The following is a 115,343-nucleotide window of genomic DNA, read 5'->3' as shown; positions in this document are numbered from 1 at the left end:
TAGACGCGCAGCCGTTCGCCATTTTCGCTCAGCGTGACGCGCGCCGCGTCGGTCACATCCGGCCGGACTTCGACCGACTGAAACTGCGCGTTGGGAAAGGCCGCCAGTGCGCCTTCGGCCTGCACAGACAGGGGCTGAACCCGCCCCGCCCGACCTACCTGATCATAGGGGCGGTCGATCGCCGCCTCGATCTGGGGCTTGAACAGATAGATCGGCCCCGTCAGGGACAGGATCACGAGGAAGGGGATGCACACCAGCCCCGCATAGAAGTGCCACCGCCAGATCATCCGGTAGTCGATAATCTGGCGGCGAACCGTGTCGTTCGCCGCCTTGGTCATGCTACTGCCCCGTCAGCTTGAAGCCGATGAACACGGCACGCCCTTCGCCGGGCCAGAAGGCCGAGCGCGAACTGGCCGCGACCTTGGTGAAGTCGGTCACCGCCGTGACGCTCGACACATAGCGCGTGTCGTTCAGATTGCGCCCTTCGACGAAGACTTCCAGCCCGTCATTGACCTTTTTGGAGGCCGACAGGTTCCAGACGGTGAAGCCCGGTGATTTTTGCGTATTGGCGTAATCGACCCACACATCCGACGGCGTCCATTCCACCGACGGCGCGATGCGCCAGCCGTTCTTTGAGCTGAAGGCCAGTTCGCCGCGGTAGTAGTGTTCGGGGATGATGGGCAGGTGGGCATTGCCATAGGTCTTGTCATTATCGAACTTGAAATCCGACCAGGTATAGGTTTGACGCGCCATGACGGCCCAGTTGCTGATGCTGCCGATGCGCCAGTCGAGCGCGGCTTCAAGCCCCTGATGGATCGTGTTCTGGGCGTTGAAGGTGGCGGCGGGAATGTCGGGCGACACGATGAAGTTGAGCATCTCACCGTCGATTTCGGCCCGATACAGCGCCACATCCCAGGTCAGGTGTTGCGAGCGGCCGCGCGTGCCGATTTCCGCCGTCACGGCCTCCTGCGGTCGCACGCTGGTGAACTGCGGCAGGGGCGTCTGCACCAGAGCGCCATAGGTTGGGGCTTCGACCGATTTGGTGATATTGGCAAACACCTGCTGACCGCTGGCGTTTTGCCACAGAAGCCCGATGCGCGGCGCAAACCAGTCAAAATCCTTGTCGGCATTGTTGGCCGTATTGAGATAGTTGGTGTAGTCGCGCCGGGTCCAGCCATAGGAACCGCCGGCGATCAGGGCCAGTTGCTCCGTGACGAACAGGCGGCCTTCGGCAAACACATCCCAGCTCTGGGCATTCTGCACCGCGTTACCAGACAGTGTGCCGGGCAGGCCATTGCTGTTGGCAAAGGTATGGGCGTCGATATTGCCGCTTCGGTAATTGACCCCGGCAAAGACGTCGTAGCGCTTGCCGCCCACTGTGCCTTGACCGTCGAGGCGGGCAAAGGCGCCATAGTTCTGATATTGCTGGTCAATATAGATGGAGATGGGGTGGATGAGGTGCTTCCACGCGGCATAGACGCCGCCTTCGACGCGCCAGTTGTCGTTGATCTGCCAGTCGCCCTGCACCGTGCTGCGCGCGGATTTGACGTTGCGGCCGTAACGCAGCAGCGGATAGTTGGCGGCGGTCGTCACCTTGGGCGTCGTCAGAGCCTGTTGGAGAGTCAGAGCCCCGGCGATGCGCTGATCCAGGTCATTGCCCTGAAAAATAAAGCGCAGCGAGCGGCCTTCGCCGAAGCGGCGACCAATATTCAGCGTCACGCGCTTACCGTTCTGTTCGGAATTGTCGCGCCAGCCTTCGGCATGGACGGTGCTGGCCGACAGATAGAGGTCGTAATCGCCGATGACATCGGCATAGGCGACCTGTCCACGGGTGGTACCAAAACTGCCGCCTTCCAGCCGCACCAGCGTGCGGTAACCGGCATTGCGGCCGCTGGTCGTGACGTAGTTGACCGCCCCGCCCAGTTGCGCCCCGCCGAAGCGCAGGGCATTGCCGCCCTTATAGACTTCGATATAGCGCGCCGACAGCGGGTCGATCTCCTGATAATCACCGGAGCCGTCGGCCTGATTGACCGGCACGCCGTCAATGGACAGCCACGAGCCGCGATTGTGCGCGGAGTTACCGATACCGGAGCCGCGAATAGAGAAGCGGCTGTCTTCGCCGAATTTCTTTTGGGCGAACACGCCGGAGACGTTTTTCAGCGTGTCGTACATTCCGACCGCATAGCTGTTGCCATAGGTTTCGGAGGCGACGACCGATACGGCACCCGGTGTCCGCGACAATTTGGCGCGGGTGTCGCGCACGGCGGACGGGTCTTCAGGATTGAGGCGGCCGGTGACGATGACGGTGGGGATGTCATCCGCGTCGGAGGCGATGGGGGCGGCAAAAGCGGGCAGGGCGGCGCACAGGGCGAGGCCGGAAGCGCTGAGGCACAGCGCGAATATACGGGTTTTCATGAAATAACCTGTCTGAAAGCACAAGGTATCAGCGCGCGTGACGCACGCTGAGCGGAAAAGCGATCAGACGAGGTGTGGGGGGCCGCAGGAATGCGGACGCGGCGGGGCGCGGGCCTTGGGTTGCTCAACATCCGAGGCGGGCGTCAGCGCGGCAAGGCTTTGCGTATAGACGACGGGTACGACGGTGAGGTCGGGTTGCGGCAGTCCGGTCAGGCCTGCCAGCACGCAATCGGCGCATTTGAGGCCCTGAGTGGCCTTTTCGGCCTTGTCCTTGGCGACGGCTTGACTGAGGGTCGTATCGACCACCGGCACCGGGCTGTTACACAGGACAAAGCCAGACCCGTCGCGCGATGCCGCCAGAAGGTGCGGCGGAAACAGCACCTGAACCAGCAGGCCCATGACCACAGCGATCAGCGTCCAGAAGCGGGTTTCGCTTCCGGCCTTTGTGCCGTGAGAAAGGGTGCGGGCTATGGCCATGTTTTCGCCTTAACCCTGGCGTGTCGCGGCTGTCAAGCGGCGTTGGCCACGACCTCTGCCAGCTTTTGCAGGGTGACATAGTCCGTCTTGCCCGAACCGAGGACGGGAATCGACTCGACCTTGACCAGCTTTTTGGGGATGGCCAGCGCCGGGACACCCTTCTCCTTTGCCTGATCAGACAGGGTGGACAGGTCCGCCGCCGCATGATCGGTCAGCAGCACCAGGCGCTCACCCTTCTTGTCGTCAGCCAGCGACACGACGGCGTGACGATGGTCCGGCCACACCTCTTCGGCCAACCGCTCAACGGCGGTCAGCGAGACCATCTCCCCGGCGATTTTGGCGAAGCGCTTGGCGCGGCCAAGGATGCGGATGCAGCCGTGGCGGTCGATGGACACAATATCCCCGGTGTCGTGCCAGCCGTCCTTTGGCGCTTCGATGACGTCGGGCGTTTCGAGATTGATATAACCGGCCATGACGTTCGGGCCCTTGACGTGCAGGCGTCCGCCTTCGGGGATGCCTTCGACCACTTCAAGGCGCAGTTGCATACCGGGCAGGGCGCGGCCCACCGTGCCGTAATGATTGTCGGTCGGCAGATTGACCGCCAGAACCGGCGAGGTTTCGGTGACGCCATAGCCTTCGATAACGGTCAGGCCGTACTGTTCGCTGAACAGCTTGTGCGTTTCGTCGCGTACCTTTTCTGCCCCGCAGACCACGAAGGCGAGGGTCGAGAAATCGTCCGGCTGCGCCTGACGGGCGTACTGGTTGAGGAAGGTGTCGGTCGAAAACAGCAGCGACGCTTTCGTTTCCTTGAGCAGGCCGGGGATCTGCTTGACGTGCAGCGGCGACGGGTACTGAAAGCTGCGCATCCCCTGCAACAGCGGCAGGATCAGGCCGCCGGTCAGGCCCAGCGAATGGAAGATCGGCATGGGGTTAAAGCACACCCATTCCGGCTTCAACTCGATATGGGCGGCGATCTGGGCGCAGTTGAGCACCAGATTGGCCTGGGTGAGCACCACGCCGCGCGGCGTGCCGAAGCTGCCCGACGTAAACAGGATGACGCCGATGTCAGAGGGCTTGGCCTTGTGGGCGAAACGGCGCGGCAGTTTGGAGGCCGCCAGTCCGTACAGCTTGTCCGGCAGGGACAGGGATTTACGCAGGTCTTCGAGATAGAGGATGCGGACGAAATGCCCCATGGCCTCAACCAGATCTTCCAGCTTGGCCTGCTGCACGAAGCGCTTCGAGGTAATCACCGTCTTGACCTTGGCGGTCAGGCAGCCCGTCTTGATATTGGCTGGCCCGGCGGTGAAATTGATCATTACCGGCGTGCGCCCGTGGGCGTGCAGGGCAAAGAAGCTGAGAGCCCCGCCCAATGAAGTCGGCAGCATCAGGCCGATGCGCGTTTCCTTCTTCAGCGCCTTGTCAAACAGGCGTGCCAGCACGAAGGTGCGCAGGATAAATTCATTATAGTCCGAAGGCTGGCGGTCCTGATCCTCTATAATGAGCTTGGACTTGCCATGTTTCTCTGCGGCGTCGAGAAGCGCGTCGAACAGGGATTTCGTTTCGGCTTCGACATCAAAAGGGCGCACCATGCGCGATCACTCCCTTTGACCGGCTTGAAGGGCCGTCATTACGCTGCGGCTGCCGATCAATTCTGGTTACACCCTATGAGCCTACGCGCCACAAGTCAATTGAACATTGTTCAAATAATTGAGAGGGGGTCGTTATGTCAGGCGCCAAAGCTCAAAAAGGTCTCAAAAACGGGCCCTAATTCCTCTTCGCGGGCAACGGGTTTCGCCTCGCAGGGGGTGCGCCCGCCACACAGCGCCTTGAGATCGCCTGTCCCGGCCACAATCACAGGAGCGGAGGCACGGCCCAACTCCAGCCGGAAGCCGCTGAGCGCCCGGCGCGCCTCTTCCACCTGTTTGAGCCAACCCTCACTCAGGTGGACGCGACGCAGATCGGGATTGGCCATGCGCCAGCGATGCGCCACCTTGCCCCAGGCATCGGCGGGTTCGTCTTCGCGGTGCCATTCGGCGGGTGAGGCCGATTGCGAGGCGTCCCACGGTGCATAGGCCAGCACCCCGCGCAGCGGCCAGTTGCGGGCATCCATGGCCAGCGCCGTCAGGGCCCCCGACCCGTGCCCGAACAGATAGAGAGGCTTGGCGGGCAAAGGGCGAATGACCTCGGTCACGAAAGCCTCAGCGGCCTTAATGGGGTGTCTGAAGTCGGGCAGGACAATATCCTGATTTTGCAACAGATACTTGCCTGATCCGCCCTGACCCGGCGCTTCGAAAAGCCATACGCTCAGCTTATCCAACACCGCCTGTTGCGCCAGTCCGAAATAGACTTCGGCGGGATAGCGAGCATCGGCCAGGATCAGCAGGTGCCCGCGCGGATTGAGCGGGGGGGCGGCGACACCGTAACGCGCTTCGGGCAGGGTGGCGAATTTAAAACCGCTCCACACGAACCCGGCGGGCGGATAGGCGTCGGGCGACAGGCCGGGAGGGATCTGCGAGTCGGTAAAGGCCACACCCGTCTGGTCCGGGCCTTCGGTGCGCGTGCAGCCCGCCAGCGTAGCGCCTATGCCGGCCGCCGCACCGGCCAGTAACCAGCGGCGGGACAGGGAAGGCGACAGCGGACGGACGGTGAACATGGGGCCAGCTTAGGCCAGATTCCGCTGTTCGGCCATCCCCTGTTACCCTATGTTATAAGGGACAAGGCCTTTTGGCTTGATAATGGCGGGCAAAAAGCCCAATTAGGGACGGACTGTTTCCTTATTAAAGTGTCCCCATGGTTACCCTGATCAACCGGCTCGACGCCTCGGTTTCCAAGCCTGACCTGCGCCATCCTGAAAAGCAGAATCGTCCGGACACCCCGATTCTGAAAAAGCCGGACTGGTTGCGCGTCAAGGCGCCGGGCTCCGAAGGCTATAATGCGACGCGCCAGACCGTGCGCGACGCCAAGCTGGTGACGGTGTGCGAAGAAGCCGCCTGCCCCAATATCGGTGAGTGCTGGACCAAGAACCACGCCACCCTGATGATCATGGGCGACACCTGCACGCGGGCCTGCGCCTTCTGTAACGTCAAGACCGGCCTGCCGCAGCCGCTCGATGCCGATGAGCCGAACCGCGTTGGCATGACCGTGGCCAAGATGGGCCTGGCGCACGTCGTCATCACCTCGGTGGACCGCGACGATCTGGCCGATGGCGGTGCGGCACACTTCGCCGAGGTCATCCGTCAGATTCGCCTGCAATCGCCGAAAACCACCGTCGAAATCCTGACGCCGGACTTTCTGCGTAAGGACGGGGCGGCGGAAATCGTCATCGACGCCAAGCCGGACGTCTTCAATCACAATCTCGAAACGGTGCCGCGCAACTATCTGAAGATCCGTCCCGGCGCGCGCTATTACCACTCGCTTCGCCTGCTGGAGCGCGTCAAGGAACGCGACCCTTCGCAGTTTACCAAGTCCGGCATCATGGTCGGCCTTGGGGAAACCAAGGAAGAGGTGATGCAGGTGATGGACGATATGCGCTCCGCCGGCGTCGATTTCATCACCATCGGTCAGTATCTTCAGCCGACGCGCAAACACGCCGCCATTGACCGCTTCGTCACGCCCGATGAATTCAAGGCCTATGAGTCGATCGCGCGTGCCAAGGGCTTCCTGATGGTGTCGTCGTCGCCGCTCACCCGCTCATCGCACCATGCGGGTGAAGATTTCGAACGTCTGCGCGCGGCGCGTGACGCGCAACTGGCGGGTAAGCGGGCCTGAGACGTGGCGCAGTTTCACCTTGAGCGCGTCCTGCCCTATGCGGCGTCGGACCTGTGGGACATGGTCAGCGATGTGAAGCGGTATCCGGAGTTTATTCCATGGATTACGGCCTTACGCGCCTACAATGCCTCTTCCCCCTCGGATGGGGTACACATGTTCGATGCCGACGTGTCGGTGGGGTATAAGATGCTGTCTGAGCGCTTTTCGACGCGCGTTACCCGTCGCGCCGATGACCTCAGCCTGCATATGGGCCTGCTGCGCGGACCGCTGCGCAAGCTGAACGGCCACTGGCATTTTACCGAAATTGACGGCGGCACGCGCGTCGATTTCGACATGGATATGGATTTCAAAAATCCCATCCTCAACGCCATGCTGAAGGCCAATCTCAATCTCGCTGTCAGCCGACTGATGAGCGTGTTCGAGGCCCGTGCGAAGCAGCTTTATGGCCACAAGGCTTAAGCCTCGGCCTTCAGATGCTCCAGCGCCCAGTGCAGGGCGTACATGACCGACTGTTCGCGGATATAGTCGCGACCCAGATTCTCAAACACATGCACATTGGCCTGAGACCGGACCTCGCCATCGGGCAGGCGGAAGGCCAGCCCGAAACAGACCATCCCGACGGGCTTTTCAACGGAACCGCCGCTCGGCCCGGCGATCCCTGTTACGCTTAAGGCCAGATCGGCCCCGGCCGAGGTCAGCGCCCCTTCGGCCATGGCATGGGCGACGGGCAGGCTTACCGCGCCGTGTTCGGCCAGAACCGCCTCCGGTACGCCCAGAAGCCGCGTCTTGGCAGCGTTGGAATAGGTAACATAGCCTTCGTGGAACGCCTCGGACGCGCCCGAAATGCGCGTCAGGGCCGCGGCGATCAGCCCGCCCGTGCAGCTTTCAGCCGTTGTCAGTGTGCGCCCCTGCGCGCGCGCCAGGGCAAGAATGTCCGTCGCCAGATCAGAGGCGTCCATGGAGAAGCTCCCAAAAGAAAAGGCGTGGGGTCACAGACCCCACGCCCCGTAATCTAGCCAATAGGGCTGAAATTACACGCCCGGATGCAGCGGAGCGTCCAGATTGCTGTTGGCGAAGTCCCAGTTCACCAGCGAGGTGAGGTAGGTTTCGATGAACTTCGGACGCAGGTTCTGATAGTCGAGATAGTAGGCGTGTTCCCACACGTCGATGGTCAGGATCGGCTTGTCGCCCTTGGTGAACGGGGTTTCGGCATTGCCGGTCTTCACGACCTTCAGCTTGCCGTCCTGCCCCAGAACCAGCCACGCCCAGCCCGAACCGAACTGCGTCGCACCGGCGGTCTTGAAGGCTTCAACAAAGGCGTCGAACGAGCCGAAATCGGCATTGATCTTTTCGGCGATGGCGCCCGTCGGCTGACCGCCGCCATTCGGCTTCATCGAGTGCCAGAAGAAGGTGTGGTTCCACACCTGAGCGGCATTGTTGAACACGCCGGGATTGGTGCCTTCCGAGGCCTTGACGATCTCGACCAGCGACTTGTCCGCGAACTCGGTGCCGTCGATCAGCTTGTTCAGATTGTCCACATAGGCCTTGTGGTGCTTGGCGTGGTGGAAGCTGAAAGTATTGGCCGACATGTGCGGCTCAAGCGCGTCGGTCGGATAGGGCAGAGCGGGAAGTTCGAAGGCCATGACATCCTCGGCAGGTTTGAAATGAATAGAATAGAACCAGAGTCGATATATGGGGGCGGGAATCGCTTTTCAAGGCAAATTTCGGTGAGAATAATTCTCAAAATTAGCCTTATAATTTCAGGGGTTAAGCCGGACGCAGGCTGGCATACAGCGTGTGTTCGAACGCCGCTATGTCCTTGCGTCCTTCGCTCAGGTCATCGCTTGAAAAGCCTCGCTTTATTTCGCCATCGGCCAGCAACACACCGGCATCGCAGCGCGTCATGAAGCTGCTGACATCGTGCAGGGCCGTCAGGATCAGGGCCCCTTCACGGGCGCGCTGGGTCAGGCAATTTTTGAGGGCATAGATGGCCAGCGGGTCGAGCCAGTTGAAGGGCTCGTCCAGAATGATCCGCGCGGGTTCGCCCACAAAGGCACACATCAGGGCGATTTTCTGCTTCTGACCCGCCGACAGGGTGCCGATCATTTTATGGCGGAGGGCGTGGTAATCGAGCGCTTCGAGCAGGGCCGGGTCGTTAGGCACTTGAGCTTGACGGCTTTCGGCCACCAGCGCCAGCAGCACCTGCGGCGTCAGTTCGGGCGGCAGGCTGTCGGGCGGCGGCGCATAGCCCCACAGGGCCGCGCGACGTTGCGGCACGGCGGTGACCTCCTCATCCGCAAGCCAGAGACGGCCCTGCGCCACCGGCAACCGCCCGCACAGACTGTTGAGCAGGGTGGTCTTACCGGAGCCGTTCACGCCCAGAATGCCGTACCATTGTCCGGGCGCGAGGCTGAGCGACACCGATGTCACGATGCGCTTTCCGGCAATATCGACGCACAGGTCTTCGCATCTCAGGGCAGGCTGGGTCGCCATCTCTCTCTCCTTACACGCCGCATCAAGAGGATCAGACGCACAGCCAGCCACAACAGGGCCGCCGGCAGGGCCAGCAAGGCCAGCAGGGCCGCAACCGCCAGATCAATCCCCAATACCCAGTCCGCCGTCGCGGGTGTATGGCTGAATCGGGTCAGAAACGTCCACAGAATAAGCACCCCGACCGCGGCCGCCAGCGCCAGAAGGATCATCAGCCCCTCTTTCAGCGGCGCGCCACTGATCAGCAGGCTCAGCAGGCTGAGGCCCAGCCACAGGACGAAGGGGTTAAGGGCGGTTTGCCTGAGGGAGCGGGCCATTGCCCCCGGTTGCCAGCGCAGGAACTGCGTCAGCTCCCCGGAGACCGGACAGAGCAGAACGGCCAAAAGCGCAGAGCCAATGCCAAACAGGCCGAGGCCGGTCTGGGGTTCCGGGTTGTTGGACAGGGCCAGATGCGTCGCCAGCGGTATCCCGATGATCAGAAGGCCGCAGGGCAGCCACAACCGTTTGTGGCGCAGACGGCACCATAGAGGGGCCAGAGCTGCGAAGGGCAAGGGGGCCGTGCGCGTCGAGGCTTCCGCGGCAAATAGCGGCGGCATCAGGGCCGATACCATCCCGGCCCCCAGCCCCAACACCGCCCCCAGGCTCCACAGGCCCAGATCGCGCGGGGCCAGCACGGCCTGAAACCCCAAAAGCGTAAGCCCAACGGGCAGGCAGAGGACGGCGGTGCGAAGGGCAAACCACACGCGCCGCACCTGCGGATCACTGATCAGGGGGAAGAAGGGGCCACGGAGCAGGCCTTGCGCATAGACGGACCGCGCCGAGGGGTAAACCTGCCACGCGGCAACAAACAGCAGGGCGGCGCTATAGGCCCAGATGGGATGATTGTCGTGGGCCTGCGCGCTGAGGGCCTGAAACAGTCCGAACAGCAATCCGCTCAGCAAGGCGAGCGCCACAACTATATCCGAGGGACGCCGCCGCCAGACACGCCAGCGGCTGAGCAGGCGTTCCTGATCCAGTCTGAGCAGTATCTGAAAGGCCGGTTGCACTCAGAAGCCGTCGAACAGGTTGAGGGTTTCCTCTTTCGGTTCGACCTTGGGCACCGGCGTAGCGGGCTTCGCCGGCGAAGCGGTCGCCACGTCACGCACAATGCGTGTGGTGAAGGCGGACTTGTTCTTTTGCAGGCTGGCCAGAAAATCCTTCGGTGTGTCGGTGATGTGGTACTTGTTCGACCACAGCATCATCTCGACCAGAACGGGGGCGAGGTCGGCACCTTTTTCGGTCAGGCGATAGATGTATTTGCGCGCATCATCCGGGTCGGTCGCCTTGGAGATCAGCCCGGCGCTTTCCAGTTTCGACAAACGATCGGCCAGAATATTGGTGGCGATCTTTTCCTCGGCATTGAGGAAGGCCTTATAGGTCGAACGCCCCTTGAACATCAGGTCGCGGATGATCAACAGCGACCACGAGTCCCCCACCGCCTCCAGCAGCAGGTTGATCGGGCATTTGGACCGCGGGCCGCGCGCGGCGTCCTTCGCTGTTTCCTTGGCCGCCTTCGGCGCGGGCTTGGGGGCCTGACGACGGCCAAAGGTCGTGGTGGATTTGACGGGAGCTTGAGCCGTTTTGACCATGGCAGCGGGCTTTCGATGGTGTTCTGAAATCGGATGCCAAAATGAATAGCAGATAACAAGTGAATTATTTATTGAATTGCGTTTTGAAATTTATGTCTGTGAATTGCAATGTGCAATTTTTTGATAAAGCCCTTGTAAATAAAAGGTTTCCACAGAGGTCTATAGATGATTTGAGGTGGAGGCGAGGGAATAAGAGAAACCACAGATTACACAGATGGCACAGATTATTAGCGTCCTAAAGGAAACGCAGAGCGTGTCTCCAACACCAAGCGCGCGAAGCGCCAATCTGTGCAATCTGTGTAATCTGTGGTTTACAAAACGGCGAAACACTTGCCGGAGTCCATGACGGATGCGACGGGCTGCATCTATGGTCATCTAAAAATACCGCACAAACGCGAAGCTGTATCCGTCCGGAGCCCAGTTGGGGACATTCATTGTCCCTTGACCACCGAACAGCTCAAACAGCGTCTCGGCTTCGCCCCCCTCGGCAGGCATCAGCCGCAATCGCACCGTCTGATCGCGCGGATGGTCGCGGCCTACCGACGGATCGTAGGACAGCCACAGGACATGCCGGCCATCGGGCGACGGGTGCGGGAACCAGTCGGCATAGGGGCTGTCGCTCATGCGTTGAAGGTCGCAGCCGTCACGGCGAATACGCCATAACTGCATCTGACCGGAGCGATTGGAATTGAACCATACCCACTTACCATCAGTGGAAAAGTCCGGACCATCGTGAAGGGCGTCGCCGACGATCAGGGCGCGTTCGTCAGACCCGTCGATGCGGCTGATATAGATGCCAAACACGTCCTTCTGATGGATGCCGGTATAGGTGATCCACGCCCCGTCGGCAGAAATACCGTGATAATAGGAGGACATGTGCGCCGACACGCGCCGTGGCGTGCCACCGGACAGAGGCACAGCATAGATGCACGCGCGGTCGAATTCGGTCTTATCGGTGATCAGCACGGTCTGACCGTCCGGCGTCAGGCCGTGATCATTATTGCAACGGACGGCAAAGTCCGTGTCTATCACTTGCGGTTTGCCACCAAACGGCAGGCGGTAGATTCGCCCTTCGCAATTAAGGATCAGGGCCGTACCGTCCGGCGTGAAATGCGGCGATTCCCACAGCTCTGGTCCCTGAAAGACGACGCGGCTCTGACGGCTTTGCAGATCGTAGATTTCGATGGAACTGCGCAGGCTCATGTGCGCTCGTCCTGCTTGGCCTTGTCCCAGAGGGCGTCCATTTCGGCGAGGTCCGACTGTTCCGGTGTCTTGCCCAGCTTGGCCAGTTCGGCCTCGATACTCTCAAAGCGGCGTACAAACTTGGCATTGGTACCGCGCAGGGCGTCTTCGGGCTCAGCGTCCATTTTGCGCGCCAGATTGGCGATGACGAACAGGATGTCGCCCAGCTCAGCCTTAGCCTTTTCGTGATCACCGGCCGCCAGCTCGACCTTCAACTCGGCGACCTCTTCCTCCAGCTTGTCCAGCACTTCATCGAGCGACGGCCAGTCGAAGCCGACGCGAGCCGCGCGTTTGGTCAGCTTGGCGGCCCGGGTGAGGGCGGGCAGACCCACGGGCACGTCGTCGAGAATGCCGTGCTTGGCCTTGGCCTTGCGCTCGGCGGCCTTCTGCACCTCCCAGGCGGCGTTCTGTTCGTCGGCGGTGCGGTCCCCGGCCTCTCCGAAGACGTGCGGGTGGCGGCGGATCAGCTTGTCCGTCATGGCCTGAGCCACGTCGTTGAAATCGAACAGGCCTTGTTCCTTGGCCAGATGGCTGTGGAAGACCACCTGAAACAGCAGGTCACCCAGTTCCTCCTTGAGGTCGCGCATGTCCTTGCGCGCGATGGCGTCGGCCACCTCATAGGACTCCTCAATCGTATAGGGGGCGATGGTGTCAAAGGTCTGGGCCAGATCCCACGGACAGCCGCCGTCTTTGGCCCGCAGGCGGTTCATCACCTCGATCAGCGCATCAATGGGCGTTTCCGGGGGGGCGGGGGGAGCCTGAGTCACGGGATAAACCTTTTGCTTTCAGTGCGGACTGAATGGACGCATAGCGTTCCGGCGTCAGGTCATAGGATGTCATTGCCCACGCGCCAAGCAAAAGAAAAACGACCGGCAGGCCGATAAAAAAGGCTTCGACCCAGAACAGGGCTTCGGGCGTATTGTGCGCTGCCTTATTATCGAAGCCCAGCAGGGCCAGAGCCGACAGGGTGAGCACCGAAAACGCATAGCCCAGCTTGGTCGTGGCCGACAGAATCGACATCAGCGTGCCCTTCTGATCGTGGCCGGTTTCCAGCAAGACCTCGTCGCCAATATCGGCCATCAGCGAGCGCGTCAGCAGCAGATAGGCGGCATAGGGGATGCCGGCCAGAAACACCGCCACGGCCATGATGGGGAAGTTGTTCGCCGGCACGAAGGCCAGCCCGCTGTACACGACGGCGAAGATAATGGCCGAGGCAATCAGGGTGCGGTGCTTGGAAAAGCGCTTCGAAGCCCCGTTCCACAAGGGCGCCCCGACAAGCCCCGCCACGAAATAGAGCAGCATGGCGATGGTGCATTCAAAGCGCGTCAGGCCCTTGGTCTGCATAAAGTAGAAGAAGAACAACGCCCCCATGATCCCCGGTGCCAGCCCCATCAGCAGGTCGGCCAGTAGCACCCGGATGACGTTCGGGCGGCGGATCATGTCGAAATAGGCCCCCAGCCGCACCTCATGCGTGGCCGCATCGGACATCTTTTCCGGTACGATCCACAGGGCGATACCGATGGTCAGCGGCAGGGTGATCATGATGAAAATCCCCATCCACTGCACGCCGGTCTGGTAGGTCTGGCCGATGGCCTGAGCGACGACCGGAATGCACGCTACGCACAGGAGGCCGACAATATTGCCAATCTGCCACAAGGCGAAGACCTTGGTGCGTTCGTCATAGTCGTCGGTCAGGACGCTGCCCCAGCTCGACTGGCTAAGCGCCGCCATCGAGAAGCCGATATAGATGACCAGCAGCCAGATCCCCAGATACAGAGCCGACGCGCCTGCCGGGGCCAGAAACATAAAGCCGGTGGAGACGAACAACACCGGCAGGCACAGGGCCATCCACAGCTTGAAGCGCCCGAAGCGGGTGCGGGTGCGGTCCATGGCCCAGCCGATGACGGGATCGACGGCAATGTCGATCAGTTTGACGGCCATAAACACCACGCCCACCATGCCCAGGCTGAGGCCGATATAGGTGACGTAGTATTCGGACAAGGTCACCGACAGAGGCAGGCCGAGCGCCGCAAAGGGAATGCACGGCCCGCAAAAGGCGAGCAATCGCGGCCAGCTAACGTGTTTGGATGACATGAAAACCCCTGTGAGCGCGTCTTTTGTGAGTCCGGCCAGATTGCCGTTTGCGGCAACATACCACGCTCTTTCATTTTGAACAATGTTCATTTTAAATTCGCAAACGCATAACCGCGCTATAGTTAAACGTTTGCATGTGGCGTGTTCTCACACAATAGTGCCTGTATTTACCTCAGTATAGATTTTCTCTATATGAAGGCTTGACATTATTCGCTTAAACCCTGACGTTTAACCCAATCCGTAATTCAGCATGTCTCCTCGGCGACGGCGCATTTGTGCCGCCGGATTGCGGGCCTTTTCTGTTCTCAAACTCTAAAGGCGACCGATGGATCACCATAATATTTCCCTGATTACCACCCTTGCGTCCGGCTTTGGTCTGGCGTTGTTGTTCGGCTTTCTGGCGGAGAAAATCAAACTGCCGGCGCTGGTCGGCTATCTGCTGGCCGGAATCCTAATCGGGCCGTCCACGCCGGGCTTCGTGGCGGATACGCACATTGCGGCGCAGTTGTCTGAAATCGGCGTCATGTTGCTGATGTTCGGGGTGGGGCTGCATTTCTCGCTGGGCGACCTGATGTCGGTGCGCAAAATCGCCCTGCCGGGGGCGGTTGTGCAGATGTCGCTGGCCACCTGTCTGGGGTTTGCGCTGGCGCACTGGGGCTGGGATTGGGGCATGGGGGCGGCGCTCGTCTTCGGCTTGTCGCTATCGTGTGCCTCGACGGTCGTGCTGCTGAAGGCGCTGGAGGCGCGCAACGCCATCGACAGCATGAACGGTCGCATCGCCGTTGGCTGGCTGGTTGTCGAGGATCTGGTGACGGTGCTGGTGCTGGTCCTGCTGCCGCCGCTGGCGCATCTTTTGGAGAGCGATGGCTCGGCAGGGAGCGCCCCGACCGGCACTCTTTGGGTCACCATCGGTCAGACCCTGCTCAGCGTCGGGGCCTTTATCGCCCTGATGATGCTGGCCGGGCGCAAGGTGTTTCCGTGGATACTGTGGCAGGTGTCCAAGACCGGTTCGCGCGAACTGTTCACCCTGTCGGTTATCGCGGCGGCCATCACCATCGCCTGGGGGGCGTCGGAACTGTTCAGCGTCTCCTTTGCGTTGGGGGCTTTCTTCGCCGGTATGGTGATGCGCGAGTCGAAGTTCAGCCACCGCGCCGCCGAAGAATCCCTGCCGTTGCGTGACGCCTTTTCGGTGCTGTTCTTTGTGTCGGTCGGCATGTTGTTCGACCCCAAGGTGCTGATCGAACACCCGATGGAGGTTCTGGCCGTCGTTAGTATTATTATTGTGGGTAAGGGGCTTGCGGCGGCGGCTCTGGTGTTGGTCTTCCGCTATCCGCTCAACACCGCCTTTACCGTGGCGGCCAGTCTGGCTCAGATCGGCGAATTTTCGTTTATTCTCGGTGGGTTGGGCGTGTCTCTTGGCATCTTGCCGCAAGCGGGGATGAACCTGCTTCTGGCCGGGGCGCTGGTCTCCATTGCGGTCAATCCCTTCCTGTTTGCGGCGATTGCCCCCCTGACGCGCTGGGTGCTGGCCCACTCGGAACTGGCGCGGCGGCATGAACGGCGCGAGGACGTGCTGTCCGAACTGCCGCAGACGACGGAGGCGCGCTATCTGAAAGGTCAGGTGGTGCTGGTCGGCTATGGCCGCGTGGGCAAGCGTATTGCTGCCACTCTGGACGCCCAGGGCATCGCCTATGTGGTGGTCGAACAGAACCGCGAGCGCGTGGAAGCGTTGCGCCAGACCGGCAAGGCCGCCGTCTATGGCGATGCCGTCGAACCGGAGGTGCTGGTGCAGGCCCATATCCAGCACGCGGCCATGCTGCTGGTGGCGACGCCCGATCTGGTTGATATCCACCTGATGGTCGAAGCGGCGCGTCGCCTCAATCCGGGCATCGAGGTCGTGCTGCGCACCCATAGCGAGGAGGAGATGCACTTCCTGCAACAGGAAAAAATGGGCACCGTCTTCTTTGGGGAGGAGGAACTGGCGCGCAATATCACGCGGCACGTGCTCGACCGGTTTAGCCCTAAGGCGGCTTGATTACACCTCATTAACCATAGCGGGCGCACAGTTCAAACCTGACCAGAATCAGCTCAGAAGGCTCTGATCATGCCTCATACGCCCGCCATCAATGACAACCTGACGCCGCTGGAACAGGCGCGTCTGCTGCTGGAGACGCGCGTAGAGCGCACGCCATCCATCCTCAAGGCGCTAATGGCTTCGGCGGCGTTTGCGGTGTCGGGCTTGTGGCTGGCGGCGTCGATGCTGGTCGGGCCGGTCATGTCGCAGGACAAGCCGCGTCCAACGCCCGTTGTCAGCAAAGCGGTCAGTTCGGGTACTGAGGGCGGCTTCCAGTTGTCGGCCAGCCCCTCAGACCTCAAGTGACTCAGTTCCCCTGCTTATAACGCCAGGCTTCCGAAGCGGCCTTGATCAGGGCCGAGGCCTTATGCACGGTTTCCTGATATTCGGTGAGCGGCACGCTGTCGGCGACCACGCCGGCCCCGGCCTGCACATAGATTTTTTCGTCCTTGAACAAGGCTGTGCGCAGCACGATACAGACGTCCAGTGACCCGGAGCCGGAGATATAGCCGACGCCCCCGGCATAGCCGACGCCGCGTTTGACCGATTCCAGTTCGTCGATAATCTCCATGGCCCGCACCTTGGGCGCGCCCGACAGCGTCCCGGCGGGCAGGGCGGCCAGCAGGGCATCGACCGGATCGAGATTGGCCGGGGCATCGCCTTCGACGTTCGAGACGATGTGCATGACGTGGCTGTAGCGTTCGATATAGAATTTCTGCGTCACGCGCACGCTGGCCGGTTTGGCGACGCGGCCGACATCGTTGCGGCCCAGATCGAGCAGCATCAGGTGCTCGGACAATTCCTTCGGATCGGCCAGCAGTTCGGCCTCCAGCGCCTTGTCCTCTTCAGGTGTTTTGCCGCGCGGGCGGGTGCCGGCGATCGGGCGGATCGTCAGCTTGCCGTCGCGCACGCGCACCAAAATCTCCGGTGACGAACCTGCCAACTGGAAATTACCGAAATCCAGATAGAAGAGGTAGGGCGAGGGGTTCTGACGGCGCAGCGACCGGTAGAAGGCGAACGGATCGAGGTCGAACGGTGCTTCGAAGCGGTGCGACGGCACCACCTGAAAAATATCGCCCGCCGCTATGTAGTCCTTGGCCTTTTCGACCATGGCGCTGTAGTCCGCCGCCGAGGTGGGTGAGGTGAGGGCAGGCTGTTCACGCTCCAGCGCCACGGGTTTGGGCGGCAGGGGCAGGCGCAGGTCTTCTTCGACCTGATCGAGGCGCGACAGGGCGGCGCTATAGGCCGTCTGGGCGTTAACCCCCGCGCCCGGCCATACGGTCGTGGCCAGCAGGATTTCGTGCTTTACATTGTCGAAGACGCAGATGACCGACGGGCGGCACACCACGGCGTCCGGCAGGGACAGCGGATCGGGATTGGCAGGCCCCAGCGGCTCATAAAGCCGGATAAGGTCGTAGCCGAACACGCCGAACAGGCCGGAAATCATTGGCGGCAGGTCAGCCGGGATGTCCAAACGGTGCGCGGTGACGAGCGCCCGCAAGGACTCAAGCGTCGGTGCGCTTTCGGCCTCATAAAGCCCTTTGGCAATCGCCGCTTCGCCGCGCGCGATCTCCGCCCGCTCACCAAAACAGCGCCAGACGAGGTCAGGACGTAATGTCAGGATCGAATAGCGCCCGGCCAGAGCCCCGCCCTCGACCGATTCGAACAGAAACGAGAAGGCGCGGCTCCTGGCCAGTTTGAGGTAGGCCGAGACGGGTGTTTCCAGATCGTCGGTCAGACGGCGGGTGACGATAACCGGTTGTCCGGCGTCATATTGGGCCGCGAAGCCGCTGACGCCGGTAGCATCGGAAGCGAAGGCCGCGCTGATCATTTGGCGGCCTTGCCGGCTTCTGCCGTCTTGTCGTCCGCCTTGATGCTGGCCGGGTTGAGGCCCAGAGCCGCGATTGCGGCATCGGGGTTGGTCTTCGTCTTGACCGCGGCGCGCGCGCCCTTGCGCATAGTGAAGCTGAGGTCCTGGAACAGGCCATAGGCGACGGCCTGACCGGTCATGGCCGAGGCCTGATTGACGGCGGTGGCTTCGCCCTTGTTGATGGCGGTGACCTTACCCACGACGCTGACCATTTCGTTCAGACGCGCGGTGAAGACTTCATTATTTTTGGCCGAGAAGATGCGGCCGGTCAGTTCCGGGCCGACCTGTTGCGGGGCCGTCTGACGCGCCAGACCGGCGCGCGTTTCGACCTTAAGGCCCATCGCAGAGGCAACGGCCTGAAGCGACTCGCCCTTGCGCAGGCGTGCAGCGGCCTCTTCGCCCTTGGCGGCGACGCGATCGCCGGCGGTCTTTTGCTGCCAGGCCTGAATCATCTGCGGTTTGATCTTGTCGAGCGCCGGGACTTCCGACGGCAGCACTTCGTTGACGCGCAGGGCGAAATACTCACCATTGCCCAGTTCGGTGACGTCGGTTTCGCCGCCCTTGGGCTGATCGAAGGCGGCTTTCAGGATTGGGGCGTACTGGAACGGCTGGCCGTTGCCCATCTGACCCTCGGCGGTCATCGGCGGCAGGTTGATCACACGCACACCGGCCTTTTGCGCGGCGGTCATGAAGTCAGCACCGGCCGAACGTTCCTTTTCAAAGACTTCGGACGCCTTGTAGGCCAGATCCTTGGCCTTGTCGGCCTTGTATTCCGCTTCAAGCTGGTTGCGCACCGTATCGAAGCCGGTCACCGAGGCGGCGGTGATGCCCGACACCTTGACGACGGCCAGACCGAGGCTGCCCTGAACCGGACCCGACACCTCACCCTGCTTCAGGGCAAAGGCCGCGTCGGCCACCTTGGCGTCGGCCACAGCGGTTTTCGGCTTGGCGTCATAGGTGATCACCGTGCCTTTGTTGGCCTTGGCGGCGGTCTGGGCGTCGGTGCCCGAACGCAGGGCCTGAGCCACGGCTTCGGCGGCCTTCTGATCCGGCACGGTCACCTGCACGAAGGTGCGGGTTTCCGGGTTGGACAGGGTGTCACGGCGGAATTCATAGAGTTTTTTCAGTTCGGCCTCGTCGACCGTCACCTTTGAGGCAAAGTCGCCGGGGGCGAAGGAGACAACGGTAAACTGACGCAGTTCCGGACGGCGCAGGCGTTCCTTGTTGTCATCATAGAATTTCAGCAGTTCGGCATCGGTCGGCATACCCGGCTTTTCGATATTGTCCGGGGTGACAACCAGAAGCGTGGTGTCGCGCGTCTCGCTGGCGAAGGCGCTTTGCAGGGCCGCATAGATGCGCGGTGGCTTAAGCCCGGCCACCGAGGCTTCGATAAACTGGCGGTTGGCGATGTCGTCGCTGATGATCTGCTCGAACTTGGTCTCGCTCATCTTCATCTGCGTGGCCAGTTCCTGCTGGTACTTGGCCTTGTCAAACTTGCCCGTGATCGAATCGAAGAAGATCGGGTATTTGGCGATCTGATCGGTGACCACCTTGGCCGACGGGCGCAGACCGACCTTGACCAGCCATGCCGACACCGAATCCATATCAGCCAGCTCTTCCATGATGCGCACATGCAGGCCCTGCTTCACAGCGTCTTCATAGGTCAGGGTCTGGCCGCTCTGCTGCTCAGCTCCGGTTTTCCACTGATCGAACTGACGACGATAATCATCCGTCGTCGTCTGGCGATCACCGGCATCAACCACATTGCGCGAAGACGGCTGCGAGAACAGGTCGGACATACCGAAGACGGCGAAACTCAGGATCAACGCCGCCATCAAAATCTTGAAAGTGAGCGACTTGGTAAACTGACGGAAGCTGGAGATCATGAAAGGGGCGACCTTGAAAAGATGAAGTGCCACCGCTCCGGGGCGGACGGCGCGCAGACATATAATTGACCAACCGTGACGGGATCAAGGCTGTTACAAACGGAATCCAATTGTTTGCCGGTTTTTTCTTGGCGTAACGGGTCGGCTTCGTTACAGATAACATTATCAACAAAATATAACATGCCACTGATTTTATAATGCCAAAACATCCGCTTATTGCGGGCAACTGGAAGATGCATGGCCTCAGGGACGGCCTTCCGGAAGCCCTGGCCATGGATACCGCCGCGCGCAACAGCCGGGCTTCGGTCGCCATCTTCCCGCCCTCAACCCTTCTTTTTGCCCTGAGTGAGGCTTTGAACGCCCGCCCTGAACCCAGCCCCGTGCGTCTGGGCGGTCAGGATTGCCATAAGGACACGCAAGGCGCCTTTACCGGTGACCTGTCGGCCGAAATGCTGAAAGACGCGGGTGCCGATATGGTCATATTGGGCCATTCCGAACGCCGTCATGGTCACAAGGAGGCCTGCGAAAGCGTCGCCGCCAAGACTCTGGCAGCGCTGCGGGCCGGGCTGGAGCCGATCATCTGCATCGGTGAAACGCTTGACCAGCGTCAGGAAGGCCTCACCCACGCCGTCCTCAGCAAGCAGTTGCGCGATAGCCTGCCTCTGGCGCTCGAAGGGCAAACCTTCCATGTGGCCTATGAGCCCGTCTGGGCCATCGGCACCGGCCACGTGCCCACCGATGATCAGGTCATCGACGCCATGCTGCTGATCCAGAAGCATCTGGCGCAGCGTTTCCACAATCAGGTCGTGCCGCACACGCTTTATGGCGGCTCGGTCAAGCCGGACAATGCCCGCCACCTGTTGTCGTTGGACGGCGTGGATGGTCTGCTGGTCGGCGGCGCGTCGCTCAAGGCTGAGGATTTCAACCGCATCATCGCCGCCGCGGACTGAAATTCCACCGCAAATCCTTGAAACAGCTATGGCCAATGCCCAGTCTTAGTGCTAAGGGCGTGCGCTTACGCTTTGGACAAGGCGCGCGACCCAAAGGGGCGCAGCCCCGCCCTTAGCCCAGACATTCGCCCAAAAGACCCCGGAACTTCATGCTGTTCGTTATCCTGCTCTCGATCCAAATCCTCATCGGCATCGCTCTGGTGGGACTGATTCTCGTTCAGCGGTCCGAAGGCGGGGCGCTCGGCATGGGCGGCGGTCCGTCGGGCTTCATGTCGGCGCGCGGTGCTGGCAACTTCCTGACCAAGGCCACTTCGATTCTGGCGATTCTGTTCTTCGCCAACTGTATCGCCCTGACCGTGGTGTCGAACCTCGACCGTCGCGGCACTTCCGTGGTCGATCAGGTCGGCGCCGATAACGTCAAGCTGAACGAAGCTCAGGCTTCGGCGGCGGCCGCTGCGGCCGCACAAAACGCTCAACAATCGGCAGGCGCCACGTCGTCTTCGGCCGCACCCTCCCTGACCGACCTGCCGTCGCCGACCAGCGCCGCGCCGTCGCTCAGCACGCTGGGCGCGCCGGCCTCTTCGGCGTCGTCGTCAAGCGCGGCCCGCCCGGCGGCGAAACCGGCGGCTCAGCCCGCCAAGTCGGCCGCAACCTCTTCGTCATCGGCGGCTTCGTCTTCGGCCTCGAACTGAAGACCGCTCTAAAATCTGAACTCAGGACCGGCTCACAGATCGCTTTGTGAGCCGATCTTTTTGACTATATATGAAGGTAAGTGGAATCGCCCGCAGCGGTTCCCGGATAAAGGTTTTCCGACATGCCCACGGTGAACACGGATATGGCGCGCTTTGTATTTATTACGGGGGGCGTGGTGTCCTCGCTCGGCAAGGGGCTGGCTTCGGCGGCGCTGGGGGCCCTGCTTCAGGCGCGCGGCTATAAGGTTCGCCTGCGCAAGCTCGACCCCTATCTGAACGTCGATCCTGGCACGATGAGCCCCTATCAGCACGGGGAGGTCTTCGTCACCGATGACGGCGCGGAAACCGATCTCGACCTTGGCCACTATGAGCGCTTCACGGCGGTCAATGCGCGCAAAACCGACAATATCACCACCGGGCGCATCTATTCCAACATCATCGAAAAAGAGCGGCGCGGCGACTATCTGGGCGCCACCGTGCAGGTCATTCCGCACGTCACCGACCAGATCAAGAGCTTTGTCCTGTCGGATCAGGGCGATGCCGACTTCATTCTGGTCGAAATCGGTGGCACGGTCGGCGATATCGAAGGCCTGCCTTTCTTTGAAGCCATTCGCCAGCTTGGGCAGGAGCTGCCGCGCCGTCAGTGCTGCTTTATCCATCTGACCCTGCTGCCCTTCGTCAAGACGGCGGGCGAGATGAAGACCAAGCCGACCCAGCATTCGGTCAAGGAACTGCGCTCGATCGGTATTCAGCCGGACATTCTTCTGTGCCGCAGCGAGTATGAAATCCCGCGCGAGGAACGCCGCAAGATCGGTCTGTTCTGTAATGTGCGCGAAACAGCGGTCATTCAGGCGCTCGATTCGGCCAATATCTACGCCGTGCCGATCGACTATCACCGCGAAGGCTTCGACAACGAGGTGCTGAGCGTCTTCGGCATCGAAGACGCGCCGCAGCCCGATCTGTCGATGTGGGAAGACATCACCCACCGCTACGCCAAGCCGGACGGCGAGGTGTCGATTGCCATTGTTGGCAAATATACGGTGTTAAAAGACGCCTATAAGTCGTTGATCGAAGCCGTTTATCACGGCGGTATGGCCAACCGCGTCAAGGTCAATATCGAGTGGGTCGAGTCCGAAACCTTCGAGGACGATCCCGAAACCGTGCGTCAGAAGCTGGAAAACGTGCACGCTATTCTGGTGCCCGGCGGCTTCGGTGAGCGCGGGGCCGAAGGCAAGATCATGGCCGCCAAGTTCGCGCGCGAAAACCAGATCCCCTATCTCGGCATCTGCTTCGGGATGCAGATGGCCGTTGTCGAGGCCGCGCGCCATCAGGCCGGCATCGCCAAGGCCACCTCATCGGAGTTTGGCGACAGCGGCGAACACGTTGTGGGCCTGATGACCGAATGGCTCAATGGTAATGAGCTGAATCAGCGCGCGGCGGGCGGCAATCTGGGCGGGACCATGCGTCTGGGGGCCTTTGCGGCGAGCTTGCGCGAAGGCTCAAAAGTCGCCGATATCTACGGCACGACGCAGATTTCCGAACGCCACCGCCACCGTTACGAAGTCAATCGCGACTATATCCCGCAGCTTGAGGCCTGTGGCCTGAAGTTCAGCGGCATGTCGCCGGACGGCCTGCTGCCGGAAATCGTCGAACGCGACGACCATCCGTGGTTTATCGGCGTGCAGTACCACCCGGAATACAAGTCCCGCCCCATGCAGCCGCACCCGCTGTTCAAAAGCTTCATCACCGCGGCGCTCGACCGCAGCCGTCTGGTTTAATTTTCAGGATACCTTCATGCGTCAGCTTATTTCTTCCGGTTCGCCGTTTGAACCGACCATCGGGTTTTCGCGCGCCGTGCGTATCGGCAACCGTATCGAAGTCGCGGGCACCACGGCCATGCGCGATGGCAAGTTGGTCGGGGCAGGGGATTGCTACCTGCAAACCAAAACCATCCTCGAAACCATCGTCAAGGCGGTGGAAGAGGCGGGCGGTTCGGTGACTGACATCATCCGCACGCGCATCTTCCTGACCGATATGTCGCTGTGGCAGGAAGCCGCCCGCGCCCACGGTGAAGTGTTTGGTGAGATTCGTCCGGCGTCGAGCTTTCTCGGCACCTCGGCCCTGATCAACCCCGAATGGCTGGTTGAGATCGAAGCCTCGGCTCAGATAGAAGCGTAATCGGGCAAAAGCCCTTTGCCAAAAAGCGGGTTTGTAGTAACAGACCTTGACCATCCGGATATCGAATCCGGACAGATTTCGCGTCCGCAGGAGATTGTCATGTTCGCGCGCATCTTCAAGCCGTCCAAGACCGCCATGCAGTCGGGCAAGGCCAAGACTCAGGATTGGGTGCTGGAGTTCGAACCGGCCTCGGCGCGCACGCCCGACCCGCTGATGGGCTGGATTTCGGCGGCGGACACTCATACCCAGGTGCGCCTCTCCTTCGATACCAAGGAACAGGCCATGGCCTATGCCGAAACCCACGGCATCCCGTTTCGCCTGATCGAGCCGGAAACCCCGCCGAAGATCATCAAGGCCTATGCCGACAATTTCGCGTCCAACCGCCGTCAGAGCTGGACGCACTAAAAGCGCTTTCTGACTCCGTAGCTCAGCTGGATAGAGCATCCGCCTTCTAAGCGGACGGTCGCAGGTTCGAATCCTGCCGGGGTCGCCATTTCTCCAATTTGTGAGCACTGATCGTCCCTTTCGCTTTGACCGGGGCGGCGGGCTGGTGTTGAATAGGGTGCGCCGCCACCGTAAAGGCCCTGCTGCCCATGTCCGTGTTCCGCCCCCTGTCCCGCCTTGCCGCGCCGCTCGCTCTGGCCGGTCTTGTGTGCGGTCTGACGGCGTGTAATCAGGGACAAAAGGCCACAGACGACAAACCCGCTCAGGCCCCCGAGGCCACGCTCACCCCCACCCAAAGCGACAGTGCCACGCTAAAAGCCGTCTTGACGCGCGGACGGGTCAATTGCGGCGTGCATCCCGGTCTGATCGGTTTTTCGTATAAGGACAATTCCGGACGCTGGCGTGGGTTCGACGTCGATTTTTGCCGCGCTCTGGCCGCCGCCATCTTTTCCGACGCCGATAAGGTGACCTATGTGCCGCTCACCACGACCGAACGGTTCGAGGCGCTGAAAACCGGAAAGGTCGATGTGCTGTGGCGTTCGACCTCCTGGACCCTGTCGCGCGACGCTGCGGATCAGGTCGATTACGCCGGCATCAACTATTATGACGGTCAGGGTTTTCTGGTGCGCAAATCCCTGCGGCTGAACAGCGCCACCGAATTGAACGGTGCGCGCATCTGCGTGCAGACGGGTTCGACCAGCGAGCTTAATCTGGCCGACTTTTTCCGCGCGCGCGGGCTGAAATACAACCCCGTCGTGGTCAAGAACGAGGACGAGGGGCGCGACGCCTATGCCGCCAGTCAGTGCGATGCCCTGAGCAGCGACGTGTCGGCTCTGGCGGCAGCGCGCACGACGCTGAGCGACCCGACGGCTCACACCATTTTGCCGGAAATCATCTCGAAGGAGCCTTTGGGGCCGGTCGTGCGGCAAGGCGATGACCAGTGGACGGGCATTGTGCGCTGGACGCTCTACGCGACCATTGCCGGTGAGGAACTGGGCGTCACGAGCCAGTCAGTAAAAGCGGATCAACTGGAGTCCCCAAATCCAGAGGTCCGTCGACTTCTGGGCTCAGAGGGCAATCTGGGTGGCACTCTGGGGCTGGGGCCGGAATGGGCCTATAATATCGTATCGCAGGTCGGCAATTACGGTGAAATCTTCGACCGCAATATCGGCGCAGACTCGCCGCTTAAGCTGTCGCGCGGGCTGAATGCGCAATGGAACGCGTCCGAACGCGGCCTGCTCTATTCGCCACCCGTGCGCTGAGCGGAGGTGACGACCGGCGTGTCGAGCGTCGCCTGACCCCATTCGGCCCACGACCCGTCATAGAGCCGCACCTTGTCATGGCCGACCTCATGCAGCGCCAGGGCGATAATGGCCGCCGTCACCCCTGATCCACACGAGGTGATGACCTGCGTTTTGGGCGTGATGTGCAGGGCGGAGAAGATGTTTTTCAGGTCTGCGACCGGTTTTAGCGCCCCATCGCGGATCAGTTCGCTGGCGGGCAGGCTACGGCTGCCCGGCATGTGTCCGGAGCGCAGACCGGCGCGCGGTTCCGGGGCTGTGCCATCAAAACGCGCGGCCGGGCGGGCGTCCAGCACCATCTCATCCGATGCGCCAAGATGTGACCGCAACAGATTGAGAGATATAACAAGATCGGGGTTTGGGTTCGGGGTGTAGGTGACGCCATTGGCCCACTCTGCGCCGCTACCTGTCGGATAGCCAGCCGCTAGCCACGCCGGTAGGCCGCCCGTCAGCACCTGCACCTTTTTATGGCCCATCAGGCGGAAGGTCCACCAGACACGCGCCGCGGAAAACAGGCCCTGCCGGTCATAGATCACCACGTGGTCGGTTTCACTGATGCCCATGTCGCCAACCGCCTGCGCAAACACATCGGGGGTCGGGGCCATGTGCGGCAGGCCGCTGCTGCGGTCGCTGATGGCGTCGATATCGAAGAATTGCGCCGTCGGGATATGACTTTCAGCATAGAGGGCGCGCATGTCTGTACCATCCAGCGCCCAACTGCCGTCGATGATCTTGACTGACCCGGCATCGAGCAGGGATTTCAGGGTATCGGCCTCTATCTGGGCAGGCATGGCTCAGTCCTCTTTCATCTGCGCATAGGCGTCGAGCGCCCGCTGACGCGCCATAGCGTGATCGACGATCATGTACGGGGCACCCTTTGAGTTAGAAGCTGAAACGCCTGCGAAATCAAACAGGTCGCGTTCAAATTTTTGGTGATGCGTGGATGCAGCGCCTGCTATCTTTTCCGTAAAACCGGAAACAAAGCGCCGACGATAGGCCCCCTTCGGGTCGAATTTGTCGGCCTGAGTCAAGGGGTTGAAGATGCGGAAATAGGGGGCCGCATCGGCCCCGGACCCGGCTACCCATTGCCAACTGGCCGTATTGCTGGCCGGATCGGCATCGACCAGCGTGTCCCAGAACCACTGTTCCCCCAGCCGCCAGTCGATCAACAGGTGCTTGGACAGGAACGAGGCGCAGACCATACGCACGCGGTTGTGCATGAACCCCGTGCGCCAGAGTTGACGCATACCGGCATCGACCAGACTGTAGCCGGTTTCGCCGCGCTGCCACGCGCGCAAGCCCGCTGTATCGTCGCGCCACGGCATGGCGTCGAAGGCGCTTTTGAAATTGACACGATCAAGGTTCGGCTGGAGTTGCAGGATATTGTAGCTGAAATCGCGCCAGGCCAGTTCGGCGCGGAATTTTTCCAGATCTTCGCGCAGGGCCGAATGAGAGGCGGCGTGCGCTTCGGCTTCATGCAGAACCCGGTGCGGGCTGATCTCCCCAAAACGCAGATGCGGCGACAGGCGCGAGGTGATGTCGAGATCGGGCCGGTCGCGATCCGGCGCGTAGCCTTTCAGCCCGGAGCGCAGAAAGGCCGACAGGCGCTGATGCGCGCCGTCTTCGCCCGGCGTCCACAGATCGAAACCTTCAGACCAGTCGCGCCCCGACGGTGTCAGGGCGGGTTTGAGCCCCAGCGCATCAATCTCCATGCCCTCCGGCCATTCGGCAGGGGCCGGCCAATGGGTCGCCACGGGTTTTCGCGCATGGCCCTTTGCCGCTCCATGGGCCAGCAGGGCGCGGTAGAAGGGGGTAAAGACCTTGTACGGATTGCCATCGCCCGTGCGAATCTGCGTCGGATCGGACAGAAGGTGCGTGTTGAAACTCTCGACAGGGATGCCCAGCCCCTTGCCCAGACCGGCATCGAAGGCGTCGATCTTCGGCTCAAAGGTACGTGAGAGGATCAGTCGTGTCGCCGAAACCTGCCCGATCAGGCGCTTCAACTGCGCCAAAGACGGCCCTTTGAGGACGATCAGACGTGATCCGCGCGCCCGCAAACCCTGATCCAGCGACCGCAAGGAGCGATCCAGCCACCATTTCGAAGCTGCCCCTAAAGGCCGCTGTGCCAGTTGTTCGTCGTAAATATAGACCGGCACCACCGGGCTGCCGCTGTTGAGCGCGGCTTCCACGCCTTCATGATCTTGCAGTCGCAGATCGGAACGAAACCACAGGATCGTCGTTTGGGTCATCAATAGGGCCTGTTCAAATTCCGGTTTACGTGCGGCTGGGCGGGTTCGATCAATCCGATCACTATTGACCGGACCGGGGGAGGCGACTAAGCCAGAACAATCTAGTGTCCTGAATCTGAAATTCGCATGCGCTCGATATCGCCCTCTGGCGAATTTCAGATTCAACAGGACACTAGCAACTTATTGTATCTAGTATCGTTTTGAATTTGAAGTTCGCACGGTTCTCGATATGAAAAAGGAAGCGAACTTCAAATTCACGATACGAGCACCCAGAGTTCCTTTATGTCCTCACCGCCGAAACTGAGCGCGTGTATTATCACCAAGAATGAAGCCGATCGTCTCGCCAATTGCCTGCGGGCGATTGAGGGGCTGGTCGATGAGGTGGTGGTGGTCGATTCCGGCTCCACGGACGGAACGCCGGATATGGCGCGTCAGATGGGGGCGAAGGTCTTTCACAATGATTGGGTGGGGTACGGGCCGCAAAAGCGCTTTTCTGAAGACTGCGCCAGCCACGACTGGATACTCAATCTCGACGCCGATGAGGTGGTGACGCCGCAGTTGTATCAGGAAATCAAGGCCCTGATCGCGCGCGGCCCTGACCTGCCGGCCTATCGGTTCAAGCTGCGCAATGTCTATCCGGGTAAGGACAAGCCGCGCCTGTGGGCCGACTATCACAACTATGTGCGCCTCTATGACCGGCGTAAGGTACGGTTCCGCGACTCGCTGGTGCACGACACGGTAGACACCAGAGACGAGCCGGTAGGGCAGCTACACGGATCGGCGACGCACTTTTCGGCGCGGTCCTATGACCATATCCGTCAGAAGCTCGACTCCTACACCAACCTTCAGGCCAAGGCGCTGAAAAAGCCCGCCTGGGCGATATGGCTGCGCCTGCCGTTCGAATATCCGTTCGTTTTCACGCGCTATTTCCTGTTCCGTTGCCACTTCACCGGTGGCTGGGACGGGGTATTGTCCAGCCATCTGGCAGCCGAAGCCCGTGTGAAGCGCTTGTTGAAAATTCTCAAGGCTCAAAAAGAGCTTAAAGAAAAATCTTAAGGCATCAGATTACATGTCTTCTGCAAAACCTTCCTTCTGGCAAGATATGGCCTGGCGCTTCGAGGCGCTGATGTACGACCTGTTCGTCGGCGTCGTGCGCGCCTTGCCGGTCGATACGGCGTCGGATATGGGGGCGTGGCTGCTGAAGGCCATAGGGCCCATCACCCCGACCCAGAAGCTGGTGCGTCAGAACCTCGACCTCGCCTTTCCGGACAAGGACGAGGCGTGGAAGGCGAACGTCGCCCGCGCGCAGTGGGACAATCTGGGGCGCACCTTTGCCGAATTCGCCATTATGGACCGCATCCGCATCGCCAACGGGCGCGTTGAGGTGGTCAATATGGAGCGGCTGAAGGCCATAGCCGAGAGTCAGACCCCTGTGGTCTTCATCTCCGGGCATTTTGCCAACTGGGAGATTATGCCCTCGACCATCGTCGATGCGGGGGTTGACTGTCAGATGACCTATCGCGCCGCCAATAACCCGTATGTCGATGAGCGTATCAAGGCCGGACGGATGCGTTACGGGGTGCGTCTGTTTGCGCCGAAGGGTGGCGACGGGGCGAAGGAATTGCTGATCGCCATGGCCAAGGGCGAATCGGTCGCGCTGATGAACGATCAGAAGTTCAATCGCGGCGTCGCCACCCCCTTTTTCGGGCGCAGCGCCGATACGGCGCCCGGCCCGACGCGGCTGGCTATGCGCTTTGGCACGGTCTTGCAGCCGATGACGGTCGAGCGTCTGCACAAGGCGCGCTTCCGTGTGATCGTTCATGAGCCGATTGAGGTGGATGATACCGGCCATAAGGCCGCTGATATCGACAGCACCGTGGCCAAGGTTTCGGCCTTTATCGAAGAGGTGGTGCGTGCGCGGCCGGAAGAATGGTTCTGGGTGCATAAACGCTGGCCCAATGACGCCTATAAGCCCGGTACGCCCAAAGCCCCTTAACGTCGGCACATAATATGTGAAGCGCTGAGCGCTTGCCTGATGCCACGCCCGGCCTCATGATAGAGGCCTGAAGGAAACCGTCGCCTGCTGCATGTCCGATAAGCCCCAGCTTCCCCTTGCCCATAGACGCCTGCTGATCGCCGGCTTCTCCCTGCTGGGAGGGCTGTTTGTGGTCATGGTCGGGACGCTGTGGGGTGACGACATTATGCGTCACAATCTCGACCCCAAGGTGCCGTTTCAAACCTATGTGCCGCCGGCTGCCCCTGATTATCGCAAGGTGAGCGGCTGGTATCTTAATCCGGCGCTCAACGGGTTGGAGGTACGTCGCAACCGCAATCCTCAAAAAGTCGATATCTTCTTCATCCACGGCACGACCTTCAATGGCGGTAAGGACTGGGTGGGACCGATTGATGATCCCACGGCCAGCGCCGAGGTGATACGCAATCAACTCCCTAACTATGCCGGACCGTTCAATGCGGTCGGCTATGTCTATGCGCCGCGCTATCGTCAGGCCAGCCTCTACAGCCAACTGACGCAACGCGAAGATGCGCGTGAGGCCCGGCAATTTGCCTATGGGGATGTTGAGGCCGCCTTTGACGCCTTTCTGGCCCAGCGCCGTAACGGCAGCGGCTTTATCATTGTGGGGCTGGAGCAGGGGGCGTTCCTGGGGCAGCGGCTGCTGAAAGAGCGCATCTTGACCGATGAGGCGCTAAAGTCGGCGCTGGTCGCTGTCTATTTTCTCGAAGCCCTGACTCCTGCCGATGATTTTCAAGCGGGGCAAGCGGTCCCGGCCTGTCAGCAGCGTACCCAATATGGCTGCGTCGTTGCTTATCTGAGCGTCGATAATGGCCGTCCTGACCGCGCCTTGCAGGCGCAGCGCCGGGCCATGGACTGGAGCCCGACCAGTATTATGGAGCCGCTGGACGGTAAGGCCCTGTGCGTCAATCCGCTGACAGGAGCCGTGACGGACAAGGAGGTCGAGGCGCGTCACAGTCTGGGTGCCGCCAATGCGACGGGGCTGGAATGGGGGACGACACCGGCCCTAATGCCGCGCAAGGTCAGTGCGCGCTGCCGCGGCGATATCCTCTATGTGTCGCGGCCGTCGGGTCCGTCTTTCGATATTGACGGGTCATGGGCGGATAGTAAAAAAGTACGTCCCTACAATCTGTTTTATGCCGATCTTCAAGCGGATTCTCAGGCGCGGTGGCTCGCCTGGCGCGGGTCCCGCCGGGATTAATCCACCTTGTCCGCTGCATTAGGTCGCCAGTCGAACAGGTGGCGCAGGACTTCCAGAGCCTGCCGGCGCTGGGGCGGGAATTGCGCTTCGTGCTGAAGAATATACTGCGCGTCCCGCGACGCCGTAGCGATCAGGTCGGCGTGCGCCACCGGATCAACAAAGCGATAGGCGGGGAAACCTGACTGCCGCGCCCCCAGCAAATCGCCTTCACCACGCAGTTTCCAGTCCATTTCGGCGATCTCAAATCCGTCTTCCGTCGTGCGCAGCAGTTCCAGTCGCGCCTTGGCCGCCTGTCCCAGTGGCATGTCATAGAGCAGGATGCAGGCACTTTTCGCCGAACCCCGCCCGACCCGACCCCGCAACTGATGCAGTTGCGCCAGACCGAAGCGTTCGGCCTGTTCGATAATGATGATCGAGGCATTGGGCACGTCGATGCCGACTTCGACCACGGTTGTCGCGCACAACAGCGGCAGCTCGCCGGAGGCAAAGCGCGCCACGACGTCTTCCTTTTCGGCCGACGGCATTCGCCCATGCACCAGCCCGACCTCACGCCCCAGAGCTTCCTGGAGCGACTCGTGACGGGCTTCGACTGCGATAAGGTCGGACTCGGCGCTTTCTTCGACCAGCGGGCAGATCCAGTAGGCTTGCGAGCCGGCGGCTATGGCCGATTTCAGCCGATCGAACACCTCGGACAGACGGGCTCGCGGGATGACCGCTGTGTGGATGGGTTGCCGGCCGGCTGGCTTTTCATCGAGCACACTGAGGTCAGACTCGCCATATTGGGTGAGCGCCAGCGTGCGCGGAATGGGCGTTGCTGACATGGACAGGTAGTGGACGCTTTCGCCCTTCAGGAACAGACGTTGCCGCTGTCCCACGCCGAAGCGATGTTGTTCGTCGATAACGCAGAATTGCAGACCTTTGAACGCCACGCCTTCCTGAAACACCGCATGGGTGCCGAAGATCATTGTCGTTTCACCTGACGCTACGCCGGCGCGTTTGGCTTCGCGCTCCTTACCCTTGTCGCGCCCCGTCATCAGCACGGCAGAAATACCCATGTCGCTCAGGATGGACAGCGATTTCTCGTAATGTTGACGCGCCAGAATTTCGGTCGGGGCCATCATGACGCTCTGATGCCCGGCTTCGGCGACGTCGATCATGGCCATCAGGGCCACCAGAGTCTTGCCCGACCCGACATCGCCCTGAATGAGGCGGTTCATGCGTTCGCCGGAGCGCAGGTCACCGCGAATATCGTTCAGGGCACGTGTCTGCGCCCGCGTGAGGGCGAAGGGCAGGGTCGACAAAGCCTTATCGGCCCATAGGTGACGGTCGATGATCAGCGCCGGGGTCGCCTGACGGTGCTGTTTGCGCGCCTTCATGGCCAGTTGATGGGCCAGCGCCTCATCATAGGCCAGCCGCTTGCGCGCCGGAGCTTCAGGCAGAAGGTCGGCTTCGCTCACGGGTGCGTGGGCCGCGCGCAACGCATCCGAAAAACCGGAAATTTTCAGTCGCCCCAGCGTCTCAGTATCCAGCCACTCCGGCAGGTCGGGCACCCTGTGCAGGGCCGCTTCGATAAAACGCCGCATCAGCCGAGGCGAAACCGCCGCTGTCGCCGGATAGACGGTTTCAAACAAAGGGATGGTGTCCTGTTTGTCCATGGGCACCACATAGTCCGGATGGTTCATTTGAAGCGACGAACCGAAACTTTCGACCTTGCCGCTGATCCAGCGGGCTTCGCCGACCGGATGTTGCTGTTCGAAGCCCCGGATTGGATGAAAATAGGTCAGTTGCATCTGCCCGCTGTCATCGAAGACGGTGATGCGCTGTGGTCCTTTACCGGCGCTTTTCTGATAACTGCCGATGGTCACGCACAGGGTCTGAACCTGCCCCACGCGGGCCTCGGCGATGCGACTGACGGGCCGAAAAATCAACTGGCTGGGCAGGGTAAACAGCAGGTCGCGCACATAGGACCCGACATGGCGGATCAGGTGCGGCGCAATTTTCGGCCCGACCCCTTTCAGGCCGGTCAAAGACGTGTAATAGGGGAACAAAATTTCCGGACGCATAGGCTCTTTCAAGCACCAAACCGTATGAAAGAGAAGGGCGATTGCGCTCCATAGACGGGAAAACCATGACCGACACCGCTGACGATCTCCATCAGGCCCGCCTGCGCAAGCTGTGGTTCCGCGCTTCACGCCGCGGTTTCAAGGAGGCGGACATCATTCTGGGGCATTTCGCCGAAGAATATCTGCCGACCATGACCGCCGAACAGCTCGATGTTTTCGAAGCCCTGCTTGAAGCGCCGGATCAGGATCTCTATGGCTGGATCATCGAGCGCGACCCCGTGCCCCCGGAGCATGATTCCGAAATCATGAACCAGCTCAATCAGTATTATAAGACAGCTTACACAAAGCTTCAGCAATAGATGTCCGATATTTCCCGCATTACTGCCGCCGCCACCCGCCTGTCCCTGACCGGGTGTCCGCCGGGTTACGACAGTCTGGTGGCGTCGGACCTGACGCGCGCCGAAGGATTAGCGTTGTTCGTGGCGCGTGATCATGGTCGCATGAACGCCATCGCCGAAGAACTGGCCTTCTATGCGCCGGAACTGGATGTGATTCGCTTTCCAGCCTGGGACTGCCTGCCCTATGACCGGGTGAGCCCGACGACCGCCCTGATTGCCCAGCGCATGAGCGGCCTGACGCGGCTTCAGGCGCTGAATGGGAAACCGGCTAAGCCTGTGCTGATCCTCACCACCTCGGCCGCCTTGTCGCAGAAGGTGCCGCCGCGCGATGCCATGGGCGGCAGCCTGTTGTCGCTCAAACCCGGTCAGAGCATCGAAACGCGCGAGCTTGAGGCCTATTTTTCGCGCAACGGCTATAACCGCGTCTCGACCGTTTCCGAACGCGGCGAATTCGCCGTGCGCGGCGGCATTATCGACGTCTTTTCGCCCAGTCAGGACGAGCCGGTGCGGCTCGACTTCTTCGGCGATCAGCTCGAATCCATCCGTACCTTCGATCCGGAAACCCAACGCTCGCTGAAACAGATTGCGGCGATTGACTTCATGGCGGTGAGCGAAATCCTGCTGGACGAACAAAGCATCAGCCGTTTCCGTCAGGGCTATCTGGAAAACTTCGGCGCGCCCGGCGATGACCCGATCTATGCGGCCGTGTCTTCCGGTATCCGCCGGCAAGGCGTCGAAACCCTGCTGCCTCTGTTTTATGAGCGCCTCGACAGCGTGTTCGATTACCTGCCGCCGCAGACCCTGATCCTGCTGGACGGTCTGGCCGAGCAGGCCTTCGGCGAATGGCGCGACTCCGTGCTCGATGCCTATGAGTCGCGCAAAGGGTCGGGCGATGCCCGCGTCATGGCCAAGGGCGCTGTCAAACTGGACAGCGGCTATCGCGCCCTGCCACCCGGTCGCCTCTATCTCGACGACAGCGAATGGCAGAGCGGTCTGCAAAAGGGCCGCGTGCGTCAGTTCGAGACCTTTCAGCGCGATGAGGCTTCGGCCATTGATCTGGGGGCGCGGCCAGGCCGCAGTTTTGCACCGGAACGCCATCAGGATAGCGTCAACCTGTTTACAGCCGTGGCCGACCACGCCAAGACCCTGTCGAAGGCCGGGAAGCGGGTGCTGTTTGCCTCTTGGACCGAAGGCTCGTCCGATCGACTGGGGGCCATGCTCTCCGACCACGGCCTCGACAAGACGCGGCTGGCCAAGGACTATGCTGATGCGCTGAGCTTCGGGGTCGCCGGCACCAAGGCCAAGCCGATCCAGCGCGCCGTTCTGCCGCTTGATCAGGGGTTCGAGACCGAGACTCTGGCGGTTATTTCGGAAACCGATATCTTAGGTGATAGATTAGCCCGCCCGCGTAAGCGTCGGCGTGCCAACAATTTTCTGGCCGAAGCCTCCTCCCTGTCCCAGGGCGATCTGGTCGTGCATATCGAACACGGCATCGGGCGCTATGAGGGCTTGAAAACGCTGAGCGTCAACGACGCGCCGCACGCCTGCCTCGAACTGCAATACGCCGCCGAAGCCAAGCTGTACCTGCCGGTCGAAAATATCGACCTGCTGACGCGCTATGGGGCGGATTCCGACACGGCGCAACTGGATCGTCTGGGCTCGGCAAGCTGGCAGGCGCGCAAAGCGAAGGCCAAAGAAAAGCTGCGTGAGATGGCCGACGGCCTGATCCAGCTCGCGGCGGCGCGTGCCCTTAAGGTGGGTCAGCAGATCGATCCGCCGTCCGGGCTTTATGACGAATTCTGCGCGCAATTCCCCTACGAAGAAACCGAAGACCAGCTCAACGCCATCCACGACGTGCTCGACGACCTGTCGAAGGGGCATCCGATGGATCGTCTCATCTGCGGCGATGTCGGCTTTGGCAAGACCGAGGTGGCCTTGCGCGCGGCTTTTGTGGTGGCCATGTCGGGTCAGCAGGTGGCCATTATCTGCCCGACGACGCTTCTGGCACGCCAGCATTTCAAGACCTTCAGTCAACGCTTTCAGGGCTGGCCGATCCGCGTGCGCCATCTGTCACGCATGGTGACGCGCAAGGAGGCGGACGAGACCCGCGACGGCCTGAAAAACGGCGAAGTCGAGGTGGTGATCGGCACGCACGCCCTGCTGTCCGAGCAGGTGGGGTTCAAAGATCTGGGCCTTGTTATCGTCGATGAGGAGCAGCATTTCGGCGTCAAGCATAAGGAAAAGCTCAAGGCCTTCCGTGCCGACGTGCATATGCTGACCCTGTCGGCGACGCCGATCCCGCGTACCTTGCAGATGGCGCTTTCCGGAATTCGGGAAATGTCCATCATCGCCACGCCCCCGGTGGATCGCCTGGCGGTACGCACCTATGTCCTGCCGTTCGATGCCGTCAGCATACGCGAGGCCCTGCTGCGCGAAAAATATCGCGGCGGACAGGCCTATTATGTGGTGCCGCGCCTGAAAGACCTGCCAGACCTCGAACGCTTCCTGCGTGAGCAGGTGCCGGAGGTGAAGTTCATCGTCGGCCACGGTCAGATGACCCCGACCCAGCTCGAAGAAGTCATGACCGCCTTCTATGATGGTCAGTACGACGTGCTGCTGGCGACCACTATCGTCGAGTCCGGACTGGACGTGCCGACGGCCAATACGCTGATCGTCCACCGCGCCGACATGTTTGGTCTGGCGCAGCTTTATCAGATCCGCGGGCGCGTCGGGCGCTCCAAGACGCGCGCCTTCGCCTATCTGACGACTCAGCCGCACCAGATTTTAAGTGAAGCCTCAGAAAAGCGTCTGAAGGTCTTGCAATCTCTGGATAATCTGGGGGCTGGGTTCCAACTCGCCAGCCATGATCTGGATATCCGCGGCGGCGGCAATTTGCTGGGCAATGAGCAGTCTGGCCATATCCGTGAAATCGGCGTCGAGCTGTATCAGCAGATGCTGGAAGACGCCGTGAATGAGTTGCGCAGCCGTGCCGATGAACCGGCCACGGATCACCGGGGCTGGTCACCCCAGATCAATGCCGGCGCCGCCGTCATGATCCCGGAAGACTATATTCCCGACCTCAATATCCGCCTGTCCCTGTACCGCCGCGTGTCGGAGGCCGAAAAGCGCGAAGATCGCGAAGCGCTGGCTGCCGAACTGATCGACCGCTTCGGACCGATTCCGGAAGAAGCAGAGCAACTGCTGAAGGTGGTCGGCATCAAGGGCCTGTGCCGCGAAGCCAATGTCGCCAAGATTGATGTCGGCCCGAAGGGCGCAGTCATCAGCTTTCGCAATGATCAGTTCAGCAATCCGGTGGGGCTGATTGGCCTCATTCAGGCGCATCCGCAGGATTGCAAGCTGCGTCCGGATCAGAAGCTGCTGGTGCGGGGTGAATGGCCGGAAGCGGCCGGGCGTCTGGCCGCGGCGGAAAAGATCATGACGCGGCTGGCGGCCATAGCCGCAAGCTAAATCGCCTGATCCATATCCCCGGAAGACGGGCGAATCTGTTGGGCGGCGCGCGTCAGGGCTTCGGCCACGGGTTCGCCGTCGATCAGTTCCGCCACGCCGACATCAAATTCGACCACAAAGGGCGAGCGGCCGTTACCTGATTCAAACGCCGTGCAGCTTATGACGGCTCCGATCCGCTCCCCGACGAGGCGAGCGGCGGCTTCGGGCGTGGCGGGCAGGGCGAGGGCAAACACCTCTTCCGACAAACGGCCCGCCGTGTCTTCGGCGCGCACCAGCCGCGAGATCATCGACCCGATCTGAGGCATGGCACGCTCAAGCGATTTGCGCATCCGGGCCTGTGCAATTTCTGGATTTTCGGAAATTTTAAGCACGCAGACGCTCAAAGGGCGGTTGCGTTGGCTGGACGCCTTGGCCAGACGCGCCAGATGGGCGGCAAACAGGTCGCGGGTAAACAGCCCCGTACCCTTGTCCATATACGGGCTGTGGTTGACGGCCTCCAGCGCCTGCCGCGTATTACTCTGGCGCCGATAGGCGCGGGCCAGACGCAGCACCCGGTCGGCGATTTCGGCCTCGGTGGCCCCCGGCCCGGAGACATCGTTGACGCCACGCAGGAAGGCATCACCCAGATCGAGCTCGACGGATTTCTGCAAACGCAGGAAGACCGGCGTGTGGTAGAGCCGGGTATTACGCCGCATACCCGATGCAATCGACAGGGCCTCCGCGACGGACTCACGTCCCCACAGGACGACGGCGTCGAACGTCTTATCATGAAGATAATCAAAGGCTGAGTAGCTGGTGAAGGCGGCATAGAGGTCCACACCCCGCGCGCGCAGGGTATGGCTAAGGGCCAGAAAATCCGGGTCGGCCGGCCCTACCGAAAGTATGGCCAGCGGCTTGTCATCGTCGCGCGACGGTATGTCCAGCCCCAGCGCGTTCAGGGTGTCGCGCCGCAGTTCGTATTCTTCTTCTGCGACATTGGCGCGCACCATGTGCTCAAGGCCAAGGAGGATTTGCTGCGGGTGGGCGTCGCGGTCATAGACCATGTCCCAGCCTTCGGGGATGTCGTACTGGCCATTACTCGTAACCTGCACAATGGGCAGGCGGCGCGGCGCGCACGCCTCGCGCAACTGGGTCACCAGCTTTGCCGAACACTCCGGATGGGCCGCATCGACCAGAACCGCCTCGATCTGAAGATCCCCGATACAGGCCAGTGCCGCGTCGGGGCGATAGGCCGTAATGGTGCGCCAGCCCAGCCGGTCAAGCTCAGCCCCCAGCCGCTCAGGCCATTGCTGATCCTTCGCCAGCAGCAAGACGCGCGCCTGAATATTCAACTCAAACTCCCTGAGATACAGGCCCTGACACGCAGGATATCCGGCCGCCAGACAAGCGGTAGAAAAGGCCTAAACGATTCGTCTCGCCAAAAGGTAAACGCGCCGGAAAGGTTTAGCCGCTGACGACAAAGCGCCTGTGGGCGTCTTCGGCGACGGAGGCGATCAGGCGAAATCCGTTCTGCTGGCAGAAGTGCGGCACGTCGATCTGGGCCATCGGATCATCGGCCAGGAGCGTGATGACGGCGTCAGGATGCTCGGACAGGGCCTTGCGGAGACGCAGGGTCGGTACCGGGCAGCGATGGCCACGGGCGTCGATCAGCAGGGCAGGCGGCTCGGTCGGGGTCACAGAGGTCTCAAAAATGCCTTTCCCATGCAGAAGGCTTGGTCAATGCCGCCGAATCCGCGCAAATGCAAGCGGGATAGAGGAGTCGCCCCATGCGCTGGCTGATCGTTCTGTTGTCACTGATGGCCCTGACGCCGGTCGCCAACGCGCAGGTGTCCTCCGAGCCGGATTTCTTCGCCCGTGTCCGCATGGCCGGGTTTGAGACGCCGGTGGAGGTGCGCCGCACAGGCGCAAAAATGCGGCTGGATATGCTGAGCGGCGGGGTATCTCAGACCTATATTGCCGACCGCGACAAGGGGGTTTTGATCCATCTGACGTCGGCGGGCGGCAAACGCATCGCGCTGCTGTTCCCCTTGAACCGTGAAGCGGCCCTGCTGCCTCTGCCGCTTGATCTGGCGACGCTGGAAGCGCGGGCGACGGTGCGTCCGGTGGGCTCAAGCCTGATGGCCGGACAGCCGTGCCGCACGCTGGAATTCAGCGGCTATCTTAATCAGTCGGGGATGGCCTGTGCCAATAGCGACGGCATCCTGATGCAGATGACACAGAAGGGGCGCAATGCCCCGCTGTTTCAGGTCGTGGCCTATGCCAGGGGGGCTCAGGATGCCAAATGGTTCGTCATTCCGCCGGATTACCAGACGGCGGTTTTGCCGGGTTTGGGCGGTGCGACGGCACCGGCGGGCCCTTCGGTTAATCCCGTAAAACCATAAAAAAGGCCGGGGGTTAACCCGGCCTTTTCATAAAACACATTAGGAGACTTTGAGCTTTTTGATCCGCTCGGCGTGCTGACGGATCAGGCCTTGCGTCGAAGTGTCGGTATTGAAGACGCTGTACCAGCCCTGCGGCTCGTGCGGCGGATCGCCGACATAGGCGGTTTCACCCCGCAGCATCCAGTAATCCTTATGCAGGGCACGGCCCGCACCGCCCCAGGCCCAGAAGTTCGACCCCGACACCGGACCGCCGGTTTTCACCGCGTCTTCGACCGCCTTATAGATCATGCCATAAAACTTGTCTTTCCAGACGGTTGGCGTGCCCGGCTCATACTTCACTTCATCTCTGGGGAAACCGAATTCTTCGAAGACCAGCGGCTTGTTCATCGCCGTTGCGATGCGGATATGGTCGTCGATATATTTTTGTACCTTGGCCGCGCCGGCATCGAAGGTGCCGGGCAGGTCCTTGCCATCGACCCAGCTCCAGTTCTGCGGCCAGATGTGCGCCGTCAGGTAGTCGATCTCCTTATGCGCATCGATCAGGAATGTTTCATTGCCGACGACGCCCATCAGACCTTCATGACCCAGCGACACCAGATGATGCGGCGCCAGCGAACGGATCAGTTTGGCCGTCGATGAAATCCACGCCAGATAGGCCGGCATGTGTTGCGCGGCGATCTCAGGCCCGCCACCGGGGCGCGGCTCGTTGCTGAGCTGCCAGGCCATAATGGTGGCGTCGTCGCGATACGGCTTTTTCGTCAGCGAATTGGTGCGCTTGAGCAGGAACTGCACATAGTCGTGGTACATGGCCACGGCCTTTTCATTGGCATAGAAGCGCGAGCCGACATCGGCAAATTCCGGCCACGGGTGGGCGGGATCGCCATTATTGATATAGTGGCCCGTCGTGTAGTCGAGATAGGCCATCATGCCGCCCGACCATTCCCAGAAGTTGGTCAGGTACAGTACGGCCTTCATGCCGCGCTTGTGCATTTCGACCAGCAGGTAATCCAGACCAACCAGCAGGTCTTCGTTGTATTTGCCGTTTTCGCGCGTGCGGAAGGCCGGATCGAGCGAGTTTTTCAGCGGCGACAGCTCAGACGAGGCCAGAACGCGCAGATTGGTGACCCCCAGCGCCTTGAGATCGTCCAGTTCCTTCTGAAGACGCTTGCGATCACCAAAGGCGGCATCAGCCCCCAGATAGGCACCGTACCAGATATTGGCCCCGACGAAGCGATAGGTTTCGCCTTTGAGTTTGAAATGCGGGCCCTGAACGGTGACGAAATCACCGGTCGGGGTGGCGGCCGAGGCATGGCTGACCATGGTCAGGGCACCGAGACTGAGCGAAGCCAGCAGGGCGCTGCGGCGGGAAAGGGACGCGGGCATGGGAATCCTTCCTGTTTGTTTTTGGTGGACGCAACTTAACCTGTAATAATTATTTTTGAAATATTTAATCGATGAACGAACGTTTTTAGCTGACGGCTGAGGATTTATCCCCACAGGCTCTTGGCAATCGCCAAGTGTCACGATAGAAGCGCATTCCGCTCAAAGGCAAGGACAGGTGGCCGAGTGGTTTAAGGCAGCGGTCTTGAAAACCGCCGTAGGTGGAAGCCTACCGTGGGTTCGAATCCCACCCTGTCCGCCATCATACACAAAGACCGGCCCCAAAAGGGCCGGTCTTTGTGTATGATCGTCGGGGGTGGGGACTTGAACCCACGGGGAGATGGGGTTCGTAACCGAAGCGAAGCGAAGGTTCGGCGGAGCGCAGCGGAGCCAATCCCACCCTGTCCGCCAATTTTCTCATCAAATACAGTATAATAGAGATACCACCGAGCTTTGCGGGCCGAGGCATAAATTACCGTGTAATTTTGCCGTTTCTAGCAAATAGCTAGCTACGCGTTGGGAGCTTCCACAGACCTTCCTTGCCATTTGGTTGTGATTACGTAACTCTCGCAATTATGGATATAATGCTTCACGAACTGGGAAAGCCATGGATACCAGAACGCTTTTTCAAAAGATAAGTCAGAAGATGCGTACTGATTTTGAAATATCCGCGCAGATAAATCATGCGGTTTCAAAAGGTACGGTTAGGGAAAATCAACTCAGAAAATTTCTCTCTGAAAACAGATTGCCAGACAAGTATGGACTTGGAGCGGGAGAAATAGTCGGTCGCGTAAGAGATACTTCTAGGCAATGCGATGTTATTGTTTATGACCGAATTGATGGGATTTCACTCTTGTCGGACGATAGTATTCAAGTATTCCCTGTTGACTGCGTGTACGTTATCATTGAAGTTAAGTCGTCTCTATCAAAGGTTGAGTTTATAGATTCATTGGATAAAATCAAAGCCTTTAAAAGGATGTCTCCAGCCGGAAAAGTGTCAACTTCTTTGGGTGGCGGTTATACGTCATTGGCTCCGAGGTCTCGTCCCTTTGGAATGGTGTTCGCGTACGGACTAGCTGGTAACTCGCTCGACTCGTTGGTTGAGAATCTCAAGGAATGGGAAAGCAGTACGCCGCCCGAGTTTTGGCCGAATTATGTGTGCGTGTTGGAAGTTGGAACAATTTACCATAATGGTAAAGTGTTCGAGTAATGCTTAGATAGCGAAAATATAACAAAAGCGTCTTGGCCTATTGGCATACAATTCAAAGAGGATAGTCTTTTCAAATTTTACTGTGCACTTCATGACATATGCTCTCGGATGAAGCTCGGCCCTGCAGAACTAACACACTATTACGATCCGCCGCTTCAAATTGGAAAATATGTTGTCCATGGCAGGGGAATGGAGAACCAACTGGCAAACGATGGTGGAACAGGAAAGTTGGCTCACCTTAAGGAATCGAGCATCGATAGGATTGTTGATTGGTCTAAGGCGGCTGGGCCACTGAAATACCGCGAAACACTCCTAAAACGTTTAGGGACTTTGCCTATGGGGATGGACGATTATCCATATCTCGATAGAGACGTCTATTTGTATAATCCGGAAAATCTACCTGGGCTCCATGAAATCAAACCAACCATTGTTCCATTGGAGGGCGGCGGTGTTTCGTTGAGTGTCCGAAGCCTCGTCCATTGTGCTGAACTAAACATAAATGGCGAACTCTATGTAATCGCAATGGAGAGCCTTACGGGTGATGATTACGAATATTGAGTGTGGGTAAGCATAGGCACCGACTTCGCGACTGTAGCCGCCCCATCGGGGCCTACAGCGTAGGTCAAAAGCAAAGCACCCCTGCCGAGGCAGGGTTTCCCGTCAGGGGATTCGCGCTAAGGCTCGGTTGCGGGCGGAGAAAGGAGCCCCCCCGAACTGAGTCGGTTTGATTTACGAGCAACTCACCGGCTATAGCTCGGCAGGGCGTCATCGGAAACACTGCACTCGTCACGTCTTAAGCCTTCATGTTGTCACCTGTCGTGACCTCGCATAGCTTAAACGCGTAAACACAGGGAAACACCCCCATGATCGCTACCGTTCTGACCGCGCTGGTTGCGCTGATCCATATCTATATCCTGATCCTTGAGATGTTTCTGTGGCAGAAACCGGCGGGGTTGAAGGCCTTTGGGCTTAGCCGCGAATTTGCAGCGCAGACCAAGACTCTGGCGGCCAATCAGGGGCTTTATAACGGGTTTCTGGCCGCCGGTCTGATCTATGGGCTGATGCCGGGACCGCACGCTGAGGCCTTCAAGGTCTTTTTTCTGATCTGCGTCGTGGTGGCCGGGGTCTATGGCGCGGCGACGGCCAGCCGCAAGATTCTGTTTATTCAAGCCCTTCCTGCGGCACTGGCCCTGATCGCGCTGGGGCTTAATCTTTAGGCAGGTTAACCAAGCCTTTTCCATTTCTTTTTACCCTGTTTGGGCACAGAATGTGTTGAGCGGGGCGTCCCATGTCCACCCAATTGAACCTGATTGCGAAGAGATCAGTACAAATGCTTGTTCTGGCAAGCATCTGGCTTCTGGCCGCCTGTGCGGGCGGGCCGAAGCTGAGCACGCGCGATGGGCCGGAAGTGGTGAAGAACGGGCAGTATCGCGCCGCCAACCTGCGGCCTTATAAGGTGCGCGGCGACACCTATCGCCCCTATGTGCCCGATATTGGCGACACGCTCACAGGGACAGCGAGTTGGTACGGCCACGAGTCGGGCAGCCTGACGGCGACGGGCGAGCGTTTTGACCCCAATGCCTTGTCGGCGGCGCATAAGACCTGGCCGCTGCCCTCGGTGATCGAGGTGACCAATCTCGACAATGGCCGCACCCTGCGGCTGAGGCTCAATGATCGTGGGCCGTTCGTCGATGGGCGCTTGCTCGATCTGTCGAAAGGAGCCGCCAAGGCCTTGGGCGTGCATCAGACCGGCACGGCACGGGTGCGCATCAAGTTTCTGGGTCCGGCGGAACTGGGGGCGCGGCCAACCTATGCCGCGGCATCGCCTGATCCCTCGGACGGGGATCGCCAAAGGTATCGCGTGCAGGTCGGGGCCTTTTCCGAGCGCGCCAATGCTGAGCGGGTCAGCGACCAGTTGCGCGCACGGGTCGATGAGCGGCGCGGGCTCTATGTCGTGACGCTGGGGCCGTTCGAGGGGGCGCAAAAGGCCGAGCTTTATCGGCAAAAGGTGCTGGCGGCGGGCTATTTTGACGCCATTCTGACGCGCGACGAGTAATTTGGGCGGGTTTTGATTTTAGCCTTGTCTTAGACCGGCGCTTGGCCGATGTATCGGCAGACATGACCGGTAGATTCATTACATTCGAAGGCGGCGAGGGGGCCGGAAAATCCACCCAGGTGAAGGCGCTGGTGGCGCATCTGCGTGAACTGGGGCTTGAGGTGGTGCAGACGCGCGAACCGGGTGGTTCCAGCGGCGCGGAGGCGCTGCGCGACCTGCTGGTGACCGGTGAGGCCGGGCGCTGGTCGCCGATGTCCGAAACCCTGATGATGTATGCGGCGCGCGCCAACCATCTGGAGCAGGTGATCCGGCCGGCGCTGGAACGCGGGGCGTGGATCGTCTGCGACCGCTTTTCCGATTCCACCCGCGCCTATCAGGGGGCGGGCGGTGGCGTGACGCCGGAGTTGATCGAAAGCATCGACGCCGCCGTGGTGGGGGACACCCAGCCCGATCTGGTCATCGTGATGGATATGCCGCCGGAAACGGGCTTGAAGCGGGCGCTGGCGCGCGGCGATGCCGAAAACCGTTTTGAGTCCAAAGGGCTGGCCTTTCATGAGCGCCTGCGTGAGGGCTTCCGCAGGCGCGCAGGCGCGCATCCTGAGCGTTATCGCCTGATCGACGCTGACCGCGCGATTGAAGACATCAGGGCCGATATCTGGCGCGTGGTGTCGGATCGCTTTGCCGAACTGAAGGGAAGCTGAGATGGCGGTGACCGAAGACGATAGCGCCGTCGCCCATCCGCGTCAGGTCTTTGATTTCATTCAGGGTGAGGCGCAGGAGACGGCTTTTCTTGACGCCCTTTCGCGCGGGCGGCTGCATCACGCTTGGCTGCTGTGCGGGCCCGAAGGCGTGGGCAAGGCGACCTTTGCCTACCGCGCGGCGCGCTATCTGATAGGGCATCAGCGCGACCGGGGCTTCGGTATTCTGGGTATGTCCGAAGAGGACCCGGATGCGCGCCTGATCGTGGCGCAGTCGCATCCGGACCTGCTGGTGCTGGAACGCGAGCAGAAGGACGGCAAGACGCGCAAGAACATCACCGTCGATGCGGTGCGCGAAGTGGGAGAGTTCTTTTCCAAGGCGCCGTCGCGTTCGGCCTATCGCGTCTGTATCGTTGATGCCGTCGATGACCTGAATATCAATTCAGCCAATGCCTTGCTGAAGATTCTTGAGGAACCACCTGAACGAGGTTTGCTGTTCCTCATCTCGCATTCGCCGGGCAAGCTGCTGGCCACCATCCGATCTCGCTGCCGACGTCTGGGCTTTTCGCCGTGGGACGATGAGGCGGTTCAGCGCTTTATCGCGGCGCGCGCCGACCTTGGCCCCGAACAGCTTGAACGGCTGGTGGTGATGGCCAAGGGCTCACCCGGCAAGGGGTTACGGCTGTGGGAAGAAGGGGCGCTGGAGATGGACGAACTGGCGGCACGGCTGTTGTCGGATACGCCACCCGCGCGTTTTGATCTGCTGCCGCTGATGACGATGTTCAAGACGAACTCCTCGAAGATCGACGGCCCCAAAAAATTCGCGCAGTTTATCGCCGCGCTCAGTGACCGCGTGCAGGAGCGGGCGCTCAGCGCCGATGCGCCGGCGCGCGGACGGCAATGGTCAGAGCTGTGGGTCAGGCTCAGCACGGTCGTCGCCGAAACCGAAGGCGTTAACCTGGATCGCGGCGAATACTTCTGGTCCATCATGAATGATATCAAGGCTTTAAGGTAATATGCTTATCGACAGTCACGTCAATCTGCACGCCCCGCAATATGACGAAGACCGTGACGCGGTGATCGACCGGGCGCGTGAGGCCGGGGTGGGGCTGATGCTTAATATCTGCGACCGGGTGTCGAATTTCGAAGCCTGCTATGGTTTGACGGCGCATCAGGACATCTGGGCCACGGTGGGCACGCACCCGCACGAGGCCAAGGAAAATCCGGACCTCAACGTCGCCGACCTGCTGACACTGGCGCAACGGCCCAAGGTGGTCGGTATCGGCGAATGCGGGCTGGACTTTCACTATGACTACAGCCCGCGCGATATTCAGGCGGCCGTGTTTCGCACCCATGTCCACGCGGCGCGGCAAAGTGGCCTGCCGCTGGTGGTCCACACGCGCGAAGCCGACGCCGAAATGTGGGAGATCCTTTCCGACGAACACGGCAAGGGGCCGTTCACCTTTCTGCTGCACTGCTACACCTCCGGGGCGGAGCTGGCGAAGAAGGCGGCCGGGATCGGGGCCTATTTCTCGGTGTCAGGCATTGCCACCTTCAAGGCGGCGCAGGATGTGCGCGACATTATTGCGGACATGCCAGCCGATCGCATCATTGTCGAAACCGACTGCCCCTATCTGGCGCCCATTCCCATGCGCGGGCGGCGCAACGAACCGGCCTATGTGACGCATGTCTATGACAAGCTGGCGGAAATCCGTGGCTGGACGCGCGAAGACACGATTGCGCGGACGACTGACGCCTTCTACGCCCTGTTCAAGCGGATCCCGCGCGCATGAGACGGCTGAGGACCACCATACTGGGCTCAGGCTGTTCGACCGGCGTGCCGCGTGCGGATGGCTATTGGGGGCGCTGTGATCCGCACAATCCGAAAAACCGCCGCAGCCGCTGTTCGGCCCTGTTTCAGGCCTTCGATCCGTCTTCCCCGGATCAGACGACCAATCTGGTGGTCGATACGTCTCCGGATTTTCGCACCCAGATTATGCAGACGGGTATTGATCATCTGGATGCCGTGCTGTGGACGCACGATCATGCCGACCAGACGCACGGCATAGACGACATGCGGGCCTTTGCGCTTTTGCGCAAAATGCAGGTGCCGGGCTATATGGATGAAGCGACCCGTCAGACCCTGCTCAGCCGGTTTGACTATATTTTTACAGGTAAGTTCGGCTATCCGCCGATCTGTGCGCCGATGGCCTTGCCGTCCTTCGGGGAGAGGTTCCATCTGACGGGTGAGGGCGGCGAGGTGCCGGTCGTCACCTTCGATCAGATCCACGGCCCTATTCGCTCCGTCGGCTATCGTATCGGGGACGTGGCCTATTCCAGCGACATCAGCGACCTGCCGGACGACAGCTTTGCGCAGCTTTACGGGCTGAAGGTCTGGATTGTGGATGCCCTGCGCTATGCGCCACACCCGACCCACGCGCATCTCGATCTGGCGCTGGAATGGATCGCCCGCGTCAAGCCTGAGTTGGCCGTGCTGACCAATCTGCATCAGGAAATGGATTACGAAGAATTGCGGACGAAACTACCGCACGGTGTCGTCCCTGCCTATGATCAGATGATGATCGATACGGAGTTTTAGAGCGCAATCCGACAAAGTGCCATGAAAGTGTCTTGGCACTTTTCGGAGAAATTGCGCGACCAAGCAAAAACTTAGAGCCATTTGGTGGCTCAACTGAGCCAACGAATGCTCTAAGAAGCCTGTTCGGGGTGGGGAAGGTTGGAACGCAAAAAAGAACGACTTAAAAAATTAAATAAAATTATGGGTTTTAAAAACAAACCCACCCCGAACGTTTTCAATTCATCATATTTACAGAGCGTTGTCATTTGAAATTTTGCGTAGCAGCATTGGCTACACTTAATGTAAATTTCTAGGTAAATGATTGTTAATTATAATAAAAATGCATCGCTTGTTACAATGTTTAAACATTCGTGATTGTGCACCGCATTAGGATGGCAGCGTGATCAGACACACCGCCTGTGCGGCCAGTCCTTCTTCGCGGCCGGTGAAGCCCATTTTTTCAGTGGTTGTGGCCTTGATGCTGACACGCGCCACATCAAGCGTGAGAATGTCGGCCATCCTCTGACGCATGGCCTCCCGATACGGCTTGATCTTTGGGCGCTCGCAAATCAGCGTAACATCGACATTGACGATTTCACCCCCGCGCTGGCGGATCAGTTCGGCCGCATGACGCAGAAACAGGTCAGACGGCGCGCCCTTCCATTGCGGGTCGGTGGGCGGGAAGTGATCGCCGATATCACCCAATCCCGCTGCCCCCAGCAGGGCATCGGTCAGGGCGTGCAGGCCCGCATCGGCATCCGAATGGCCGATCAGGGTCTGATCGTGGGTGATTTCCACGCCGCACAGCCACACGCTTTCGCCAGGTCCCCAGCGGTGGGCGTCAAAGCCCTGACCGATACGCATCTGTTGAGCGGGCATGAAGGCCTCCAGAACAGCAAAATCTTCGGGATAGGTAAGTTTTTGAAGCCGCTGCGCCCCTTCGACGATCTCAACCCTGATCCCCGCGGCGGCGGCCACCATGGCCTCATCAGTGGCCTCGACGTCACCCGTCCACTGAGCATAGGCGTCGGCGATGTCTTTCAGGCGGAAGGCCTGAGGGGTCTGGGCGCGCCACAGGCCGTTACGGGACGGCGCGTCAATGATGCGGCCATCTTCGGCGCGCTTCAGCGAGTCGGTGACGGGTACGGCCAGAATGGCGGCGCGCGCCGTATGCAGGCGCCTCAGTAGCGCTTCAATCAGATCGACGCTCAGCAGGGGCCGCGCCGCATCGTGGATCAGCACGAGATCATCCGGCGCAGCGGTTTCGTGCAGGGCGTTGAGGCCGCTTTGCACCGACAGGGCGCGCGTGGCACCGCCCGGCACGACGCGCACCCGCTCCAGCCCCTGAAGCGTACACGTGGCGTGATCGAGGTCGTCACGCGGTACCACCACCGCTATGTCGGCGGCTCCGGCGCTGGAAAACGCTTCGATTGACCAGTTGAGGACAGGCTTGCCGCGCAACGGCATCCATTGCTTTTTGCCGCCTGATCTCTGACCCGAACCGCCGGCAACGATGATGGCATTGAAACTCATGGTCTTGTCTTAATCGGACGTCGCCCATTGCGTAAAGAGGGCTTCGCGGTTATTTCGCGCCCATGATGACGCACAGTCTTAGGATCGGAGATGTGAAGATTGCCGGGCGCGCCCTGATCGCGCCTATGACCGGCGTGTCTGATCTGCCGTTCCGCCGCATGGCGTCGAAGCTGGGGGCTGCCTATGCGGCCACCGAGATGGTGGCCTGCGCCGAACTGGAGCGCGGGCGTCCGGACGTGGTACGTAAATTCGCCTTGGGGGAACATGCCGGCCTGAAGATCGTGCAACTGATCGGCAAGGACCCGGACTTTATCGCACGCGGCGCGGCTCTGGCCGAAGCGTCGGGCGCGCATATTGTCGATCTCAACTTCGGCTGCCCGGCCAAGGAGGTGACGGGCGTGCTGTGCGGATCAGCCTTGATGCGCGACCTCGATGCCGCCAGTCGCCTGATGGAGGCGGCCGTCAGCGCGACCTCGCGACCGGTGACGGTCAAGATGCGGATGGGCTGGGACGACCACAGCCGTAATGCCCCGGAACTGGCCCGCCGGGCTGAGGCCATCGGGGTGCAGGCGGTGACCGTGCATGGTCGCACGCGCCAGCAGTTTTACAAAGGGGAGGCCGACTGGGCCTTTGTGCGGCAGGTCAAGGCCGCGGTCTCCATCCCCGTCATCGTCAATGGCGACATTACCGATGGTGACACGGCGCGCGAGGCCCTGACCCTATCCGGGGCCGATGGCCTGATGATCGGGCGCGGCGTCTATGGCCGTCCGTGGCTGGCGGCGCAACTCGATGCGGCGTTGAGCGGCGAAAATCAGCCTGAGCCAACCGGATCGGCGCGTCTGGAGCTGATCCTCGAACATATGCACGACAGTCTTGGCTTCTATGGCGACGGTCTGGGCCTCAAAATGTTCAAGAAGCATCTGGGCTGGTATATTGAAGCTGGCGATTACAGCGAGGACCCGCCGACCCGACGTCAGGACAAGGCGCGGCTATGCCGCCTTGACGATCCTGCTCTTATCGAGCGTGAGTTGAGAGCCCTGTTTGAGTGATACCCGTTTAGGGGAATCTGAAAACATTTCGTGATCGCGCATCGGCAAATTCGCCGCATTCATGCAACATAGATGTTGATATTTAGACACAGTAGTGCACAAATGCCACCCTCAGAGCGTACTGCGTTAGCACACAAACTCAGTACGCTCTGAGGTTTGTTTGAACGCGCAATTTATCCATTCGGATTGCGCTCCATTGTGGCATATGGAAAGCCGGGTTTTGAAAGACACAGGTATCAAGCGGCGCTTCGGCCTATCATGGGCCCGAATGACGCGGGGGCTGAAAAATGCCAGCCGTGGCCGTCTGGCTATGGTCAGTGCCTATGGCCTGTCGGCCCTGATGACGGCCTTCATCATCTGGATCATCATTGCGGCGCCGGGTGCCGGGCCGCTGGGGCCATCGAGCGTCTTTCTGTTCAGCCTTGTGTGTCTGAACCTGGCGCTGCTGCTAGGCCTGAGCTTCTTCGTATTGCGACGGGTGCTGCAACTGGCGCGCTCACGGGCCAAGGATGCAGGGACGCGCCTGCATGTGCGCTTTGTGACCCTGTTCGCTCTGGCGGCGGTAACGCCGGCCTTCGTCGTGGCTCTCTTCTTCGGTGTGCTGGTCAATCGCGGCGTGGAAACGTGGTTTTCAGCGCGGGTGCAGTCGTCGGTGGAAAACAGCGCCGACATCGGGGCCGCCTTTATCGAAACCCAGACCAATACGGCGCGCGATACGCTGACCGACATCGCGCGTGATCTGCAACGCCCTGAACTGATCCGCATGTTTTCGGAACGCCTCAGCTTTTCGCAGGCCCTGCGTGAACTGATTTCGATCCGCGGGGAACTGGCGGCCGTCTATATTATCGACGACAGCGGGCAGGTGCTGGCGCGGGCGGAAAACCCCGGCGCGCCGCCCTATCTGGCGCCCAATCAGGTGGCCATAGATACAGCCAATGAAGGCGATATCGGTGGCGGTCTGTTTGCGGCACCGGACACGATCCGCATGATCTATCCGCTACAGGGCTACAACGGGGCCAAGCTTTATGCGGTCAAAACCCTGACGCCCGGCATCGTGCCCAAGGTGCAAAGCGCCAAGGAAGCCATTGATGCGCTTCGGGAATCCGCCCGCAATTCGGTCCGCGTTCAGGGCGTGTTTGCGCTGGCCTATATGGAAACCGTGCTGCTCGTCCTGATCGGCGCCATCTGGGTCGGCACCTCGGCGGCGGACTCCATCGCCGTGCCCGTCGCCCGGCTGGTGCAGGCGGCGGACAAGGTGGCGTCGGGCGACCTCAATGCGCGCGTCTTGACCGACAAGCAGTCCGAAGACATCGCCATTCTGTCGCGCGCCTTCAACCGCATGACCAGCGACCTGCAAAGCCAGCAGGCAGCTCTGAAATCGGCCAATGAAGAGGCCGAAGAACGCCGCCGCTTCATCGAAACCGTGCTGTCGGAAATTTCGGCGGGGATTATCGGTATCGACGAAGACGAGCAGATTTCGGCTATCAACCGGCACGCCGCTCACTTTCTGTCGATCCCCACCGAAGAGTCGTTCGGACAGCATATCCGCGAACTGGCCCCGGAAATCTGCGAGCTTCTCGATAAGGTAACGCCGCACAAGGTCGAGGAGGCCGAGGTCGATCTGGTGCGTAAGGGCGATACGCGCCGCGTGCGCGTGCGCGCCTCATCGCTGGATACAGGCGGCGCGGTTCTGACCTTCGACGATATTACACGCCTTGTGGCCGCCCAGCGTAACGCCGCCTGGAAGGATGTGGCGCGCCGCATCGCGCATGAAATCAAAAATCCCCTGACCCCGATCCAGTTGTCGGCGGAACGCCTGAAACGCAAATACCGTTCACAGATCGAAACCGATGGCGAAACCTTCGATCGCCTGACCGACACGATTGTACGGCAGGTGGGCGATATAGGCCGCATGGTCGATGAGTTTTCGGCTTTTGCGCGGATGCCGGTGCCGAACTTTGCTGAAGAAGACGCGGCGGAACTTGTGCGCCAGATGGTCTTTTCGCAGCGCGTGGCCAAGCCGGATGTGCAGATCGACATTGTCGAGCCTTTGCCGGAGGTCACCGTCGTCTGCGACGGTCGCCTTCTGTCGCAGGCGCTGGGCAATGTGCTCAAAAATGGCGGAGAGGCCATCGTCTCGCGCCATATGGTCAATGGCGGCGGGGAAGGCGGTCAGATGCGGGTTGAAATGCATCTGAGTGACGGGTTCCTGACGATCGAAATAGAGGATGACGGTATCGGTTTGCCGGACAAGGACCGCGACCGTCTGACCGAACCCTATGTAACCACGCGCGAAAAGGGGACGGGGCTCGGCCTCGCCATCGTCAAGCGTATTCTCGAAGATCATGGCGGCGAATTCTATCTGGCGGACGCCGTCCATCTGAGCGGGGCACGGGCCATATTGCGGTTACCCAAGACCCAGGCTCCGGCTCAAACCAATGAAGCTCCCGATAGCGGGGCAAGACTGATGAGGGTGTGATGAAGGTATCATCTGGCGTAGATATTCTGGTGGTCGATGACGAGGCCGATATCCGCGAACTGATCGCGGGCATCCTCGAAGACGAAGGCTACTCGGTCAGAACGGCCGCCGATTCCGGTGCGGCGTTGCGGGCGATCAAGGCGCGCAAGCCGTCCTTGTGCGTGCTCGATATCTGGATGCAGGGCGGTGGGCTGGACGGGCTGGAACTGCTCGATGTCATTCGCGAACTGGACCCGGATATCCCGGCCATCATGATTTCGGGCCACGGTACCATCGAAACCGCCGTTTCGGCCATCAAACGCGGCGCTTACGACTTTATCGAAAAGCCGTTTAAAACCGAACGCTTGATCATGGTGGTTCAGAGAGCGCTTGAACTGGCGTCCCTGCGCCGTGAAAATCGTCGCCTGCGCGGTCAGGCCGTGGTGCCGGATGGGCTGATCGGCAATTCGGCGGCGGCGCAGCTTCTGCGCACCACCATCGCCAAGGTCGCGCCGGCCAATTCGCGCATCATGATCTCCGGGCCCGCCGGGTCGGGAAAGGAACTGGTGGCGCGCATGATCCATGAAGCCAGCCCGCGCGCGCGCTGCGAATTTGTGCCCATCTCGTCCGCCGGGGTCACCCCGGAGCGTCTCGACGTCGAACTGTTCGGCGAAGAGGGCGAAGAGGGCCGCCCGCGCAAGATCGGCGTGTTTGAGCGCGCGCACGGCGGCACCCTGTTCCTCGACGAAGTGGCCGACATGCCGATGGAGTCGCAAAGCCGCATCCTGCGGGTGCTGGTCGAACAGCGCTTCGTGCGCGTTGGCGGCGTCAATGACGTGCAGGTCGATGTGCGCGTCATTTCCTCGACCTCCAAGGATCTGACGCAGGAAATCGCCGCCGGGCGTTTCCGCGAAGACCTCTTCCACCGCCTCAATGTGGTGCCGGTGCGCGTACCCGGCCTGTCCGAACGCCGCAGCGATATTGCCGAACTGGTCAACTACTTCATCGAGCGTATCTCGCGTGCTCAAGGCCTGCCCAAGCGCACCCTGTCCGAAGACGCCATGGCAACGCTTCAGGTGCACGAATGGCCGGGCAATGTTCGTCAACTGCGCAACAATATCGAGCGCCTGCTGATCCTAGCCTCCGGCGATCCGTCCGAGCCGATCACGGCGCAGATGCTGCCGGCTGAGGTGGTGGAATCGGCCGTGGCCGGGGCCATCCGCCCGGAGCGCATCATCGCTCTGCCGCTGCGTGATGCCCGTGAAGTGTTTGAGCGTGAATATCTGTCGTCGCAAATCGTGCGCTTCGGCGGCAATATTTCGCGGACCGCAAACTTTATCGGCATGGAACGCTCGGCCCTGCACCGCAAGCTGAAGTCACTGGGGCTGGCCCATATTCGAGGTGTCGAAGACGAAGAGGTGTAAGGCGAGGGGCGCGTGCCCTAAGCTTGTGCTCAGCCTTGACGTTCGTGGCTGAACCGTTAAGGGGGTCAAGGGGCCTGCGGCCCCTTGAGTCTTTTGTGTTTTTTGGGGGCCTGCAGCCCCTTGAGTCTTTTGTGTTTTTTGGGGGCCTGCAGCCCCTTGAGTCTTTTGTGTTTTTTGGGGGGCCTGCGGCCCCTTGAGTCTTTTGTCTTTTGCGAGCCTGAGTCTCTTTGAGGCGTTCCGGTTTATTGAGATTACCATGTCCCGTATTGCCTATGTGAACGGTGCCTATGTGCGCCATGCCGATGCTGCCGTGCCTATTGAGGATCGCGGCTATCAGTTTGCCGACGCCGTCTATGAGGTGTGGTCGGTGTTTGGCGGGCAACTGGCCGATCTGGCGGGGCATCTCAACCGGCTCGAGCGGAGTTTGCGCGAACTGCATATCGCCATGCCGATGCCGCGCGCCGCTCTGGTGGTGGTGCTGAACGAGGTCATTCGTCGCAATCGCATCGGTGAGGGGCTGGTCTATCTTCAGGTGAGCCGCGGCGTGGCCCCGCGCGACCATTTCTTCCCGACGGAGCCGGTCAAACCGGCTTTGATTATAACCGCCAAGCCTGTGGATCGTCAGGCGGCCGAAGTGAAGGCGCGCAAGGGCATCCGTGTGATCTCGGCCCCCGATAACCGCTGGGGCCGCTGCGATATCAAGACGGTCGGGCTTTTACCCAATGTGCTGGCCAAACAGGCGGCGCGTGAGGCGGGGGCTTCCGATGTGATCTTTGTCGATGCGGAAGGTTTTGTGACCGAAGGCGGGTCGGCCAATGTCTATATCGTCACAACCGAGGGCGAGGTGAAGACGCGCAGCCTGCGCGCCAATATCCTGCCGGGCGTGACGCGCATCAGCCTGCTCGACATCCTGCGGGCAGAGGGTGTGGATGTCTCCGAAGGCGCGTTTACGCTGGAGGAAGCCAAACGCGCCAAGGAGGCCTTCCTGTCGGCGGCCTCGACCTTCGTTATGCCCATCGTGCAGATCGACGATTCGCAGATCGGCGATGGCGTGCCGGGCGAATTGTCGCTGAGGCTGCGTGAGGCCTATATCCAGCGGGCGCGGCGTTCCGCTGGTATTGACCTATAAAGGTTTGGAATTCCAACGAAATATTATGTTATGTCGTGTTCGGTTGAATTGTTCCCCGATTGTCGCCTATGATACTTCACGAAATTATGTACGCCTGTGCGTTGTGATTTCGTGACTTTTGCTTATGTCTGTGTGTGAAGCCCGCTTTGGGCTCGCAATGTCTAACAAGAAGGGCGACTAAATGTCCCACGAAAAGAAACAAAACCTGCAGGACACGTTCCTCAACAGCGTTCGTAAATCCAAAACGCCTCTCACCATCTTCCTGATCAACGGCGTCAAGCTTCAGGGCATCGTTAGCTGGTTCGATAATTTCTGCGTGCTGCTGCGCCGCGACGGTCAGTCGCAGCTGGTCTATAAGCACGCGATCTCGACCATCATGCCCGCTGCGCCGGTGCAGTTGTATGAGCAGGAAGAAGACTCGGACGATTAAGTCGCGCTCCGATCACAGATCGGATCACGCCTTAATCTTTTCGCTTTGACGCACATCTCATCCAAAAACCGCTTACACTTTTTGGGATGTGCGTCTTGTCGTCCAAAGGACTCTTTTGACCACCAAATTTGTAAACCGCACGCCGGAAACCCAGCGTGCGGTCATTATCGACCCCGACATGGCCGCCCCGCACGCGCCGTCTTCGCCGCGTCAACCTCAGGGTGTACCCGCGGCGCGGCGCTATGATGAGTCACGTCTGGACGAAGCCGCCGGTCTGGCCATCGCCCTCGATCTTGAGATCGTCGCCGCCGACACCGCACGGGTGCGCAAGCCCAACCCGGCCACCCTGTTCGGTTCCGGCAAGGTCGAGGAGATTGTGACGCTGTGCGAAGAGGTTGAAGCCGATCTCGTCATCGTCAACACCACCCTGACGCCGATCCAGCAGCGCAATCTCGAAAAGGCCTGGGAACGCAAGGTCATCGACCGCACCGGCCTGATCCTCGAAATCTTCGGTCGTCGCGCCCGCACACGCGAAGGCAAGCTTCAGGTCGAACTGGCACGGCTGGAATACGAGCGCTCGCGGCTGGTGCGGACCTGGACCCACCTTGAGCGTCAGCGCGCCACCGGTACGACCGGCGGGCCCGGCGAAACCCAGATCGAACTGGACCGCCGTATGATCGCCGACAAGATCAAGCTGCTCAAGGGCGAACTGGACGAGGTGCGCCGCACCCGCAGCCTGCACCGCAGCGCGCGCAAAAAGGTGCCGTACCCGATTGTGGCACTGGTCGGCTATACCAATGCCGGCAAATCGACCCTGTTCAATCACCTGACGCGCGCCGAAGTGCTGGCCAAGGACATGCTGTTCGCCACGCTTGACACAACGTTGCGCACACTGAAGTTGCCGGGGGGGCGGGCGGCTATTATTTCCGATACGGTGGGCTTTATCTCCGACCTGCCGCACGAACTGGTTGCCGCCTTCCGCGCCACGCTGGAAGAGGTGTTGGAAGCCGATCTGATCCTGCACGTGCGCGACATGTCGAATCCGGAAAGCGACGCGCAGGCGCAGGACGTGATGCAGGTGCTGACCCATATCCATCCAGACCTCGATAAATCACGTCTGATCGAGGTATGGAACAAGATCGACCTGCTGGACGAAGAAGCCCGCGACATCCTCTATAGCCGCGCCGTATTGGATCGCGCCATGAACAAGCCGATCATGGTGTCGGCCATCACGGGCGAGGGGATCGAAAAGCTCCTCAGCGACATCGCGCTCAAGGTGGATGAGGCAGGCACCGAAATCGACGTCGAGCTGGCGCCCCAGGACGGGCAGCTTCTGGCCTTTCTGTACACTCAGGGCCGCGTGCTGGATCGGTTTGATGACGAAACCGGTCATATCCACCTAAAGGTCAAGCTGAGCGATCAGGCTCTGGGCCGCTATGAGCAGATGACGGGTCGGGCATAGATTTTTAGATATAGCGCTTGGCGGGCACTGCTTATTGTCGTACAAATTTCCCAATCAAAAAAAGAGGGAAATGCCAATGAACGGAAATCTTCTGGCCGCCTCGACGGCTGTGCTGAGCCTGCTATGCGGGCTCGCCTCGGCGGAAACCGTGCGGGTCGATGCGCAGATGGCGCCTCCGGCGCCGCGTGAAGGTCTGTTGAAAATGGGGACCGGCCTGTCGCCTTCGGGGCAGGTCATCAGCGTCAATGATCGCTATCTGACGCTTGCTGGCAAACCCGTTTTGCCGGTTATGGGGGAATTTCATTATACACGTTTTCCGGAACAATACTGGGAAGAACAGCTCCTCAAGATGAAGGCGGCGGGTGTTACTGTCGTCGCCACCTATGTCATCTGGCAACACCATGAGGAGCGCCCTGGCAGCTTCGACTGGAGCGGCAACCGAAACCTTCGTAAATTCATACAGTTAGCGCAGAAACACGGCTTGTATGTCTATCTGCGTCCCGGCCCTTGGGCCCATGCGGAAGTGCGCTTTGGCGGCATTCCGGACTGGGTGGTCGATTCCGTCCCGACGCGCGGCAATGACCCGACCTATCTTGGCTATGTCGATGCCTTTTTCGGACAGGTTGCCGAACAGGCGAGGGGGCTTTTGTGGAAGGACGGCGGCCCCGTTATCGGCATCCAGATCGAAAACGAATATAACCGCACAGGGCCGCTTCAGGGGCGCGATCATATTTCCCGATTGAAGGAGATGTTGCGCGCGCATGGTTTTGATGTGCCGCTGTACACGGTGACCGGCTGGGACAATGCGGTCTTTCCGCGTGGCGAGGTGATCCCGGTGTTCGGCTCTTATGTCGATGAACCATGGTCGGCCTCATCGGGCCTACTGCCGCCCAAGTCGAGCTATCTGTTTCAGTTTGGCGTGCGTAATGAGAAGGGTCTGGGGGCGCAGGGGCGCACCTCAACACAGGATGACGGTGCGCGCGACAGCGACATCACGCCCTTCTTTGGCGCGGAATATGGTGGCGGTGTGCCGCAAATGTATCGTCGCCGTCCTTTAATCAGCCCCGACGATATCGCCGATATGGTGATCACCAAGGTCGGCTCAGGTGTCAATCTTCTGGGCTATTATATGTTTCAGGGCGGGCAGAACCCGTCGGGCTCGCCGTCACGCGACGAAAGCATGGCCAGCGGCGGGTATAACGATGTGCCTAAGTTCGGCTACGATTTTCAGGCGCCTCTGGGCCAATATGGTCAGGCGCACCCGGTCCTGAACAAACTCAAACCCATTCACGCCTTCCTTCAGACCTTCGGGGATCGTCTGGCCCCAATGGCCGTCTATGCGCCGGAGATAAAACCGGCAGCCGCCGATGATCTGACAACCCTGCGCTGGGCGTTTCGAGGCGATGGTCGGTCGGGTTTTGTCTTCGTCAATAATCACGTGCGCCAGTACGCCACGCCCGCGCATCCGGATACGCGCTTTGAGGTTAAACTTAGCGATAAAAGCGTAACCTTGCCGTCGAAAGGCGTGACAGTCGAAGAAGGGGCCGCCTTCATCTGGCCCGTCCATTTCGACCTGTCCGGCATCAATCTCCTTTGGGCGACGGCCCAGCCGGTGACCAAGTTCGATGACGGGAAGGGCGATCTCTATGTGTTCGCCGCGACGGGTCAGATCGAGCCGGAATTTGTCTTTGAAACGAATGCCGTGCGTACCGTTGCGGGGGCGAAAAAGACCCAGCAGGGGGCGCAGATACGGGTGCTGCCCGACACGGGGCGCATCGTTACGGTCACCGGCACAAACGGCAAGACCGCACGCCTGCTTTTGCTCAGCGAAGCTCAGGCGCAGAGCCTGACTACCGTTACCGTGCAGGGCCGTCCGCATCTGATTTTGAGTGCGGCGCACGTCTTTGGCAACGCGGAGGGTGGCGCGACGTTCCGGCAAACCGACCCTCAATTTAAATTTGCGATTTATCCATATTTATCAGATAATTTTTCTGCAAATCTGAAACTAAAACGTGAAGAATCAAAGGGCCTGTTTCAAAGCTGGTCAGCCACGGCGCCAGAGGTCAAACTCACCGCTGAATGGCAGCTTCTGCGCCCGGCCGGCAAGGCGCCGCCGCTGAAGACCTGGGGGCCAAGAAACACACCCATCGTACCTGAACCGGAGAGCTTCGGGGCTTCGGCGGCGTGGACTGTGAAGGTGCCCAAGGACGCACTGAAAGGGGTATCCGACGTCTATCTGGACGTCGATTATCAGGGCGATGTGGCAAGGCTGTTTTCAGGGCCGCAGATGCTCGACGACGAATACTATATCGGGCGGACATGGCGTATTGGGCTCAAGCGTTATGCCGACAAGCTGACGCAGCCGCTGACGCTCAGCGTCATGCCGTTGCGCGAAGATTCAAAAGTCTATTTCGACGCCAGTGTGAAGCCGCAATTCGCAGAGGGTCAGGTGGCGCGCATCGACGCGATCCGACTGACGCCCGAATACGAACTGACGCTGAAATAGATCGGAAGGCGGGCCTAAGAGCCTGCCCATCCTATCATGAGTCAAATTCCGCATAATAAATCTTATGGGAAATTTAGGCGTGCTCAGACGTGAAACCGTTGAAACGTCCGGGCGTTGAGCCATTTCCGTTTGGTTTTTGCGCCGCCTTTGCCTATATCGCTTGCATGGGAGTTGGCCATGATCCTTGTCATCGATAATTACGACAGCTTCACCTATAATCTGGTGCACTATCTGGCGGAACTGGGCGCGGAAACGCAGGTGTACCGCAACGACGCGCTGAGCGTTCAGGACGCGCTGGCGCTAAAGCCCAAGGCGGTTCTGCTGTCGCCCGGACCATGCGCGCCGGATCAGGCCGGCATCTGCCTGCCGTTGCTGCGCGCTGCGCCCGAAGACCTGCCGATCTTTGGCGTCTGCCTGGGGCATCAGTCGATCGGTCAGGCCTATGGTGGCGACGTTATCCGCGCCAAGACGCTGATGCATGGTAAGACCAGCCAGATCCATCACAAAGACATCGGCCTGTTCAAGGACCTGCCCAATCCGTTCACAGCGACGCGCTATCACTCGCTGGCCATCAAGCGCGAAACCCTGCCGGACGATCTGATCGTCACCGCCTGGACCGAAGACGGCGAAATCATGGGCGTTCAGCACCGCACGCGACCCATACACGGCGTGCAGTTCCACCCGGAATCCATCGCCACCGAAGGCGGTCATCAGATTCTGGCCAACTTCCTGCGACTGGCCGGTATCGAGAGCCACAACCTCTATGTCTGACGCCTTCAAACCCTTGCTGGCCAAGCTGGCGGACGGTCAGACCCTGTCCGACGCCGACGCCGAAATCTTCTTTTCTGCTTGTCTGCGCGGCGAACCGACCCCGGCTCAGGTGGCCGCCGCCGTGACCGCCATCCGCCTGCGCGGTGAAACCGTCGGTGAAATCGCTGCCTGCGCCCGCGCCATGCGGGCCGCCGCCAAAACGCTCGACCATCCCTATGACACGGTGGATGTCTGCGGCACAGGTGGTGACGGCCTGCACACGCTCAACATATCCACAGCCGTGGGCTTTGTGGCGGCCGGCGGCGGGCTCAAGGTCGCCAAGCACGGCAACCGCGCCATCACCTCAAAATCCGGCACGGCCGATGTTCTCGCGGCGCTGGGCGTCAATATCGACGCCACGCCGGAGCAGCAGCGCAAGGCGCTGGACGAAGCCGGTATCTGCTTCCTGTTCGCCGTAGCGCATCATGGGGCGATGAAACACGTCTCCCCGATCCGTCAGCAGCTCGGTTTCCGCACCATTTTCAACCTGCTGGGTCCCCTTACCAATCCCGCCGGTGCGCGCCGTCAGGTGGTGGGCGTGCCCTCCCCGCGCTTTATCGAGCCGATTGGCAAGGCCTTGGGTCAGCTTGAGGCCGTTCATGCCTGGGTTGTGCACGGTTCCGGTCTGGATGAACTGACCACCACGGGCGAAACCGAGGTGGCGGAATGGAGGGACGGCAAGTTGCGCCTGTTCACCATCACCCCCGAAGCCGTGGGCCTGCCACGCGCGGCGCTGGCTGACATCACGGGCGGCGCACCCGAGCACAATGCCACGGCCCTGCGTCGCCTGCTTGAGGGCGAAAAAGGCCCCTATCGCGATATCGTCATGCTCAATGCCGCGGCGGCCTTCCTGGTCGGCGGGGCGGTGGAGACTCTGCGAGACGGGCTGGATCACGCCGCCGCCAGCCTCGATAACGGCAAGGCCCTGGCCGCGCTCGACCAACTCGTCACCCTAACGAACAGCTAAGACATGTCCGATATTCTGGAAAAGATCGCCACCTACAAGCGCACGGAAGTCGCCGAACGCAAGCCTGCGGCGTCTCTGGCGATTCTGGAGGCGCGCATCAAGGACGTTAGTGCACCACGCGGCTTTCAACGCGCGCTGGCGGCCCATAAACAGCCGCGCAGCCTGTCTCTGATCGCCGAGGTCAAAAAGGCCAGCCCCTCCAAAGGTCTGATTCGTGAGGATTTCGAACCGGCTGAATTGGCGGCGGCCTATCAGGCCGGCGGAGCGTCTTGTCTGTCGATCCTGACCGATGCGCCCAGCTTTATGGGGCACGAATCGCACTTTGTGGCGGCCCGCAACGCCGTCACCCTGCCCTGCATCCGCAAGGAATTTCTTGTCGATGTGTGGCAGGTCGCCGAGTCACGCAGCCTTGGGGCCGACGCCATTCTGGTGATTATGGCCATGATCGACGACGCCCTCGCCGCCGATCTGATCGCGGCGGCCCATGCCTATGGCATGGATGCCCTGGTCGAAGTACACGACGCGCCTGAGATGGAGCGCGCGCTTAAGCTTGCCTCTCCGCTGATCGGTATAAACAACCGAAACTTAAGAACTTTTGACGTCGATCTGAAAACGACTGAAGAGTTGTCGGCCATGGTCGGACCGCAGCACGTTCTGGTGGCCGAAAGCGGTATCTTCACGCCGCAGGACGTGGCGCGTCTCGAAAAAACCGGGGCCACGGCCATGCTGGTCGGCGAAAGCCTGATGCGGCAGGGCGACGTCACTCAGGCGGCGAAGAATCTGCTCACGCCCGCTTGACAAGGCTCAAGAACGCATACAGAACACTTTGCACAAGTTCATGACTTGTTCACCATTCATGCGCTAAATATTGCCATGTCCGGGGACAAACTTTTGCAGCGAGTGGACCTATGCTGACGACCAAACAACGCGAACTTCTGATGTTCATTCATGAACGCATCAAGGAAACGGGGGTGTCTCCGTCCTTTGATGAGATGAAGGAGGCGCTGGATCTGGCGTCGAAGTCGGGGATTCATCGACTGATTACCGCCCTTGAAGAACGCGGCTTCATCCGCCGCCTTGCGCACCGGGCCCGCGCTCTGGAAGTCATCAAGCTGCCGGATCAGGCCACGACCGCCGCTCCGCCGCGTGGTCGTCAGGCCTTTGTGCCGCAGGTGGTCGAGGGTACGCGCCCCACTGCCCCGGCCCCGGCGTCCAAACCCGCCAATGACGAAGGCCGCGAACTGCCTCTGCTGGGCAAGATTGCGGCGGGTGTCCCCATCGAAGCGCTGGGGGCCGAACGCGACCGTATCCGCGTGCCTGAAATCTTCGTCGGCTCGGGCGAGCACTATCTGTTGGAAATCGAAGGTGATTCGATGATCAATGCCGGTATTCTTGACGGCGATTATGTGATTATCAAGAAGTCGGACTCGGCGCAGTCGGGCGAAATCGTCGTGGCGCTGGTCGATGGCGACACCGCCACCTTGAAACGCCTCCGCAAAAAAGGGGCCTCGATTGCCCTTGAGGCGGCCAACCCGGCCTACAAGACCCGAATCTACAATGCTGACGAAGTGGCCGTTCAGGGCAAGCTGGTCGGTCTGATGCGCCGGTATCATTAAATCGCGTCTTGTTTGGCGACCGCTGCACCCCATATCGCTCTCGTGGAGGCTGATATGGGGTTTTCTGTTCTTTATGCGATACTCATGGCCTATGGCGTTGCCGTTTTATTTCCGGAAACCCGGATAGGTCACCGCCTTAAAGGCCTTCTGATCGACCGTCTGGCGAAGGGACTTAACACGCTTACATGGTCGAAAGTGGTGTTTGCTGCGGCCTTTGTCGCCACGGTGGTCTCGTTCGCCCCGGCGTTTCCGGCTGAGGTGGTGTTTCTGGTCGCCGCAGATACCGCCGTCTATGCCGAAATTGCGGCCATTCTCACGCTGAGCCAGGTTTTCAGCCACATCAGAGACTTTCCGCACCGGGTTAGACTTTGGATAAACCATAGGATCGCCCGGCCTTTGCGTCTGGCTATAAAAGGCGCCCGTCAGCACAGGTCCAGACCGTCACGTAAGGCGGGATCAGATAAGACAGATGCGGAAGGCCGAACGGCGGGCTTAATGTACCCATGGCCTCTGACCTCTCAAAGGTTTAGCGGCGTGGATGTGCCAGTGTTTCGAACCTGATCGCGTCAGTTCCATGGCCCCCAACCGCTCGAAGTCTGAGGCGGTAATGCGGTTGACACCGGCACAGTTGGCGGGCCATTCGGCCACCTGAGATCGCAGCACGATCAGATCAGCGGATTGGCACAGGGCCACTATCTGTTCAGGCTTGGGGACTTTGCGGCCGAACGCGAAACCGACGCGGTAAGGTGCGGTGGCCGTGGGTAGGCAGACATAGCTTTTGCACACATAGTCCTGCGGGCCCCTCTGAGGGGCATCGTTCAGCGCATAGTGTTTCAACCACAACTGATAGCCATACTGGCGCACAGTGGGACGCAGGCTATAGGCCGTGCCATCAACGCGGAGCGCCGCATTGCTACCTTCGGCCTCCAGCCAGATATCCGGTGCTGTCTCACGCGGCCAGTAGATCACCGCCAGAGCCGCTAATAGCCCGACCCAGCGCACCCGCCCGCGGATCAGACACATCCACAAGACTCCGGCGGTGGACAGGGCCAAAGCCAGATTGGGCGGGGCCGCCACCGTCAACACCGCGCCGGGTAAATCGGCCACAAAGCCCGCGATGGCCGCGATCACAGACAGCCCCTGCTGCGCCACCCACAGGATAGGGGCCCCGAAAGGCGTGCCACTCATCACGGTGCCCAGCGCCAGCGCCGGCATAACGATAAAGCCGGTGATCGGGGCTTCGAGCAGATTGCTTAACAGACCATACATCTGGGCGCGGCTGAAATAGAAGACACCGAAGGGGGTGGTGGCCAACCCGGCCACCGTCGAAGCCAGCACCGAGACCTTCAGTCCGTGCCACAGGCCCTGCCAACTGCGCACCCACCACGGCACATCCAGTTCGCGCACCGGGTTACGCGACACTTCGGCCAGTGCCAGAAGCGCCGCCGTGGCGCAAAACGACATCTGAAACCCCGGTTCCAGTACGGCTTCGGGCATCAGCAGCAACACGATGAGGGCGGCTATGGCGAGAGCGCGCAAACTCAATGCCCGACGGTCAAACAGAATGGCCCCAAAGGCTACCCACGCGACCACGGCGGCGCGGATCGCCGGGGCCGGGGCGCCCGAAAGGGCCAGATAAAGCGCCAAGGCGATCATCCCCAATGCGGCGGCCCATTTCTTGATCGGATATCTCAGCGCGATCGGTGGGCTCAGGGCCAGCGCGCCCCGGCAGGCGAAGAAGGCAAAGCCGCCGACAATCGCCATATGCAGACCGGAGATGGACAGAATATGCGCCAGCCCCGAATCGCGCATGTCTTCAACCAGTTCAGGGGCCAGAAAAGCCTGATGCCCCGTCACCATGGCGGCGGCAAACCCGCCCATGCGCGTATCCGGAATCTGCGCCATCAGACGCTGAGTCACCTCCCAACGCAGGTGATTGAGCGCTACGATCCTTTGCAGCCGTGCCGGTAGCGGGGGGGTGTCGATGGTTCGAATGCGGCCGGGCGCAAACCCCACGGCCCCCACCGCATCGAACCAAGCCGTGCGTGCATAGTCGTATCCGCCTGGAATACTCGGCCCCGCCGGTGGGTGGAGGATGGCAAAGACAGAGATGGCCTGACCGGGGGTCAGATCCGGCGGCAAAGTGCGCAGGCTGAGACGCACGCGGATAGGCGTCTGTTCCGGCGCGACGCCCGACAGTCTCAGCGGCGCCAGCAAAAGTTTAGGTTCCGAACTGTCGGTGCCGACTATATCCATAATCACCGCATCGAGATGGAATTGCGTCTGCTGGGACACCAGCACCGGGGCCTCTACGCGCTCGGTGCGCAGTTTGCATAAGCCCACCCCCAGCGTGAACATCACGATGAACAGAAGGCCGTGGCGAACGACAGACGGCCATTGCCGCCACAAGGACAGGGCATAGATACCCCCCGCGACACCCATGACAGGTAAAATCCACAGCCAGGGCGGCTCAAAACGCAGGCTCAAATAAACGGCGCATCCCGCGCCCAGGGCCACAGGCAGCCAAAGCACCAGACGGCCGGCCTGCTGGGCAAGCGATTGCCGCAGAGACTGCGCCCAATCAATGGCCCGGATGTGCGAAAGCCAGACGCGAAGCCGCTGCAATCCCCCTACCCCCGTCACCTCTGCTGAACACATCCCTGACTTACAAAACATGCCCTTGCGCGGGAGGCAAGAGAGGCGTGAAATTCGCCTCCATTTATGAAAATAATTTTCACTAGCGATAAAATGCTGCGGAGGGAAGAGACACTACGGCTAAAATCGCATGGTGTCAGGGTTCACAAAAAATTGTTAAGTCAGACAAGTTGTAACTCTGAGTGACCTCGGCATACACATAAAAAATGCGTTTAACATCATATATATATTTCAGTTTTTAATCTGAATCCGAGCCCCGCCCCCCCCCTTCAAAAGGCTAACGAAAGCGTCAATCCATGCCACCCGGCGCCTTGGTGCCTCACAGTCGCGCACGGACTGATGAAAGAGGCTCTTTTCATTTAGGTTTGCACTTTATATAGCAGGTGCAACGAAAATGCCGTTTGCATTGCACACAAAGATAAGAGGTAAGCACGTCATGACCCAGACACCTCCCGCCAAAGTCACCGTAGGCGACAAGGTCATAGATCTGCCGATCCTGAAGGGCTCGCTCGGCCCGGACGTGATCGACATTCGTAAGCTCTATGCGCAGTCCGATGCCTTCACCTACGATCCGGGTTTTACCTCCACGGCGTCGTGCGAGTCGAAGATCACCTATATTGACGGTGATCAGGGCGTGCTGCTGCACCGCGGCTACCCGATTGATCAACTGGCCTCGCAGTCGAACTTCCTCGAAACCTGCTACCTGCTGCTGCACGGCGAACTGCCGTCGGCCGCTGAGTACGAAAAGTTCGAAAGCACCATCACCCGTCACACCATGCTGCACGCGCAGTTCGACCGGTTCTTTGACGGTTTCCGCCGCGATGCGCACCCGATGGCCATCATGACCGGCGCGGTCGGCGCCCTGTCGGCCTTCTATCACGACAGCCTCGACATCCATGACGCTCAGCAGCGCGAAATCTCGGCGCACCGCCTGATCGCCAAGATGCCGACCATCGCCGCGCGCGCCTTCAAATACAGCGTCGGTCAGCCCTTCGTGCATCCGAAGAACAACCTCTCCTACGCCGAAAACTTCCTGCGTATGTGCTTCGCTGTTCCGGCAGAAGACTATGTGGTCGATCCGGCGCTGGTGCGCGCTATGGACCGCATCTTCATCCTGCACGCCGATCACGAACAGAACGCCTCGACCTCGACGGTTCGTCTGGCCGGGTCGTCGGGTGCCAACCCGTTCGCCTGTATCGCCGCCGGCATCGCCTGCCTGTGGGGCCCGTCGCACGGTGGGGCCAACGAAGAAGCGCTGAACATGCTGCGTGAAATCGGCACGCCGGAAAAGATCCCGGAATTCATCGCCGGGGTGAAGGACCGTCGCTACAAGCTGATGGGCTTTGGTCACCGCGTCTATAAGAACTACGATCCGCGCGCCAAGGTCATGCAGACCTCGGCCTACGAAGTTCTGGCCGCCACGGGCCGTGAAAACGACCCTCTGTTCCAGGTCGCCAAGGAACTGGAAGCCGTCGCCCTGAAGGACGACTTCTTCATCGAGCGCAAGCTGTTCCCGAACGTCGATTTCTATTCCGGCATCACCCTGTCGGCCATGGGCTTCCCGACCACCATGTTCACCGTGCTGTTCGCTCTGGCGCGCACCGTGGGCTGGATCGCCCAGTGGAAGGAAATGATCGAAGATCCGGGCCAGAAGATCGGCCGCCCGCGTCAGCTCTATACGGGTGCAACGCAACGCGACTTCGTGCCGCTGTCGCAACGCGGCTAAATCCCTCATTTAAAACAGAAAAGCCCGCCGGAAACGGCGGGCTTTTTTTGTGTTTAATCAGAGGGCTGAGCGGGACAAAGGCACCACACTCGTCAGGTCTGGCTGGCGGCCTCGAGCCCCAGACGCGACGCCTCCTGCCTCAGCGCCTTCTGGGCGGCGCTGAACTGCGCCGACCCGCCGCCATCGCAATTATAGAGGATGGCCAGCGTCACCTGCTCGGCGATAAAACTGCGCAGATGGCCCGTGAAGCCGTTGATCCGCCCGCCGTGTGTGCAGTAACGGCGGCTGTCTTCGGTGACGCCCAACCCGACACCGAAGCCGTAGTTCAGGGGCTCATAGCCCTGGCGCTCCCACGCGGGTTTGCCGTTTTTCAGCAGGGCCGGTGTCATCATGGCCTCAAGGCTGTAGGGCTTGATGATCTGATGATTGAGCAGGGCCGCGTGCCAGCGACACAGGTCTTCGGTTGTCGAACGGATGGCCCCGGCCCCGCGCAGGAAGGTGGGCGATACGGGCAGGTTGGGCAGGAAGCCCCCTCTGGTCGGCGTATAGCCACGTGTCACGGCATTGGTGACCTCACAGCTCTGGTCGATGGTCGTATTGGCCATGCCCGCGCGCTCAAACAGATGCTTGCGGCAAAAATCGGCAAAGCTCTGACCCGATAAACGCTCAACGATCGACGACAGCAGGGTATAGCCGGAATTGGAATAGGCCCATCCCATGCCCGGTGCAAAGCGATAGAGCGGCTTGCCCGCACGGATCAGTTTGAGAACGTCGTCTGTGCTGTAATCGCGGGTACGCGCCGCGTCCAGAATGCTGTGGTCCTGACGGTTGATATAATCGCCCATGCCGGAGGTGTGGCTCATCAATTGGTGCAGGCTGACCTCAGCGGCGCGCGGAAAATCCGGCAGGAATTTCGATAGCGGATCATGGACATTGAGTTGTCCCTGTTCGGCCAGCAGCAAAATGGCCACAGCGGTGAACTGCTTGGTGATCGAGGCGATGCGCAGGCTCGTTTGCGGCGTGATAGAGACCGCACTGTCGATATCCGACTGCCCGAACCCCCTGGAATAGAGCATGACGCCCTTGTGCATGATGCTCAGGCTCAGTCCCGGCGTCAGGCGGGTGTCGATCATGGCCTGCGCCAGTGCGTCCAGCGTGGGCCAGTCTTTCAGCGCAGGTGCGTCGGGCCCCATACCGCCGGACGCGCCCTGCATAGACGGCTGAGGGCGCAAGACGCTGCCGCCCAGAGCCGCCAGACTCAAGGCCACCGCCGCACGGCGCGTCATACCCCCCAAAGGATACGAAAATCGGATCATGGTAAAGGATGTGCTACCGACATCTTAAGCCTGAGTTAACGCCCAAACGGATCACGGGAATATCAGAACGGGACGCTATAGACGCAGAATTGGGCGAGAATCGGTATGGGGAAAGGGGTATCTCGAGCGCAATCCGATAAAGTGCCATGAAATCGTCTTGGCACTTTTCGGAAAAATTGCGCGACAAAACAGAAGTTTAGAGCGGGATGATGCTTCTACCTAAAACCATACCGCTCTGGGCACCCCTCTCCTCACATCTGTGTCAGGCTCAGGTGCTGCAATACGGCTTCGGCGGCGCGGATGGCCGGGGCCGGTTGTCCGCGGCCCATCAGGTCGAGGGCGGCGTATTGCGCCTCGATCTGGGTAGCGCGGAAGGCCGGATCGTCCAGTCTGTGGCTGAGCGCAGCGACCAGATTGGCCGTTGTACAGTCGTGCTGGATAAATTCAGGGGCCACCCCCTTCCCTGCCATGATGTTGAACAGGGTGACGTGGGTAAGCGGCGACATGTGTTTGAACAGGAAATAGGTCAGGGGTTCGACCTTATAGGCCACGATCATCGGACAGCCGGCCAAAGCCAGTTCGGTCGTCACCGTGCCCGAACAGGCGAGCGCCACGGTCGCCGCACGCATGGCCGAAAGTTTATCCGTTTCGTTGTCGATCAGGTGCAGCGGGGCCTGCACGCCCGCCAGACCGTCGCGCACCTGATCGCGCACCGTATCGGCCACGGGCACGACGAAGATCAGTTCGGGACGCTGCCGCGACAGGGTCTCGATGGTCTCACGGAAGACCGGCATCAGGCGTTTGATTTCGGAGGGGCGGCTGCCCGGCAGGACCAGCAGCAGAGGCGCCTCGCCTATGTCCAGTTGCCCGCGCAGACCGTCGGGATCGGCAGTGCCGAAATCGACATTCAGGGCCGGATTGCCCACAACGACGGTCTTTAGCCCCTCTTTTTCAAAATAGGGGGCGTCCATCGGGTGCAGGGCCAGCAGCAGATCAACGCTTTGCGCCAGTGTTTTGGCACGCCCCGGACGGGTGGCCCACACCTGCGGCCCAACATATTTAATCAATGGCACGTCAGGCAGGACGGCGCGGATGCCGTGCGCCACACGCAGCGTAAAACCCCACGAATCGATCAGCACAACAGCGTCAGGCTTTTCCCTGAGCGCCTGCGCCACCGTATCCGCGACACGCAGCTTGACGCGCCTATAGGCCTTCAGCCCTTCGATCAGGCCCAGAATCGAAAGTTCTGAGATATCGAACGGGCTCTTGACGCCCAGTTCGGCCATACGCTGCCCACCGACGCCGCAAAAGGTGAGTGGAACGGGTGATTGCCTTTGCAATTCACGCATCAGCCCGGCCCCCAGCATGTCGCCGGAGGCTTCGGCGGCGACCAGCATCAGCTTAGTCGGTTTGAGCGGGGGCGGCGTGTCCATAGATGAAAAGTCCCAGTTCGGCGGCGCGGGCATAGACGCGCGCCTTGTCCACGACGAGCAGCGCCCCCGCCTGCCCGACAATTCCACAAAGACCCGCCGCCGCTGCCGCCTCGACCGTCTGCACGCCGATGGTCGGCATGTCGAGCCGCAAATCCTGTATCGGTTTGGGCACCTTGGCCAGCACACCCTTGCGCCGGTCCTGCGTGCCGATAAGTACCGGCGACAGGGTCGCCACACGCTTCAGAAGCGCGTCCGTGCCTTCCTGTGCCTCGACCGCCAGCGTGATTCGTCCGGCGACGACCGCCGCCTGACCAATATCCAGCGCCCCAAGCGCGTGCGCGACGCGAAAGGCCTCTTCCACATCCTCACGGGCTTCCGGAGACGGCGCCTCACCGGCCTGAAGCCCCTCTTCGAGGCACAGTTCCGGATTGGCCTCGTGCGCCCCCTCTATGGCATAGCCCTGACTTTCAAACACTCGGGCAACTTGCCGCAGGAGCGAGTCGTCGCCGCCGCGTCCGGCCGCCTGAATGCCTGGCAGGTGCGCCGCCCCGCCCTCGTCGCGTTGCATGGCATCGAAGTCCGGGCGCTTGACGTATCCAACCATGCAGACGGCACGGCAGCCTTCCTGCGCCAGGGCGACAAAGATCTTCTGGAAATGGCCAACGTCAATATCGTGACCGGGATGGTCCGCCAGTTCAGTGTCCGCCAGCCCTTCCAGTCGGATGACGCAATAGGGTCGCCCGCTGCGTTTGAGGTAACGAGCGATTTCGACCGGCACCAGCCCGCCGCCGGCAATAAGGCCGAGCTTGTCCATCACTCGACCGGCAGGCAGATGGGACGGTTGGAGTCTTCGCGGATGAACTGAACGATTTCAACCACCTGCGGAATGTCGCTGAAGTTTTCCAGCACGTCGTCCAGACGCTCCTGAAACGTGCCTTCCGGTGCGAACATCATGCGATAGGCCGTGCGCAGCGACAGGATCAGGTCGCGCGAGAAACCGCGACGCTTCAGCCCCACCAGATTGAGGCCTTCCAGACGCGCGTGATTGCCCCACACCGAACCGTAGGGGATGACGTCCTTGGTCACCATGGCCGCGCCGCCGACAAAGCTGTAGCGGCCGATGCGCGCGAACTGGTGCACGCCGCACAGGCCCCCCAGAAACACGAAATCACCGACCTTTACGTGCCCGCCCAGAGAGGCATTGTTGGCCAACACCACATTATTGCCGACGACGCAGTCGTGGGCCACGTGGCTGCCGACCATAAACAGACAGTCATTGCCGACCTTTGTCACGCCTCCACCCTTCACCGTGCCGGTATGCATGGTGACGTGTTCGCGGATCTGATTGCGTTCACCGACGACAAGGCGGGTATCTTCGCCCTTGTGCGCCAGATGCTGCGGCGAGCCGCCCAGAACCGCAAAGGGATGTACGTAACAGTCGGCGCCGATTTCCGTATGGCCTTCGATGACGACACTGGCTTGCAGGGTTACGCGGTCGCCCAGCACGGCTTGCGGGCCGACAATGCACCACGGGCCAACGCTGACGCCTTCGCCCAGTTGCGCCCCTTCATGGATAATAGCCGTCGGGTGGATGCTCATTGCGGCGTCTCGACCACCATGGCCGCGAACTCACATTCGCAAACGATTTTTTTGTTCACAAAAGCTTCGCCACGGAACTTGAACACATCCCCGCGGTGACGTGTTACCTCGACGTGCATACGCAACTGATCGCCGGGACGCACAGGGCTGCGGAACTTCACGCCATCGACGCCCATGAAGAAAATGGTCTTGCCTTCGACAGAAACATCCAGCGACTTCGACATCAGCACAGCCCCGGTCTGGCCCAGCGCCTCGATGATCAGAACGCCCGGCATGACCGGGTTTTCAGGGAAATGGCCGTTGAAGAAGGGCTCATTGAACGTGACGTTCTTGATGCCGACCATGCTCTTGTTTTTGATCCAGTTTTCACCGCGATCAATCAAAAGGAACGGATAGCGATGCGGAATCCGCTTCATCACTTCCTGATAGCTGATGTCGATACCGGTTTCGGGTGCCCCGCCTTCCGGCATCTCGCTGCCTTGATCCGTGGTCATTCTGTTCTTAGCCCTTATACTTGGTGGCGGCCTTGCTCAGCCAGGCCGTCTCGCGCAGAAACTGCCGCGACGGCCTGGCGGGGAAGCCCGACCACATCTGTCCCGCAGGGACGTCTTTAAACACAACCGCACCCGCAGCCACCTTGGCCCCGGCCCCGATATCAATATGGTCGATCACGCCCGCGCGGCCCCCGAACATGGCTCCATCCCCCACCTGAACGGAACCAGAAAGCCCGGAATGGGCCGCGACGATGACGTTACGTCCAAGTTTAACGTTATGGGCGATCTGAACCATATTGTCGATCTTTGAAGCCTCACCGATGACCGTGTCGTCATAGGCCCCGCGATCAACGCAGGTTCCCGCTCCGATCGAGACATGATCCTGAAGGATGACACGCCCCAGTTGCGGCACATCAATCAGGCCTTCGTGATCGCCCGAAACACCAAAACCAGCCTCGCCGATTCGCACACCCGACGCCAGATGCACGCCATCGCCGATCAGAGCGCAATAGATGGTCGCGTGTGCGCCGATGTAACAGTTACGTCCGATCTGACAGCCCGGACCAATGACGGTATAGGCTTCGATGTGCGACCCGCACCCGATCTCCGCCCCCTGCCCGACAATGACCCCTACCCCCAATGTCACGCCCTCTTCGATTTGGGCTGTGGGGTGAATGGCCTGAGGCCCTTCATGGCGACGCGGACTGTACAGCTTCGCCGCCAGTCGTGACCACGACGCCTGCGGTGAGCGGGTGACAAGTGCCACGGTTTGCTCAGGCACATGGTCGATATCGGCTTCGTGGACAAAGGCAAAACCGGCGCGCGTGCGACGTAGATTTTCGAGATAGCGACGGTCGCTGAAATAGGCGGCATCGCCCTGCCCCGCCACCGACAGGGGGGCGCAGCCGTTCACACGAAGCGCCGTCAGGTCTGCACCCGACGACACGGTGGCAAAGGCCAGACCGAGAACGTCATCAAGGGCGATTTCGGAAGCAACATCAAAGAATCTTTGATCGGGCATGCCCTGCAAATCCTCCTCACCCAAACGACAGCAAAAGTACGAAAAGTCGCATATAGCTCAAAAAAACAGAGCCTTGTCCAGCTATGCATACGCACATTTCGCCGGACAAGGCTCACTCAATGTTTACAAAGTTTTCAAGGCCAGCCAGACCGGCCCTAAAACTTAACCGCCTTGCTGCGCTTCCTGCTCAGCCTTGGCCTTCAGCAGCTTCTGGCGGTCAGCTTCCGGCAGAACGACGCGCTTGATGTCAACCGCGGCCTTCGAATCGTCAAGCTTCTTGATCACGTCGGCGGTGATGTCCATGGCCGGGTTGGCGAACAAAACCGCCTTGCGGTCAACCAGCATACCGCAGTTCTTGCTTTCGTAAGTTGCCGACAGCGCCGGAGCCACCAGTTGCGCCACCTTCACATTGGCGTCCTGTTCGGTACGGCCCAGTTCCTGATTGACGATGAACGCCTTGTCCTGGAAGGCCTTGACCTTACCCATGAAGGCCTGAGCCAGCGGGTCGAACTTGTCCTTGGTCAGGGTCTTTTGCTGAGCGGCGAGACCGGCACGCTCTTTTTCCAGCGCCTGCGCATCGGGCTCCAGCTCGGCCTCGGCCTGCTGGTTGATCTGTTGCAGGCGCTGAGCGGCGGCCTTGGAGACAGCGGCATTGGCCATCACGGCTTCGTTCGAATAGACGCAGACGCCGGCGATAACCGGGCCCGGCTTGGTTTGGGGCTGCGCCGGAGCCGGGGCCGCGGCGGGCGCCGGCGTCTGGGCAACAGCGACCGAAGTCAGGGCGGTGGCCGACAGGGCGGCGACGGTGAGAAGGATTTGCTTTTTCATAGCGTGGAAACTCGTTCGGTGGGTCTTGTGGGAGAATAAATTAAAACTGTGTAGATTGTGAGAAACGGAAGGTCTCGGTCTTATCGTAGTCTTCGCGCGACAGGATCTGGCTGATATCGAACTGGATCGGCCCCATGGGCGACTTCCAGCGGATGGTCACCCCCGCCGAAGCGCGCAGCGACATGTCATCCTTGATATAGTCCAGACGTGTACCGGCCGTACAGTTACCGAGCGTCGCCTGAGCGGCGCTGCAATATTTCAGACGGTCATCGATGCCACCGAGCGTACCGAAATCGACAAACAGAGCGGTTTTGAGGCCGTACTGTTCGGGCAGGCCGTTGGGAATGCCCAGTTCGACGGTGCCAATGGCGTAGGTTTCACCGCCCAGCGCGTAGGTCGAATTGGTGTCGCGCGGGCCAATACCGGCATTTTCGAAGCCGCGGAATGTGGTGCCCCCCTTAAAGAAACGGTCGTTGATGCGAACGGCGTCGCCGCCCACGGGCGTGATGTTGCCGGCGATACCTTGCAGATGCAGGACCATATCCTTGCGGAAGCCATGATACCAATGGCCTTCAAGCTCGGAGCGAACATAGCGCGTGTCACCGCCCAATCCGGCGAAATCCTGACGCAGGATGGCCTGCCAGCCGCGCGTCGCCAGCACGTAGTCGTTACGGCGGTCGAACGACAGGGTGTAGCCGACGCTGGAGGTCACGCCGTTGCCGCAGCTATATTGCAGGGCGTCACATTCCGACGAACCCGAATAGGTCAGTTCGTCGCTGCGCAGGTTATAGCGCAGGCGCAGGATGGAATAGCCATTCAGGCTGTAGCCCAGACGCAGGCCCGCACCGTTCGTCTTCGACGAATAGCTGACGCCCGAATAGTTGTACGAGCTTGAGAAGAGGTCGATACCCGCCGAGACGTCACGGCCCATAAAGCGCGGTTCGGTGAAGGACAGATCGACATTCTTCTGGATCGAACCCAGCGAAACGCGCGCCCGCACGTTCTGACCCCGGCCGCGGAAGTTGCGTTCGGTGATGCCGACGTCGAGGATGAACTTTTCGTAGGAGGAGAAGCCCGCCCCGAAACTCAGTTCGCCGGTTGGCTGCTCGGTCACCTGTACCTGGATATTGGTGCGGTCAGGGGCCGAACCCGGCGTTTCCTTGATTTCGACGTCCTTGAAGAAGCCCAGCGCATTGACGAACATCTTGGAACGTTCGATCAGGGCCTTGTTATAGGCGTCGCCTTCTGAAACGAGCATTTCACGGCGCACGACGCGATCGAGTGTGCGGGCATTGCCGACAATGTCGATCTTGTCGATATAGACGCGCGCGCCTTCGCGCACGTTGAAGGTCACATCGACCGTCTTGGTTTCCGGATTGCCTTCGTCGCGCGGACGCACGTCCACAAAGGCGAAGCCCGCCTGCCCGGCCGCATAGGTCAGGGCATCCACCGACTTTTCGATCAGGTCGCTTTCATAGAGCTGGCCCGGCTGGATCGGCAACATGCGTTGCAGGTTTTCGCCGTTCAGCTTCTCGTTTTCGGTCTTCACCACGACACGGCCGAAATTGTACTTTTCGCCTTCGTCCAGCGTGTAGGTGATGACAAAGTCCTTACGGTCCGGCGTCAGTTCCGCCACCGCCGAGACAACGCGGAAATCGTAATAGCCGCGGTTGGTGTAGAACTTCTTCAACTGCTCGCGGTCGTAATCCATACGATCCGGATCGTAGTTGTCGTTCGACGAGAAGAACTTCCACCACAGCGACTTCTTGGTGACGACGACGCCGGCCAGTTCGTTATCCGAGAAGGCCTTGTTGCCGACAAAGTTGACGTTTTCGACGCCGGTTTTCACGCCTTCGTCGATTTCAAAGATCAGATCGACGCGCTTTTGCGGCAGTTCGACGATCTTCGGCGTCACCGTAGCCGAGATACGGCCTGAGCGACGGTACAGTTCGATAATGCGCTGCACATCGGCCTGCACCTTGGCCTTGGTGAAAACGCCACGCGGGCGGATCGTCACTTCGTCGCGCAGCTTGTCCTTGGACAGGGCGCTGTTACCTTCGAACACCACCTGATTGATGATCGGCGCCTCGACGACGCTGATGACCATTTCGTTACCGCTCATGACGATCTGCACGTCGGAGAACAGTTCCGTGCGGTAAAGCGTCTTCACCGACTGGTCGATCAGCAGGTCGTTGACCGTTTGCCCCACCTGCACCGGCAGGTAGGAGATGATGGTGGCGGCATCGATACGTTCGTTACCTTCCACCTTGATTCGCCCGATCACAGCGACCTGTGGGGCGGGCGCCGCCTGAGCGGCCGGGCTTGCCGGGGCTTCCTGCGCCAGAGCGGGAGCGGAGGCCGCCAGAAGCGCCAGCAGGCTGACGCTGACGGTCCAAGCATGTGTCTTGGAAGTGGTGGAGGCAGGACTATTCATGGAAAGGTTTCGTTCCGCTTATATGTATGGCCGTCACGAACGGAGGCAAAGGACGGGAGATGTCTCCCGATCTGCGCCGGTCATGAAAACAGCCCCCCGAAAAACTTGATGAGCCCGGTACGGTTAATGTCATTCCATGTAGCGAACAACATCAAACCTAACAAGGCCACAAGTCCAAATCTGTATCCAAGGCCCTGCACGGTGGCGCTAAGCGGCCGCCGCGCAATGGCCTCATAGGTATAAAAGACGAGATGCCCGCCATCGAGCACCGGGATCGGCAACAGGTTCACAAACCCGATGCCGACCGAGACGAAGGCCGCCATCTGCAAAAGGGTCAGCAGAAGGTTAAAGGCCATCTGCCCCGGCGTCGATTTGACGCTGGCGACCTGGGCGGTCAGGTCGCCCGTCGCCTTGGTCATGCCGATAATGCCCGAAAGCTGATCTCCGTTTTCTTTTCCGGTGAAAATACGGCCAATATAGGTCAGGGTCGTGTCAAGCACGCCGATCGTTTTCTGCGTCCCCAGCCACAGGGCTTCGTGGGGCCACGGGGTGCGGGGCTCCCCATCGCCGATCCTGACGGCCAGCACGCCGGCATAGGTCGGTACGTGCTGCGATACCTCCGCAATCAGACGGCGCTCCGGCGTAACCGTCAGGCGCACGATCTGCCCGTCGCGACGCACCTCGACCGGCACGGACTCATTGCCGCGCATCCGCACCAGCATGATCACGTCTTCTGAGGTCTTGACCTCACGGCCGTCAATACGGACGAACTGATCGCCGACCTTGAGGCCTGAGCGCGCACCGGGGCCGTTGGGCTCGGAAAAGCCCATGACGGTTCCAGGAGCCATGCCCTTGCCCACGATCATGAAGACCGCTGCAAAAATGATGATAGCCAGCACAAAATTGGCCACCGGCCCGGCCAGCACGATCAGAAAGCGCTGCCACACCGGCTTGAAATGAAAATAGGCCATTTCCGCGCCCGGCCCTTCGCGCTCACGGATGGCGCGGCGGGCCTTTTCCAATTCTTCGGCGTCGGGTGACATGGAAGACACATGTTCGTCGCCCGAAAACTTGACATAACCGCCCAAAGGCAGGGCGCTCAGACACCACAGCACGCCATTCTTGTCGCGTTTCGACCAGATGACGGGACCGAATCCGACGGAGAAGCGTTCGATCTTGGTTTTAAACAGGCGGGCGACGCTGAAATGTCCCAGTTCGTGAAAGGTCACGATCAACGAGATCACCAGCAGAAAAAGAGGTATGGCCAGAATATAAAAGATCATTATCGTCCGTACTTTATCCCGTCATGCCTGCGAAAAGGCCTGCCCCTGTGTTCCCGCTGCCCGACGGGCAGCCTCACCAGAAGCGGCCAGTTGCGCCCGCGTTTCGGCATCCACCCGCTCGATGTGCGTGACATCATGGCGCAAATCATTACCGAAAGCCATAGACAGCGATTGCGCCCGCATCATGGCGGCTTCGACCGTTGCCGGAATGTCGAGGAATGCGATGCGGCCTTCAAGGAAGGCCTGCACCATCACCTCGTTAGCGGCATTATAGACGACCGGCATCAGCCCGCCGGCCTCCAGTGCCTCGCGCGCCAGCCTGAGCATGGGGAAGGCCTCGGTATCGGGCCGCTCAAAGGTCAGGGTCGAAAGGGCGCACAGATCGAGCGGCGGCGCAGACCAGCTATGGCGCTGCGGCCAGCCGAGGCAGTAGGAAATCGGCACGCGCATATCCGGCGGCCCCATCTGAGCCAAGGTCGAACCGTCGCTATATTCGACAAGGCTGTGTACGACGGATTGCGGATGGATCAGGACGTCGATCTGAGCGGACGGCATGTCGAACAGATAGGCCGCCTCAATCAGCTCCAGACCCTTATTGGCCAGAGAGGCGCTGTCGATGGTGATCTTGGCCCCCATCGACCAGTTGGGATGCTTTAGCGCCTGTTCGCGGGTGACGTGGGCCAGGTCTTCGCGCTGGCGCCCCCGGAACGGCCCGCCCGACGCGGTGAGGATCAGGCGGCGAATGCGCGCGCGCTCGGCCTCTTCAAAGACCTGAAAAATGGCATTGTGTTCCGAATCGACGGGCAGAATGCGCCCGCCCGCCGCCTCAGCGCGCAGGATCAGCGAGCGGCCACAACAGACAAGGCTTTCCTTATTGGCCAAAGCCACCGTGGCCCCCGTCCCGGCTGCCGCCCAGACCGGACGCAGACCCGCAATGCCGACGATGGCGGCCATCACCCAATCGACCGGACGCGCCGCAGCCGCTTCGACGGCCTCAGGACCGCAGGCGATCTCGATACCGGAGCCCTTCATGCGTTCGCTGAAATCGGCCCATTGCGAGGCATCGGACAGGACCGCCAGACGCGGCCGGAATTTCAACGCCTGCTCGGCCAGTAACGCCGCATTACGTCCGGCGCACAGGGCTTCCAGTTCGTAGTCTTCGCCGGGCGTCAGGGTTTCTTCGATCAGGTTCAGCGTTGACACACCGATGGAGCCGGTCGAACCGAGGATGGAGATACGCCTCATAGCTTGGTCCCCAGCATGACCAGCCAGCGGATACCGCCGATGGCGACGATCGCAAACATCAGCCCGTCCACCCGATCCAGCAAGCCGCCGTGGCCGGGGATCAGCGTGCCGGAATCCTTGACGCCATAGCGACGTTTGAGCATGGACTCCCACAAATCGCCGCCCATGGTGGCGAAGGCCACCAACAAACCGACGATCAGGGCCGCCGTACTCGACTGAAAGAGCTTGGTAATGTCGGCCAGCGTCCCGGCGGTCAGCATCCCGGCGATCATCCCGCCCGCAAAGCCTGACCAGGTCTTGTTGGGCGAATATTTGCGCCACAGCTTGGGTCCGCCCACCAGCTTACCGACCAGATAGGCCGCACTGTCCGCCGCCCAGGCGATCAGAAAGGCGAAAAAGACCCAATAGACGCCGTTATGCGTCTCACGCAGCCAGATCAGCACCAGAGCCGGCCAGCCTATGTAAAGGGCCCCGTAGGCGGCATCGAGGTGCGGTCCTTTCAGGTAGCGGAAATAAAAGCCCGCACAGATGGCGCCCAAGGCCAGTACCGCCAACCCCGCCAGCATGTTGAACAGATAGACGGTAAACACCCCGCCCAGAATGGCCAGACTGATGGCGACGGCCATGCGGCTCGACAACTGAGGGGCCGCCATCGCGCCCCATTCAATCGCCAGCAACGCCACCCCGACGCTGAGCAGCAGCAGAAAGGCCCAGTTGCCATAGGCGATAATCAACAACACAATCGGGATCAACACCGCCGCCGAAGCGATGCGAAACAGCAGTTCACGTGAGGATTTTTTCGGTTTCGCGTCAGACGGAAGCGACATCACTGGCCTCAACCGCGCCGAAGCGACGCTCGCGCCGACGGAATTCTTCCAGCGCCGCCTTCAGCGCCTCGCCGTCATAGTCCGGCCACAACACGTCCTGAAACACAAATTCGGCGTAGGCCGCTTCCCACAGCAGGAAGTTCGACAGCCGGTGTTCTCCGGACGTGCGGATCAGCAAATCCAGCGGCGGCAGGCCTGAGGTGGACAAAAGCCCGCCAAAGCGTTCCGCCGTCAGGTCCTCAAGCGCCGCTTCCCCCGCCTTCACTTGCCGGGCAAAGGTTTTGACCGCTTCAAGAATGTCCGCCTGCGCGCCGTAATTCAGGGCCACCTGCAGGAAGAAACGGTTATTGTGTTGGGTGCGCTGATGCGCCTCGTCCACACACTCACGTATATCGACCGGCAGCCCCGCCCTGTCGCCGATAATGCGAACGCACACCCCTTCGCGCGCCAGACGGTCAAGATCGGAACGGATAAAGGCCTTGAGCAGCCCCATCAGGTCGGACACCTCAGTCGCCGGTCGCCGCCAGTTCTCCGTTGAAAAGGCGAACACCGTCATATGCGTTACGCCCAGATGCGGCGCGGCCGTGATCGTCTTGCGCAACGCCTCCACACCCGCCTTGTGGCCGAAGGTGCGTATCTGACGGCGCGCCTTGGCCCAACGCCCGTTGCCATCCATGATGATGGCGACGTGCAGCGGCACCGGAGCGGCACCTGTACCGATATGATCCGGCCCTGAGGGCATAAAGGACGCTTTCCTGAAAATGACAGAAGGGGCAATACACACAAAAGCGCCCGGCTTTAGGCGCCGGGCGCGGCGCAGGTCCTTAGACCTGCATGATCTCCGCTTCCTTGACCTTCAGCATCTCGTCGATGCGCTTGATGGCCTCATCGGTGAACTTCTGGACCTCGGTGGTCATTTTTTTCTGTTCGTCTTCGGAGATCGCCGAGTCCTTTTCGGCCTTCTTCAGCTCGTCATTGGCGTCGCGGCGCACGTTGCGCACGGCCACACGCTTTTCTTCCGCGTACTTGCCGGCGATCTTGGCCAGTTCCTTACGGCGTTCCTCGGTGAGCGGCGGGATCGGCACGCGCAGGGTTTGACCGTCGGTGACCGGGTTCAGCCCCAGACCGGCATTGCGGATGGCCTTTTCGACCGATACGACCAGCCCCTTGTCCCAGACATTGACGCTGATCATGCGCGGTTCCGGCACCGAAATGGCGGCGCAAGACAGGATCGACATGGCGGAGCCATAGGCATCGACCGTAATGCCTTCCAGCAGTCCCGCCGAGGCACGGCCGGTACGCAGACCGCCGAAATCGTCCTTGAGCGCCGTCACGGACTTGTCCATGCGGTCCTTGTACTTATTGAGATCAGGCTTGCTCATCTTGGTATCTCTGTATTGGAGCGCTCTCCGGTAGGGTGGGTCCCGTCGGAAAGACGCGCGTTAGAACACTATTATACAGGCGTTCAGGCCTGCCCGGAAATGACCGTATGCACCCCCTGCCCCGTGATGACCTTACGCAGGCCGCCCGGTTCACGGATCGAGAAGACAACGATCGGAATGCCATTTTCGCGCATCAGCGACACCGCCGAGGCATCCATGACGCGCAGGTCCTTCGACAGAACCTCCATATAGTCCAGCGAGTCGTAGCGTGTCGCCGAAGCGTCCTTTTTGGGATCCGCCGTATAGACGCCATCGACCGACGTGCCCTTGAACAGGGCGTCGCAGCGCATTTCTGCCGCGCGCAGGGCCGCCGCCGTATCGGTGGTGAAATAGGGCGCCCCCAGACCGGCGGCAAAGATCACCACACGACCTTTTTCCAGATGGCGTTGCGCCCGGCGGTGCACAAAGGGTTCACAGACGGCATTCATTTGGATGGCCGACTGGACGCGCGTGCTGACGCCCAGCTTTTCCAGCGCATTCTGCATGGCCAGGGCGTTCATCACTGTGGCCAGCATCCCCATATAGTCCGCCGAGGAGCGTTCCATACCCACGGCCGCCTTGGACAGACCCCGGAAGATATTGCCGCCGCCGATAACCAGACACAGTTCGACACCCATACTGGCCACCTCGGCGACCTCTTCGGCCACCGCCTTGACGGTGTTCATGTCGATGCCGAACCCCTGCTCGCCCATCAGGACCTCACCGGAGATCTTGAGGAGAATGCGTTTATAGGTGGGGACGTCGGACGAAGACATGGAAGGCCCTTCGGATGAATCAGATCGGGGTAATGGCGTAGTGCCGCCTGCTCTAGCCGAGATTTCTCTCTTTGAACAGTCAAAGGGCGCAGACACCTTGCGATGCTGCGCCCTTAAACCGTGCATAGGTCGGGGAATCAAGCCACGGGCCGAGTTCCCATTTTTCGGATTAGCCTTGATTCATCATCGAGGCGACTTCGGCGGCGAAGTCATCGACCTTCTTTTCCACGCCCTCGCCGAGGGCGAGACGGGTGAAGCCGGTCACGGTGACGTCAGTGCCGAGCGCCTTGGCCGTGTCGGCGATCAGTTGCTTCACGGTCTGATCCGGGTTCATGACGAAGGGCTGCTCAAGCAGCACGACTTCGCGCTGGAACTTCGAGATCTGGCCGTCAACGATCTTGGCGATCATAGCTTCCGGCTTACCTTCTTCGCGCGCCTTTTCGGTCAGAACGGTGCGCTCACGCTCCACGGCGGCCGGGTCGAGGTCGTCAGACGACAGCGACAGCGGCTGGGTGGCAGCGATGTGCATGGCGATCTTGCGGCCCATGTCGTTCAGGGCTTCGGCGTCGCCAGCGGACTCAACGGCCACCAGAACGGCGATACGGCCCAGGTTCGGGGCAATCGCGTTGTGGATGTAGGACGACACCACGCCTTGCGAAACGCTGTGCTTGGCCATGCGACGGGCCACCATGTTTTCACCGATATTGGCGATCAGGTTGGTGATTTCGTCGTTGATAGCCGCTTGCACGCCTTCGATGTCAGCCGCGGCCAGACCGGCCTGAGCCGCATTGCGGGCCAGGTTCTGGAACAGCTCATTGCGCGACACGAAGTCGGTTTCGGCGTTGACTTCGACGGCCACAGCGGTGGTGCCCGAAGAGGCCACGGCCACCAGACCTTCGGCGGCGACGCGGTCGGCCTTCTTGGCAGCCTTCGACAGGCCCTTGGTGCGCAGCCAGTCCATCGAGGCTTCAACGTTGCCGTCGTTTTCCGACAGAGCCTTCTTGCAGTCCATCATGCCGGCGCCGGACTTTTCGCGCAGTTCCTTAACGAGAGCGGCGGTGATCTCAGCCATGGAATTCCTCCATAAATCTCTAAAAAGTTAACCCTCGGCGGCTCAATAGCCCGAGGGTATGACAAATACGTAACAACGGAGCCTGACCCCCGCTTCAAACGGTTGAAGCGGGATCTTTCATCAAGACCTGAATTTGCCTCCGCAAATCCAGCGGTCAGACCCCGTTGCCGGTAATCCTGAGCAGATTAAGCTTCGCCAGCGTCTTCGGCGATGAGCGCGGGCTCGATCGGGGCTTCCGAAGCGCCGAGGTCGATACCCGAAGCCGACTGACCCGCGGCCAGACCGTCGAGCACGGCGTCAGCGATCAGGTCGCAATACAGTTGCAGGGCGCGCGCGGCGTCGTCATTGCCCGGAACCGGGAAGGTGATGCCATCCGGATCGGAGTTCGAGTCGAGGATGCCGATCACCGGGATGTTCAGCTTGCGGGCTTCCTGAATGGCGATCGCTTCCTTGTTGGTGTCGATCACGAACATCAGGTCGGGGATACCACCCATGTCCTTGATACCGCCCAGCGACAGTTCCAGCTTGTCACGCTCGCGCGTCAGGGTCAGCAGTTCCTTCTTGGAACGGCCAACCGGGTTTTCCATGACCTGTTCCAGTTCACGCAGGCGCGCGATCGAACCCGAAATGGTGCGCCAGTTGGTCAGCGTACCGCCAAGCCAGCGGTGGTTGACGTAATACTGCGCCGAACGCTTGGCCGCGACGGCAACCGGACCGGCGGCCTGACGCTTGGTGCCGACGAACAGGACGCGACCGCCGTTGGCGGCGACTTCGCGCACCTTCAGCAGGGCCTGATGCAGCAGCGGCAGGGTTTGCGACAGGTCGATGATGTGGATGTTGGAACGCGAACCGAAGAGGTAACGCTCCATCTTCGGGTTCCAGCGGTGGGTCTGGTGACCAAAGTGCGCACCGGCTTCGAGCAGGGCGCGCATAGACAGTTCAGGCATAGCCATGAGTAGATTTCCTTTTCATTCCGATAGACCTCCGCGGACGAAAAAAGTGTCGGCAAGCCGAAACCTCGGAACGGTCGGATGAAGCCGGAGACTTTGAAAATCATTGAAATTCAAAGGCACGGACAACATCCCCCCGCGTATCCGCGTGTGAGATGGTGCGCAACTAGGCACAATCGACAAAAAAATCAAGAGATTTTAAGGAAAATTGCGCCCGAAGAGATAAGCACGGCGATCAGGCCGTTTTCGCTCCTCCTATACGTCTTCACAATATAGGACGCCATTCATCGTCTTCAAGGCACCGCGCAGGCTGGCGTCCAGACGATAGCGGTGCGGCATTTTCAGTTCGACCTCATGTCCGTCGATCTCGCTAAGGAGCGTGATTTCGCCGCCCTGCCCGCGCGCGGCATCCAATTGCATTTTAAAAGCATCCACATCAAAGCCGCGCGGGGATACGGTCAGGCGCAAACCCATATCGTCCGTTTTCAGGGCTCCGGCCATAGGTTCGGCGGACTCGCCAAACATACGCACTTCGCCGTCCGAGCCCTTGCAGCGCACCTTGAGCAGGATCGACTGACCGGGTTCCAGATGCTCACGGTATTTACGCAGGGCTTCCGGTTGGAACATCACCTCATATTCGCCGCTGGGGTCTGAGAGGTTGACGAAGGCGAATTTTTCCCCGGTGCGGGCCGAGGCGCGTTCCTGACGACGGCGCACCACCCCCGCCATGCGGAAGGCTTCGCGCCCTTCCTGAGCGAGCGCCAGCGCTTCGGCGTACAGGGTCACATTGCGGCGCTTGAACACATCAACCATGTCTTGCAACGGGTGCCCGGACAGATAGAAGCCGACGGCGGATAGTTCTTCGTCCAGCGCATCCGGCCCGGAGGCCCTGGGAATATTGGGCAGGCGCGGGCGCGACGAATCATTGGTGCCGAACAGGCTGACCTGCGCCGAGGCGCGCTCGGCGGCCATGCTCTGAGCGTGGGCGATCAGCAGATCGGCGCTCTGGATGATCTGCGCCCGGTTGGGGTGGATCGAGTCAAAAGCCCCGGCCCGCGCCAGATTTTCAATGGCGCGCTTGTTGACCGCCTTGGGGTCGATGCGTTCGAGGAAGTCGAAAATATCCTTGAACGGTCCGCCCGCCTCGCGCACCGCCACAACGCTGTGCATGGCTTCGAGACCGACGTTGCGGATGGCCCCAAGCGCGTACAGCACTTCACCATTTTCTACGTCGAAATCCGCCTTGGAGCGGTTGATATCGGGTGGTCGAATGGTCACCCCGAACTGCCGCGCATCCTGATAAAATACCGCCAGCTTGTCGGTATTGGTAATATCGAGGCTCATGTTGGCGGCGAAGAATTCGACCGGATGATTGGCCTTCAGCCAGCCCGTCTGGTACGAAATAAAGGCATAGGCGGCGGCGTGTGATTTGTTGAAGCCGTAGCCGGCAAACTTGTTCACCAGTTCGAAGATCGAGTCCGACTGCTTTTCGGGAACCCCCTTCTCCTTGGCACCGGAAATAAATCTTGCTTTTTGCAAGTCCATTTCCTCTTTCTTCTTTTTACCCATGGCCCGGCGCAACAGGTCGGCTTCGCCGAGGCTATAACCTGAAAGGATCTGGGCGATCTGCATCACCTGTTCCTGATAGATGATGACGCCGTAGGTTTCCCGCAGAACCGGCTCCAGAGAGGGATGGAGCATGTCGATTTCGGCGCGCCCGAACTTCCGATCGACATAGGTGTCGATATTGTCCATCGGACCCGGACGATAGAGCGAAATCAGCGCGGTGATTTCCTCGATGGAGCCGCAGCGCATCTTGCGCAGGGTGTCGCGCATCCCCTGACTTTCAAGCTGGAACACGCCGATCGACTGACCCGACGCCAGCAACTCATAGGTGGTCTTGTCATCCAGCGGCAGGGTGGAGAAATCGACCTCCAGCCCGCGCTTTTTCAGATAGTGCCAGGCGCGGTTCAGCGTGGTCAGCGTTTTCAGACCCAGAAAGTCGAACTTGACCAGACCGGCGCTTTCAACCCATTTCATATTGAACTGCGTCGCCGGAATGTCGGAGCGCGGATCGCGATATAGCGGCACCAGTTCGGTCAGCGGCCGGTCGCCGATCACTATGCCCGCGGCGTGGGTCGAGGCGTTGCGATACAGGCCTTCGAGTTTCAGTGCTGTATCCAGCAGCTTGGCAACGGACTCTTCCTCGTCGCGGGCTTCGCGCAGGCGAGGTTCGATTTCGACGGCCTGAGCCAGGGTGGTCGGGTTGGCCGGGTTGTTCGGCACCATCTTGCACAGACGGTCCACCTGCCCCAGCGGCAACTGCATCACCCGTCCGGTATCACGCAGCACGGCGCGCGCCTGAAGCGTACCGAAGGTGATGATCTGTGCCACCCGCTCGCGGCCGTATTTTTCCTGAACGTAGGTAATGACTTCTTCGCGGCGTTCCTGACAGAAGTCGATATCGAAGTCGGGCATGGAGACCCGCTCCGGATTGAGGAAGCGTTCGAACAGCAGACCAAAGCGCAGCGGATCAAGGTCGGTGATGGTCAGTGCCCACGCAACCAGCGAACCGGCCCCCGACCCCCGGCCCGGCCCGACGGGGATGTCGTGCGCCTTGGCCCATTTAATGAAGTCCGAAACGATCAGGAAGTAACCGGGGAAGCCCATCTTCTGGATGACGCCCACCTCCCGGTCGAGACGGGCCCAGTATTCCTCTTCGGGGAAGGCCGGCTCGACCTGTTGCAGACGCATTTTCAGGCCTTCGCGCGCCTGAAAGGCCAGTTCTTCGTCTTCCGAGCGCCCGGCGCCGGTATCGAAGCGCGGCAAAATCGGATCGCGCTTACTAACCAGAAAAGCGCAGCGGCGCGCGATTTCCAGCGTATTGTCACAGGCTTCGGGCAGGTCCGAAAACACCTCGCGCATCAGCAGCGGCGGCTTCAGCCAGTGATCCTTGGTCACCTTGCGCCGATCGGCCACGCCCATAAAGGTGCTGTCGGAAATACACAGCAGCGCCTCATGCGCCTTGAACATGTCACGGTCGGCAAAATAGGCGTCATTGGTCGCCACCAGCGGCACGTCATGCGCATAGGCGAATTGCACCAGACCGCTTTCCGCCGAATCGCCGCGGATACCGCCGTGCGGCGACCCGTCGTGCCGCTGAAGCTCGATATAGAAGCGGTCCCCGAAGGCCGCGTGCATGTCTTTTAGTGCGGCATTGGCTTCGTCGGGTTGATTTTGCCTGAACAGCGGGTTGATCGGACCGTCGGGACCACCCGAGAGCAGGATCAGGCCCTCGGCGCGTTTGACCACCTCTTCCCACAAGACATGCGGCTCGTCCGTCGCCTCAATATCGAGATAGGCTTTAGACGACAGCTCTGTGAGGTTGAGATAGCCCTGCTCGTTCTGAACGATCAGGACAATGGTCGGTATCTTCGCCCAGCGGTCGTTGAGGGCACCGCCTATACCCTTGACCGGCAGGGCGCAGGCGATAATGGGCTGCACGCCCGTATCCTTGCACACCTGAGAAAACTCGAGCGCGCCAAACAGGTTACCGCGGTCGCAGATGGCGATGGCCGGCATCTTTGCTTTGGCCGCCAGCTTGCCCATATCATAGGCCTTGATCGCACCTTCCAGAAGGGAATAGGCCGATCGTACCCGCAGATGGACAAAACCGTCGCTCATCTCAAAAGCCTCTCCGTACGGTTCACAGGGCGGCTACTGTCGGACGATTCACCCGATCAGCATAGCCGCCTGACAGACAAGCGCCACAAAAGCGGCAACGGCGGCGAAAGACAATACGTTATGGATAGCCAGCATGGTTTGTCCCCTGAAAGAACAGATGATCAATTCATGCTTTGTTCTACATTCTTATTTTGTTCCCCGTCAACACCCTTTTATCAACAGCGTGAACAAATCATGTATGTTGTTGATTTAAAACGATATAATTTTACAGGCTTCCTGGAACGGTTTCCACCAGACGGCCGTCTTTGAGGCTGACCACGCGGTCCATATGCCCGGCCAGTTCCAGATTGTGGGTGGCAATCAAGGCCGCGACCCCCTGCGCCTTGACGATCGTCCTCAGGGCGTTGAATACCTGTTGAGAGGTCTGGGGATCGAGATTGCCCGTCGGCTCATCGGCCAGCAGCAGGCGCGGACCATTGACCAGAGCGCGCGCAATGGCCACGCGCTGTTGCTCACCACCCGACAGTTGCGCCGGCTGGTGATCAAGGCGTTCGCCGAGCCCCAACTGCTCCAGAAGCCCCCTCGCCCGCGTTTCCGCCTGTTTGAGCGGCAGACCCAGCACGCGCTGCGGCAGGGCGACATTGCCCAGGGCCGTAAATTCCGGCAGCAGGTGATGGAACTGATAGACAAAGCCGATCTTGTGCAGGCGCGCGCGGGTCCGGGCGGCCTCGCTGGCGCGGGTAAAGTCTTCGCCGTCGATGGTCAGTTGCGCCTCTTCGGAGGATTCCAGCAAACCGATACAATGCAACAGCGACGACTTACCGGAGCCGGAGGGCCCGATCAGCCCGACCACCTCACCGGCGCGCAGGTCGAGATCGACGCCTTTGAGCACGTCCAGCGTGCGACCATCGGCGATGGGATAGGCGCGCACCAGGCCGCGCAGGGACAGAACCACATCATTCATAAGCCCATTATTCATATCTCAGGGCCTCCACGGGTTCGAGCTTGGACGCCCACAGGGCCGGGAACAGGGTGGCCACGCAGGTGGCGATCATCGAAAAGCCAACGATAATCAACACTTCGGTCGGTTCGACCTTGGCCGGTATATAGGCCAGGTAATAGACCTGTTCATTGAAGACCTTCACATTGAAGAGGGCTTCGACGATCTGCTGAATCGGCCGGATAAAGATGCAGAACAGAGTGCCGATGGCGACGCCCAGCACCGTGCCGGTGGCCCCGATAATAGCCCCCGACAGGAAGAATATCTTGGTAATCGACGTACGATCCGCGCCTAAGGTGCGCATGATGGCGATATCGCGCGTCTTGTTCTTCACCAGCATGACGATGCCGGAAATAATGTTCATGGCGGCAATCAGCACGATCAGCATCAGGATCAGGCGCATCACGTTGCGTTCGACCTGAAGCGCGTTCCACAAGGGCGCATTGCGCTGCGTCCAGTCGAGCAGAACAGCCTTATCCCCCGCGGCCTTGCGAAAAGCCGGGTAGTAGTCTTTGATATTGTAGGGGTCTTTCACCTTGATTTCGACGGCGTCCCACTCGTCTTCGCGGTCGAAGAAGAGTTGCGCCTGCGGTAACGGCATGAAAACAAAGGCCGCGTCCAGCTCCGACACACCGCTTTTGAAGATGCCGCCCACCACATAGGGCTTACGGCGCGGCATGGCCCCGAAGGCGGTGCTGCCCGATGGCGACAACAGCGTCAGTTCGTCCCCGACGCGGACATTCATCTGGCTGGCCAGACCTTCCCCGATGAGAATAACGTCACCGCCATATTCGCCCACGCCAAATCCATCCAGCGAGCCGGACTTGATATTGTCGCGGATGATCGGTGTGTTTTTCAATGCGGCCACATCGACGCCGCGCATATAGGCCAGACCCGCCTGCGAAAACGGCCCTTGCGCCAGACCCGGCGATTCCACGTAGGGCGAAGCTTCGATGACGCCCGGAATGGCGCGCAGACGCTTAAGCATGGCGTCGCGGCCGTTCCAGTCTGTCAGGGGTTCACCGGCCACAAACTGATGGCCATTAAAGGCCAGCACGCGCGACATCAACTCGTCGCGAAAGCCGTTCATCACCGACATGACGGTGATCAGCACGCCCACGGCCAGCGTGATGCCGATAAAGCTGATGATGGCGATGAGGGCGATGCCGCCGTCCTTGCGCTTGGTGCGCAGATATCTGAGCGCCAGATCGGTTTCCCACGCGGAGAAAGAAAACAGCGACAACAGCCCCTTCATCATTTTGCCTTGGTCAGTTGGTCAAGGACGGCATCGAAGGCCGCCGTGTGACGTTCGCCCGTGGCGCGGTGCTTGATTTCAACCTGACCTTCGGCAATGCCCTTGGGCCCGATGATCAGTTGCCACGGAATACCGATCAGGTCCATCGAGGCGAACTTAGCCCCCGGACGGTCGTCCGTATCGTGATAAAGCACATCGCGCCCGGCGGCCGTCAGCGCCTTATAGGCCTTGTCGCAGGCCGCATCGCAGGCTTCGTCGCCCACGCGCAGATTGATCAGGGCCACATCGAACGGCGCGACGCTTTCGGGCCAGATGATGCCCGCCTCGTCGTGGCTGGCTTCGATAATGCCGCCGATCAGGCGCGACACGCCGACGCCGTAAGAGCCCATGTGCACATTGACCTGCGCGCCGTCGGGACCGGAGACCTTGGCCCCCATCGGTGCGGAGTATTTCTCACCGAAATAGAAGATGTGGCCGACTTCGATGCCGCGCGCCGACAACTGCTTGTCCGCCGGAACGGCATTAAAGGCCGCCTCGTCGTGCATTTCCTCGGTTGCGGCGTAAAGCGACGTGCGCTGATCGACCAGCCCTTGCAGATCGTCCCAGTCCACATCGGCACCAGGAGCCGGCATATCGACCAGATCCTTATGGCAGAAGACCGCGCTTTCACCGGTGTCGGCAAGGATGATGAATTCGTGGCTAAGGTCGCCGCCGATCGGGCCGGTGTCGGCGCGCATCGGCACCGCCTTCAGGCCCAGACGGCTGAAGGTGTTGAGATAGGCGATGAACATGCGGTTATAGGCCTTGCGCGCCGAGGCCTCGTCGATGTCGAACGAATAGGCGTCCTTCATCAGGAACTCACGGCCGCGCATCACGCCGAAGCGCGGGCGCTGTTCGTCGCGGAACTTCCACTGGATGTGGTAGAGGTTCATCGGCAGGTCCTTGTAGGACTTGACCGTGCCACGGAAGATTTCCGTGATCATTTCCTCATTGGTCGGGCCGTAGAGCATTTCGCGTTCATGACGGTCCTTGATGCGCAGCATTTCCTGACCGTAGTCGTCATAGCGACCCGACTCGCGCCACAGATCGGCCAGTTGCAGGGTCGGCATCAGAAGCTCAACCGCACCGGCGCGCTGCATTTCCTCGTGCACGATCTTTTCGATCTTGCGCAGCACCCGCAGACCCAGCGGCAGCCAGGCATAGATACCGGCGGCCTCCTGACGGATCATGCCGGTACGCAGCATGAGACGGTGCGAGACGATCTGGGCTTCGGAAGGATTTTCCTTAAGCAGCGGAAGCAAATAGCGCGACAGGCGCATGGGCAGGGAACCTTGGGATTGCGGCAAACTGGCCCTGTACTAGCCAGCTTCGCCGTCATTGATCAATGCTAAAAAGGCGGAAATAGGACGGGCCGATCAGGCCGCAGGGATTTCCGGCAGCGGAATGAGGCCAAACTGCACGATGACCATAACAATGGCCCACACCACCACGGCCACGACCGTGTTGATCAGCAGCTTCTTTTTGAGATTGTGGAAGACCGGCGCGCCGGGGTCGCCGCCGTCCTTCGTCTCGATACCGGCTTCGTGATGGCTCACATTGCCAAACGGCAGAATGGCAAACAGAGTCACCCACCAGATCATCAGAAGAATGGCAATGCTGGTCAGAGGTCCCATTACGACGCCTTGTCCTTATCCGTCACATCGGGGGAAGATTGGTCCTTTTTGCGGAACATCGTCAAGCCGCCAAACACCACAAACAGGAGGATAAAGGTCACCCAAGGAAAGCCGCCCTTATATTCAGAGGTTTCAGCCTTTTCCGCCACCGGTGCCACCGAAGCGACAGGAGACGCTGGCGCGGACTGGACAAAAACCGGCGCAACCGTGAGGGCCAGAGCGAGCCAAACGGCTTTCATATCAAAGCAGTCCGGCGGTTTCTTCGAGGCCGAGGACGAGGTTGAGATTCTGCACCGCCGAGCCCGACGCCCCTTTGCCCAGATTGTCGAACACCGCCACCAGATTGGCCGTATCGCCGTCTTCCTGACCAAAGACGTGGATCAGCAACTGATTGGTGTCGCGTAAGGCATCGCCATTGACGGACGTCGCCGCCGCGGTCTCTTCGGGCGAAGCGACGCGCACAAAGGGTTCACCGGCATAGTGGGCGCTGAGGATGTTGTAGATGGTGGGCAGGTCAGGCGCATCCGGCAGGGCCCACAGGTGCAGCGGCACCTCGACAATCAGGCCTTGCGCAAAATTGGCGACGGTCGGCGAAAAGATCGGCGCGGTTTCCAGCCCGGCATAGAGCTGCATTTCCGGCAGGTGCTTGTGCGTCAGGCCGGTGGCATAGATGCGTTCGCGCCCCTGCCCGCTTTCGAACTCCGCAATCATCGCCTTACCGCCGCCGCTATAGCCGGTCAGCGACGTGGCCACCATCGGAAAGAAGGGCGGCAGGACGCCCAGCTCGACCAGAGGCCGCGTCAGGGCAATGAAGCCGGTGGCGTGGCAGCCGGGATTGCTGATGCGCTTTGAAGCCCGGATCAGATCGCGCTGATCCTCGGTCATTTCGGGGAAGCCGTAGGTCCAGCCCTCAGCGACGCGGTGCGCCGTCGAAGCGTCAATCACCACCACGTCCGGGTTTTCGATCAGGGCGACAGCTTCTTTAGCGGCCTCATCGGGCAGACAGAGGATGACGGCATCGGCGGCATTGAGCGCTTCGCGACGGGCCTCGGTGTCCTTGCGGCGATCATCGCTCAGGCGGATCAGGTCGATCTCCGGGCGCTTTTCCAGCCGCTCGCGGATTTGCAGACCGGTGGTGCCGGCTTCGCCGTCGATGAAAACCTTATGGGACATGATACGCTCCTTGGTCAGCGGACGAAAGATACCCCACCCCCACATCTCGCTTGCTTCGCAAGCTCGTGCGGTCCCCTCCCCAACACGTTGGGGAGGTATGAAGTCAGAGCGTCTTATTGGGAAAACAGCCCTGAAAAAAGCAAAAAACACCCGTCGGGCTGCCCCGAGGGTGTTTTTCTCCGTATTCCGGAAGGGGGCACTTGGGGGAAACGACGTTTCCCCCAAGACCTCGATTAACGCTTCGAGAACTGGAAGGAACGACGAGCCTTGGCGCGGCCGTACTTCTTACGCTCGACGACACGCGAGTCGCGCGTCAGGAAGCCAGCCGCCTTCAGCGCCGGGCGCAGGGCGGGCTCATAATAGGTCAGAGCCTTCGACAGGCCGTGACGGATGGCGCCGGCCTGACCCGACAGACCCGAACCGTGGACCGAGACGATGACGTCGAATTGCGACGCACGGTCGGTCAGGTTCAGCGGCTGAGCGATCATCATGCGCAGAACCGGACGCGCGAAATAGACTTCCTGCGCGCGGTCATTGATGATCCACTTGCCCGAACCCGGCTTGATCCAGACGCGGGCGACGGCGTTCTTACGCTTGCCGGTGGCATAGGCGCGGCCGTACTTGTCGAGTTGCTGAACGCGCTCAACCGGCGCATTTTCAGGGTTCGACGACAGGGAAGCGAGGGCTTCGAGGCCTTGAGCTTGAACTTCAGACATTCTTAGACGCTCCGGACGTTCTTGCGGCTCAGGGCCTTGAAGTCGATGACTTCCGGCGATTGAGCTTCGTGGGGGTGCTCCGAACCGGCGTAGACACGCAGGTGGGTCATTTGGGCGCGGGCCAGCGGCGATTCCTTGGGCAGCATACGCTCAACCGCCTTGGTCAGGACGCGCTCAGGGTACTTGCCGCTGAGGATCTGACCCATGGTGCGCTGCTTGACGCCGCCGGGGTGACCGGTGTGCCAGTAGAAGATCTTGTCCGTCAGCTTCTTGCCGGTGTAGTGCACCTTGTCGGCATTGATGACGATGACGTAGTCGCCGGAATCGACGTGCGGCGTATAGTCCGGCTTGTGTTTGCCGCGAAGACGCATGGCGATGAAGGAAGCCAGACGGCCGACAACGGCGTCCTGGGCGTCAATCACGATCCACTTCTTCTCGACATTGGCGGGCTTGAGCGCCGCGGTCGCAGAGGTAAGCATGGGAGATTCCTTTGGTGAAATCCGGGTTTGAAACGGGTGCTTCCCGCCGTGACAGACGCCACCGCCGGAAAAGTCGGGAGCGTATAGACGAGGCAAATGGCCGCGTCAACAGTTATTTTTGACAAAAATTGAGACAGACAATTGTTTTTATTGGGGTTTTTGAATTGGGTATCAAATTACCGTATCAAATCGTCATAATTCTGTGCTCGCTTGTCTTTACATAAGCCCCATCCGATTCCAAACGGTATTGTCCCTTACGCGCAAAGGTGTTTCCATGTCGCTGTCCCGCCGCACCCTCCTCTCTTCGTCTCTGGCCACCTCTGCGGCCTTTACCGGCATGGCGCTGTGGATCAGCAAGGCCGCCGCGGCCCACCGCCTGACCGAAAATGCGCCCGACACCTATGTCAATCAAATCGAAGGCTATGGCCCGCTGGTGAAGGACCCCAACGGTATCGCCGACCTGCCCTCTGGCTTCTCCTACCGCATCTTCTCGCGTCAGGGCGAAACCATGAGCGACGGCCTGATCGTGCCGGGTAAGCACGATGGCATGGCCTGTTTCCCGCACGGCCCGGACACGGTGCTGCTGGTGCGTAACCACGAAATCAAGCACAGCCTCAGCAAGATGGGCCCGTTCGGCGCGCAGAACGAACTGTTCGGCAAGGTTGAGGCGGCCAAGGTCTATGACTTCGCCCCCGACGGTCGCCCGCTGCACGGCGGCACGACCACGCTGGTCTATAATATCAAGGAACAGAAGCTGGTCAGCCATCACCTGTCGCTGGTTGGCACCTCGACCAACTGCGCGGGCGGCCCGACGCCTTGGGGCTCGTGGCTGACCTGCGAGGAAAGCTCGCAAAAGGCCCCCAACGGCGTTGGCAAGGACCACGGCTACGTCTTCGAAGTGCCGGCGCGCGCCGATGGCCTCGTCAAGGCCGAACCGATCAAGGCGATGGGCCGCTTCGAGCACGAGGCCGTGGCCGTCGATCCCAAGACCGGCATCGTCTATCTGACCGAAGACGCTGGGGACTCGGCCTTCTATCGCTTCATCCCCAAGGTGCCGGGCAAGCTTCTGGAAGGCGGCAAGTTGCAGGCGCTGGTCATCAAGGGCAAGCCGCACGCCCTGACCGATAATAAGACCGCCATCTTCTGGCAGCAGGGGGACTGGTTCGAAAGCGAATGGGTCGATCTCGACGAGGTCGAAAGCCCCAATAACGATCTGCGCACCCGCGCCCACGCCAAGGGCGCGGCCCAGTTCGCGCGCGAAGAAGGCATCTTCTTCGGCGAGGGCGAGCTTTACTTCACCTGCACCTCCGGCGGTCCCGGTGAAAACGGCCAGATCATGCGCTATGTGCCCAGCCCCCACGAAGGCACGCCTCAGGAGGCCCGCGCCCCCGGCCGTATCCAGCTCTTTGCCGAGCCGAACAACGACCTGCTGTTCGACTATGTGGACAATATCGTCGTCTCGCCGCGCGGTCAGCTCTTTGCCTGCGAAGACCGCTATTCCGACACGCTGAAAAACCACCTGAAGATCATCACCCGCGAGGGCAAGGTCACCACCTTCGCCCGCAATGCCGAACCGACCAATTCAGAATGGGCCGGGGTGTGCTTCTCGCCCGACGGCTCAACCATGTTCGTCAACCTGCAAAACCCCGGCTGGACGCTGGCCATCACCGGCCCGTGGGATCGGTTCAGCACGGAAGCCGTCAAGAGGTAAGAAAGACGTGGGGCCTGCGCTCAAACAGCGAAGCGGTAGCGCACTTCAAAGCCCCCGCACCCCATCACTGGGTGTTTAAACAGCGAACATCGGTGCGTGTTTGACGTTAAAAAGGTGGGGCTTCGCCCCCAAACAATCCTTCCCTCACACGCTGTATCTCAGTTTGAGCGCGGATAGGTGTGGGGTGCAGGGGCCTGTGGCCCCTGCGTCTTTACTCACCCTAGAAATTCCGCCGGCGGAAGTCGCGATCGGCGCGGGCGACCTTCCACAGCAGCAGGGTGGCCAGAATGAGCAGCCCGACGGCGCCCAACTGATGCAGAAGGCCGAAGGCAATGTGCACATTGGTCCACAGGGTCGCGACGCCGAGGGCGGCCTGACACCAGACCAGCACACCGAAGGCGGCGGCGATCAGGCGCATACCGTCATCGAGGCAGCGCCGCCACAGCCACAGGACCAGAGCCGTGGCGTAGAGCAGCAGGATATAGGCATTGAAGCGGTGCAGGACCTGCACCATGCCCTGATCGTGGACGAACACGTGCCACAGGCCTTTGGAGTAATCGACAAAGGGCACGATGCGCCCGCCCATCAGCGGCCAGTCATTATAGACCAGCCCGGCATCGTTACCGGCGACCAGCGCGCCCAGCATGGATTGCAGGAAGGTCAGGCCAAAGAGACCGGCGACGGCGGCGACCCATCCACCGGGCGCGCCATGCCCGCGCGATTGGCCGTGAAGGGCTTCGTTGGCCGTCCATATGGCAAAGATCATAATGACCAGGGCCAGACTGAGGTGTGTCATCAGGCGTTCGGGGGCGACGTCGATGCGGTTGGCCAGCCCCGAATGCACCATCCACCAGCCAATCGTCCCCTGCACGCCGACCAGCCCGACGAGTAAGGCGCAGCGCCAGATCAGGCGCTGCGGAATGGCCTGCATAAACAGGAAGACAATAAAGGGGATCAGGACCGCGGCACCAATCAGGCGACCCAGCAGGCGATGACCCCACTCCCACCAGAAGATGAATTTGAACTGCTCCACGGACATGTTCGCATTCACCTGCTTGTACTGCGGTATCTGCTGGTACTTGGTGAATTCTTCGGCCCATTGGGCGTCATTCAGCGGCGGCACTACGCCGTGGATGGGCTTCCATTCGGTGATCGACAGGCCTGAGCCGGTCAGGCGGGTGGCGCCACCGACCATAACGATCAGCACGACCATAGCGGCCACGATAGAGAGCCAGATGGCCACGGAAGGAGATTTGAGCGGAAGCCTCACCGTTACGCCTCACTGAAAAATAATTGTTGGGTTCCGTCGGGCGGACCTGTTCAACTGCGGCGAAATAACCTGTAATAGGCATTGGCCGTGCGTTTTGATTTGCCCACAGGGAGGGGTGAAATTCAAGCGATGCGCGACGGAAAAATGTGAAAGGTTCCACAAATGGGTGTTCAGGACTGGATTCTGGCCGGTATGACGGGGTTCATCGTCGGTTGGATCGCCAACAACCTGACCAGGAGCCGCTATAGCGCCATCATCAATATGTTTGTGGGCATTTTCGGGGCGATCCTGATGACGTTTTTCATCCATATTCTCGATATTTATCCGGATCGCTTCTACACAACGCTCCGAGCCGCCGGCGCGGGCTCGGCCGGTCTTCTGGCGCTGTTTCACCTGACGCGCGCCATCGAAAAAGTGAACGTCAAGAAGTGAGGCGGGTCAATCAATGAGCGAAGATGCGACAAAGGGTCTCAGCTTGCCGGTGCGCCGCGTCATCGCCTGTATCGGCATTGTGGTGTTTCTGGCCGTCTATGTGGTGATCGTTTCCAGCATTGGCGAAAGGCTGCCCGACAACGATTGGGTGCACCTGCTGTATTACGGCCTGTCCGGCATACTGTGGGGGATTCCGGTGCTGCCGATCATAAGCTGGTCGGAAAACTACAAAGGCCGGAAGCGCTAAAGCGATATGTCGAAAAGTTTGAGCGGTTTTCGACAAAAATATCGCGACAAAACAAAATTTTAGATCGGGATCAGGCTCCCCTTTAAAACCATCCCGATCTAAAGCGGCAGGAAGCTGTCGTCGTCGGAATTGGGTGGCCGCTTGCCGACGGCAAAGCCGCTGGCGGCCCACAGCGTCCATACGGTCAGCACACCGAGGCCTAAAAGACAGATGACCAGCCGATCCACAACCGCCTTCTGCGCGTGCTGGATCATCCAACTGGCGGCGATGGTCAGAAGGGCCACGACCATCAGATGCACCAGCGCGTGCAGTATGCCCCGCTTTAACACCGCCAATAAACCCAGCATCACGACCACAAAAGCCGCCACCCCTGCCCCCCAGACCACCCACTCCGGATCGGTCAGCGGCCCACGTAACGGCGCACCGGCGGTGAGCAGCAGAAGCGCAGCGAGACCTGAGAGGACGGCTATGGCGCGGTTCATGGGGCGACCCTGTATCTTTTATGGACGACCGTAACATTTAGGTCGGCGTGATTTTGCTCAAACCGGTCATAACCCGCTTTCAGGTCCGTCCAGAAGCCCAACCACTGCGAACCCATATGGCGTTTTATATTCGCGTCGGTCATGCGGAATGGATAAACGTGCACCTGAAAGGCGGTCTGCCCCCCTTTCAAGGCCTCATCAGCTATCAACCAGATTTCCTCAATCCCTTTATCAGTCATGGCATAACAGCCGATTGAGGCACATTTGCCGTGGACCATCAGATAACTGCCGGTTCGGCCGTTGGCTCGATCAAAAGCATTCGGATAGCCGAGGTTGAAAGCCAGATGGTATTGGCTATCGGGTTTCATCTGCGCACGTGAGACGCTATAAAAGCCTTCGGGTGACTGCCCATCCCCTTCTTTCTGTTTGGGACCGAGAGCACCGGACCAGCTACAGATCCGAAAGGTTTTGTAGAGTTGGTATTTTGTCCCCGACTTGACCCAAAGCTCCAGTTCATCCGTTTCCTTGAAGATGCGGACGAGTATGGGCTGGCCCAGTTGCAGGTCGTTTTGAGTCAAGGACGCCCGGATATGGCTCAGTCGCTCTTTGCGTACCTGTTGAAGGTCTGCCGCGCCCGACTCCCAAGGCTTGACGGCCCAAAGCGAGCCGCAAAGTACAACGATGGCTATGACCAGTAAAAACCCACGCTTTCCGTTCATGGCATCCCTCCCACGGGTTACAGGATAACGCAGAGTCGCCGCGGATGTATCGGGAAATTGAGACAGGGTATTGCGCCCGAGTCAGGCGAGAGATTGGCTCCGCTTCGCTCCGCCGCGTCTGCGTGTGATCATTGTGCCTCCGGCAAAATGATCATCACTGGCCGTCGAACCTCTTATCGGGTCGAACCAAGCTCCGGATGATCAAAAGAAAAGGGACTGCCCAATGGGCAGTCCCTTTTCTTTTGATGGTCGGGGCGAGAGGATTCGAACCTCCGACCTGCTGCACCCAAAACAGCTGCGCTACCAGGCTGCGCTACACCCCGACACCCTGCCCGCAGGCAAGGCGCGCTACATGCCACTTCATAGCCGGTTCCGCAAGCCGTTTTACACACCACCCACAGAACAAGCGTCTATTGCGGCATCGGCCCCTTGCCTTCGAAGAAGCGGTGCGTAATGCGGTCGCCCGGCTTGATCCCCAAGGCATCTGCCTGACCGCCATTGATTTCCAGAACCGCCGCCGCCGGGCCGAACGAATGCAGCGGCGTTTCGTTCATTGGCATCGTGTTTTTCTGAATGGAAATCACCTCGCCTGACTTGGAAATATAAAGAATATCAAGCGGTATGTGCGTATTCTTCATCCAGAAGGCGCGTTCGCGAGCATCCGGAAACAGGAACAGCATCCCCTGCCCGGCCGGCAGGTTATCGCGGTTCATCAGCCCGGTTTCGCGTTCCTGTTCGTCATCCGCGATTTCCACCTGAAACGCATGGGTGGCACCGCCCGATAGAACCTGAAGCGCTTCGCGCTCCGGCGGTTTCGGCTGACAGGCCGCCAGAAGCAGAAAAAGCGGGAGCCATTTTACTTTCTTGATCATAAGGTTACCGGAACTCATAGGGTTTACCTGTCGCCTTGTCGATCAGTTCGATCTCAAACAGAGCCGGCCAGTATTTACCGGTGACCAGCAGGTGTTTGGTTTCCGGATTAAAGGCAATGCCGTTCAGCACATCAATGCGCTGCGTAATGGCCGGGCCATAGGCCATCAGACCTTTCAGATCGACAATGCCATTGATCTTGCCGTCCTTTGGGTCGATGCGGACAATATAGTCGGTTTGCCACACATTGGCATAGACCTGCCCGTCGATATATTCCAGCTCATTGAGCATCTCTATGGGCTCGCCGCGCAGGGTCACCGGTACGTCGCTGACCACCTTGAAGGTCTGCGGGTCGAGGAAGCGCAGGCGGTCGCTGCCATCGCTGAGAATCAGATGTGTGCCGTCAGCGGTCAGGCCCCAGCCTTCGCCCGTGTACGCAAATTCGCCCTTTGGCGCGAAGCTGTCGCGATCCCAGATGAAGGCTTTTCCGTGCGTCCAGGTCAGGCCGATGATGGCATTGCCCCACGGCGCCACGCCTTCAGCAAAATAGGGCCGCGCAATATCGTGTTTGCGTTTGACCTCGCCAGTGGCCAGATCGACCTCACGCAGCGACGAGGCCCCCGCCATGCCGGTGCTTTCAAACAGACGGCCGTTCTGAATGAGCAGGCCTTGCGTAAAGGCCTGCGGGTCGTGAGGATAAACCTTCACGACGCGGTAGGTGTAGTGCGCCACCTCTGCCGATGCGGCAACCGTCGCGGGCGAGGTCTGGGCGTGGACGGGCAAGGCGGGTGACAGCGCCGCCATCATGAGCGCCAGAGACCACCGAAAGGCTTTGAACACAGACTTCACCGTTCACACCCGCAAAGAAAAACGGAGGCGAAACCTCACCTCCGTTGGAAATTCGCTGGATTCAATGGCCGTTTCAAGGCCGTTTTTCCGCTCAGGCCATCGCCTTGGGCTGTACTTCGGTTACGACCAGCCCCTTGGGCCCTTCGCCGAAGCGCACCATCAGGGTATCGCCCTGCTGAACGTCCTCAAGACCAAAGCGACGCAGGGTTTCGATATGGATGAAGATGTCCGTCGGATCGTTGCCACGCACCACGAAGCCATAGCCCTTGGTGCGGTTGAACCATTTGATGGTCGCCGCTTCGAGATCACCGATGGTTGCCTGCACGTTATGCGTCGAACGCACAGCCGCCGGGTCACGCGCTTCGCGTACAGGGCCGCTGCCGCTGTCTTCCAGTGCGGTGATCTGAATAACCTGCCAGCCCTTGGCGCGCTTGGCGATCTTGCATTCAATGGCGGCACCTTCGTGCGCCAGATCACGCCCCAGATCACGCAGTGCGGACACATGCAGCAGCACGTCGCGCATACCGGTCAATTCAGGGGATTGGGGCACGATGAAGCCGTAGCCCTTGCCGGCATCGAACCATTTCACGCGACCGGAAATAGCCTTTACGTCTTCCGCCTCGCTGCTCTTTGCGTAATCGTACAAACTCATATTCCTCACCAAGCCCACAAATAATCTACCGCGCGAGCACTATAACATGGATATTTTTAAATGGGCAGCGCCCCTGCCCCTCTCTTTTTTGAGAGGATATGCGAAAATATCGCTTAATGCGAGTAAAAAAGCGGTAATTATGTCGCGTAGAGCAGCCTGAACGCAAAATATGACGTTTTTGACACAGGGCCGCACATTCCGTTCAGAAAATCAGATGTGCGCGAAAATTGTGGGGAGTGAGGGTACGGTGGCAGTCCCTAGGGGAGTCGAACCCCTCTTTTCAGGTTGAAAACCTGACGTCCTAACCGATAGACGAAGGGACCGCGTGTCCGTATCAACAAGTCCTGACTGGCAGTCCCTAGGGGAGTCGAACCCCTCTTTTCAGGTTGAAAACCTGACGTCCTAACCGATAGACGAAGGGACCGCGTCAAGAGGTGCGCTTGATAGCGTCACGCATTGTTCGTTGCAAGCGCTATTTTCGGCAATATCGCCTCAACTTGTGAATATATGGGCGATATCTTCGATTTCGAACTGCACGCCCTTGCGCCCCATATAGTCGTCGGGTTTTAGCCGCCCCGCCACGTGGATGGTGCCCACCGGATTGAGCAGCGCCGCCCCCACCGCCGTGTCCTGCGCGCGCCAGGCGATGGCTTTCAGACGCTTGCCGCCTTCGTCGATCAGGTCGCAACGCACGTGCCCGCCTTTCAGCGCTGAGGCATAGCCCACGCGCATCCCCGGCAGGACAAACATCGGCTCCGGATTGCCCTGACCGAAGGGGGCCATGATCTCAAAACGCTCCAGCAAGGCCCGCGTGCAGGTCGCGGCACTGAGCGCCGCGTCGATTTCCAGCCGGTCCTTACGGTCAGCCTCGACGGTAGCATTGGCAATATGCGCGTTCAGAAAGACCCGCAGTTCCGGGATGCGCGCGGCCTCAATACTCAGGCCCGCCGCCATCGCGTGCCCGCCGCCCGACAGCAACAGCCCGCTTTCAAAGGCCGCCGTCACCGCCTGCCCCAGATTGATCCCGGCCTGCGACCGACCCGATCCCTTGCCGATGCCCGTAACCGGGTCGATGCCAATGACGATAACCGGCTTGTGCCAGCGTTCGCGCAGCCGGCCCGCGACGATGCCGATGACACCAGGATGCCAGTCTTCGTGCGCCACGATAATGACGTGGTCTTCGGCCGTGACCAGGCCTTTTGCGTCGGCCAAAGCCAAGGCCTGTTCCTGCACGGCGGCCTCGACGTCACGGCGCGTCTTGTTCAACTCATCCAGTTCCTGCGCCAGAGCCGCCGCCTCGCCCGCATCGTCGGTGGACAAAAGCCGTACCCCCAGATCCGCACGACCGATACGCCCGCCGGCATTGATGCGCGGCCCCAGCACAAAGCCGGAATGAAACACCCCGAGCGCTGTCGCCGCGTCCTTGGGCTCGCCCCCGGCCACCTGCATCAGGGCGCGGATGCCCGGATTGTTCAGGCGTGACATGACCTTCAGCCCTTGCGAGGCCAGTGCGCGATTGAAGCCGCTAAGCGCCGTTACGTCACAGATGGCCCCCAGCGCCGCCAGATCGAGCCATTGGGTGAGGTCAGGCCGAGGCCGCTCGGCAAACAGCCCGCGCTTTTCGGCTTCGCGGTTAAGCGCCGCCAGCACCACAAACACCACGCCCGCCGCCGCTAGATTGCCCTGCGCCGAGGTGCAGCCCGGCCGGTTGGGATTGACCACGGCACGGCATCTGGGCGGGTCTTCGCGCATGATGTGATGGTCGATCACCACGACCTCAAGGCCGATGCGCGCCGCATAGTCGAGCGCCCGGTGCGCCGACGCGCCGCAATCAACCGTGATGACCAGATCGGCCCCTTCGGCTTTTAATCGGTCAAAGGCCTTTTCCGACGGGCCATAGCCCTCCAGCATCCGGTCGGGTACATAGACGCTCAGCTCATGCCCCATATGACGGAACCAGCGCACCAGTTGCGCCGCCGAGGTGGCGCCATCGACATCGTAGTCGGCAAAGACGTAGATCTTCTGACGCGCCTGAAGCGCATCCAGAATGGCCGCCACCGCCTGCGGCATGTCCATGAAACCATCAGGGTCGGGGAACAGCGCTTTCAAGGTCGGGCGCAGATAGTCGTCGAGCCCGTCTGAGGTCACGCCGCGCGCGGCAATCGAGCGCGCCACCGGCTCGACAAAGGCCTCTTCCATCAGGCCTTTGAGCGCGATTTGCTGCGTGATCAGACGCAGTTCGTGCGCGCCGACGCGCTGGCTGTCGCGACGATCCACCCACAGACGGCCCGTTACCGACGTCTCCACCCCCAGAAACGGCGGCAGGTCGGTCAGGTTCTGGCGGGCAGGATCATCAGGCATGGGACATCACGATTGCAGGGGGCGACGCATATACAGCTTACGGATAGTCTGAGTCCGCGAAATCATCACCAGACTTTCGGTGCTGATAAACACCTCTCCGTCGGGCGACATCTCCTTTTGCACCCCGTCGAGCAATGCGCCGGGCGTGACGCCTGTGGCGACAAAGACAACATCCGACGAGACCAGTTCGTTCAGGCTGTATTTACGGTCGAAGTCGCTCAGGCCCAGACGCTGGGCCCGCTGGCGCTCATCGTCATTGCGGAAAACCAGCCGGCCCTGAAACTGACCGCCGACGCATTTCAAAGCCGCCGCGGCCAGCACGCCTTCCGGCGCCCCTCCTGAGCCCAGATAGATGTCGATACCCGTTTCCGGCTGTGCCGTGTGGAAGACGCCGGCGACATCACCGTCGGTGATCAGGTGCACGCGCGCCCCAGCCTTACGCAGCGAGGCGATGATGCGGTCGTGACGCGGGCGATCCAGCACACAGGCGACGATTTCAGAGACATCCACGCCCTTGGCCGCAGCCAGTGCCCGCACATTGTCTTCGGGGCTGGCGTCGAGATCGACCACACCATCGGGATAGCCCGGACCAATAGCGATCTTGTCCATATAGGTGTCCGGCGCGTGCAACAGCCCGCCGCGCGGCGCGAAGGCCACCACGGTCAGGGCGTTGTTCATGGCCTTGGCCGCCAGAGTCGTGCCTTCCAACGGGTCAAGGGCAATGTCGATCGCCGTGCCCTTGCCCGTGCCGACCGTCTCACCGATAAACAGCATGGGGGCTTCGTCACGCTCGCCTTCGCCGATGACGATACGGCCGTCCATATCGATGGCATTGAGCGCCGAGCGCATGGCGTCCACCGCCGCCTGATCCGCCGCCTTCTCGTCCCCCTTGCCGATCCAGCCGTGCGCGGCAATAGCCGCCTCTTCGGCCACCCGAACAATGTCGAGGGCCAGGTCGAAACCCGTTTGTGACATAGGCATTTCCCTGTTGGTTTGTTCTTTTTATTTCGCCACGGGTGGCGGCTCGGCGCGCGCGCGCAGGCGGGCGGCCATGCTTTCTATGGCGGCACTGTCGGCGCCCGTTTTGATCGGTGCCCCCAGAACGGGGTCGATACGCGCATTGGCCGCCTTAGCCATGGCTTCGGGGGCCTTAAGCTCCCACGGCAGGGCATCAGCCGTTTTTTGAAGCTGATCGGATCTGGCTTTCAACGCCACCACCTGTTGCCTGATCTGCTCCGGCGTCGGCACATTCTGAGGCGGGGGCGGGAATTCAGACCATTTGGGGAAGCTGTCATAGGTGCGCGGCGAAGACGTTTCCTGCGCTGAAACGGACGCGGCAAAGGCTCCGATAACCGCACAGGGCAGCAAGAGCGCGTGGATCTTTGACCGCTTAATCATGAGGAAGCTCCGCAACCGATGGCATCGGTTATAAAAACCGGGCTGATCAAAAGCAAACTTTGCGAGTCCTGAACAGCCCTAAAACACGTCATAACGCGATGTTGCATATTATACAGTGAAAATTGTGGCGCAACGCCTGATGAAGCGCGTTAGAAAATAGCCAGAACCGACTCGCGGAGGCCACCATGACTGAAAAAAGCACTGAGAAACCCGCTTCCAAGGCCAAAACCCGCAAGGCCACCGCTCCCAAAAAAGCCGTAGCCGCCGAAGCGACGCCCAAAGTGGCCCCTGCCCCCGTGGCCAAAGCCACACGCAAAACAGCGCCTAAGGCAAAGACCGCCCCCAAGGCCGCCCCCGTCGAAGCCCCCGTGACCCCAAAGCCTGCGGCGCAGTCCGCACCGTCGCCCGCTACCCCTGCGTCAGAACCGCCGCCCGAATCCACCTTTGATTCTGAGCAGATGAAGGCGCTGGAAGACCTGTCGATTAATCTCGCCAAGGCAGCGATTACCGCCCAGACGGCTTTGGCCAGCGCGGTTTTGAAACAACCCGATTTCAACGGCACGCCGAACGGCGATCCGTTTCAGGTCGCGCCTGCGATGACCAGTGTCATGACTTCGCTGGCGCAAAACCCCGAAAAAGTCATCGAAGCCCAGACCGACCTGATGACCGGCTACATGTCGTTGTGGGCCGAAATGACCCGCCGATCTCTGGGCGTCGAAAGCGAAACCGACACCATGCCCAAGGACAAGCGGTTCTCCGACCCGCGCTGGCAGCAGAACCTCGTCTTCGACATGATGCGCAAGTCGTATCTTCTGTCCTCGACCTGGCTCAACAACCTTGTATCCTCTGTCGAGGACGTCGATCCGCTGCATAAGCGCCGCGCCGAGTTTTTCACCAAGCTGGTCACCGACGCCTTTTCGCCCTCCAACTTCCTGATGTCCAACCCGGCAGCGCTCGATACGCTGCTCACCTCCAAGGGCGAAAGTCTGGTCAAGGGGATGCAGAAATTCGCCGACGATCTGGCGCGAGGCGACGGCAAGCTGAAGATTTCTCAGGCCGATTATGCCCATTTCAAGGTCGGCGAAAACGTCGCCACAACGCCGGGCAAGGTGGTGTGGCGCGGCCCGTTGTTCGAGTTGCTGCAATATAATCCGACTACGGACGAAGTGCGCGAAACGCCGCTGCTGATCTTCCCGCCGTGGATCAACAAATACTACATCCTCGATCTGCAATCGAAGAATTCACTCATCAAGTGGCTGACGGATCAGGGCTTTTCGGTTTTCGTCGTCTCATGGGTCAATCCGGACGCAGACCTCAAAGACGTCACCTTTGAGGACTATATGTTCGGCGGCATCTATAAGGCCGTGTCATTAGTCCGTGAACAGACGGGTTCATCTAAGGTCAATACGGTCGGCTACTGCATCGGCGGCACGCTTTTGGGCGTCGCTCTGGCCCACATGGCGGCCAAGGGTGACGACAGCGTGTCATCGGCCACCTTCTTTACCGCCCAGCACGACTTTTCCGAAGCCGGAGACCTCCTCCTCTTCACCAATGAAGCCTGGCTGAAAGAGCTGGAGCGCCAGATGGACGCCGCCGGAGGCGTCCTGCCCGGTGCCGCCATGGCGGATACCTTCAACGCCTTACGCGCCAACGATCTCGTCTGGTCCTTCTTCGTCAACAACTACCTGATGGGTAAGGACCTGACCGCCTTTGACCTGCTCTGCTGGAATGCCGATCAGACGCGGATGCCCAAGGCGCTGCATATGTACTACTTGCGCAAATTCTATCACGAAAACGCGCTGTCTCAGGGCAAGCTCACCATTGCGGGCGTGCCCATCGACCTGAAAAACGTCAAAATCCCCGTCTTCGAACAATCCGGCCGCGAAGACCATATCGCCCCGCCGGGCTCGGTGTTCAAATCGGCGCGCCTGTTCGGCGGCCCGGTCACCTTCGTCATGGCGGGCTCCGGCCATATCGCCGGCGTCGTCAACCCGCCAGCGGCCCAGAAGTACCAGCACTGGATCAACGAACTGAGCAATGCCAGGGGCTTACCGGAGACTCTTGAGGCCTGGCAAAAGGACGCCGTCGAGCATAAAGGGTCGTGGTGGGACTACTGGGCCAAATGGTTGCACGATAAGTCCGGCCCGATGGTCCCGGCGCGTGACCCGTCCAAGGGAAAATTCAAACCCGATATGGATGCACCGGGTAGCTATGTGCTAGTGAAGTCGTAGTCTTTAAGATCGTGGGGCCGCAGGCCCCACACCCCAAAACCGGAAGTCTGATAAACGCCGGGTTTTTGGGGTTGCAAACCCGATATGGGGTGCAGGGGCCTGTGGCCCCTGCCTCTTTTAAACCCTTACAGCCTCAAAATAATCGTCTCAACGATCGGTCTCCGCCCCCAGGTATTCTGAGCGGCCTTTTTGAGGACGCGCGCCACAGCGGTTTCGACGGTCTGATCGTCGTCGCGTTCTTCGCGCGAAAGCTTCTGCACCGCCTTTTCGGCCATATCGCACAGCTTTTCGAGCTGATCCGAGATGCTGTCCTCGTCCTCAAAAGCCAGACCCAGACCCCGCACCTCGACATAGGAGGCCAGTTGGTTCTTGCTGTTGAGGGCGAAGGAGACGAACAACATGCCGTTGTGGGCGGCGTGGCGGCGTTCGCGCAGGGCTTCGGAGGCTTCGGGGACCAGCATACCGCCATCGACAAACAGGCGGCCGGAGGGCACTTCGTCGATGATTTCGGGCTTGCCGGGGGCGAGGCGCACCATGTCGCCATTGCGCAGGACGACCTGTTCCGGGATGCCGATTTCGGCGGCCAGAGCGGCGTGCTTTTGCAGATGGCGGCGTTCACCATGCGTCGGAATGGCGATTTTCGGGCGCGCCCAGGCGTACATCTGCTTCAGTTCATCACGGCAGGGGTGGCCGGAGACGTGGATGCCAGGGTGATCCTTTTCGGTATGGATTTCGACACCAAGGTCCGACAGACGGTTTTGCAGGCTGCGGATGGCGATTTCGTTGCCCGGAATGACGCGCGAGGAGAAGACGCAGGAATCCCCGGCCCCCAGACGCACCAGTGGGTGGTTGCCGTCGGCAATGCGCGACAGGGCGGCGCGCGGTTCGCCCTGAGAGCCTGTGCACAGATAAAGGACGTCGGTGTCCTTCATCTTGGCGGCTTCGGCTTCGGAGACGAATTCCTGCACGCCCTTCATCAGGCCCACGAATTTGGCGGCAGCCGCCATGCGGTGCATGGAGCGCCCGACGAGGCAGACCGAGCGCCCACAGGCTTCGGCGGCGCGGATGACGCTGTCCATGCGGGCGACGTTCGAGGCGAAGCAGGCCACGGCGACGCGACCTTTCAGTGTACGGATCACCGCCTCAAGCGCCACCTTCACATCGGCTTCGGAACCCGCCTGCCCGTCCACGAACACATTGGTCGAATCGCAAACCATGGCTAGCACGCCCTCATCGCCGAGCGCGACAATGCGGCTGATGTCGGTGGGTTTACCCGTAATGGGGTCCGGGTCGATCTTCCAGTCGCCGGTGTGCAGCACAGTCCCCAGCGGCGTTTTGATGGACAGGCCGTTGGGTTCCGGGATCGAGTGGGTGATGGTGATATAGTCGATTTCAAACGGACCCAGATGCACCTTGCCACCCAGCGGCACCTCGGTCAGGTCGAAGTCTTCGACCCCCGCTTCGCGCAGCTTTTCGCGGATAAGAAAGGCGGTGAAGGGCGTGGCATAGAGCGGCGCCTTGATGCGATCCCATAGCCAGCCGAGCGCCCCGATATGGTCTTCGTGGGCGTGGGTCAGAATGACCCCCAGAATCTCCTCGCCTTCGAGGAATTTGGGGTCAGGCACGATGACTTCAATGCCGGGCGTGGTCAGGTCGCCGAAGGTGACGCCCACATCGACCAGAATCCATTTCCGGTCATGCTCTGGCCCGAAGCCATAAGCATTGAGGTTCATACCGATTTCGTTTGAGCCGCCCAGCGGCAGAAACACCAGTTCGTCTTTGTTTTTACTCATTTTTCTTTTGATTAGAGAGGGTACGCTGATAGATTTCGAGCAGACCCCGCAGCGTAAGATCGGGATCGAAATGATGGATGCGGTCGGTCGCGCCTTCGAACAGCGACGCCACGCCGCCGGTTGCCACGACCGTCATGGGGTGTCCGTATTCGGCCTGAATCTTGTCGGTCAGATATTCGATGAGGCCCATATAGCCCCAAAATATGCCCGATTGCATGGCGCTGACCGTGTCCTTGCCGATATAGTGCGCCGGGCGCTCGATCGCAATGCGCGGCAGCTTGGCCGCCGCCGAATGCAGGGCCTGAACCGACAGGTTGATGCCCGGCGCAATCGCCGTCCCTTCCAGCGCGCCGTCGGCGGCCACCACATCGAAGGTGGTGGCGGTGCCGGAGTCAATGACGATCAGTGGTCCGCCGTATTTGATCCACGCGCCCACCGTATTGACCAGACGGTCCGCCCCGGCTTCTGACGGCTTGTCAATGCGGACCTCGATGCCAAGGTGCGTATTGTCACCAATAACGTAAGGCGTCTTGTTGAAATAGCGCTGGGCCAGCTTGCGCAGGTTGAACAGGGACTGCGGTACGACCGAGGAGATGATGCAGTCTTCGATCTGATTGAAATCGAGGCCGTTCATCTGAAGGAGCTGATAGAGCCAGACGGCGTATTCGTCGGCGGTGCGCGTCGATTCGGTGGCCGTGCGCCATTGGGCGCGCCAGCCTTCGCCATCGTGCACGGCGAACAATGTATTGGTATTGCCCTGTTCGATGGCGAGCAGCATCAGGCCTCCGGATACGAAACGGACCCGCTGGCGATCACGTGGATCGTGCCGTCCGGGTCTCTGACGCGCAGCGCGCCATAGTCATCAAGGCCAAGAATCGTTCCCGTCCGGGCCTGAGGGTGTTGCTCTATCAGACAGAGGCGGTCGCGGCCATAGGCCTGATCCCACCACTGCGCGGCTGTGGCTTCAAAGCCATGCGCAAGCCAGTCGTCCAGACGCCGCGTCAGGGCCGCATCGAGGGCTTCGAGGACGCTTTCGACGGTTTGCGGTTGCGCCGTTAGGTCGTTGACCGCCGCCGTGCCATAGCTCAGCCCCTTCGGCGCTTCGGCGATATTGATGCCGATGCCGATGACCACCCCCAGCCCCGAAGCAAGGGTTTCGCTCTGGGCCAGAATACCGCACAGCTTGCGGCCATCGTAAAGGACGTCGTTCGGCCATTTGATCTTCAGGGGGTCGGGCACGCTAAGCAAGGGACGGATCGCGTCGGTTACCGCCAGCGCCGCCACAAAGGACAGTTGCGTCACGCGGCGCATCTCGACCGGCAGCACCCCGTACCACGAGGCCATCAGATTGCCCGACGGCCCGTCCCATTGACGCCCCATACGCCCCTGCCCAGCGGTTTGGCGCTGCGCACATATCCAGCGCGGGCCGCAATCTCCCGCCCGCAGCCGGTTCAGGGCTTCAGTCTGGGTAGATGTCAGGGTTTCAAACAGATCAACAGGTGTCATATGAAAAAAAGATGCAGGGGTTACAAACCCCTGCACCCCATAAATCAGGCTACGTCAACAGTGCGTTAGTTCAGGCCAAAGCTTTTGACCGCTATTTCCGCTAGGGGATAGAGCCCCGACAGGGCGAAGGCCGCGATCGGGAAGGCAAAGGCGGCGGCCGCATAGGCAATCCACTTGGCCTCGAACGGGGCCTTGTCCAGCTCGCCCTTATCCCCATCGAACCACATCACCTTGATGATACGCAGGTAATAGAAGGCCGCGATGACCGAAGCCACCAGACCGGCCACGGCAAAGCCCCAGTAACCGGCTTCGAGGGCCGCCCCGAAGACGAAGAACTTGCCCCAGAAGCCTGAGAAGGGTGGCATCCCCAGCACCGACAGGGCCAGCACCGTGAGGGCGATGGTCAGCTTCATATCGACCTTGGACAGACCCGACAGGTCGTCGATCTTGCTGACGGCAATGCCCTTGCGCGACAGGGCGATCTGCGCGGAGAACAGGCCCAGCGTATCGACCATGTACAGGACCGAGAACAGCAGCAATGCCATGACGCCCTTGTCCGTACCGGCCGCCAGGGCCAGCATGGCGTACCCCATATTGGCAATCGACGAATAGGCCAGCAGGCGCTTGAAGTCCTTTTGCATCAGGCCGCCGAGGCCGCCGATCAGGAAGGACAGGGTGGCAATGGCGAGCAGCACCTGCGCCCACTGATCGTGCAGACCAGCAAAGGCGTCGTTGAGGACGCGCGCCAGCAGCACCAGAGCGGCAAACTTCGGAGCGCCGGCGAACAGGGCCACGACCGGGGTCGGCGCGCCTTCATAGACGTCCGGCGTCCACATGTGGAACGGCGCGGCGGAGACCTTGAAGGCCAGACCGGCAATGACGAAGACCAGACCGAAGATCAGGCCGACCTGCATATTGGCCTGAGCCGAGGCGGCGATGGCGTCGAAATTCATCGAGCCCGCAAAGCCATAGACCAGCGAGATGCCGTAGAGCAGCAGACCCGAAGACAGCGACCCCAGCACGAAATACTTCAGACCGGCTTCCGAACCCTTGGCGTCGTCACGGCGGAAGGCCGCCATGACATAGGCCGCCAGCGAATTCAGTTCGAGGCCGATATAGAGGGCGATCAGGTCGCCTGCCGAGACCATCATGCTCATGCCGATGGCCGACAGGGTGACGAGGATCGGGAATTCGAAGCGGTTATTGTTCTGACGCTCGAAATAGCCGCGCGCCAGCACCACCACCAGAGCCGAGGCGATGTAGATGAAGGTCTTGGCGAAATTGGCCACGCCGTCAGCGATGAAGGACCCGTTGAAGACCTTACCGTGACCGTTAAAGGCCGCGGCAAAGGCCGCCGCGATCAGGGCCGCACCGCATAGCGCCGCGACCGAGCCTGCCGCCTTGTCACCGCGCAGCGCCCCATAGACGAGGATGCCGAGTACGGAAACCGCCAGTATCAGTTCCGGAAGGGCCAGATGAAGAGCCGATGTCAAATCCATAAGGGGCGCTCCTATCCGCCGATAACAGCGCGGTACGTCGCCACAACGGCGTCCACGCTGGCGGTGGTAAAGTCAAATACAAAGGCCGGATAGATACCCAGCAGCAGCGTCCCCGCGATCAGGGGCGCAAAGATGATTTTTTCGCGCAAGCTCAGGTCCGGATGGCCCTTGAGCTGTTCATTGGTCACCTCGCCGTACATGACGCGCTTGAACAGGGTCAGGGCGTACATGGCCGACAGGATGACACCCGTGGCGGCGACCAGCGCGGCCCAGGTCGAAGCCTGATAGAGGCCGGTCATGGTCAGGATTTCCCCGACAAAGCCCGACGTGCCCGGCAAGCCGACATTGGCCATGGTAAACAGCAGGAAGACGAAGGCGAAGTGCGGCATCAGCTTGGTCAGACCGCCGTAGAAGGCGATTTCGCGCGTGTGCCAGCGGTCATAGACCACACCGACGCAGAGGAAGAGCGCACCAGAGATAAAGCCGTGCGAAATCATCTGATAGACCGCGCCCTGCACGCCCGCCTGATTACCGGCGAAGATCCCCATAGTCACGAAACCCATGTGCGCGACTGACGAATAGGCGATGAGCTTCTTGATATCCGTCTGACGGAAGGCGATCAGCGAGGTCACGACGATGGCGATCACCGACAGGGTCAGCACGAAGGGCGTGAAAAGCTCCGAGGCGTGCGGGAACATCGGCAGGTTGAAGCGGATGAATCCGTAGCCGCCGAGCTTCAGCAGGATACCGGCCAGCATGACCGAGCCCGCCGTCGGGGCCTGCACGTGGGCGTCGGGCAACCAGGTGTGCACCGGCCACATCGGCATCTTCACCGCGAACGAGGCGAAGAAGGCGAACCACAGCCACGGCTGCGCCGCTTGCGAGAAGGCGTAGGTCGAAAGGGTCGGGATGTCCGACGTGCCCGCGACGCTGACCATGTACAGCATGGCCGCCAGCATCAGAACGGACCCCAAAAGGGTATAGAGGAAGAACTTGTAGGCCGCGTAGATACGGTCCTTGCCGCCCCAGATACCGATGATCAGGAACATCGGGACCAGACCGCCTTCGAAGAAGACGTAGAAGAGGAACAGGTCGAGCGCGGTGAACACGCCGATGACCAGCGTTTCCAGCACAAGGAAGGCGATCATATATTCGACGAGGCGGGTCTTGACCGAGTCCCACGAGGCGAGGATGCACAGCGGCATCAGCAGCGCCGTCAGGGCCACGAACAGCACCGAAATGCCATCGACGCCCATGTGGTAGCTCAGGAAGCTGAACCACTGCACCTTTTCCACGAACTGATAGTCGGTAGTGGTGCGGTCGAAGCCCGCCAGCAGGACGACCGTCAGCGCCAGCGTCGCCAGCGTCGTCCACAGGGCGATCCACTTGGCATTGCGCTCGATGACGCTGGCGTCATCCTTGCGCGAAACCCATTTGACGCCAAGGATGGCCAACGCCCCTACCAGTGGCAGGAAGGTAATAAGGCTGAGAAGATTGGGGATTACCGGTGACATACTTAAAAGCTCTCCCCTATCGCGCCATACCGAAGACAACCCAGGTCAGAAGACCCGCGATGCCGAGGAACATGACGAAGGCGTAGTGATAGACATAGCCCGTCTGGGTCTTGACCAGACGCTGCGCCGATTTCAGCGCCGTCCAGGCGGCACCGTTCGGGCCCAGGCCGTCGATGATTTTCACATCGAGCACCTTCCAGAACAGGTCGCCGAGCGCCTTGGCCCCCTTGACGAAGGTCCCCTGATACAGCTCATCGAAGAACCACTTGTTGTACAGGAAGGTGTACAGAGGCCCCTTGCGCGCGGCCATGGCCTTGGGCAGGGCGGGCTTCAGCAGGTAGAAGTACACAGCCAGAGCTGTACCGATCAGGGTGACCACCAGCGGTGCCCACTTAACCCAGGCTTCCTCGATGTGGTGCGCCTCATGCAGGACGTGGTTGTGCGGTCCGTGCTGGATGGCGTGGCCCCAGAAGGCGTGCGCGTGATCGCCGATAAAGTACGGCGCGAAGACGAAACCGGCCGCCACCGCACCGATCGACAGCACGATCAGCGGGATCAGCATGACGATCGGGCTTTCGTGCGGCGTATGCGCATGGCCGTGGTGATCGTCGTGACCATGAGCGTGGGCGTGATCGTCGTGCGCGTGAGCGACAGCAGCGTGCGCGTGGTCGTCATGGCCGTGCGCGTGATGATCGTCGTGCGCCGCTTCCCAGTGCTTCTTGCCGTGGAAGGTCATGAAGGCCAGACGCCAGCTATAGAAGGCCGTCAGAAGGGCTGCCAGAATACCGATCACGAAGGCGAACATGCCCTGCGGCGTATTATGGGCCGCCCACGCGGTTTCGATGATCATGTCCTTCGAGAAGAAGCCCGCGAAACCGATTTGCGTGTAGGGGATGCCCAAGCCGGTGATGGCGATGGTGCCGATGGTCATGGCCGCATAGGTGACCGGCAGATACTTGGCCAGACCGCCCATGTGACGCATATCCTGCTCGTGGTGCATCCCGTGGATGACCGACCCGGCCCCAAGGAACAGCAGCGCCTTGAAGAAGGCGTGGGTAAACAGGTGGAACATGGCCGCCTCATAGGCACCGACGCCCGCAGCGAAGAACATGTAGCCGAGCTGCGAACAGGTCGAGAAGGCGATGACGCGCTTGATGTCGTTCTGCGTGAAGCCGATGGAGGCGGCGAAAATGGCGGTGATGGCCCCGATATAGGTGACGATCATCTTGGCCACCGGCGCGTATTCAAACAACGGCGACAGCAGGCAGACCATGTACACGCCGGCGGTAACCATGGTGGCGGCGTGGATCAGGGCCGACACCGGCGTCGGGCCTTCCATGGCGTCCGGCAGCCAGGTGTGCAGGAAGAACTGCGCCGACTTACCCATGGCCCCGATGAACAGAAGGAAGGCGGCCAGATCGAGCGCCGAGAAGCTGTGGCCGAGGAACATCCAAGTGGTGTTGGCCTTGGCGGCGATCAGCGGGAACAGTTCGTGGAAGTTGATGGTCCCGAACATCCAGTAGATGGTCATAATGCCCAGCGCGAAGCCGAAGTCGCCGACACGGTTGACGACGAAGGCCTTGATGGCCGCCGAAGACGCCGAGTCCTTCTGGAACCAGAAGCCGATCAGCAGGTAGGAGGCCAGACCGACGCCTTCCCAGCCGAAGAAGAGCTGCATGAAGTCGGCCGCCGTCACCAGCATCAACATGGCGAAGGTAAACAGCGACAGGTAGGCGAAGAAGCGCGGACGGCTGGGGTCTTCGGCCATGTAGCCCCAGCTATAGAGGTGAACCAGCGAGGAGACCGAGGTCACCACGATCAGCATGGTGGCCGACAGGGCATCAATACGGATCGACCACGCCGAGTGGAAGGTGCCGATATTGATAAAGTCGAGCAGCTTTACGGTGAAGGGCTCAAGGCCGCCCCAAGTGTGCTGGGCAAAGGTGTACCACGACAGGGCGCAGGACAGGAAGAGCAGCCCGGTGGTCACCGCCTGAGAGGCGATGTCACCGATCTTGCGCCCGAACAGGCCCGCGACCAGAGCCCCTAGAAGCGGGGCCAGAACAAGGATCGTAACCAGATTTTGCATGACTTCCCTTAGCCCTTCATCATGCTGGCGTCATCGACTTCGATGTCACCGCG

General features: G+C 60.4%; 105 protein-coding genes and 5 tRNA genes (2 of these 110 only partly in view). 43 read left to right on the top strand and 67 right to left on the bottom strand.

All coding sequences use genetic code 11. The features are described from left to right. The 5 genes from EM6_RS14235 to EM6_RS14215 all read right to left on the bottom strand — a co-directional run. Positions 1–338: the start of a PepSY-associated TM helix domain-containing protein gene (locus tag EM6_RS14235; RefSeq protein ID WP_126423799.1), read on the bottom strand. Its footprint begins 994 nt before the window's first position; 338 of the gene's 1,332 nt are visible here — the first part of the coding sequence; it begins with the start codon at positions 336–338; the stop codon falls past the left edge of the window. A gap of 1 nt (position 339) precedes the next feature. After that, entirely contained in the window at positions 340–2,415 is a 2,076-nt protein-coding gene (locus tag EM6_RS14230) for a TonB-dependent receptor family protein (protein ID WP_126423798.1), read from the bottom strand. A 63-nt stretch (positions 2,416–2,478) separates the two neighbouring features. Next, on the bottom strand, positions 2,479–2,892 hold the full coding sequence (locus EM6_RS14225; protein WP_126423797.1) for a hypothetical protein: 414 nt from the start codon (positions 2,890–2,892) through the stop codon (positions 2,479–2,481). Positions 2,893–2,924: 32 nt separating this feature from the next. Beyond that, on the bottom strand, positions 2,925–4,481 hold the full coding sequence (locus tag EM6_RS14220; protein WP_126423796.1) for an AMP-binding protein: 1,557 nt from the start codon (positions 4,479–4,481) through the stop codon (positions 2,925–2,927). A 137-nt stretch (positions 4,482–4,618) separates the two neighbouring features. Further along, positions 4,619–5,545: an alpha/beta hydrolase gene (locus EM6_RS14215; protein WP_126423795.1), complete on the bottom strand. Its 927-nt coding sequence runs from the start codon at positions 5,543–5,545 to the stop codon at positions 4,619–4,621. A 137-nt stretch (positions 5,546–5,682) separates the two neighbouring features. On the opposite strand from EM6_RS14215, the gene lipA reads away from it, so the two are divergent. Both lipA and EM6_RS14205 read left to right on the top strand, forming a co-directional pair. Continuing rightward, positions 5,683–6,660: a lipoyl synthase gene (gene lipA, locus EM6_RS14210; RefSeq protein ID WP_126423794.1), complete on the top strand. Its 978-nt coding sequence runs from the start codon at positions 5,683–5,685 to the stop codon at positions 6,658–6,660. 3 nt (positions 6,661–6,663) lie between these two features. Continuing rightward, a complete protein-coding gene (locus tag EM6_RS14205; RefSeq protein WP_126423793.1) occupies positions 6,664–7,119 on the top strand; it encodes a type II toxin-antitoxin system RatA family toxin in 456 nt (151 codons plus the stop codon). On the opposite strand, the gene EM6_RS14200 is transcribed toward EM6_RS14205, so the two are convergent. The 8 genes from EM6_RS14200 to EM6_RS14165 all read right to left on the bottom strand — a co-directional run bounded on the left by EM6_RS14200 (position 7,116) and on the right by EM6_RS14165 (position 14,114). Then, complete coding sequence (locus EM6_RS14200) at positions 7,116–7,619, bottom strand: CinA family protein (RefSeq protein ID WP_126423792.1); 504 nt, start codon at positions 7,617–7,619, stop codon at positions 7,116–7,118. The genes EM6_RS14205 and EM6_RS14200 overlap by 4 nt on opposite strands. Before the next feature lie 72 nt (positions 7,620–7,691). Next, positions 7,692–8,303, bottom strand: a complete 612-nt coding sequence (locus EM6_RS14195) for a superoxide dismutase (protein WP_126423791.1) — start codon at positions 8,301–8,303, stop codon at positions 7,692–7,694. Positions 8,304–8,427: 124 nt separating this feature from the next. After that, positions 8,428–9,153, bottom strand: a complete 726-nt coding sequence (locus EM6_RS14190) for an ABC transporter ATP-binding protein (protein ID WP_126423790.1) — start codon at positions 9,151–9,153, stop codon at positions 8,428–8,430. Next, the gene (locus tag EM6_RS14185; RefSeq protein ID WP_126423789.1) at positions 9,132–10,196 is read right to left on the bottom strand and encodes a hypothetical protein; all 1,065 of its coding nucleotides are present in this window, start codon (positions 10,194–10,196) and stop codon (positions 9,132–9,134) included. Before EM6_RS14185 ends, EM6_RS14190 begins: the two co-directional genes overlap by 22 nt. Next, the gene (locus tag EM6_RS14180) at positions 10,197–10,778 is read right to left on the bottom strand and encodes a winged helix-turn-helix transcriptional regulator (RefSeq protein ID WP_126423788.1); all 582 of its coding nucleotides are present in this window, start codon (positions 10,776–10,778) and stop codon (positions 10,197–10,199) included. It abuts the gene before it with no gap. Positions 10,779–11,153: 375 nt separating this feature from the next. After that, complete coding sequence (locus EM6_RS14175; RefSeq protein ID WP_126423787.1) at positions 11,154–11,981, bottom strand: TolB family protein; 828 nt, start codon at positions 11,979–11,981, stop codon at positions 11,154–11,156. Then, positions 11,978–12,730, bottom strand: coding sequence for a nucleoside triphosphate pyrophosphohydrolase (mazG, locus tag EM6_RS14170; RefSeq protein WP_232037183.1), 753 nt, complete (start codon positions 12,728–12,730; stop codon positions 11,978–11,980). Before mazG ends, EM6_RS14175 begins: the two co-directional genes overlap by 4 nt. A 16-nt stretch (positions 12,731–12,746) precedes the next feature. Further along, on the bottom strand, positions 12,747–14,114 hold the full coding sequence (locus tag EM6_RS14165; protein ID WP_232037135.1) for an MFS transporter: 1,368 nt from the start codon (positions 14,112–14,114) through the stop codon (positions 12,747–12,749). Between the two features lie 325 nt (positions 14,115–14,439). Between EM6_RS14165 and ybaL the strand changes: the two genes are divergently transcribed. Then, a complete protein-coding gene (gene ybaL / locus EM6_RS14160) occupies positions 14,440–16,149 on the top strand; it encodes a YbaL family putative K(+) efflux transporter (protein WP_126423784.1) in 1,710 nt (569 codons plus the stop codon). 69 nt (positions 16,150–16,218) lie between these two features. Then, complete coding sequence (locus EM6_RS14155; RefSeq protein WP_126423783.1) at positions 16,219–16,494, top strand: hypothetical protein; 276 nt, start codon at positions 16,219–16,221, stop codon at positions 16,492–16,494. 1 nt (position 16,495) lies between these two features. On the opposite strand, the gene trpE is transcribed toward EM6_RS14155, so the two are convergent. Both trpE and EM6_RS14145 read right to left on the bottom strand, forming a co-directional pair. Beyond that, entirely contained in the window at positions 16,496–18,019 is a 1,524-nt protein-coding gene (gene trpE / locus EM6_RS14150) for an anthranilate synthase component I (RefSeq protein WP_126423782.1), read from the bottom strand. Continuing rightward, positions 18,016–19,944 carry a peptidyl-prolyl cis-trans isomerase gene (locus EM6_RS14145; protein WP_145987691.1) on the bottom strand — a complete coding sequence of 643 codons (1,929 nt, stop codon included), beginning with the start codon at positions 19,942–19,944 and terminating at the stop codon, positions 18,016–18,018. Before EM6_RS14145 ends, trpE begins: the two co-directional genes overlap by 4 nt. A gap of 197 nt (positions 19,945–20,141) precedes the next feature. Here EM6_RS14145 and tpiA point away from each other — a divergent pair, with 197 nt between their 5' ends. The 7 genes from tpiA (at position 20,142) to EM6_RS14110 (ending at position 25,470) form a co-directional block, all read left to right on the top strand. Continuing rightward, positions 20,142–20,894, top strand: a complete 753-nt coding sequence (gene tpiA / locus EM6_RS14140; protein ID WP_126423780.1) for a triose-phosphate isomerase — start codon at positions 20,142–20,144, stop codon at positions 20,892–20,894. A 149-nt stretch (positions 20,895–21,043) separates the two neighbouring features. Beyond that, on the top strand, positions 21,044–21,586 hold the full coding sequence (gene secG / locus EM6_RS14135; protein WP_126423779.1) for a preprotein translocase subunit SecG: 543 nt from the start codon (positions 21,044–21,046) through the stop codon (positions 21,584–21,586). Positions 21,587–21,729: 143 nt separating this feature from the next. Then, a complete protein-coding gene (locus EM6_RS14130) occupies positions 21,730–23,364 on the top strand; it encodes a CTP synthase (RefSeq protein ID WP_126424160.1) in 1,635 nt (544 codons plus the stop codon). Positions 23,365–23,380: 16 nt separating this feature from the next. Further along, on the top strand, positions 23,381–23,764 hold the full coding sequence (locus EM6_RS14125) for a RidA family protein (RefSeq protein ID WP_126423778.1): 384 nt from the start codon (positions 23,381–23,383) through the stop codon (positions 23,762–23,764). A 99-nt stretch (positions 23,765–23,863) separates the two neighbouring features. Next, positions 23,864–24,169 (top strand): ETC complex I subunit, encoded by a 306-nt coding sequence (locus EM6_RS14120; protein ID WP_126423777.1) that lies wholly within the window; start codon positions 23,864–23,866, stop codon positions 24,167–24,169. Between the two features lie 11 nt (positions 24,170–24,180). Continuing rightward, positions 24,181–24,257, top strand: a tRNA-Arg gene (locus EM6_RS14115). Between the two features lie 100 nt (positions 24,258–24,357). Next, entirely contained in the window at positions 24,358–25,470 is a 1,113-nt protein-coding gene (locus tag EM6_RS14110) for an amino acid ABC transporter substrate-binding protein (protein WP_126423776.1), read from the top strand. On the opposite strand, the gene sseA is transcribed toward EM6_RS14110, so the two are convergent. Together sseA and EM6_RS14100 are read right to left on the bottom strand one after the other, a co-directional pair. Further along, complete coding sequence (sseA, locus tag EM6_RS14105) at positions 25,449–26,300, bottom strand: 3-mercaptopyruvate sulfurtransferase (protein ID WP_126423775.1); 852 nt, start codon at positions 26,298–26,300, stop codon at positions 25,449–25,451. The two genes, EM6_RS14110 and sseA, sit on opposite strands and share 22 nt — an antisense overlap. 3 nt (positions 26,301–26,303) lie before the next feature. Continuing rightward, on the bottom strand, positions 26,304–27,758 hold the full coding sequence (locus tag EM6_RS14100; RefSeq protein ID WP_126423774.1) for a cryptochrome/photolyase family protein: 1,455 nt from the start codon (positions 27,756–27,758) through the stop codon (positions 26,304–26,306). A 282-nt stretch (positions 27,759–28,040) separates the two neighbouring features. Between EM6_RS14100 and EM6_RS14095 the strand changes: the two genes are divergently transcribed. The 3 genes from EM6_RS14095 to EM6_RS14085 all read left to right on the top strand — a co-directional run bounded on the left by EM6_RS14095 (position 28,041) and on the right by EM6_RS14085 (position 30,991). Next, complete coding sequence (locus EM6_RS14095) at positions 28,041–28,814, top strand: glycosyltransferase family 2 protein (RefSeq protein ID WP_126423773.1); 774 nt, start codon at positions 28,041–28,043, stop codon at positions 28,812–28,814. A gap of 13 nt (positions 28,815–28,827) precedes the next feature. After that, the gene (locus tag EM6_RS14090) at positions 28,828–29,754 is read left to right on the top strand and encodes a lysophospholipid acyltransferase family protein (RefSeq protein ID WP_126423772.1); all 927 of its coding nucleotides are present in this window, start codon (positions 28,828–28,830) and stop codon (positions 29,752–29,754) included. Between the two features lie 91 nt (positions 29,755–29,845). Next, positions 29,846–30,991: a DUF3089 domain-containing protein gene (locus EM6_RS14085; RefSeq protein ID WP_126423771.1), complete on the top strand. Its 1,146-nt coding sequence runs from the start codon at positions 29,846–29,848 to the stop codon at positions 30,989–30,991. On the opposite strand, the gene recG is transcribed toward EM6_RS14085, so the two are convergent. Next, positions 30,988–33,054: an ATP-dependent DNA helicase RecG gene (gene recG, locus EM6_RS14080; protein WP_126424159.1), complete on the bottom strand. Its 2,067-nt coding sequence runs from the start codon at positions 33,052–33,054 to the stop codon at positions 30,988–30,990. The two genes, EM6_RS14085 and recG, sit on opposite strands and share 4 nt — an antisense overlap. A gap of 65 nt (positions 33,055–33,119) precedes the next feature. On the opposite strand from recG, the gene EM6_RS14075 reads away from it, so the two are divergent. Together EM6_RS14075 and mfd are read left to right on the top strand one after the other, a co-directional pair. Then, positions 33,120–33,413 (top strand): succinate dehydrogenase assembly factor 2, encoded by a 294-nt coding sequence (locus tag EM6_RS14075; RefSeq protein ID WP_232037134.1) that lies wholly within the window; start codon positions 33,120–33,122, stop codon positions 33,411–33,413. Next, positions 33,414–36,920, top strand: a complete 3,507-nt coding sequence (gene mfd / locus EM6_RS14070) for a transcription-repair coupling factor (protein ID WP_126423769.1) — start codon at positions 33,414–33,416, stop codon at positions 36,918–36,920. On the opposite strand, the gene EM6_RS14065 is transcribed toward mfd, so the two are convergent. Together EM6_RS14065 and EM6_RS14060 are read right to left on the bottom strand one after the other, a co-directional pair. Further along, positions 36,917–38,251, bottom strand: coding sequence for a diguanylate cyclase domain-containing protein (locus tag EM6_RS14065; protein ID WP_126423768.1), 1,335 nt, complete (start codon positions 38,249–38,251; stop codon positions 36,917–36,919). The genes mfd and EM6_RS14065 overlap by 4 nt on opposite strands. A gap of 112 nt (positions 38,252–38,363) precedes the next feature. Further along, entirely contained in the window at positions 38,364–38,597 is a 234-nt protein-coding gene (locus tag EM6_RS14060) for a sulfurtransferase TusA family protein (protein ID WP_126423767.1), read from the bottom strand. 89 nt (positions 38,598–38,686) lie between these two features. Between EM6_RS14060 and EM6_RS14055 the strand changes: the two genes are divergently transcribed. Continuing rightward, a complete protein-coding gene (locus tag EM6_RS14055) occupies positions 38,687–39,301 on the top strand; it encodes a hypothetical protein (protein WP_126423766.1) in 615 nt (204 codons plus the stop codon). Between the two features lie 39 nt (positions 39,302–39,340). Here EM6_RS14055 and EM6_RS14050 read toward each other — a convergent pair whose 3' ends face one another. Next, positions 39,341–40,684: a glycoside hydrolase 5 family protein gene (locus EM6_RS14050; protein WP_126423765.1), complete on the bottom strand. Its 1,344-nt coding sequence runs from the start codon at positions 40,682–40,684 to the stop codon at positions 39,341–39,343. A gap of 169 nt (positions 40,685–40,853) precedes the next feature. On the opposite strand from EM6_RS14050, the gene EM6_RS14045 reads away from it, so the two are divergent. The 9 genes from EM6_RS14045 (at position 40,854) to EM6_RS14005 (ending at position 47,244) form a co-directional block, all read left to right on the top strand. Beyond that, positions 40,854–40,943, top strand: a tRNA-Ser gene (locus EM6_RS14045). Positions 40,944–41,288: 345 nt separating this feature from the next. After that, complete coding sequence (locus EM6_RS14040) at positions 41,289–41,891, top strand: DUF6602 domain-containing protein (RefSeq protein WP_126423764.1); 603 nt, start codon at positions 41,289–41,291, stop codon at positions 41,889–41,891. A 108-nt stretch (positions 41,892–41,999) separates the two neighbouring features. Continuing rightward, entirely contained in the window at positions 42,000–42,449 is a 450-nt protein-coding gene (locus EM6_RS14035; RefSeq protein WP_126423763.1) for a hypothetical protein, read from the top strand. A 305-nt stretch (positions 42,450–42,754) separates the two neighbouring features. Continuing rightward, entirely contained in the window at positions 42,755–43,108 is a 354-nt protein-coding gene (locus EM6_RS14030) for a DUF1304 domain-containing protein (protein WP_172961270.1), read from the top strand. A 113-nt stretch (positions 43,109–43,221) separates the two neighbouring features. Next, positions 43,222–43,947, top strand: coding sequence for a septal ring lytic transglycosylase RlpA family protein (locus EM6_RS14025; protein ID WP_232037133.1), 726 nt, complete (start codon positions 43,222–43,224; stop codon positions 43,945–43,947). Positions 43,948–44,009: 62 nt separating this feature from the next. Next, positions 44,010–44,648 carry a dTMP kinase gene (gene tmk / locus EM6_RS14020; RefSeq protein ID WP_126423761.1) on the top strand — a complete coding sequence of 213 codons (639 nt, stop codon included), beginning with the start codon at positions 44,010–44,012 and terminating at the stop codon, positions 44,646–44,648. 1 nt (position 44,649) lies between these two features. Continuing rightward, positions 44,650–45,660 carry a DNA polymerase III subunit delta' gene (locus EM6_RS14015; protein ID WP_126423760.1) on the top strand — a complete coding sequence of 337 codons (1,011 nt, stop codon included), beginning with the start codon at positions 44,650–44,652 and terminating at the stop codon, positions 45,658–45,660. A gap of 1 nt (position 45,661) precedes the next feature. Beyond that, positions 45,662–46,438 carry a TatD family hydrolase gene (locus EM6_RS14010; protein ID WP_126423759.1) on the top strand — a complete coding sequence of 259 codons (777 nt, stop codon included), beginning with the start codon at positions 45,662–45,664 and terminating at the stop codon, positions 46,436–46,438. Further along, positions 46,435–47,244, top strand: a complete 810-nt coding sequence (locus tag EM6_RS14005) for an MBL fold metallo-hydrolase (protein WP_126423758.1) — start codon at positions 46,435–46,437, stop codon at positions 47,242–47,244. Before EM6_RS14010 ends, EM6_RS14005 begins: the two co-directional genes overlap by 4 nt. A gap of 366 nt (positions 47,245–47,610) precedes the next feature. On the opposite strand, the gene EM6_RS14000 is transcribed toward EM6_RS14005, so the two are convergent. Next, complete coding sequence (locus EM6_RS14000; RefSeq protein WP_126423757.1) at positions 47,611–48,756, bottom strand: bifunctional 2-C-methyl-D-erythritol 4-phosphate cytidylyltransferase/2-C-methyl-D-erythritol 2,4-cyclodiphosphate synthase; 1,146 nt, start codon at positions 48,754–48,756, stop codon at positions 47,611–47,613. A 65-nt stretch (positions 48,757–48,821) separates the two neighbouring features. Between EM6_RS14000 and dusB the strand changes: the two genes are divergently transcribed. The 12 genes from dusB to EM6_RS13940 all read left to right on the top strand — a co-directional run bounded on the left by dusB (position 48,822) and on the right by EM6_RS13940 (position 63,168). Next, positions 48,822–49,805, top strand: coding sequence for a tRNA dihydrouridine synthase DusB (gene dusB, locus EM6_RS13995; RefSeq protein ID WP_126424157.1), 984 nt, complete (start codon positions 48,822–48,824; stop codon positions 49,803–49,805). A 268-nt stretch (positions 49,806–50,073) separates the two neighbouring features. Beyond that, on the top strand, positions 50,074–52,284 hold the full coding sequence (locus tag EM6_RS13990) for a sensor histidine kinase NtrY-like (RefSeq protein WP_232037132.1): 2,211 nt from the start codon (positions 50,074–50,076) through the stop codon (positions 52,282–52,284). Then, entirely contained in the window at positions 52,284–53,687 is a 1,404-nt protein-coding gene (locus tag EM6_RS13985; protein ID WP_013480331.1) for a sigma-54-dependent transcriptional regulator, read from the top strand. Before EM6_RS13990 ends, EM6_RS13985 begins: the two co-directional genes overlap by 1 nt. A gap of 256 nt (positions 53,688–53,943) precedes the next feature. Then, entirely contained in the window at positions 53,944–54,816 is an 873-nt protein-coding gene (locus tag EM6_RS13980; protein ID WP_126423755.1) for a D-amino-acid transaminase, read from the top strand. 181 nt (positions 54,817–54,997) lie between these two features. Further along, the gene (gene hfq, locus EM6_RS13975) at positions 54,998–55,246 is read left to right on the top strand and encodes an RNA chaperone Hfq (protein ID WP_013480329.1); all 249 of its coding nucleotides are present in this window, start codon (positions 54,998–55,000) and stop codon (positions 55,244–55,246) included. A gap of 115 nt (positions 55,247–55,361) precedes the next feature. Beyond that, positions 55,362–56,708: a GTPase HflX gene (gene hflX, locus EM6_RS13970; protein WP_126423754.1), complete on the top strand. Its 1,347-nt coding sequence runs from the start codon at positions 55,362–55,364 to the stop codon at positions 56,706–56,708. A gap of 76 nt (positions 56,709–56,784) precedes the next feature. After that, positions 56,785–59,214, top strand: coding sequence for a beta-galactosidase (locus tag EM6_RS13965; RefSeq protein WP_126423753.1), 2,430 nt, complete (start codon positions 56,785–56,787; stop codon positions 59,212–59,214). Between the two features lie 177 nt (positions 59,215–59,391). Then, complete coding sequence (locus EM6_RS13960; protein ID WP_126423752.1) at positions 59,392–59,985, top strand: anthranilate synthase component II; 594 nt, start codon at positions 59,392–59,394, stop codon at positions 59,983–59,985. After that, positions 59,978–60,991, top strand: coding sequence for an anthranilate phosphoribosyltransferase (trpD, locus tag EM6_RS13955; RefSeq protein WP_126423751.1), 1,014 nt, complete (start codon positions 59,978–59,980; stop codon positions 60,989–60,991). Before EM6_RS13960 ends, trpD begins: the two co-directional genes overlap by 8 nt. Before the next feature lie 3 nt (positions 60,992–60,994). Beyond that, a complete protein-coding gene (trpC, locus tag EM6_RS13950; protein WP_126423750.1) occupies positions 60,995–61,789 on the top strand; it encodes an indole-3-glycerol phosphate synthase TrpC in 795 nt (264 codons plus the stop codon). Positions 61,790–61,899: 110 nt separating this feature from the next. After that, positions 61,900–62,607, top strand: coding sequence for a transcriptional repressor LexA (gene lexA / locus EM6_RS13945; RefSeq protein WP_126423749.1), 708 nt, complete (start codon positions 61,900–61,902; stop codon positions 62,605–62,607). A gap of 54 nt (positions 62,608–62,661) precedes the next feature. Beyond that, on the top strand, positions 62,662–63,168 hold the full coding sequence (locus EM6_RS13940; RefSeq protein WP_126423748.1) for a hypothetical protein: 507 nt from the start codon (positions 62,662–62,664) through the stop codon (positions 63,166–63,168). On the opposite strand, the gene EM6_RS13935 is transcribed toward EM6_RS13940, so the two are convergent. Further along, positions 63,100–65,232 (bottom strand): ComEC/Rec2 family competence protein, encoded by a 2,133-nt coding sequence (locus tag EM6_RS13935; RefSeq protein WP_172961269.1) that lies wholly within the window; start codon positions 65,230–65,232, stop codon positions 63,100–63,102. The genes EM6_RS13940 and EM6_RS13935 overlap by 69 nt on opposite strands. A 466-nt stretch (positions 65,233–65,698) precedes the next feature. Here EM6_RS13935 and gltA point away from each other — a divergent pair, with 466 nt between their 5' ends. Continuing rightward, positions 65,699–66,988: a citrate synthase gene (gene gltA / locus EM6_RS13930; protein ID WP_126423746.1), complete on the top strand. Its 1,290-nt coding sequence runs from the start codon at positions 65,699–65,701 to the stop codon at positions 66,986–66,988. 92 nt (positions 66,989–67,080) lie between these two features. Here the strand turns inward: gltA and EM6_RS13925 are convergent, their stop codons facing one another. The 25 genes from EM6_RS13925 to rplM form a co-directional block, all read right to left on the bottom strand. Then, on the bottom strand, positions 67,081–68,274 hold the full coding sequence (locus tag EM6_RS13925; protein ID WP_126423745.1) for a serine hydrolase domain-containing protein: 1,194 nt from the start codon (positions 68,272–68,274) through the stop codon (positions 67,081–67,083). 281 nt (positions 68,275–68,555) lie between these two features. Beyond that, positions 68,556–69,737: a lipid-A-disaccharide synthase gene (gene lpxB, locus EM6_RS13920; RefSeq protein ID WP_126424156.1), complete on the bottom strand. Its 1,182-nt coding sequence runs from the start codon at positions 69,735–69,737 to the stop codon at positions 68,556–68,558. Next, positions 69,706–70,551: an LpxI family protein gene (locus EM6_RS13915; RefSeq protein ID WP_126423744.1), complete on the bottom strand. Its 846-nt coding sequence runs from the start codon at positions 70,549–70,551 to the stop codon at positions 69,706–69,708. Before EM6_RS13915 ends, lpxB begins: the two co-directional genes overlap by 32 nt. Continuing rightward, complete coding sequence (gene lpxA, locus EM6_RS13910) at positions 70,551–71,336, bottom strand: acyl-ACP--UDP-N-acetylglucosamine O-acyltransferase (protein WP_126423743.1); 786 nt, start codon at positions 71,334–71,336, stop codon at positions 70,551–70,553. The genes EM6_RS13915 and lpxA overlap by 1 nt, the downstream gene beginning before the upstream one ends. Continuing rightward, positions 71,333–71,806, bottom strand: a complete 474-nt coding sequence (gene fabZ / locus EM6_RS13905; RefSeq protein WP_172961289.1) for a 3-hydroxyacyl-ACP dehydratase FabZ — start codon at positions 71,804–71,806, stop codon at positions 71,333–71,335. Before fabZ ends, lpxA begins: the two co-directional genes overlap by 4 nt. A gap of 31 nt (positions 71,807–71,837) precedes the next feature. After that, positions 71,838–72,851 carry a UDP-3-O-(3-hydroxymyristoyl)glucosamine N-acyltransferase gene (lpxD, locus tag EM6_RS13900; protein ID WP_126423741.1) on the bottom strand — a complete coding sequence of 338 codons (1,014 nt, stop codon included), beginning with the start codon at positions 72,849–72,851 and terminating at the stop codon, positions 71,838–71,840. A gap of 162 nt (positions 72,852–73,013) precedes the next feature. Beyond that, complete coding sequence (locus EM6_RS13895) at positions 73,014–73,679, bottom strand: OmpH family outer membrane protein (RefSeq protein ID WP_126423740.1); 666 nt, start codon at positions 73,677–73,679, stop codon at positions 73,014–73,016. Between the two features lie 40 nt (positions 73,680–73,719). Further along, positions 73,720–76,113 (bottom strand): outer membrane protein assembly factor BamA, encoded by a 2,394-nt coding sequence (bamA, locus tag EM6_RS13890; RefSeq protein ID WP_126423739.1) that lies wholly within the window; start codon positions 76,111–76,113, stop codon positions 73,720–73,722. Between the two features lie 80 nt (positions 76,114–76,193). Then, on the bottom strand, positions 76,194–77,396 hold the full coding sequence (locus EM6_RS13885) for a M50 family metallopeptidase (protein ID WP_126423738.1): 1,203 nt from the start codon (positions 77,394–77,396) through the stop codon (positions 76,194–76,196). Positions 77,397–77,417: 21 nt separating this feature from the next. Further along, complete coding sequence (gene dxr / locus EM6_RS13880; protein WP_126423737.1) at positions 77,418–78,641, bottom strand: 1-deoxy-D-xylulose-5-phosphate reductoisomerase; 1,224 nt, start codon at positions 78,639–78,641, stop codon at positions 77,418–77,420. Beyond that, a complete protein-coding gene (locus EM6_RS13875) occupies positions 78,638–79,468 on the bottom strand; it encodes a phosphatidate cytidylyltransferase (RefSeq protein WP_126423736.1) in 831 nt (276 codons plus the stop codon). The genes dxr and EM6_RS13875 overlap by 4 nt, the downstream gene beginning before the upstream one ends. Beyond that, positions 79,452–80,210, bottom strand: coding sequence for a polyprenyl diphosphate synthase (gene uppS / locus EM6_RS13870; RefSeq protein WP_126423735.1), 759 nt, complete (start codon positions 80,208–80,210; stop codon positions 79,452–79,454). Before uppS ends, EM6_RS13875 begins: the two co-directional genes overlap by 17 nt. Before the next feature lie 82 nt (positions 80,211–80,292). Continuing rightward, positions 80,293–80,850, bottom strand: a complete 558-nt coding sequence (gene frr, locus EM6_RS13865) for a ribosome recycling factor (RefSeq protein ID WP_126423734.1) — start codon at positions 80,848–80,850, stop codon at positions 80,293–80,295. Between the two features lie 83 nt (positions 80,851–80,933). Continuing rightward, positions 80,934–81,665: a UMP kinase gene (gene pyrH, locus EM6_RS13860; RefSeq protein ID WP_126423733.1), complete on the bottom strand. Its 732-nt coding sequence runs from the start codon at positions 81,663–81,665 to the stop codon at positions 80,934–80,936. 169 nt (positions 81,666–81,834) lie between these two features. Then, positions 81,835–82,737 carry a translation elongation factor Ts gene (gene tsf / locus EM6_RS13855; RefSeq protein ID WP_126423732.1) on the bottom strand — a complete coding sequence of 301 codons (903 nt, stop codon included), beginning with the start codon at positions 82,735–82,737 and terminating at the stop codon, positions 81,835–81,837. 185 nt (positions 82,738–82,922) lie between these two features. Then, positions 82,923–83,690, bottom strand: a complete 768-nt coding sequence (rpsB, locus tag EM6_RS13850) for a 30S ribosomal protein S2 (RefSeq protein ID WP_126423731.1) — start codon at positions 83,688–83,690, stop codon at positions 82,923–82,925. 252 nt (positions 83,691–83,942) lie between these two features. Next, positions 83,943–87,371 carry a DNA polymerase III subunit alpha gene (gene dnaE / locus EM6_RS13845; RefSeq protein WP_126423730.1) on the bottom strand — a complete coding sequence of 1,143 codons (3,429 nt, stop codon included), beginning with the start codon at positions 87,369–87,371 and terminating at the stop codon, positions 83,943–83,945. Between the two features lie 265 nt (positions 87,372–87,636). Then, the gene (locus EM6_RS13840; protein ID WP_126423729.1) at positions 87,637–88,335 is read right to left on the bottom strand and encodes an ABC transporter ATP-binding protein; all 699 of its coding nucleotides are present in this window, start codon (positions 88,333–88,335) and stop codon (positions 87,637–87,639) included. A 7-nt stretch (positions 88,336–88,342) separates the two neighbouring features. Then, positions 88,343–89,626 (bottom strand): lipoprotein-releasing ABC transporter permease subunit, encoded by a 1,284-nt coding sequence (locus tag EM6_RS13835; RefSeq protein WP_126424155.1) that lies wholly within the window; start codon positions 89,624–89,626, stop codon positions 88,343–88,345. After that, positions 89,626–90,945 (bottom strand): proline--tRNA ligase, encoded by a 1,320-nt coding sequence (gene proS / locus EM6_RS13830; RefSeq protein ID WP_126424154.1) that lies wholly within the window; start codon positions 90,943–90,945, stop codon positions 89,626–89,628. Before proS ends, EM6_RS13835 begins: the two co-directional genes overlap by 1 nt. Positions 90,946–91,041: 96 nt before the next feature. Next, complete coding sequence (locus tag EM6_RS13825; protein ID WP_126423728.1) at positions 91,042–91,299, bottom strand: DUF1467 family protein; 258 nt, start codon at positions 91,297–91,299, stop codon at positions 91,042–91,044. Beyond that, positions 91,299–91,538 (bottom strand): hypothetical protein, encoded by a 240-nt coding sequence (locus EM6_RS13820; RefSeq protein ID WP_126423727.1) that lies wholly within the window; start codon positions 91,536–91,538, stop codon positions 91,299–91,301. The genes EM6_RS13825 and EM6_RS13820 overlap by 1 nt, the downstream gene beginning before the upstream one ends. A 1-nt stretch (position 91,539) precedes the next feature. After that, a complete protein-coding gene (argC, locus tag EM6_RS13815) occupies positions 91,540–92,472 on the bottom strand; it encodes an N-acetyl-gamma-glutamyl-phosphate reductase (protein ID WP_126423726.1) in 933 nt (310 codons plus the stop codon). A gap of 233 nt (positions 92,473–92,705) precedes the next feature. Continuing rightward, the gene (gene rpsI / locus EM6_RS13810; protein ID WP_013480297.1) at positions 92,706–93,188 is read right to left on the bottom strand and encodes a 30S ribosomal protein S9; all 483 of its coding nucleotides are present in this window, start codon (positions 93,186–93,188) and stop codon (positions 92,706–92,708) included. Positions 93,189–93,190: 2 nt separating this feature from the next. Next, a complete protein-coding gene (gene rplM / locus EM6_RS13805) occupies positions 93,191–93,667 on the bottom strand; it encodes a 50S ribosomal protein L13 (RefSeq protein WP_126423725.1) in 477 nt (158 codons plus the stop codon). A gap of 274 nt (positions 93,668–93,941) precedes the next feature. Between rplM and EM6_RS13800 the strand changes: the two genes are divergently transcribed. Then, positions 93,942–95,378 (top strand): alkaline phosphatase PhoX, encoded by a 1,437-nt coding sequence (locus tag EM6_RS13800; protein WP_126423724.1) that lies wholly within the window; start codon positions 93,942–93,944, stop codon positions 95,376–95,378. A gap of 220 nt (positions 95,379–95,598) precedes the next feature. On the opposite strand, the gene EM6_RS13795 is transcribed toward EM6_RS13800, so the two are convergent. Beyond that, positions 95,599–96,591: a COX15/CtaA family protein gene (locus EM6_RS13795; protein ID WP_232037182.1), complete on the bottom strand. Its 993-nt coding sequence runs from the start codon at positions 96,589–96,591 to the stop codon at positions 95,599–95,601. Between the two features lie 219 nt (positions 96,592–96,810). On the opposite strand from EM6_RS13795, the gene EM6_RS13790 reads away from it, so the two are divergent. Both EM6_RS13790 and EM6_RS13785 read left to right on the top strand, forming a co-directional pair. Next, positions 96,811–97,080 (top strand): transglycosylase, encoded by a 270-nt coding sequence (locus EM6_RS13790; protein WP_126423722.1) that lies wholly within the window; start codon positions 96,811–96,813, stop codon positions 97,078–97,080. Between the two features lie 13 nt (positions 97,081–97,093). Next, positions 97,094–97,327 (top strand): DUF2842 domain-containing protein, encoded by a 234-nt coding sequence (locus tag EM6_RS13785; protein WP_126423721.1) that lies wholly within the window; start codon positions 97,094–97,096, stop codon positions 97,325–97,327. 98 nt (positions 97,328–97,425) lie between these two features. On the opposite strand, the gene EM6_RS13780 is transcribed toward EM6_RS13785, so the two are convergent. From EM6_RS13780 to EM6_RS13730, 11 genes are all read right to left on the bottom strand, one after another. Then, a complete protein-coding gene (locus EM6_RS13780) occupies positions 97,426–97,809 on the bottom strand; it encodes a hypothetical protein (RefSeq protein ID WP_126423720.1) in 384 nt (127 codons plus the stop codon). Further along, a complete protein-coding gene (locus tag EM6_RS13775; protein WP_126423719.1) occupies positions 97,806–98,528 on the bottom strand; it encodes a L,D-transpeptidase family protein in 723 nt (240 codons plus the stop codon). The genes EM6_RS13780 and EM6_RS13775 overlap by 4 nt, the downstream gene beginning before the upstream one ends. Before the next feature lie 246 nt (positions 98,529–98,774). Beyond that, positions 98,775–98,851, bottom strand: a tRNA-Pro gene (locus tag EM6_RS13770). Positions 98,852–98,938: 87 nt separating this feature from the next. Then, positions 98,939–99,400, bottom strand: coding sequence for a DUF192 domain-containing protein (locus tag EM6_RS13765; RefSeq protein ID WP_172961268.1), 462 nt, complete (start codon positions 99,398–99,400; stop codon positions 98,939–98,941). A gap of 4 nt (positions 99,401–99,404) precedes the next feature. Then, positions 99,405–100,238: a glutaminyl-peptide cyclotransferase gene (locus EM6_RS13760; protein ID WP_232037131.1), complete on the bottom strand. Its 834-nt coding sequence runs from the start codon at positions 100,236–100,238 to the stop codon at positions 99,405–99,407. Positions 100,239–100,338: 100 nt separating this feature from the next. Continuing rightward, complete coding sequence (locus tag EM6_RS13755) at positions 100,339–100,899, bottom strand: cold-shock protein (RefSeq protein ID WP_126423717.1); 561 nt, start codon at positions 100,897–100,899, stop codon at positions 100,339–100,341. A gap of 248 nt (positions 100,900–101,147) precedes the next feature. Further along, positions 101,148–101,222: transfer RNA gene (locus EM6_RS13750), tRNA-Glu, on the bottom strand. Between the two features lie 26 nt (positions 101,223–101,248). Beyond that, positions 101,249–101,323, bottom strand: a tRNA-Glu gene (locus tag EM6_RS13745). 68 nt (positions 101,324–101,391) lie between these two features. Continuing rightward, the gene (recJ, locus tag EM6_RS13740) at positions 101,392–103,260 is read right to left on the bottom strand and encodes a single-stranded-DNA-specific exonuclease RecJ (protein ID WP_126423716.1); all 1,869 of its coding nucleotides are present in this window, start codon (positions 103,258–103,260) and stop codon (positions 101,392–101,394) included. Positions 103,261–103,266: 6 nt separating this feature from the next. Beyond that, a complete protein-coding gene (gene glpX, locus EM6_RS13735) occupies positions 103,267–104,235 on the bottom strand; it encodes a class II fructose-bisphosphatase (RefSeq protein WP_013480285.1) in 969 nt (322 codons plus the stop codon). A gap of 27 nt (positions 104,236–104,262) precedes the next feature. After that, positions 104,263–104,658, bottom strand: a complete 396-nt coding sequence (locus EM6_RS13730) for a hypothetical protein (protein ID WP_126423714.1) — start codon at positions 104,656–104,658, stop codon at positions 104,263–104,265. Between the two features lie 185 nt (positions 104,659–104,843). On the opposite strand from EM6_RS13730, the gene phaC reads away from it, so the two are divergent. Beyond that, on the top strand, positions 104,844–106,889 hold the full coding sequence (gene phaC / locus EM6_RS13725) for a class I poly(R)-hydroxyalkanoic acid synthase (RefSeq protein WP_126423713.1): 2,046 nt from the start codon (positions 104,844–104,846) through the stop codon (positions 106,887–106,889). Between the two features lie 125 nt (positions 106,890–107,014). Here phaC and EM6_RS13720 read toward each other — a convergent pair whose 3' ends face one another. The 7 genes from EM6_RS13720 to nuoK all read right to left on the bottom strand — a co-directional run. Next, positions 107,015–108,682, bottom strand: a complete 1,668-nt coding sequence (locus tag EM6_RS13720; protein ID WP_126423712.1) for a ribonuclease J — start codon at positions 108,680–108,682, stop codon at positions 107,015–107,017. Continuing rightward, positions 108,675–109,463, bottom strand: coding sequence for a type III pantothenate kinase (locus EM6_RS13715; protein WP_126423711.1), 789 nt, complete (start codon positions 109,461–109,463; stop codon positions 108,675–108,677). The genes EM6_RS13720 and EM6_RS13715 overlap by 8 nt, the downstream gene beginning before the upstream one ends. Beyond that, positions 109,460–110,188, bottom strand: a complete 729-nt coding sequence (locus EM6_RS13710) for a biotin--[acetyl-CoA-carboxylase] ligase (RefSeq protein ID WP_126423710.1) — start codon at positions 110,186–110,188, stop codon at positions 109,460–109,462. The genes EM6_RS13715 and EM6_RS13710 overlap by 4 nt, the downstream gene beginning before the upstream one ends. 65 nt (positions 110,189–110,253) lie before the next feature. Further along, entirely contained in the window at positions 110,254–111,687 is a 1,434-nt protein-coding gene (gene nuoN, locus EM6_RS13705) for an NADH-quinone oxidoreductase subunit NuoN (RefSeq protein WP_126423709.1), read from the bottom strand. An 11-nt stretch (positions 111,688–111,698) separates the two neighbouring features. Next, positions 111,699–113,201: an NADH-quinone oxidoreductase subunit M gene (locus EM6_RS13700; protein WP_126423708.1), complete on the bottom strand. Its 1,503-nt coding sequence runs from the start codon at positions 113,199–113,201 to the stop codon at positions 111,699–111,701. A gap of 16 nt (positions 113,202–113,217) precedes the next feature. Further along, positions 113,218–115,290, bottom strand: coding sequence for an NADH-quinone oxidoreductase subunit L (nuoL, locus tag EM6_RS13695; protein WP_126423707.1), 2,073 nt, complete (start codon positions 115,288–115,290; stop codon positions 113,218–113,220). A gap of 8 nt (positions 115,291–115,298) precedes the next feature. Next, a protein-coding gene (nuoK, locus tag EM6_RS13690; protein WP_013480276.1) for an NADH-quinone oxidoreductase subunit NuoK crosses the window boundary here: on the bottom strand, positions 115,299–115,343 show its 3' portion. Its footprint extends 264 nt past the window's final position; only the last 45 of its 309 coding nucleotides appear in the window; its start codon lies off the right edge, out of view; it ends in the stop codon at positions 115,299–115,301.

Source organism: Asticcacaulis excentricus (assembly GCF_003966695.1).
Lineage (GTDB): Bacteria > Pseudomonadota > Alphaproteobacteria > Caulobacterales > Caulobacteraceae > Asticcacaulis > Asticcacaulis excentricus_A.
This window is presented reverse-complemented; position numbering and strand designations above follow the sequence as displayed.

Coding starts and splice junctions, on each gene's coding strand:
- EM6_RS13915 (WP_126423744.1), bottom strand. CDS start 70,551: ATGGACAAGCTCGGCCTTATTGCCGGCGGCGGGCTGGTGCCGGTCGAA.
- frr (WP_126423734.1), bottom strand. CDS start 80,850: ATGAGCAAGCCTGATCTCAATAAGTACAAGGACCGCATGGACAAGTCC.
- EM6_RS14055 (WP_126423766.1), top strand. CDS start 38,687: ATGCGCTGGCTGATCGTTCTGTTGTCACTGATGGCCCTGACGCCGGTC.
- lpxA (WP_126423743.1), bottom strand. CDS start 71,336: ATGAGCATCCACCCGACGGCTATTATCCATGAAGGGGCGCAACTGGGC.
- gltA (WP_126423746.1), top strand. CDS start 65,699: ATGACCCAGACACCTCCCGCCAAAGTCACCGTAGGCGACAAGGTCATA.
- EM6_RS14120 (WP_126423777.1), top strand. CDS start 23,864: ATGTTCGCGCGCATCTTCAAGCCGTCCAAGACCGCCATGCAGTCGGGC.
- phaC (WP_126423713.1), top strand. CDS start 104,844: ATGACTGAAAAAAGCACTGAGAAACCCGCTTCCAAGGCCAAAACCCGC.
- EM6_RS13960 (WP_126423752.1), top strand. CDS start 59,392: ATGATCCTTGTCATCGATAATTACGACAGCTTCACCTATAATCTGGTG.
- EM6_RS13980 (WP_126423755.1), top strand. CDS start 53,944: ATGTCCCGTATTGCCTATGTGAACGGTGCCTATGTGCGCCATGCCGAT.
- EM6_RS14025 (WP_232037133.1), top strand. CDS start 43,222: ATGCTTGTTCTGGCAAGCATCTGGCTTCTGGCCGCCTGTGCGGGCGGG.
- EM6_RS13940 (WP_126423748.1), top strand. CDS start 62,662: ATGGGGTTTTCTGTTCTTTATGCGATACTCATGGCCTATGGCGTTGCC.
- rplM (WP_126423725.1), bottom strand. CDS start 93,667: ATGCTTACCTCTGCGACCGCGGCGCTCAAGCCCGCCAATGTCGAGAAG.
- EM6_RS13875 (WP_126423736.1), bottom strand. CDS start 79,468: ATGTCGCTTCCGTCTGACGCGAAACCGAAAAAATCCTCACGTGAACTG.
- trpE (WP_126423782.1), bottom strand. CDS start 18,019: ATGATCAGCGCGGCCTTCGCTTCCGATGCTACCGGCGTCAGCGGCTTC.
- tmk (WP_126423761.1), top strand. CDS start 44,010: ATGACCGGTAGATTCATTACATTCGAAGGCGGCGAGGGGGCCGGAAAA.
- trpD (WP_126423751.1), top strand. CDS start 59,978: ATGTCTGACGCCTTCAAACCCTTGCTGGCCAAGCTGGCGGACGGTCAG.
- EM6_RS13985 (WP_013480331.1), top strand. CDS start 52,284: ATGAAGGTATCATCTGGCGTAGATATTCTGGTGGTCGATGACGAGGCC.
- proS (WP_126424154.1), bottom strand. CDS start 90,945: ATGCGCCTGTCGCGCTATTTGCTTCCGCTGCTTAAGGAAAATCCTTCC.
- EM6_RS14165 (WP_232037135.1), bottom strand. CDS start 14,114: ATGTCATCCAAACACGTTAGCTGGCCGCGATTGCTCGCCTTTTGCGGG.
- EM6_RS14175 (WP_126423787.1), bottom strand. CDS start 11,981: ATGAGCCTGCGCAGTTCCATCGAAATCTACGATCTGCAAAGCCGTCAG.
- hfq (WP_013480329.1), top strand. CDS start 54,998: ATGTCCCACGAAAAGAAACAAAACCTGCAGGACACGTTCCTCAACAGC.
- nuoN (WP_126423709.1), bottom strand. CDS start 111,687: ATGGATTTGACATCGGCTCTTCATCTGGCCCTTCCGGAACTGATACTG.
- uppS (WP_126423735.1), bottom strand. CDS start 80,210: ATGCCCTCAGGGCCGGATCATATCGGTACAGGTGCCGCTCCGGTGCCG.
- pyrH (WP_126423733.1), bottom strand. CDS start 81,665: ATGTCTTCGTCCGACGTCCCCACCTATAAACGCATTCTCCTCAAGATC.
- EM6_RS14100 (WP_126423774.1), bottom strand. CDS start 27,758: ATGACCCAAACGACGATCCTGTGGTTTCGTTCCGATCTGCGACTGCAA.
- EM6_RS14005 (WP_126423758.1), top strand. CDS start 46,435: ATGAGACGGCTGAGGACCACCATACTGGGCTCAGGCTGTTCGACCGGC.
- argC (WP_126423726.1), bottom strand. CDS start 92,472: ATGTCCCATAAGGTTTTCATCGACGGCGAAGCCGGCACCACCGGTCTG.
- EM6_RS13790 (WP_126423722.1), top strand. CDS start 96,811: ATGGGTGTTCAGGACTGGATTCTGGCCGGTATGACGGGGTTCATCGTC.
- nuoL (WP_126423707.1), bottom strand. CDS start 115,290: ATGCAAAATCTGGTTACGATCCTTGTTCTGGCCCCGCTTCTAGGGGCT.
- EM6_RS14085 (WP_126423771.1), top strand. CDS start 29,846: ATGTCCGATAAGCCCCAGCTTCCCCTTGCCCATAGACGCCTGCTGATC.
- mazG (WP_232037183.1), bottom strand. CDS start 12,730: ATGAACCGCCTGCGGGCCAAAGACGGCGGCTGTCCGTGGGATCTGGCC.
- EM6_RS13800 (WP_126423724.1), top strand. CDS start 93,942: ATGTCGCTGTCCCGCCGCACCCTCCTCTCTTCGTCTCTGGCCACCTCT.
- EM6_RS13820 (WP_126423727.1), bottom strand. CDS start 91,538: ATGAAAGCCGTTTGGCTCGCTCTGGCCCTCACGGTTGCGCCGGTTTTT.
- glpX (WP_013480285.1), bottom strand. CDS start 104,235: ATGTCACAAACGGGTTTCGACCTGGCCCTCGACATTGTTCGGGTGGCC.
- rpsB (WP_126423731.1), bottom strand. CDS start 83,690: ATGGCTATGCCTGAACTGTCTATGCGCGCCCTGCTCGAAGCCGGTGCG.
- EM6_RS14230 (WP_126423798.1), bottom strand. CDS start 2,415: ATGAAAACCCGTATATTCGCGCTGTGCCTCAGCGCTTCCGGCCTCGCC.
- EM6_RS13780 (WP_126423720.1), bottom strand. CDS start 97,809: ATGAACCGCGCCATAGCCGTCCTCTCAGGTCTCGCTGCGCTTCTGCTG.
- EM6_RS14125 (WP_126423778.1), top strand. CDS start 23,381: ATGCGTCAGCTTATTTCTTCCGGTTCGCCGTTTGAACCGACCATCGGG.
- rpsI (WP_013480297.1), bottom strand. CDS start 93,188: ATGTCTGAAGTTCAAGCTCAAGGCCTCGAAGCCCTCGCTTCCCTGTCG.
- EM6_RS14155 (WP_126423783.1), top strand. CDS start 16,219: ATGCCTCATACGCCCGCCATCAATGACAACCTGACGCCGCTGGAACAG.
- tpiA (WP_126423780.1), top strand. CDS start 20,142: ATGCCAAAACATCCGCTTATTGCGGGCAACTGGAAGATGCATGGCCTC.
- sseA (WP_126423775.1), bottom strand. CDS start 26,300: ATGCCTGCCCAGATAGAGGCCGATACCCTGAAATCCCTGCTCGATGCC.
- EM6_RS13925 (WP_126423745.1), bottom strand. CDS start 68,274: ATGACGCGCCGTGCGGCGGTGGCCTTGAGTCTGGCGGCTCTGGGCGGC.
- EM6_RS13895 (WP_126423740.1), bottom strand. CDS start 73,679: ATGAAAAAGCAAATCCTTCTCACCGTCGCCGCCCTGTCGGCCACCGCC.
- EM6_RS14145 (WP_145987691.1), bottom strand. CDS start 19,944: ATGATCTCCAGCTTCCGTCAGTTTACCAAGTCGCTCACTTTCAAGATT.
- EM6_RS14180 (WP_126423788.1), bottom strand. CDS start 10,778: ATGGTCAAAACGGCTCAAGCTCCCGTCAAATCCACCACGACCTTTGGC.
- EM6_RS13990 (WP_232037132.1), top strand. CDS start 50,074: ATGACGCGGGGGCTGAAAAATGCCAGCCGTGGCCGTCTGGCTATGGTC.
- tsf (WP_126423732.1), bottom strand. CDS start 82,737: ATGGCTGAGATCACCGCCGCTCTCGTTAAGGAACTGCGCGAAAAGTCC.
- ybaL (WP_126423784.1), top strand. CDS start 14,440: ATGGATCACCATAATATTTCCCTGATTACCACCCTTGCGTCCGGCTTT.
- EM6_RS13720 (WP_126423712.1), bottom strand. CDS start 108,682: ATGAGTAAAAACAAAGACGAACTGGTGTTTCTGCCGCTGGGCGGCTCA.
- lexA (WP_126423749.1), top strand. CDS start 61,900: ATGCTGACGACCAAACAACGCGAACTTCTGATGTTCATTCATGAACGC.
- EM6_RS14225 (WP_126423797.1), bottom strand. CDS start 2,892: ATGGCCATAGCCCGCACCCTTTCTCACGGCACAAAGGCCGGAAGCGAA.
- recG (WP_126424159.1), bottom strand. CDS start 33,054: ATGCGTCCGGAAATTTTGTTCCCCTATTACACGTCTTTGACCGGCCTG.
- lipA (WP_126423794.1), top strand. CDS start 5,683: ATGGTTACCCTGATCAACCGGCTCGACGCCTCGGTTTCCAAGCCTGAC.
- EM6_RS14195 (WP_126423791.1), bottom strand. CDS start 8,303: ATGGCCTTCGAACTTCCCGCTCTGCCCTATCCGACCGACGCGCTTGAG.
- EM6_RS14075 (WP_232037134.1), top strand. CDS start 33,120: ATGACCGACACCGCTGACGATCTCCATCAGGCCCGCCTGCGCAAGCTG.
- EM6_RS14000 (WP_126423757.1), bottom strand. CDS start 48,756: ATGAGTTTCAATGCCATCATCGTTGCCGGCGGTTCGGGTCAGAGATCA.
- dusB (WP_126424157.1), top strand. CDS start 48,822: ATGACGCACAGTCTTAGGATCGGAGATGTGAAGATTGCCGGGCGCGCC.
- dxr (WP_126423737.1), bottom strand. CDS start 78,641: ATGAGGCGTATCTCCATCCTCGGTTCGACCGGCTCCATCGGTGTGTCA.
- secG (WP_126423779.1), top strand. CDS start 21,044: ATGCTGTTCGTTATCCTGCTCTCGATCCAAATCCTCATCGGCATCGCT.
- EM6_RS13775 (WP_126423719.1), bottom strand. CDS start 98,528: ATGAACGGAAAGCGTGGGTTTTTACTGGTCATAGCCATCGTTGTACTT.
- trpC (WP_126423750.1), top strand. CDS start 60,995: ATGTCCGATATTCTGGAAAAGATCGCCACCTACAAGCGCACGGAAGTC.
- EM6_RS13965 (WP_126423753.1), top strand. CDS start 56,785: ATGAACGGAAATCTTCTGGCCGCCTCGACGGCTGTGCTGAGCCTGCTA.
- EM6_RS13765 (WP_172961268.1), bottom strand. CDS start 99,400: ATGATCAAGAAAGTAAAATGGCTCCCGCTTTTTCTGCTTCTGGCGGCC.
- EM6_RS13795 (WP_232037182.1), bottom strand. CDS start 96,591: ATGGTCGTGCTGATCGTTATGGTCGGTGGCGCCACCCGCCTGACCGGC.
- EM6_RS13785 (WP_126423721.1), top strand. CDS start 97,094: ATGAGCGAAGATGCGACAAAGGGTCTCAGCTTGCCGGTGCGCCGCGTC.
- lpxB (WP_126424156.1), bottom strand. CDS start 69,737: ATGGACACGCCGCCCCCGCTCAAACCGACTAAGCTGATGCTGGTCGCC.
- recJ (WP_126423716.1), bottom strand. CDS start 103,260: ATGCCTGATGATCCTGCCCGCCAGAACCTGACCGACCTGCCGCCGTTT.
- mfd (WP_126423769.1), top strand. CDS start 33,414: ATGTCCGATATTTCCCGCATTACTGCCGCCGCCACCCGCCTGTCCCTG.
- EM6_RS14030 (WP_172961270.1), top strand. CDS start 42,755: ATGATCGCTACCGTTCTGACCGCGCTGGTTGCGCTGATCCATATCTAT.
- EM6_RS14035 (WP_126423763.1), top strand. CDS start 42,000: ATGAAGCTCGGCCCTGCAGAACTAACACACTATTACGATCCGCCGCTT.
- EM6_RS14200 (WP_126423792.1), bottom strand. CDS start 7,619: ATGGACGCCTCTGATCTGGCGACGGACATTCTTGCCCTGGCGCGCGCG.
- EM6_RS13835 (WP_126424155.1), bottom strand. CDS start 89,626: ATGAAGGGGCTGTTGTCGCTGTTTTCTTTCTCCGCGTGGGAAACCGAT.
- EM6_RS14215 (WP_126423795.1), bottom strand. CDS start 5,545: ATGTTCACCGTCCGTCCGCTGTCGCCTTCCCTGTCCCGCCGCTGGTTA.
- EM6_RS14130 (WP_126424160.1), top strand. CDS start 21,730: ATGGCGCGCTTTGTATTTATTACGGGGGGCGTGGTGTCCTCGCTCGGC.
- EM6_RS14110 (WP_126423776.1), top strand. CDS start 24,358: ATGTCCGTGTTCCGCCCCCTGTCCCGCCTTGCCGCGCCGCTCGCTCTG.
- EM6_RS13825 (WP_126423728.1), bottom strand. CDS start 91,299: ATGGGACCTCTGACCAGCATTGCCATTCTTCTGATGATCTGGTGGGTG.
- EM6_RS14220 (WP_126423796.1), bottom strand. CDS start 4,481: ATGGTGCGCCCTTTTGATGTCGAAGCCGAAACGAAATCCCTGTTCGAC.
- dnaE (WP_126423730.1), bottom strand. CDS start 87,371: ATGAGCGACGGTTTTGTCCATCTGCGGGTACGATCGGCCTATTCCCTT.
- EM6_RS14090 (WP_126423772.1), top strand. CDS start 28,828: ATGTCTTCTGCAAAACCTTCCTTCTGGCAAGATATGGCCTGGCGCTTC.
- EM6_RS14095 (WP_126423773.1), top strand. CDS start 28,041: ATGTCCTCACCGCCGAAACTGAGCGCGTGTATTATCACCAAGAATGAA.
- bamA (WP_126423739.1), bottom strand. CDS start 76,113: ATGAATAGTCCTGCCTCCACCACTTCCAAGACACATGCTTGGACCGTC.
- EM6_RS14015 (WP_126423760.1), top strand. CDS start 44,650: ATGGCGGTGACCGAAGACGATAGCGCCGTCGCCCATCCGCGTCAGGTC.
- EM6_RS13710 (WP_126423710.1), bottom strand. CDS start 110,188: ATGACACCTGTTGATCTGTTTGAAACCCTGACATCTACCCAGACTGAA.
- EM6_RS14040 (WP_126423764.1), top strand. CDS start 41,289: ATGGATACCAGAACGCTTTTTCAAAAGATAAGTCAGAAGATGCGTACT.
- EM6_RS14190 (WP_126423790.1), bottom strand. CDS start 9,153: ATGGCGACCCAGCCTGCCCTGAGATGCGAAGACCTGTGCGTCGATATT.
- EM6_RS13730 (WP_126423714.1), bottom strand. CDS start 104,658: ATGATTAAGCGGTCAAAGATCCACGCGCTCTTGCTGCCCTGTGCGGTT.
- EM6_RS14010 (WP_126423759.1), top strand. CDS start 45,662: ATGCTTATCGACAGTCACGTCAATCTGCACGCCCCGCAATATGACGAA.
- EM6_RS13700 (WP_126423708.1), bottom strand. CDS start 113,201: ATGTCACCGGTAATCCCCAATCTTCTCAGCCTTATTACCTTCCTGCCA.
- EM6_RS13840 (WP_126423729.1), bottom strand. CDS start 88,335: ATGAATGATGTGGTTCTGTCCCTGCGCGGCCTGGTGCGCGCCTATCCC.
- EM6_RS13755 (WP_126423717.1), bottom strand. CDS start 100,899: ATGAGTTTGTACGATTACGCAAAGAGCAGCGAGGCGGAAGACGTAAAG.
- fabZ (WP_172961289.1), bottom strand. CDS start 71,806: ATGCCGGAAGGCGGGGCACCCGAAACCGGTATCGACATCAGCTATCAG.
- EM6_RS13885 (WP_126423738.1), bottom strand. CDS start 77,396: ATGATCTTTTATATTCTGGCCATACCTCTTTTTCTGCTGGTGATCTCG.
- EM6_RS14050 (WP_126423765.1), bottom strand. CDS start 40,684: ATGCCCGCGTCCCTTTCCCGCCGCAGCGCCCTGCTGGCTTCGCTCAGT.
- lpxD (WP_126423741.1), bottom strand. CDS start 72,851: ATGCCCGATCAAAGATTCTTTGATGTTGCTTCCGAAATCGCCCTTGAT.